Annotated in this window: 96 protein-coding genes, 1 tRNA gene and 8 pseudogenes (1 of these 105 only partly in view); 36 read left to right on the top strand and 69 right to left on the bottom strand. The window is 60.1% G+C overall.

Annotation, left to right across the window (positions count from 1 at the left end; all coding sequences use genetic code 11):
• The first annotated feature begins 29 nt into the window (after positions 1-29).
• The 4 genes and pseudogenes from NKI66_RS19490 (at position 30) to NKI66_RS19505 (ending at position 3951) form a co-directional block, all read left to right on the top strand.
• Positions 30-105: transfer RNA gene (locus NKI66_RS19490), tRNA-Phe, on the top strand.
• A 213-nt stretch (positions 106-318) separates the two neighbouring features.
• Positions 319-1626 carry a tyrosine-type recombinase/integrase gene (locus NKI66_RS19495; protein ID WP_352752607.1) on the top strand — a complete coding sequence of 436 codons (1308 nt, stop codon included), beginning with the start codon at positions 319-321 and terminating at the stop codon, positions 1624-1626.
• A 221-nt stretch (positions 1627-1847) separates the two neighbouring features.
• Positions 1848-2755, top strand: a pseudogene (locus NKI66_RS19500) (tyrosine-type recombinase/integrase).
• Between the two features lie 2 nt (positions 2756-2757).
• Positions 2758-3951 (top strand): IS91 family transposase, encoded by a 1194-nt coding sequence (locus tag NKI66_RS19505; RefSeq protein WP_352752609.1) that lies wholly within the window; start codon positions 2758-2760, stop codon positions 3949-3951.
• A 448-nt stretch (positions 3952-4399) separates the two neighbouring features.
• Here the strand turns inward: NKI66_RS19505 and NKI66_RS19510 are convergent.
• Positions 4400-4561: pseudogene (locus NKI66_RS19510) on the bottom strand (plasmid partitioning protein RepB C-terminal domain-containing protein); the annotation flags it as partial.
• A gap of 802 nt (positions 4562-5363) precedes the next feature.
• Between NKI66_RS19510 and NKI66_RS19515 the strand changes: the two are divergent.
• The 9 genes from NKI66_RS19515 (at position 5364) to NKI66_RS19555 (ending at position 16071) form a co-directional block, all read left to right on the top strand.
• Positions 5364-8303: a TrlF family AAA-like ATPase gene (locus NKI66_RS19515; RefSeq protein WP_352752611.1), complete on the top strand. Its 2940-nt coding sequence runs from the start codon at positions 5364-5366 to the stop codon at positions 8301-8303.
• Positions 8304-8319: 16 nt separating this feature from the next.
• Positions 8320-8790 (top strand): hypothetical protein, encoded by a 471-nt coding sequence (locus tag NKI66_RS19520; RefSeq protein ID WP_352752613.1) that lies wholly within the window; start codon positions 8320-8322, stop codon positions 8788-8790.
• A 15-nt stretch (positions 8791-8805) separates the two neighbouring features.
• Positions 8806-9300, top strand: a complete 495-nt coding sequence (locus NKI66_RS19525; RefSeq protein WP_352752615.1) for a hypothetical protein — start codon at positions 8806-8808, stop codon at positions 9298-9300.
• 311 nt (positions 9301-9611) lie between these two features.
• Positions 9612-10070: a nucleotidyl transferase AbiEii/AbiGii toxin family protein gene (locus NKI66_RS19530; RefSeq protein WP_352752617.1), complete on the top strand. Its 459-nt coding sequence runs from the start codon at positions 9612-9614 to the stop codon at positions 10068-10070.
• Positions 10071-10154: 84 nt separating this feature from the next.
• Positions 10155-12440, top strand: a complete 2286-nt coding sequence (locus NKI66_RS19535; RefSeq protein ID WP_352752619.1) for a hypothetical protein — start codon at positions 10155-10157, stop codon at positions 12438-12440.
• Between the two features lie 81 nt (positions 12441-12521).
• Entirely contained in the window at positions 12522-13310 is a 789-nt protein-coding gene (locus NKI66_RS19540) for a hypothetical protein (protein WP_352752621.1), read from the top strand.
• A 64-nt stretch (positions 13311-13374) separates the two neighbouring features.
• Positions 13375-13827, top strand: coding sequence for a hypothetical protein (locus NKI66_RS19545; RefSeq protein ID WP_352752623.1), 453 nt, complete (start codon positions 13375-13377; stop codon positions 13825-13827).
• A complete protein-coding gene (locus NKI66_RS19550) occupies positions 13824-15236 on the top strand; it encodes a hypothetical protein (RefSeq protein ID WP_352752625.1) in 1413 nt (470 codons plus the stop codon). Before NKI66_RS19545 ends, NKI66_RS19550 begins: the two co-directional genes overlap by 4 nt.
• 421 nt (positions 15237-15657) lie before the next feature.
• Complete coding sequence (locus tag NKI66_RS19555; RefSeq protein WP_352752627.1) at positions 15658-16071, top strand: hypothetical protein; 414 nt, start codon at positions 15658-15660, stop codon at positions 16069-16071.
• Between the two features lie 208 nt (positions 16072-16279).
• Here NKI66_RS19555 and NKI66_RS19560 read toward each other — a convergent pair.
• Positions 16280-17187: pseudogene (locus NKI66_RS19560) on the bottom strand (nucleotidyltransferase and HEPN domain-containing protein).
• 507 nt (positions 17188-17694) lie between these two features.
• On the opposite strand from NKI66_RS19560, the pseudogene NKI66_RS19565 reads away from it, so the two are divergent.
• Positions 17695-18133: pseudogene (locus NKI66_RS19565) on the top strand (Ros/MucR family transcriptional regulator).
• Positions 18134-18218: 85 nt separating this feature from the next.
• Here the strand turns inward: NKI66_RS19565 and NKI66_RS19570 are convergent.
• The 19 genes from NKI66_RS19570 to NKI66_RS19660 all read right to left on the bottom strand — a co-directional run bounded on the left by NKI66_RS19570 (position 18219) and on the right by NKI66_RS19660 (position 36811).
• Entirely contained in the window at positions 18219-18497 is a 279-nt protein-coding gene (locus NKI66_RS19570) for a DUF2274 domain-containing protein (RefSeq protein ID WP_352752629.1), read from the bottom strand.
• A 13-nt stretch (positions 18498-18510) separates the two neighbouring features.
• On the bottom strand, positions 18511-19728 hold the full coding sequence (locus NKI66_RS19575; RefSeq protein WP_352752631.1) for a TraB/TrbI/VirB10 family type IV secretion system protein: 1218 nt from the start codon (positions 19726-19728) through the stop codon (positions 18511-18513).
• A gap of 11 nt (positions 19729-19739) precedes the next feature.
• Positions 19740-20768, bottom strand: coding sequence for a P-type conjugative transfer protein TrbG (trbG, locus tag NKI66_RS19580; protein ID WP_352752724.1), 1029 nt, complete (start codon positions 20766-20768; stop codon positions 19740-19742).
• Positions 20758-21489, bottom strand: coding sequence for a conjugal transfer protein TrbF (trbF, locus tag NKI66_RS19585; protein ID WP_352752633.1), 732 nt, complete (start codon positions 21487-21489; stop codon positions 20758-20760). Before trbF ends, trbG begins: the two co-directional genes overlap by 11 nt.
• Positions 21490-22812: a P-type conjugative transfer protein TrbL gene (trbL, locus tag NKI66_RS19590; protein ID WP_352752634.1), complete on the bottom strand. Its 1323-nt coding sequence runs from the start codon at positions 22810-22812 to the stop codon at positions 21490-21492.
• A gap of 36 nt (positions 22813-22848) precedes the next feature.
• On the bottom strand, positions 22849-23574 hold the full coding sequence (trbJ, locus tag NKI66_RS19595; RefSeq protein WP_352752636.1) for a P-type conjugative transfer protein TrbJ: 726 nt from the start codon (positions 23572-23574) through the stop codon (positions 22849-22851).
• Positions 23571-26021: a conjugal transfer protein TrbE gene (trbE, locus tag NKI66_RS19600; RefSeq protein WP_352752638.1), complete on the bottom strand. Its 2451-nt coding sequence runs from the start codon at positions 26019-26021 to the stop codon at positions 23571-23573. The genes trbJ and trbE overlap by 4 nt, the downstream gene beginning before the upstream one ends.
• Entirely contained in the window at positions 26015-26287 is a 273-nt protein-coding gene (locus NKI66_RS19605; RefSeq protein ID WP_023685500.1) for a VirB3 family type IV secretion system protein, read from the bottom strand. The genes trbE and NKI66_RS19605 overlap by 7 nt, the downstream gene beginning before the upstream one ends.
• Entirely contained in the window at positions 26287-26595 is a 309-nt protein-coding gene (locus NKI66_RS19610) for a TrbC/VirB2 family type IV secretion system protein (RefSeq protein ID WP_023669260.1), read from the bottom strand. Before NKI66_RS19610 ends, NKI66_RS19605 begins: the two co-directional genes overlap by 1 nt.
• A gap of 11 nt (positions 26596-26606) precedes the next feature.
• The gene (gene trbB, locus NKI66_RS19615; protein ID WP_352695792.1) at positions 26607-27575 is read right to left on the bottom strand and encodes a P-type conjugative transfer ATPase TrbB; all 969 of its coding nucleotides are present in this window, start codon (positions 27573-27575) and stop codon (positions 26607-26609) included.
• Positions 27572-27985, bottom strand: a complete 414-nt coding sequence (locus NKI66_RS19620) for a hypothetical protein (RefSeq protein WP_023750603.1) — start codon at positions 27983-27985, stop codon at positions 27572-27574. The genes trbB and NKI66_RS19620 overlap by 4 nt, the downstream gene beginning before the upstream one ends.
• 118 nt (positions 27986-28103) lie before the next feature.
• Positions 28104-30134 carry a conjugal transfer protein TraG gene (locus NKI66_RS19625; RefSeq protein WP_352752641.1) on the bottom strand — a complete coding sequence of 677 codons (2031 nt, stop codon included), beginning with the start codon at positions 30132-30134 and terminating at the stop codon, positions 28104-28106.
• Positions 30135-30545: 411 nt separating this feature from the next.
• Positions 30546-31640, bottom strand: a complete 1095-nt coding sequence (locus tag NKI66_RS19630) for a hypothetical protein (protein WP_352609749.1) — start codon at positions 31638-31640, stop codon at positions 30546-30548.
• 6 nt (positions 31641-31646) lie between these two features.
• Positions 31647-32168, bottom strand: a complete 522-nt coding sequence (locus NKI66_RS19635; protein WP_156936517.1) for a ubiquitination-like system serine protease family protein — start codon at positions 32166-32168, stop codon at positions 31647-31649.
• 18 nt (positions 32169-32186) lie between these two features.
• Complete coding sequence (locus NKI66_RS19640; RefSeq protein WP_156936516.1) at positions 32187-33668, bottom strand: phosphotransferase; 1482 nt, start codon at positions 33666-33668, stop codon at positions 32187-32189.
• A 10-nt stretch (positions 33669-33678) separates the two neighbouring features.
• Entirely contained in the window at positions 33679-35034 is a 1356-nt protein-coding gene (locus NKI66_RS19645) for a ThiF family adenylyltransferase (protein WP_031245465.1), read from the bottom strand.
• Positions 35031-35408 carry an E2/UBC family protein gene (locus tag NKI66_RS19650; RefSeq protein ID WP_031245464.1) on the bottom strand — a complete coding sequence of 126 codons (378 nt, stop codon included), beginning with the start codon at positions 35406-35408 and terminating at the stop codon, positions 35031-35033. Before NKI66_RS19650 ends, NKI66_RS19645 begins: the two co-directional genes overlap by 4 nt.
• A complete protein-coding gene (locus NKI66_RS19655; protein WP_023750596.1) occupies positions 35408-35644 on the bottom strand; it encodes a multiubiquitin domain-containing protein in 237 nt (78 codons plus the stop codon). The genes NKI66_RS19650 and NKI66_RS19655 overlap by 1 nt, the downstream gene beginning before the upstream one ends.
• Before the next feature lie 309 nt (positions 35645-35953).
• Positions 35954-36811: a hypothetical protein gene (locus NKI66_RS19660; protein ID WP_352752644.1), complete on the bottom strand. Its 858-nt coding sequence runs from the start codon at positions 36809-36811 to the stop codon at positions 35954-35956.
• A 188-nt stretch (positions 36812-36999) separates the two neighbouring features.
• Between NKI66_RS19660 and NKI66_RS19665 the strand changes: the two genes are divergently transcribed.
• Positions 37000-37443 (top strand): hypothetical protein, encoded by a 444-nt coding sequence (locus NKI66_RS19665; RefSeq protein ID WP_352695798.1) that lies wholly within the window; start codon positions 37000-37002, stop codon positions 37441-37443.
• Between the two features lie 289 nt (positions 37444-37732).
• On the opposite strand, the gene NKI66_RS19670 is transcribed toward NKI66_RS19665, so the two are convergent.
• Together NKI66_RS19670 and NKI66_RS19675 are read right to left on the bottom strand one after the other, a co-directional pair.
• Complete coding sequence (locus NKI66_RS19670) at positions 37733-37978, bottom strand: hypothetical protein (protein WP_023750593.1); 246 nt, start codon at positions 37976-37978, stop codon at positions 37733-37735.
• A gap of 84 nt (positions 37979-38062) precedes the next feature.
• Positions 38063-38764, bottom strand: coding sequence for a Crp/Fnr family transcriptional regulator (locus NKI66_RS19675; protein ID WP_352752646.1), 702 nt, complete (start codon positions 38762-38764; stop codon positions 38063-38065).
• 401 nt (positions 38765-39165) lie between these two features.
• Between NKI66_RS19675 and NKI66_RS19680 the strand changes: the two genes are divergently transcribed.
• The 3 genes from NKI66_RS19680 to NKI66_RS19690 all read left to right on the top strand — a co-directional run bounded on the left by NKI66_RS19680 (position 39166) and on the right by NKI66_RS19690 (position 41482).
• Positions 39166-39678 carry a hypothetical protein gene (locus NKI66_RS19680; RefSeq protein ID WP_031245463.1) on the top strand — a complete coding sequence of 171 codons (513 nt, stop codon included), beginning with the start codon at positions 39166-39168 and terminating at the stop codon, positions 39676-39678.
• A gap of 354 nt (positions 39679-40032) precedes the next feature.
• Positions 40033-40914: an SMODS domain-containing nucleotidyltransferase gene (locus NKI66_RS19685; protein WP_352752649.1), complete on the top strand. Its 882-nt coding sequence runs from the start codon at positions 40033-40035 to the stop codon at positions 40912-40914.
• Positions 40915-40939: 25 nt separating this feature from the next.
• On the top strand, positions 40940-41482 hold the full coding sequence (locus NKI66_RS19690) for an SLATT domain-containing protein (RefSeq protein ID WP_280940649.1): 543 nt from the start codon (positions 40940-40942) through the stop codon (positions 41480-41482).
• Positions 41483-41595: 113 nt separating this feature from the next.
• Here the strand turns inward: NKI66_RS19690 and NKI66_RS19695 are convergent, their stop codons facing one another.
• The 6 genes and pseudogenes from NKI66_RS19695 to NKI66_RS19720 form a co-directional block, all read right to left on the bottom strand.
• Positions 41596-42639 (bottom strand): hypothetical protein, encoded by a 1044-nt coding sequence (locus tag NKI66_RS19695; protein WP_352752651.1) that lies wholly within the window; start codon positions 42637-42639, stop codon positions 41596-41598.
• Between the two features lie 388 nt (positions 42640-43027).
• Complete coding sequence (locus tag NKI66_RS19700) at positions 43028-46177, bottom strand: DEAD/DEAH box helicase (protein ID WP_352752653.1); 3150 nt, start codon at positions 46175-46177, stop codon at positions 43028-43030.
• A complete protein-coding gene (locus tag NKI66_RS19705) occupies positions 46143-46955 on the bottom strand; it encodes a Hachiman antiphage defense system protein HamA (protein ID WP_031245459.1) in 813 nt (270 codons plus the stop codon). The genes NKI66_RS19700 and NKI66_RS19705 overlap by 35 nt, the downstream gene beginning before the upstream one ends.
• A 404-nt stretch (positions 46956-47359) precedes the next feature.
• Positions 47360-47758: pseudogene (locus NKI66_RS19710) on the bottom strand (IS30 family transposase); the annotation flags it as partial.
• A gap of 375 nt (positions 47759-48133) precedes the next feature.
• Positions 48134-49549 (bottom strand): mannose-1-phosphate guanylyltransferase/mannose-6-phosphate isomerase, encoded by a 1416-nt coding sequence (locus tag NKI66_RS19715; protein ID WP_352546091.1) that lies wholly within the window; start codon positions 49547-49549, stop codon positions 48134-48136.
• A 240-nt stretch (positions 49550-49789) separates the two neighbouring features.
• Positions 49790-50776 (bottom strand): nodulation protein NodZ, encoded by a 987-nt coding sequence (locus NKI66_RS19720; protein ID WP_023711832.1) that lies wholly within the window; start codon positions 50774-50776, stop codon positions 49790-49792.
• Positions 50777-51743: 967 nt separating this feature from the next.
• On the opposite strand from NKI66_RS19720, the gene gmd reads away from it, so the two are divergent.
• The 3 genes from gmd to NKI66_RS19735 all read left to right on the top strand — a co-directional run bounded on the left by gmd (position 51744) and on the right by NKI66_RS19735 (position 55532).
• On the top strand, positions 51744-52814 hold the full coding sequence (gene gmd / locus NKI66_RS19725; RefSeq protein ID WP_023692482.1) for a GDP-mannose 4,6-dehydratase: 1071 nt from the start codon (positions 51744-51746) through the stop codon (positions 52812-52814).
• Positions 52814-53758 carry a GDP-L-fucose synthase gene (fcl, locus tag NKI66_RS19730; protein ID WP_023772716.1) on the top strand — a complete coding sequence of 315 codons (945 nt, stop codon included), beginning with the start codon at positions 52814-52816 and terminating at the stop codon, positions 53756-53758. The genes gmd and fcl overlap by 1 nt, the downstream gene beginning before the upstream one ends.
• 352 nt (positions 53759-54110) lie before the next feature.
• A complete protein-coding gene (locus NKI66_RS19735) occupies positions 54111-55532 on the top strand; it encodes a phosphomannomutase (protein WP_352752655.1) in 1422 nt (473 codons plus the stop codon).
• A gap of 169 nt (positions 55533-55701) precedes the next feature.
• Here the strand turns inward: NKI66_RS19735 and NKI66_RS19740 are convergent, their stop codons facing one another.
• The 4 genes from NKI66_RS19740 to pdxR form a co-directional block, all read right to left on the bottom strand.
• On the bottom strand, positions 55702-58098 hold the full coding sequence (locus NKI66_RS19740; RefSeq protein ID WP_352752657.1) for a transketolase: 2397 nt from the start codon (positions 58096-58098) through the stop codon (positions 55702-55704).
• 51 nt (positions 58099-58149) lie between these two features.
• Positions 58150-59100 carry a PDR/VanB family oxidoreductase gene (locus NKI66_RS19745; protein ID WP_352553819.1) on the bottom strand — a complete coding sequence of 317 codons (951 nt, stop codon included), beginning with the start codon at positions 59098-59100 and terminating at the stop codon, positions 58150-58152.
• A 6-nt stretch (positions 59101-59106) separates the two neighbouring features.
• Positions 59107-59598 carry an MOSC domain-containing protein gene (locus NKI66_RS19750; RefSeq protein ID WP_023758446.1) on the bottom strand — a complete coding sequence of 164 codons (492 nt, stop codon included), beginning with the start codon at positions 59596-59598 and terminating at the stop codon, positions 59107-59109.
• Between the two features lie 130 nt (positions 59599-59728).
• Entirely contained in the window at positions 59729-61264 is a 1536-nt protein-coding gene (gene pdxR / locus NKI66_RS19755) for a MocR-like pyridoxine biosynthesis transcription factor PdxR (RefSeq protein ID WP_352752727.1), read from the bottom strand.
• Between the two features lie 74 nt (positions 61265-61338).
• Here pdxR and NKI66_RS19760 point away from each other — a divergent pair, with 74 nt between their 5' ends.
• Together NKI66_RS19760 and NKI66_RS19765 are read left to right on the top strand one after the other, a co-directional pair.
• Positions 61339-62571: a trans-sulfuration enzyme family protein gene (locus tag NKI66_RS19760; RefSeq protein ID WP_352546075.1), complete on the top strand. Its 1233-nt coding sequence runs from the start codon at positions 61339-61341 to the stop codon at positions 62569-62571.
• Positions 62572-62623: 52 nt separating this feature from the next.
• Positions 62624-63526: a dihydrodipicolinate synthase family protein gene (locus NKI66_RS19765; RefSeq protein ID WP_352752658.1), complete on the top strand. Its 903-nt coding sequence runs from the start codon at positions 62624-62626 to the stop codon at positions 63524-63526.
• A gap of 202 nt (positions 63527-63728) precedes the next feature.
• Here NKI66_RS19765 and NKI66_RS19770 read toward each other — a convergent pair whose 3' ends face one another.
• Both NKI66_RS19770 and NKI66_RS19775 read right to left on the bottom strand, forming a co-directional pair.
• Positions 63729-63920 carry a hypothetical protein gene (locus NKI66_RS19770; RefSeq protein WP_352582421.1) on the bottom strand — a complete coding sequence of 64 codons (192 nt, stop codon included), beginning with the start codon at positions 63918-63920 and terminating at the stop codon, positions 63729-63731.
• A gap of 3 nt (positions 63921-63923) precedes the next feature.
• Entirely contained in the window at positions 63924-64388 is a 465-nt protein-coding gene (locus NKI66_RS19775; RefSeq protein WP_352752660.1) for an ATP-dependent DNA ligase, read from the bottom strand.
• Positions 64389-64693: 305 nt separating this feature from the next.
• On the opposite strand from NKI66_RS19775, the gene NKI66_RS19780 reads away from it, so the two are divergent.
• From NKI66_RS19780 to NKI66_RS19795, 4 genes are all read left to right on the top strand, one after another.
• Complete coding sequence (locus NKI66_RS19780; RefSeq protein WP_352602281.1) at positions 64694-65152, top strand: (2Fe-2S)-binding protein; 459 nt, start codon at positions 64694-64696, stop codon at positions 65150-65152.
• A gap of 3 nt (positions 65153-65155) precedes the next feature.
• Entirely contained in the window at positions 65156-67366 is a 2211-nt protein-coding gene (locus NKI66_RS19785; RefSeq protein ID WP_352752661.1) for a xanthine dehydrogenase family protein molybdopterin-binding subunit, read from the top strand.
• Positions 67367-68507: 1141 nt separating this feature from the next.
• Positions 68508-70571 carry a carbamoyltransferase family protein gene (locus NKI66_RS19790; protein ID WP_352590846.1) on the top strand — a complete coding sequence of 688 codons (2064 nt, stop codon included), beginning with the start codon at positions 68508-68510 and terminating at the stop codon, positions 70569-70571.
• 280 nt (positions 70572-70851) lie between these two features.
• Positions 70852-71797, top strand: a protein-coding gene (locus NKI66_RS19795) for an IS630 family transposase (protein ID WP_352752662.1) whose coding sequence is annotated in 2 segments (ribosomal slippage) — positions 70852-71190 and positions 71192-71797 — 945 coding nt in all. Because the reading frame shifts where the segments join, the coding sequence is not laid out codon by codon here.
• Between the two features lie 16 nt (positions 71798-71813).
• Here NKI66_RS19795 and NKI66_RS19800 read toward each other — a convergent pair.
• From NKI66_RS19800 to NKI66_RS19810, 3 genes and pseudogenes are all read right to left on the bottom strand, one after another.
• Positions 71814-72395: pseudogene (locus tag NKI66_RS19800) on the bottom strand (transposase); the annotation flags it as partial.
• Positions 72396-73193: 798 nt separating this feature from the next.
• Positions 73194-73832: an FMN-binding negative transcriptional regulator gene (locus tag NKI66_RS19805; protein WP_023783766.1), complete on the bottom strand. Its 639-nt coding sequence runs from the start codon at positions 73830-73832 to the stop codon at positions 73194-73196.
• A gap of 48 nt (positions 73833-73880) precedes the next feature.
• Positions 73881-74525, bottom strand: a complete 645-nt coding sequence (locus NKI66_RS19810) for a helix-turn-helix domain-containing protein (protein WP_352752664.1) — start codon at positions 74523-74525, stop codon at positions 73881-73883.
• Positions 74526-74614: 89 nt separating this feature from the next.
• Here NKI66_RS19810 and NKI66_RS19815 point away from each other — a divergent pair, with 89 nt between their 5' ends.
• The 3 genes from NKI66_RS19815 (at position 74615) to NKI66_RS19825 (ending at position 79403) form a co-directional block, all read left to right on the top strand.
• The gene (locus NKI66_RS19815; protein WP_352752665.1) at positions 74615-75736 is read left to right on the top strand and encodes a trans-sulfuration enzyme family protein; all 1122 of its coding nucleotides are present in this window, start codon (positions 74615-74617) and stop codon (positions 75734-75736) included.
• A gap of 571 nt (positions 75737-76307) precedes the next feature.
• The gene (locus NKI66_RS19820) at positions 76308-77954 is read left to right on the top strand and encodes an MFS transporter (protein WP_352752667.1); all 1647 of its coding nucleotides are present in this window, start codon (positions 76308-76310) and stop codon (positions 77952-77954) included.
• 252 nt (positions 77955-78206) lie between these two features.
• On the top strand, positions 78207-79403 hold the full coding sequence (locus NKI66_RS19825; RefSeq protein WP_352752669.1) for an IS256 family transposase: 1197 nt from the start codon (positions 78207-78209) through the stop codon (positions 79401-79403).
• Positions 79404-80042: 639 nt separating this feature from the next.
• Here NKI66_RS19825 and rlxS read toward each other — a convergent pair.
• From rlxS to NKI66_RS19865, 8 genes are all read right to left on the bottom strand, one after another.
• A complete protein-coding gene (rlxS, locus tag NKI66_RS19830) occupies positions 80043-82013 on the bottom strand; it encodes a relaxase/mobilization nuclease RlxS (RefSeq protein ID WP_352752670.1) in 1971 nt (656 codons plus the stop codon).
• A gap of 187 nt (positions 82014-82200) precedes the next feature.
• A complete protein-coding gene (locus NKI66_RS19835) occupies positions 82201-82887 on the bottom strand; it encodes a lytic transglycosylase domain-containing protein (protein WP_352487489.1) in 687 nt (228 codons plus the stop codon).
• The gene (gene lepB, locus NKI66_RS19840; protein WP_023762781.1) at positions 82875-83423 is read right to left on the bottom strand and encodes a signal peptidase I; all 549 of its coding nucleotides are present in this window, start codon (positions 83421-83423) and stop codon (positions 82875-82877) included. The genes NKI66_RS19835 and lepB overlap by 13 nt, the downstream gene beginning before the upstream one ends.
• A complete protein-coding gene (locus tag NKI66_RS19845; protein WP_023735797.1) occupies positions 83420-83689 on the bottom strand; it encodes a helix-turn-helix transcriptional regulator in 270 nt (89 codons plus the stop codon). Before NKI66_RS19845 ends, lepB begins: the two co-directional genes overlap by 4 nt.
• 169 nt (positions 83690-83858) lie before the next feature.
• Complete coding sequence (locus NKI66_RS19850; protein ID WP_023735798.1) at positions 83859-84182, bottom strand: DUF736 domain-containing protein; 324 nt, start codon at positions 84180-84182, stop codon at positions 83859-83861.
• Positions 84183-84684: 502 nt separating this feature from the next.
• Entirely contained in the window at positions 84685-85176 is a 492-nt protein-coding gene (locus tag NKI66_RS19855) for a hypothetical protein (protein WP_352752672.1), read from the bottom strand.
• Between the two features lie 102 nt (positions 85177-85278).
• A complete protein-coding gene (locus NKI66_RS19860; protein WP_352752674.1) occupies positions 85279-86241 on the bottom strand; it encodes an ArdC family protein in 963 nt (320 codons plus the stop codon).
• A 538-nt stretch (positions 86242-86779) separates the two neighbouring features.
• Positions 86780-87013, bottom strand: a complete 234-nt coding sequence (locus NKI66_RS19865) for a helix-turn-helix domain-containing protein (RefSeq protein ID WP_023735803.1) — start codon at positions 87011-87013, stop codon at positions 86780-86782.
• 104 nt (positions 87014-87117) lie between these two features.
• Here NKI66_RS19865 and NKI66_RS19870 point away from each other — a divergent pair, with 104 nt between their 5' ends.
• A complete protein-coding gene (locus NKI66_RS19870; RefSeq protein ID WP_081731037.1) occupies positions 87118-87399 on the top strand; it encodes a DNA -binding domain-containing protein in 282 nt (93 codons plus the stop codon).
• 94 nt (positions 87400-87493) lie between these two features.
• Here the strand turns inward: NKI66_RS19870 and NKI66_RS19875 are convergent, their stop codons facing one another.
• From NKI66_RS19875 to NKI66_RS19945, 15 genes are all read right to left on the bottom strand, one after another.
• Positions 87494-89404 carry a putative bifunctional diguanylate cyclase/phosphodiesterase gene (locus NKI66_RS19875; protein ID WP_352752676.1) on the bottom strand — a complete coding sequence of 637 codons (1911 nt, stop codon included), beginning with the start codon at positions 89402-89404 and terminating at the stop codon, positions 87494-87496.
• A 294-nt stretch (positions 89405-89698) separates the two neighbouring features.
• A complete protein-coding gene (ubiM, locus tag NKI66_RS19880; protein ID WP_352752729.1) occupies positions 89699-90880 on the bottom strand; it encodes a 5-demethoxyubiquinol-8 5-hydroxylase UbiM in 1182 nt (393 codons plus the stop codon).
• A 418-nt stretch (positions 90881-91298) separates the two neighbouring features.
• Positions 91299-91415: a cbb3-type cytochrome oxidase assembly protein CcoS gene (ccoS, locus tag NKI66_RS19885; protein ID WP_084025756.1), complete on the bottom strand. Its 117-nt coding sequence runs from the start codon at positions 91413-91415 to the stop codon at positions 91299-91301.
• 169 nt (positions 91416-91584) lie between these two features.
• On the bottom strand, positions 91585-91704 hold the full coding sequence (locus NKI66_RS19890) for a hypothetical protein (RefSeq protein ID WP_352752731.1): 120 nt from the start codon (positions 91702-91704) through the stop codon (positions 91585-91587).
• Between the two features lie 108 nt (positions 91705-91812).
• Complete coding sequence (locus tag NKI66_RS19895; protein ID WP_348625571.1) at positions 91813-91980, bottom strand: CBS domain-containing protein; 168 nt, start codon at positions 91978-91980, stop codon at positions 91813-91815.
• Complete coding sequence (locus tag NKI66_RS19900) at positions 91980-92183, bottom strand: CBS domain-containing protein (RefSeq protein WP_352555406.1); 204 nt, start codon at positions 92181-92183, stop codon at positions 91980-91982. The genes NKI66_RS19895 and NKI66_RS19900 overlap by 1 nt, the downstream gene beginning before the upstream one ends.
• A gap of 138 nt (positions 92184-92321) precedes the next feature.
• Positions 92322-92492, bottom strand: coding sequence for a cbb3-type cytochrome oxidase assembly protein CcoS (gene ccoS / locus NKI66_RS19905; RefSeq protein ID WP_023762793.1), 171 nt, complete (start codon positions 92490-92492; stop codon positions 92322-92324).
• Positions 92489-94777 carry a heavy metal translocating P-type ATPase gene (locus tag NKI66_RS19910; RefSeq protein WP_352752678.1) on the bottom strand — a complete coding sequence of 763 codons (2289 nt, stop codon included), beginning with the start codon at positions 94775-94777 and terminating at the stop codon, positions 92489-92491. The genes ccoS (NKI66_RS19905) and NKI66_RS19910 overlap by 4 nt, the downstream gene beginning before the upstream one ends.
• Positions 94774-95271 carry a FixH family protein gene (locus tag NKI66_RS19915; protein WP_352752680.1) on the bottom strand — a complete coding sequence of 166 codons (498 nt, stop codon included), beginning with the start codon at positions 95269-95271 and terminating at the stop codon, positions 94774-94776. Before NKI66_RS19915 ends, NKI66_RS19910 begins: the two co-directional genes overlap by 4 nt.
• Entirely contained in the window at positions 95268-96827 is a 1560-nt protein-coding gene (gene ccoG, locus NKI66_RS19920; protein ID WP_352752682.1) for a cytochrome c oxidase accessory protein CcoG, read from the bottom strand. The genes NKI66_RS19915 and ccoG overlap by 4 nt, the downstream gene beginning before the upstream one ends.
• A gap of 129 nt (positions 96828-96956) precedes the next feature.
• Positions 96957-97820, bottom strand: coding sequence for a cytochrome-c oxidase, cbb3-type subunit III (ccoP, locus tag NKI66_RS19925; RefSeq protein WP_023809313.1), 864 nt, complete (start codon positions 97818-97820; stop codon positions 96957-96959).
• Between the two features lie 2 nt (positions 97821-97822).
• Positions 97823-97972 carry a CcoQ/FixQ family Cbb3-type cytochrome c oxidase assembly chaperone gene (locus NKI66_RS19930; protein ID WP_023735812.1) on the bottom strand — a complete coding sequence of 50 codons (150 nt, stop codon included), beginning with the start codon at positions 97970-97972 and terminating at the stop codon, positions 97823-97825.
• Positions 97973-97983: 11 nt separating this feature from the next.
• Positions 97984-98715, bottom strand: coding sequence for a cytochrome-c oxidase, cbb3-type subunit II (gene ccoO, locus NKI66_RS19935; protein WP_023735813.1), 732 nt, complete (start codon positions 98713-98715; stop codon positions 97984-97986).
• An 11-nt stretch (positions 98716-98726) separates the two neighbouring features.
• On the bottom strand, positions 98727-100337 hold the full coding sequence (ccoN, locus tag NKI66_RS19940; RefSeq protein ID WP_352752684.1) for a cytochrome-c oxidase, cbb3-type subunit I: 1611 nt from the start codon (positions 100335-100337) through the stop codon (positions 98727-98729).
• A 548-nt stretch (positions 100338-100885) separates the two neighbouring features.
• Positions 100886-101632 carry a Crp/Fnr family transcriptional regulator gene (locus NKI66_RS19945; protein WP_023766606.1) on the bottom strand — a complete coding sequence of 249 codons (747 nt, stop codon included), beginning with the start codon at positions 101630-101632 and terminating at the stop codon, positions 100886-100888.
• Positions 101633-101786: 154 nt separating this feature from the next.
• On the opposite strand from NKI66_RS19945, the gene hemN reads away from it, so the two are divergent.
• Complete coding sequence (hemN, locus tag NKI66_RS19950) at positions 101787-103136, top strand: oxygen-independent coproporphyrinogen III oxidase (RefSeq protein ID WP_352752686.1); 1350 nt, start codon at positions 101787-101789, stop codon at positions 103134-103136.
• A gap of 335 nt (positions 103137-103471) precedes the next feature.
• Here hemN and queE read toward each other — a convergent pair whose 3' ends face one another.
• From queE to queC, 3 genes are read right to left on the bottom strand one after another with little or no spacing between them, the layout of a single operon-like run.
• Entirely contained in the window at positions 103472-104206 is a 735-nt protein-coding gene (gene queE, locus NKI66_RS19955) for a 7-carboxy-7-deazaguanine synthase QueE (RefSeq protein ID WP_352752688.1), read from the bottom strand.
• Positions 104203-104559 (bottom strand): 6-carboxytetrahydropterin synthase QueD, encoded by a 357-nt coding sequence (queD, locus tag NKI66_RS19960; protein ID WP_023673552.1) that lies wholly within the window; start codon positions 104557-104559, stop codon positions 104203-104205. Before queD ends, queE begins: the two co-directional genes overlap by 4 nt.
• Positions 104559-105257: a 7-cyano-7-deazaguanine synthase QueC gene (queC, locus tag NKI66_RS19965; protein WP_023766604.1), complete on the bottom strand. Its 699-nt coding sequence runs from the start codon at positions 105255-105257 to the stop codon at positions 104559-104561. Before queC ends, queD begins: the two co-directional genes overlap by 1 nt.
• A gap of 403 nt (positions 105258-105660) precedes the next feature.
• On the opposite strand from queC, the gene NKI66_RS19970 reads away from it, so the two are divergent.
• A complete protein-coding gene (locus NKI66_RS19970; RefSeq protein ID WP_023735820.1) occupies positions 105661-106050 on the top strand; it encodes a hypothetical protein in 390 nt (129 codons plus the stop codon).
• A gap of 919 nt (positions 106051-106969) precedes the next feature.
• Here the strand turns inward: NKI66_RS19970 and NKI66_RS19975 are convergent.
• The 4 genes and pseudogenes from NKI66_RS19975 to bluB form a co-directional block, all read right to left on the bottom strand.
• A complete protein-coding gene (locus NKI66_RS19975; RefSeq protein ID WP_023735822.1) occupies positions 106970-107224 on the bottom strand; it encodes a helix-turn-helix domain-containing protein in 255 nt (84 codons plus the stop codon).
• 519 nt (positions 107225-107743) lie between these two features.
• Positions 107744-109564 carry a glutamine--fructose-6-phosphate transaminase (isomerizing) gene (glmS, locus tag NKI66_RS19980; protein ID WP_352752690.1) on the bottom strand — a complete coding sequence of 607 codons (1821 nt, stop codon included), beginning with the start codon at positions 109562-109564 and terminating at the stop codon, positions 107744-107746.
• Positions 109565-109985: 421 nt separating this feature from the next.
• Positions 109986-110162 (bottom strand): class I SAM-dependent methyltransferase, encoded by a 177-nt coding sequence (locus NKI66_RS19985; RefSeq protein ID WP_023762808.1) that lies wholly within the window; start codon positions 110160-110162, stop codon positions 109986-109988.
• A 315-nt stretch (positions 110163-110477) separates the two neighbouring features.
• Positions 110478-111096, bottom strand: a pseudogene (gene bluB / locus NKI66_RS32675) (5,6-dimethylbenzimidazole synthase).
• Between the two features lie 726 nt (positions 111097-111822).
• Between bluB and NKI66_RS20000 the strand changes: the two are divergent.
• From NKI66_RS20000 to NKI66_RS20010, 3 genes are all read left to right on the top strand, one after another.
• Positions 111823-112719, top strand: coding sequence for a hypothetical protein (locus tag NKI66_RS20000; protein WP_352611434.1), 897 nt, complete (start codon positions 111823-111825; stop codon positions 112717-112719).
• A gap of 454 nt (positions 112720-113173) precedes the next feature.
• Positions 113174-113566: a cyclic nucleotide-binding domain-containing protein gene (locus tag NKI66_RS20005; protein ID WP_352752693.1), complete on the top strand. Its 393-nt coding sequence runs from the start codon at positions 113174-113176 to the stop codon at positions 113564-113566.
• A gap of 86 nt (positions 113567-113652) precedes the next feature.
• Positions 113653-113955: a Crp/Fnr family transcriptional regulator gene (locus NKI66_RS20010; protein WP_352752695.1), complete on the top strand. Its 303-nt coding sequence runs from the start codon at positions 113653-113655 to the stop codon at positions 113953-113955.
• A gap of 491 nt (positions 113956-114446) precedes the next feature.
• Here the strand turns inward: NKI66_RS20010 and NKI66_RS20015 are convergent.
• Positions 114447-115343 (bottom strand): annotated as a pseudogene (locus NKI66_RS20015) (hypothetical protein) (it continues 66 nt past the right edge of the window).

The following is a 115343-nucleotide window of genomic DNA, read 5'->3' on the forward strand; positions in this document are numbered from 1 at the left end:
GGTCAACGCGTTTTCGTTTGCCGGAACAGGCCCAGATAGCTCAGTTGGTAGAGCAGCGGACTGAAAATCCGCGTGTCGGTGGTTCGAATCCGCCTCTGGGCACCATCCCCTCTTCTCCCTACACTCTTTTTCGCCGAAGCATCTACGCCTCCGGTTCGGCAACTAGCTGAAATCCTTATTTATTTCGGCGCATAGAGCGCAAACGGTCGGGTTTAGTGGAATTTTCGGCGCAGTTGGTCCAACGAGGCGGGGGGCTGGTATTTTCGCTGGTATCGGAGATCCTGATGGTATCGATGCAGCCAAATGGAAGTCCCGAAAATGGCCCTTTCCGACGTAAAATGCCGAAATGCCCGACCCGCTTCCAAGCTCGTGAAATTGTCTGACGGTGGGGGGCTCCAGCTTTGGGTGCAGCCTACCGGATCTCGCCTATGGCGGGTCGCCTACCGCTTTGACGGCAAGCAGAAACTGCTAGCGCTGGGCAGCTATCCCCTTATCTCTCTCGCCGAGGCGCGGGAGGCGCGCGATACCGCCAAACGTCTCCTCCTACGTGGCATCGACCCCGCACAGGAGCGTAAGTCGCAAAAGGCTTCGGCAGAAGACACCTTTCGCTCAATCGCGGAGGACTATGTCGACAAGCTGAAGAAGGAAGGACGTGCCGACCGGACCATCACCAAGGTCAAATGGTTGCTCGACTTTGCATATCCAACGTTTGGGGACAAAAGCGTTCGGGAGATCGATCCGGCCACAATTCTTGCCGCTCTCCGCAGCGTGGAGGTTCGCGGTCGATACGAGTCGGCCAGGCGACTGCGCTCCACCATCGGCAGCGTGTTTCGATATGCAATCGCAACCGCACGCGCCGATGTAGATCCGACGTTCGCCCTGAGGGGAGCACTCGTCGGTCCGACTGTCACGCCGCGTGCCGCGGTTACCGATCCGAAGGCCTTGGGAGGCTTGCTGAGGGCAATTAATGCATTTGACGGACAGCCTACAACGCGAGCCGCCCTGAAGCTGATGGCCTTGCTGTTCCCCCGCCCCGGCGAGTTGCGCGCGGCCGGATGGGAGGAGTTCGATTTCGAAAGTTCGATGTGGAGCATTCCTGCAGGACGCATGAAGATGCGACGGCCGCACCGCGTGCCTCTTTCTAGGCAGGCCGTCAGCGTCCTGACCTCACTTAGAGAAATCTCTGGTGGTGGATCGCTGTTGTTTCCTAGTGTTCGATCGGGTTCGCGTCCGATTTCCGACAACACGCTTAACGCCGCGCTGCGTCGTATGGGTTACGGCAAGGAAGAAGCTACCGCGCATGGTTTTCGAGCAACGGCATCAACTCTGCTGAACGAATGCGGAAAGTGGCATCCCGACGCCATAGAGCGGCAACTGGCCCACATTGAGAACAACGACGTTCGTCGCGCCTACGCCCGGGCAGAGCACTGGGATGAGCGCGTCAAGATGATGCAATGGTGGGCCGACTATTTGGATGAACTCGAGAGCAAAAACGTGCGGGTGATCTCAATCGGGGGACGCCGCAAGCCTGCTGTCCATGCACCAACGCGACCGTCCACTTTGAACCCAACAGCGGCGGTTCATCAAACGCCGATACAAATCTCCAGTCGCCGAAAATCGTGCTGACCGTCGAACACCGCCCAAACACACCAGCAAATGCCCCCCAGAGGATCATTCTCTCTACATGAAATCAATACAGAGGGCTGGTTTGGGGCCGCGGAACGAACCCGCTGCGCGGGAGGGCGCCTGCGGTTGAGGTAGAGATCAAGAGCCGATCGTCGCGCTCGCATTGAGGGTAGTTCGGCAGCGGCAGAGCATCACGGGCTTCTTCAACAAGGAGCCTGACCATGCCCTATCCTGTTCTTGATGCCCCCATCAGTCCACTTCGTCAGCGGCTGATCGACGACATGAACATGCGGCGTTTCTCACGCGAGACGCAGCGCAACTATCTCCGCGATATCGGGCGCCTGGCGACATTCCTCGGGCGGTCGCCAGACACCGCTACCGCCGACGACCTGCGCAGGTTCCAGATCGAGCAGCAGGAAGGCGGCGTCCCGTGCCGACGATGAACAGCATCGTGTCGGCGCTGCGCTTCTTCTTCAGCCAAACGCTCGACCGCCCGGACCTGGCGCGTCGGCTCGTCCGGCTGTCGCATCCGCGCAACCTGCCCGTGGTGCTCAGTCGCGACGAGGTGGCCCGGCTGCTCAACGCCACCACCTGCCTCAAGCACCAGGCAGCACTGTCGGTTGCCTATGGCGCGGGCCTGCGTGTCGCCGAGGTGTCGATGCTGAAGGTTGCCGACGTCGACAGCGAGCGCATGCTGCTGCGCGTCGAGCGCGGCAAGGGCGGGCGCTATCGCAACGCCATGCTCTCGGAGGACCTGCTCACGCTTCTGCGTGAGTGGTGGAAGGTCGGACGTCAGCAGGGCGTGATGCACCGCGACGGCTGGCTGTTCCCCGGACAGCACGCGATGAAGCCGATCAGCACGCGGCAGCTCTATCGCATCGTCGTCGAGGCGGCCCGGGCCGCCGACATCGCCAAGCGCGTCGGGCCGCACACGCTGCGTCACAGCTTCGCCACCCACCTGCTGGAGGACGGCACCGACATCCGCATCATCCAGGTCCTGCTCGGGCATGCCAAGCTCAACAACACCGCCCTTTACGCGAAGGTGGCGACCCGGACGGTACGTGCCGTCACGAGCCCGCTCGACAAGCTTGGCCTCTTCAAGCCGGAAGAGATCTCACCCGACGGCTGAGCGTGCGCGCTTCGATCGAGGTTGCCGACATCTTCCGTGCTGCCGGGCCCGCCTACCGGGCCGCCCATGCAGGGCATCTGACACTGCAGCAGCTCAAGGTCATGTCGGCGATCGAGCACTGCCGCACCGCGGCCCTTGGCGGTCACGTGGAGGCCTGCGAGGACTGCGGCCAGTGGCGCGTCGCCTACAACTCCTGCCGCAACCGGCACTGTCCGAAGTGCCAGGGTGCCACGGCGCGGACATGGCTTGCCGAGCGCGAGGCCGACCTGCTGCCGGTCGGCTACTTCCACGTCGTGTTCACGCTGCCGGCCGAGGTCGCCGACATCGCCTTCCACAACAAGGCGGCGGTCTACGACCTGCTGTTGCGTGTGGCATCGGAGACGATGCTGACCATCGCGGCAGATCCCAAGCATCTCGGCGCGCGCATCGGCATCACCGCAGTGCTCCATACCTGGGGCTCGGCGATGACACACCATCCGCACGTGCACATGATCGTGCCGGGCGGCGGCATCTCGCCGGACGGAAGCCGGTGGATATCGTCGCGTCCGGCCTTCCTGCTGCCGGTGCGCGTGCTCGGCAAGCTGTTCCGCCGCCTGTTCCTGACCCGGTTGGTCGCGCGGCACGACGCTGGCCGGCTCGCCTTCTTCGGCGCAATTGCTCATCTCGCGGAACGGCGCGCATTCCTGCGCCACCTGTCGCCGGTCCGGAAGAAGCGCTGGGTGGTCTACGCCAAGGCGCCCTTCGCCGGGCCGGAGGCGGTGCTCGCCTATCTGTCGCGCTACACGCACCGGGTCGCCATCTCGAACCGCCGCCTCATCCGGTTCGACGAGACCGGCGTCACCTTCCACTACAAGGACTACCGTCGCAACGGCGCCGACCGGCAGCAGGTCATGACACTCGCCACAGACGAGTTCATTCGCCGGTTCCTGCTCCATGTCCTGCCGCGCGGCTTCCATCGCATCCGCCACTACGGCCTGCTCGCAAGCGGCTCTCGCAAGGACTGCCTCGCACTAGCGCGCCAACTGCTCGCGGCCCCGCCTCCCGCCACGAACGATCCATCGGCGGAACCAGACAACTTCCGTCCGCCATGCCCATGCTGCGGCGGCCGCATGATCGTGATCGAGGTGTTCGAACGGTGGAGGCAGCCGCGCGGACCGCCGAACGCATCGGGACCGGACCGGGGGAGCTGTCCATGACCCGGCATGGTATGGTCCAGCCTTCAGCCGCAGGCACTCAGCCTCCGGCAACGGATCCACCCGTCTCTATCGTGATCATCGGCACCGAACGGGTCGCGTCCGGCCGCGCGACGCGCCGACGATACCGCGTGGCTGATAGGCGAAGCGGTCCGTCCGCATCAAACCCGCCGCTTCCCGGCGGCGGTCGCGCCATCGCCGACATCTGCCGAAAATCGAAATCCCCATAGCCATCGCCCGTGGCCCGCGGGTTCCTTCCTCGGGGACTTTCGTACGCCTGCCGGCGCCCGAAACTCTTCACGGAAGCGGACTGACCGCTTTTGGGGGTGGCATTGCAGTTACCTGCCATCGATCGATTTGAAAGTCGCGTCGCCTCGACGTCGAAGCAAAGCCGCCGTCGCTTCGCAATCCGGCCGCCATGAGCCGTGCGACTAGCCAGGACGTATGATGGTTATACCAATCCACTCAATTTGGAGGCGGCATCGACAAGTCGGGAACTCTTCAAATGGCCTGGGAAGTTGCGTGCGAGGTAGCGCACCACCTTGGAATTATCCATCAGCCGGTCAAAAAAGCGGCCGGCTGCCAGCAGTTCCAGGCTCACGGAGCCACGTCGTTCCGCGGCGCTCGCTCCTCCTCACGAGGTCGTTGTGTAATCGGCGAGCTACGATCCCAATGAAGAGGATTTGGCGATGTCCGTCGTCCAGCTCACCAGTACATTTCTAAAGACTTGAAGCGTTCCCTGCGCGACCAATGTCAGGCAGGCTCGGTTCACCACACCGAGGCAATCGCCAGCGGTTGCGGGTACAATACCCAGGCTGCACTCCGATCTGCCTTGAACAGCGGGGCAGAGGGACACTACGTCCGTTTCGATGAAGCAAGATTTCGTCGAAGATTGCAGCAGCTCGCCGGCACTGCAGGGCCTGAAGCGATCGAGCTGCCGTCACTGGCCGCTTCAGCTCGCTACGTCAGTGGGATGTTCAATGACCCTGCATTCCAGATCGTGGAGATGTACCTAGCCGGGCGCGGTTTCGCCTGGTGGGGATTGATACCTTGATTGAGATTGATCTGCGCGATGCTGGCGGCGGCCGCACGCGGTTCAGGCGGTCCCCTGCCACCAAACCTCCTTCCCAAGTCGGTCCATACTGGCCGAGCCGGGATTTCGATGACAACCCGGCTTATGCCATGCACAGGGCATTAGACAGCATTGTCGACTACTACCGCGAAGCCGTTAGGGCCGGCCATAAACCGGAGCCCAGTTGGCTCGTTACGTCACCTTAAAACTAGCGCTCAGGTGGCCTGACATTCAGCAGTCTACTACTTGATAGGCGAATTGCCCCAACAGGTAGGCTTTTAGTACGACAACTTGTCAAAGCTCGGTTTAGACCACAGAGTGTGCTTTCGGGGGCGCAATCGTAATGTTGTCAAAAGGTTCTGACTGGCTTCGGTGGGAGCCGCATATTCATGCGCCGGGGACCGTCCTGGAGGATCGCTACCCTCCAGACGAGTGGGAAGCATACATTGCTGCGCTCGAGAATGCCTCACCGGCAATGCGGGCAATCGGCATCACCGACTATTGCGTCACCTCGACTTACGAGCGCGTCAAAGCGGCGAAGGAGGACGGACGCCTAAAGCAGTGCGAGTTTCTGTTTCCCAACGTTGAACTCAGGCTTGAGATGGGAACCGTCAAAGGCCACTTCGTGAACATCCACCTTCTGGCAAACCCGGAAGACCCCACGCACATCAAAGAGTTGAACAGATTCCTGCGTCAACTCAAATTTTCGACCACTGACGACGAATATTGCTGTTCGCCGGAAGATTTGATCCGGCTCGGAAAGCGCATGGATAGGTCGACCGCCGCCGATGACAAGGCCGCTTTGCGGGTGGGCGTTACGCAATTCAAGGTTTCTCGAAGCGGGCTTCAGGCTGCATTCAGAAGCATAGAATGGGCCCGGGAAAACATTATCGTCGCTGTCTCAGGAAATGCCGATGGAACCTCCGGTGTCCGGGATGCAGCGGACCGGGCGATCAGGGAAGAGATCGAAAAGATCTCGAATGTCATCTTTGCCAGCAGCACCAAACAGCGAGATTTCTGGCTTGGCCAAGGTGCGGCAGCAACCCCACAGGAGATTCTTGAGACCTACGGCTCCCTGAAACCTTGCCTTTGGGGCAGCGACGCTCACGAACTCTCCTTCGTCGGAAAGCCCGCCGAAGACAGGCTGTGCTGGGTCAAAGGCCAAGCGAGTTTTGATGGCCTTCGGCAGGCCTGCATCGATCCGGAGCGCGCCTACGTGGGACCGACACCGCCCAGTTGGTCCTCAGAGTCACAGACGATCGACCACATCAGGATCCATGGAGCACCTTGGGTGCGGACGCCTGACATCGGGCTTAATCCGGGCCTGGTGACAATCATCGGCGCGAGGGGTTCAGGGAAAACCGCTTTGGCTGACATCATCGCCGCCGGCTGTGACGCCTATACTGAGGATGTCGACCGCCCTTCCTTCCTAGAACGTGCCCAAGAGCATCTGTCGGGGGCCGAGGTGTCCGTGAAGTGGCTGAGCGGGGAAACGTCAGACGCGAAGGATCTAGAACGTCCAGGTGCCGACCGGGACACATTCCCACGTGTTCGTTATCTCTCCCAGCAGTTTGTCGATCGGCTTTGCTCGCCGGAAGGCATGCCCCAAATGATCCAGGAGATCGAACGGGTCATTTTCGAAGCGCACACGGACCGGGACGGAACGATCAATTTCCTTGAGTTGCTGGAGCTTCGCGCCCAGGGGCATCGGGAGGCCCGCTTGCGCGAAGAAACGGCCATGAACAACATCTCCGAGCTGATCGCGGCGGAGCGGGAAAAAATTACGGCCGTAAGTGGCTTGATAAAGCAGATTGCCGAGAAGGATACGTTGATCAAAGGGTACGAGAAGGATCGCGGCATTCTCGTCCCCTCCACAACAAGCACTGTCGTCGCACAGCGGCTGCAGGATCTCCTGACGGCCGCAGATATAGTACGGGGATATCTCAGGCACTACGCCAAGCAGCAGGCGGGCCTCGAGAATCTCCAGAGCGACGTTGTGGATCAACGGCAGAATCGTGCCCCGCAAGCGCTTCGCGACTTGAAGGTCGCACATGCCGCCAGCAAGCTGGATGACCCTGACTGGGAGCGCTTCATGCTCAGCTTCACCGGGGATGTCGACGGGGCCATCAAAGCCAAGGCTGCGATGTCCAACACGGCAGTCGCCCGTTGGAAAGGCACCGTACCCAGCCTATTGGAAAACGGGAGTTTTGTGAGCGACGGCGCTGAACTGACCAAGCTTTCGCTGGCGGTGTTGGAGGCAGAGATTGAGCGCGTGCAGAAGCTTGTCGCGGCCGACCGACAGACTGCCGAGAAACTCGCCGTTAATGCCAAGCGCATCACGGAAGAGACAGCGAAACTCGCCGTCCTAAAGGAAAAGCTGACCGATAGTGAGGGGGCTGCGGTCCGCAGGCTCGAGCTGATCGAGGATCGCAAGGGCGGCTACAAGCGCGTGTTCACGGCCATTTTAGCCGAAGAGACGGTCCTGAAGGACCTCTATGCGCCGTTGATGGTGAGGCTGGCCAAGCAGGGTGGAACGTTGGCAAAATTGTCGTTCACCGTGTCACGCGTTGCTGACGTCAAGGCGTGGGCCGACAAGGCGGAGAAGGAACTGTTTGATCTCCGCACCGGCCCGTTCCGCGGGACGGGCAAACTCCTCAAATATGCAGACGAGGAGCTTAAAAAGGCATGGGAAACGGGCAACGTCGACGCCATTGCGGCAGCAATGGAAGCGTTTCGTGAAAAGCACCAGGAGGAGCTGCTTGAACCCGCACCCGATCGGACCAAGGACGCAGATGGCTTCAAAAAGTGGCTGAAACGCTTTGCGCAGTGGCTCTATAGCTCTGACCACATTTCGATTGAATACGGCATCAAATACGATGGTACGGACATCAAGAAGCTGTCGCCGGGTACACGGGGCATTGTTCTCATTCTCCTGTACCTGGCGCTCGACGACGCCGACGACAAACCTCTCGTTATCGACCAGCCCGAAGAGAACCTGGACCCCAAATCGATCTATGACGAATTGGTGCCACTTTTCCGGGCCGCCAAGCTGAAGCGTCAAGTGATCATGGTGACCCACAATGCCAATCTGGTCATCAACACGGACGCGGACCAGGTGATCATCGCGAACGTTTCTGAAATGACGGGTGACGGACTCCCCGGCATCACTTACCGGTCTGGCGGGCTCGATGAAGCCGACATCCGTCAAAGCGTCTGTGAGATTCTAGAAGGCGGGGAGGCAGCGTTCCGTGACCGCGCCCGCCGACTTCATATTAAGTTTTAACGGAGTTACCCCAGCTATGATCGTTGTCGACATGAACGCCGCGAATAGGCTCCCGCCGCGCGGGGACGAACTGCTCCGCGTGTTCTCCAGGTTCGAATATGCCCTGAAAGATAGCGGCTTCGGAAAAGCGAATCGAAGAAATGTGGTCGAGGCGGACTGGGACAGGTTTGCGTCCAATGAGCTGAAAGCGCCGTTCTTTGCGGCGGTCCGAGCCAAGGCCTTGGCTCCAACTCTGATGGCCAATCCTCCAAGCCGCCAAGTCCTGCAAGGAGGCACGCTGGGGTGGGATACGACAGCGCCACCGGCAAACGTGGCTGAGCTCATGGGCGCCGTTCGTCGCGTCCGAAACAACCTCGTCCATGGCGGCAAATCGGGTGATAAAGATTCCGATCGCAATGACAGCTTGATCGCGGAGGCTATCGAAGTGCTGCTGGAAGCCCTTCGGGTCCATAGGGACCTGAGAGCGGTCTTTGAAAAGCGTTGGTAGCCTGATCCACTAGCCATGATCATAAATCTGCCCGAAGCCGAAAAGGCCATGTTCGACAAGCTAACCGTATCTTGCATGGATATTGGTTTTGCGAAGAAATGCGGGGAATACCTGCTGAAAAAGGGGTGGCATAGTTACGAATGGCAACGTCGAGGATCCGTTTATTTCCAGCAATCGGTCTACACAACTTCCCTCATCGTCTCCTACACGCGACCCTTCACCCAAACGCGAGGATTGCCGAAGATCCCGGCCGAGGGGCTCGATTTTTCGCCAGACGAGCAGCGCCTGCATGTGGCTTTGAAAAGTCGCCGCGATACGGTCTACGCACACTCAGATGGGGATTCCTACTCGTTCCGTCCTTGGAAATCAGGAGATTTCGCCACCATTATGGAGCAGCGTCCGGCGCACATCATATCGAAGGACGACGCTGAATTGTTTGTGAGCATGGCAGCGCGACTTGTGAAGACGCTGGTTGCTCGGCGCGAGGCCATTCTGAGTATATGGCCATGAGCATAACCGCCGCCTCTCGCGGACGAGCTTTGGTCAGAAGGAGTCAGCACCGTGATCGCACACTCCGAAGCCATGGAACTGTGCCAGTCCATTTCGCGCAGCATGGGTCGCTTATCCGGTATCGTTGAGCAACTCTACCGGCACGCCGCCGGCGAGTCCTTAACCGAGGTCGCGGACCGGCGAGCCGCTTCCATGCAAGTAATGCGCGACATGGAGCGGGCCGTGGTCGCGCTAGTAGGCTTGGCCGAAGCAGCAACCCCTCAGCCGGGAAAGTCGCACTGAGCGCTGGTGACGGCAGCCGAAAAGGCGCATTGTATTACGCCATGCTCATGCAGCCCCACCAAGTCCGATGGATTGAGCACAACCTCATCGCCAATGACATCGCGTTCGTGGTGACAGGCGGCGTAGCAGTCAAGTTCTATCATCCGGCCCGTGAGACTGAGGATGTTGACCTCTTTACGGGTGCCGATCCTGGGTCCATCGACAAAATGGTAGCGTCCATCCCCGCGCTGGCACAGAATCCAAAAGCGAGGGCGGAATTACTGGATAGGCGGGTGGGCCACTTCAAGGTCGGTGGGGAGCATCGGATCGACGTCCTGACGTTCGCGCCGGCGCTCGTTTTTTCCGAAGCCTTTGCCACGGCCGAAATTGCCAACATCAACGGCGTCGATATCCCGATTCTGAGCCGTGCTCTGCTCATCGCGCACAAGACCGAGGCGGGTGACCCCAAGGACTTGGCTGATGTCGCGCTCCTCCAGCAATCCGCCTAGCTCTCCAAACACATTGCTATACGGCCTGATGCAAACGAGAATAGTATTGCTTTCTGTTGCTCATCCAACTCTAATTATAGTCAGATGAAAACCCCAGATACACCGAGTCCGATACATCCGCGACCGGGAGACTCTCCTCTCAAGCTCGAAACGTTCGAGATAGACCCCGAAAATCATGCAGAATTCAAAGCGGCAGCGCTCGCCGCCGCGCGCCAGGCCATCAACGATCTCCCTGCACAGCTAGAGTCCCTAAAAGGCACTCTGCGTAGGGTATCACCGCCTCAAATCCTTGCGGCATTTGCAAGCTACGGCATGCGCGCGGGCCTGATGAAAAATGGCGAGCAGCGGAAGCTCTTGCCGGACGTCATGCAGCACCACGGGGAATTGCTCCAGGCGATCGCCTTGTCACTTCCCCTTGTCGAATGGGGTGTGGAACCGGCTACACCAGACGTCATGCAGGCCCTGTTTGACACGGTTCCGACCATCTCGAACTCGTTCTTCATGGGCCGTCTGCTTGAGGGTGAGGACTTGCAGGACGACAAGGAGGCAATGGCCGTCCGCTCGCTGCAGGAACGCGTCCGCATGCATACGCATGGGGTTCGAAACTGGGGCTATTACAGGCAAGTCCTCAACCTGTCGCGAGATCTGTATGCATCTCTCGATCTCGCAATGCATCTCCATCACGGTTTCGGCGCAAGCGATGTCATTGACACGCTTGCGGCGCTCGTCTCCGTGTTTGAAAACCGGCAATCCGCCCATTGGGAACTCTTGGGCAAGGTTTTTAGAGGGAAAACCCCTCGCCAGCTCGCGGAACTCTACTACAGGCTTATCCCCGACCTCGTCGGCGGCGCCGAAGAGATGCTTGCGATTCTGCCGCCGAAAATCTCAAGCGACGAAATGAAGGGCATTTTAATGGCCCACTATGACCTTCGCCTCGTCGATACCGCTCTTTTCAATCCGAGCGACATTGCATCCGTCGTTGCCAAGCCCGAAGCGGTGATACGAGGTGTCCTGGAGGCCCTTTCATGTCGGCCGGGCGCTCTCACCGAGGCCAGGTTCAACTACCTATTCCTCGATAACCCAGTATGGCATCGACCCCTCCTCACCTTGGGCGAGAACTATTTTTGTCCGATGCCTCAAATGGCGTTCAGCCACATCCACCGTATAATGGACCGTCTTTGTGGCGAGGCCGGCCTTCAGGAATCCTTGAAAGACCGCCGGGCTTTGTATCTTGAACAGCAAGTTGAAGCGGTGTTCCGTGGCGCCCTGCCCGACGCCGACATCCGTGCCGGAGTGAAGTGGAAAAAGGACGATCAGCAGTTCGAAACCGATCTTCTTGTTATCATCGACCGTGTGGTTTTGATTGTTGAGGCAAAATCCCATCGACTGACACCCCAAGGACTTCGCGGAGCCCCGGACCGAGTCAAGAAACACATTCGCGAAATCGTTCTCGCGCCGTCTATTCAATCGGCCCGGCTAGAGGAGCTTATCCGTAGTGCGCGCGAGGGAGACACCGGTGCGGTAGCCATAATAGCTGGTGTCGGCATCGATGCGGGCCGGGCCGATCGGGTGATCCGCATTTCGGTGACCCTCGACGATTTGTCGATGCTAAGCGCCTGCGAGCAGGACTTCAAAAAAGTCGGATGGGTGCCTCAGGACCACGCCTTGGCGCCGAGCATCCTGATCGCGGATTTGCAATGTCTTGTCGAAATCCTTGATAACCCGCTGCTCCTGCTTCACTACTTAAGTGAGCGCTCATATTTGCAAAAATCCCTAAGCTTGTTGGGCGATGAGCTGGACTATCTGGGGCTCTATCTTGTCAGTGGCTTCAACCTTGCCCAGCTCAATGAGAAATTCTCTCAGTTCTCACCTTCCGGGATGTCTGCGCCGATCGACCGCTACTACGAGGGCCGCGAAGCCGGACTTAATTTGCCAAAACCCAAAATGGAATTGCGGCCCCTGTTCCGGGATATCGTCGAGCGTATTACCCAGCTCAAGCCGGCAGGCTGGACTCTTATAGGCTTCCATCTCCTATCCAGCGCCGATCCAGCTGAGCAACGTGCCATCGAACGAAACCTCAACAAACTGCGCCGCTTCGTGCAGAAGAATTATCGCGACCCCAGCCACGCATCGACGCTTATCGTCCAACCGCCGGAACGCCGGAAGGCCCCGGTCCTGTTTTACCTCTTTCCAGCGGCCTTAAGGGCTGGTCATCGAGGGACTATGCGACAGCTTTCATCTGAAGCGGTCGAAGCAGGTAACCTCGATGCTTGTATTATTTTGGCGCGCTGCACGGAGACCTGGGAACAAGCGTTCGAAAGCCTGATGTTATGGCAACGCAACGCCCCACGGCCCGCATCCCGTGTGTAGAGCGTCTTTGGGTGGGATGGCCGCCGCGTCCGACTTCGAGCGACTAGGGCGGCAGGTTCGTCCCATAAGTGAGATCCCAGCATGGCCAACTACGTGTCATTTCAAATGTGGGGACCCTTCCGGCAGTCCCTGATCAAAGGCCATCAGTTCTACGTCGAACAGGCCCGCAAGCGCGTGCTGTCGCAGTTCGAGAACATAGAAGAGGAAGCCGACAAGACAGCGGACGACTGGCTAGAGGAGAGCGGCGGCCTGTTTGATCCCGACCGGCATGATCCCTCGGATTTCTACAAGGCGGCCAACGACTTCCGCATCGAGTTCTATCAGCTCCTGAGTCACATGCGAGACCAGACCCGGCTGAGCGTCGTAGCGGGGATGTTCCACGAGTGGGTGAAGAAGCTTCGGGAATGGCTGGTGCGAGAGATCCAGCACTGGCACCACGGAGAAACGGTTGTCGCGAAGGTCTGGTCCGCGGATTTCGGCAAGATTACCGACCTGCTGGAGAGCTTCGGTTGGAAGCTCCGAAGAACGGACTACTTCAAAACGCTCGATGCCTGCCGATTGGTGGTCAACGTCTACAAGCATGGCACCGGAACCTCCCTCGCGGATCTGAAGGCGACCTACCCCGAATATCCCGACGATCCGCTGAAAGGCGTGCGGCCGAGTTGGTCAAAAAAGCTGGTGGACCATAAGCACCTCAAGGTCAGCGATGACCAGTTCGAGGCGTTTTCACACGCGATCCTCGCGTTCTGGCGCGATGTCCCGGAAAACGTCGTTGGTGGCCAGGAATTGGTGCCCAGCTGGTTTGAGAAAGCCATTTTGAGCGATCGCGCCACGCGAAGGGCCGTGTCGGCTAAGGTCGGCAGACGTTGACGAGAGAGCGGCCCATTGTGGGCTAAATCCCAATAACGCGGTCAACCGCGAGCGGAGCTCCAAAGTGACAGAGGACGATTGGAATCGTACCAAGGACTACGTGGCCGACAGCCTGCTCGCCCATCCGAGCGACCTCCTGGCGCAGATCCCGTTGAAGTGGCTGATGGCTAAGGCGGCCGCGCACGGACTAAGCTTCCGGTCAGCGGTCGACGTCGACCAAACAAATGTCATGCCGGCCGTCGCGGACTCTTACGGTGCTTTTCTCTACGGACTTTATCGCTTCACCTCGAAGCCCTACTATCGCCCGCTAGGTTCGCCGCCGCTTGTTGGCAGGGACGCCACACCATCGACGATCAACGAGACGATTGATGCCAGTGTCGTCGACCGATGGAGAGGGGAGTCGGGCTACAGGCCCAAGAACCTGCAGGACTGGGCCCTGCGGATGGGAGTAGACTCCGGCGATTTCAGCCGCCCAGTGTTGACGGCGGACCCGCGCACAAGCTTCGAGGCCACATGAACACCAAGGCCGTCAAAAAGCCGTCCTTTGACAAGACCCAGAGGGAGAAGCTCAAAGAACATGCCGAGGGCATTATGCTCGGCTTTCTGCAAGGAGTTATCCGGAAAGGTGATCCTCAACCTTTCAACTTTGGAGATTCGGGGGGCACTTTCTTCGATGGTTACACGGCGCGCTTTACGCCGAAGTTCCTGGAAGCCCGTAGGGAATTCGTGATCCTGGCGGCCAAAATGCTAAAGGCGAGGGCCGCCCATGAGCCCACCCTCGCGAATCTTTGCCTGACAGCCGCGCAAGACTGCATCAAACGGTTGAAGCAAGTAGGCAGCCATACCAATCCTGACCTTGTCGTTGAGCAGAGTGTCGAGAAACTGGTAGATAAGGCTCTTGCGGAAGGAGGCGCGCAGTACACGCAAATTGTGCCGAACTTTCTCGTAATTCCAAACGGATACGATGGCCCGGTGAAAGTCGGTCGCGTGACCTCGATGAGGACGGTAGACGCCTCGACCATGGCCGGTCTTTCTGGGAACAAGAAGGTCTCACTCAAGAGCGGTGACTACCCTAACATAAACAACTCTTCGCCGGGGACCGTATCAATCGGCATGCCGAGTATGGTATTTGTGGTCGAGGTGCCGGCCGCACGTCCAAACGTTGCAGAAGAGGCCAAATGGCTTATCGACGTGGCCATCAGCTTCATGAGGCTGATGGGCGAACCATGGTCGGCTCGATATCCGCAAATTGGTGAAATCGAACCCCATCCAACGCGCCAAACCCTAACACAGCCCCACGTGACGATCGCCGGAGGCGAGGTGTTCGGCGGCGGGTTTCCGACGCATGGAGCGTACGATGTCGATGAAGCCACTGCGGACAGCCTAGCTCGCGAATCGATCCAAAAGCTTGCTGATCTCCTGTTTGACGCCGCCGAAAAGACGTTGGCCGGTCGGGTCGCCCAAGGACTTGGATGGATTACGCGCGGCCGGCAAGTCTCGGATCGAGCAGAACGTCTTCTCGCATTCTTTACCGCCCTAGAGGCTCTGTTGACCTCGGATGATAAGACCGCACCGATTACCCAGAACATCAGTAGGTTTGTATCCGTGATTTGTACTAGCGACCTCGAGCAACGGATGGAAATCTTCAGCCAACTCAAAAGCATTTACAGCGTTCGATCAGCCGTGGTGCATGGCGGGAAGCGAGAGGTCCTGTGGCAGGACGTCAACGCCCTCCAGACTTATACCGAGTTCGTCTTTAAGATCGTTTTGACGCGATGCGACATGACGATCGGGTACGCGAAATTTGGAGAGAGCCTCGCTTGGGCCTCGCACGGTCTACGCTGGGAGTTCGCCTCGCCTGAGGTTGACCGCGCGGCGGAGGCGGAGGAGAACTTGAGGGACATTGGCGACGTAACAAGTCTTTAGCCGAAAACACAGCAACCGATGGACCGGCGAGTCAGGCGAGGTGCCCATGACGCCGGTAAAACTAAATTACGAGTTGTATAACATCATTTGTGGAAGATTTGGAGCGACCAAATATGCAGGGCAAATACGCATTAGATGCAGACTGAAACTCGGCCTTACATACCCAGACTAGGGGTCGGCTTTTGACCACAGGCGACTTGGCTGAGGCGCCGACCAAAAAGGGAGTTCGCGCCAAGAGTAAATCGGCCACTAGATGTCATGTTTCGGCCGTATGTGGCCCGGCAGTTCTTAAGTCACCAAATTCACATTTCGACCTCGATCTATTGACTCTTCGCCACCGTTGCGCCCTTCGTTCGTAAATAAACTGCGCTCGCTCTTGACCAGCGCAATACTACGGATATTCGCAAAACGGGGTCTAATAGTGCGCAAGGTTATAGTCGTCAAAGGCGAGAAGGGTTCGGGTAAGACATCCATCATCCATGAAGCAGCCAGGCTTCTTGGCTGCGGCCTTACAACCAATAGCCCCGCTGATATATTCATGGTCACGTATCTCAAGCTTGGCACGAAAAAATACGGCATCGGGATCGCAAGCTCAGGCGACAGCGCGAAGATCATCAAGGAGAACATCGACGCACTGTATCTGCACCACCTCGACTACGTCATTACCGCGTGTAGCGCTCCGCGCGCGGGCATGCCGATCCTCCAAGCGTTCGCAGCACTTGAGGGCGCGCAGCTAGTTACCGTCGACTCCAACTGGCAGCCGAGTGCGACGCCTCAGCAAATAAGCACGAAGGTTGCTGCGATCGCCCAGCAGATACGCAGCAATATTCCCTGAGCGCTTCGACGACCCCGTACCCGTGCCTCTAGAGATCCTCGGGGTACGTCTGCTGTTTGCCAAGAAGCCACTTAGCGACCATCGGTGGAGCATTGTCCGCTTTCGGGCGAAAGCAAAGCTTGCTTGAATGTCCGCGACAGGCGCGAAGCTGTCATTCGGGGGCAAGGGGGAGAGCGCGCTGAACGACCTTTGAAACCATCGCGTGGGGTCAGTGGTCCGTAGCTTCCTTCAAGCGCGCAAGATGAGCTTGGCAGATCGCCTCAACGAGCCTGTGCAGTTCGGCGGTGCGCTCGCCCAGCCATTCGAGGGCTTCTTCGCTGATTGTGTAATGCTTGGAGTAGCGGGCTTTGACACAGGCCTCGTTTAACGTGTTGAACCAGGCACGGTAGCGCTGCTGGTCGCGCGGCCAGACCTCTGCAAGTCTTCCATCTTGATCTTCGGCCAGGGCACGGAGAAACGTCAGCTTGTGCGAGGGCGGGCTGTAGTTGGTCAGAACGAGTAACAGGGTTGCGTAAGCGTGCTCGATCGCCTGATGTGAGAGGAATGCGGCCTCCTTCCACATTTCTCCCTCAACGGCAGCCGAAAACAGTCTGTAGAAATTTCGAGCCCCCAAGGATCTGTTGTCGAAGTGCTCTTTCGCCGCCAGATAGGCGTCCTTTGACGTAAGCGGCTTCGGCTCGGCCAGCGGCTCCTCGTCAAGCTCGTAGAGCACGATGCCCTCGCGACGGATGTCCGTGAAGAAATACTGGCCTTCCCGCAGCGCCGTGTTCACCTCACGCCTTGAATGCACAAGCTCGTAGGCGTCTTGACGCCAGTGTCGCGGATCAGTCGGTCCTTTGCCTTATACCAGTAAGCGAAGTCGGCGAGCTTGCGGTTGTTGACGACGATCAGCAGGTCGTAATCCGATCGGTAACCCTTCATCGTATGCGGCTCGTCGACCCAGTCGCCGCGCGCATAGGAGCCAAACAGGATTATCTTAAGAACACGGCCCTTCTTCCTGAACTCGGCCGTGCCATTGCTCAGCGCATCGTCGAACTCCTCGTGCAGGATCTCAACGATTCGGCCGAGCTCGGGCTGCTTATGCTCGGGCAGTTGATCGATGCTGGTCTTCATCATCGCTGGGTGGTGCATCCGGACTGGGAATAACTCGACCGCTATAACGCTTCTGCGATCGCGGTGCGCGACGGAGGATCGTAATCAGAGGGTACGCCTCCCATCGAGCCACGACGGTGCCTGACTGGGTTGTGCTGCGCAACCATCTCAGTTGCAATAGCATAAATTGCCACCCACGGGTCCCTGCCCCATATCAGGCGGCTCTTCGGCGATTGGACGCTGGAGCGTCGCTACGAGCTTGCACTCGAGAACCAGCGGTCGGATTGAGACCTCAAGGTGTGATGCGAGATGCCAAGAATTGGCGTTGCCGAATTGTGACCCTTGCCACGAAGCGCCGCGTCAGCACCGCAAGCAGGTGGGACAGCGAGCGGCAGTGCGTGATCGCCATAGCGCGCGGGTTTGGCTGCAACAAAAAGTGCAGCGATAATTCGTACTCTGCTGAGTGCGTTAGTTGCAACTCCGGGAATCGGGCGATATGAGCGTATTGGTTTTCAATCCAGGAGCATGGTTATGTCCGAAGAAACCAATAACCTTATCGAACTTACTGCTGACATCGTTTCCGCCTATGTCCAGAAGAACGCGGTTCCAGTATCTGGATTACCCGATTTGATTGCAAGTGTGAATTCGGCATTGTCTAATATTGGACAAGCAGCCCCCGCCGAATCCCCGACCCCAAAGCCGGCAGTCAATCCCAAGAGGTCCGTGTTCCCGGACTACATTGTCAGCCTTGAGGACGGTCAGAAATACAAGTCGCTCAAACGCCATCTGGCAACCCGACACGGGATGACGCCCGATGAATACCCGGGCGAAATGGGGTCTGGCGAAGGACTATCCCATGGTCGCTCCGAACTATTCGGCTACCCGATCGGCGCTGGCAAAATCGCTCGGTTTGGGCAGGAAGGCTGCTCCAGCTAAGAAACCTGCCTCAAAACGTAAGTCGAAAGCCTGAGCTATAAAACCCGGTGAAGAAGCCACAGAGAAGGCGGCGCGGCAGAGTGAAGTGCCTGTCGCGCCCGGAAAAACGGTAGCTCACGCTATCTACTGTCTGCTGTTGGAGCTGATGGCTTTCGTGGTTTCTCCGACGGGCCAGTGCCCGGCAGTCCGTCCCTTCTCGCCTTGGCAAACGCCCGGTCGCCTTCTAGGAACCCTACCAGCATAAAGGGAATGAGTTCAGCCACCGTTTCGGATTCGCCATAGGTCTGACGGTAAAGTGCGGCATAATCGTTCAGCGCCTGGTTTAGATCGGCGCTGACGGTGATGGTAATTTTGGACGGTGTGCGATCGGGCAGTTTGCCGAGTTTCAGGTTCGCCATGAGTTCCTCCTGTTCACCCTGTGTACGGCCGCAACACGATGTCCTTGTGCACGATGACGCGCAGCGGCCAACCCGGGCGAACGGTGATGGTGGGCTGAATGTTGAGGTTCTTTTCGGTGATGCGCTGACCGGCCTGACTGACGCTCTGCTGAGTGGTTTCACGAATTGCCTTGACCAAGTCGCTTTCGTTTTCTCCAAAGCTCAACTCGGTTCCGACGCCGAGCAATGTGGCTACCGCGATGCCCTTGATCAGTTGCCAGGTGTGGAAATCCACGTTGTCCTCAAGCCCGGCATAACCGGCAGCGTCCGTTGCCGGTAGATTGTCGATTTCGATCGATGAGCCGTTCGGCATAACGATGCGTTGCCAGACCAGCAGCGCACGTTTCTGGCCAAAGGCGACAACGCTGTCATAGCTGCCGATCAGACGAGAACCTTGAGGGATCAGCAGGATGGTCCCGGTGACGCTGTCGTGCACGTTCTCGGTGACCTGTGCGACGACAAGCCCAGGCAAGTCCGAATTGATGCCCGTGATCAGACTTGCCGCAATCACGCTGCCGGCCTCGACCTGATACGGCGAGGCCGGCGTCTGCAACGCATGCGGATTGTAGATCCCGCCTGTGCTCTGTTGGCTGATAAAATCGAGCTTGCGCTGCTGGTTGTTCTGGTCGCCTTCGGCCGGCGCGACCGAAGCTCGCGCACCTTCGGCATTGGACTGCGGAGCCGTCGCCTCAAAGGGGTAACGTCCGCCCTGCCCATTGCCAGCGGCATCCGCTTGCCGCAGCCGGCTTTCGATCCGGAAAAGAACTTGCGACTCGCGCGCCGAGATCGCCTGCTGTGCAAGCCGCTGCTCTTCCGCCGAAACCTCTTGCCCCGGTGCGATGCCAAGCTGGCGCTGGTGCTCGAGGATCGGACGGCCGAGGTCGCCAGGCAGCGCCGGTCCAAGCACCGGGGTCTTTGGTTTAATCCCGGAGTAGTCCTTGGGCAGCCCTTCGAGACCCTCGGCGGTCGGCTTGCGGTCGGTGTTGTAAAGCTCTTCGGCTTGCTGCTTCAGGCGCAGCGCCGGCCCCTGCAGCGCCATCATGGTGACACCGAAAATAGCCCCAGAACCAACCGCCGCGATCGCGACGATGACACCGCGCCGGAAGCGCACAGGTCGGCGCGGCGAGGCTCGCAGTTGCAGTTGCTCGGGATCGAGTTTCGGCGGGACATTGGGGCGAGTGGTGTCGGTCATGAGCGCTCCCTTCACCTGCCAAAACGCGAAAACAGCGACACCCGCCGCGGCGGTTGCCGGCCGTCGGTTCTCGTGATGCGCACCACCTGCTGTTGCTTGGTACCGAGACGGAGCTCGGCCGCCGCAAAGAGGCGATCGACGATGTAGTAGTTGCCGCGCATGCGATAGTTGACGAGCTGATTGTTGCCGTCGGCACCGACGATGAACAGTGGCGGCGCCTCACCCTGATCGATGCGCCCCGGGAATTCGATATAGACCTTGCTGCCGTCGTCGAAGGCACGCGTTGGCCTCCAAGGCGGCGTGTCGCCCGTGATCGCATAACGGAAACGGATGTTTTCGAGGGCGACGTTTGAGGCCACCGGCATGGCCGCCTCAGCCTGAGCGTTGCGACGACGAAGCGCGATGATCTGGTCTTCGCTGTACGTCCAGGAGATTGCCGCCATGGCGGTCTTGTCCGTGCTTTGCAGCTGAAGGTGATAGGATCGCCTGTCAGTCGTGATGACCAGATTGGTGGCAAGCCCCGGCGCGAAGGGTTTGACCAGAACATGGGTGCGCTGGTCGTCACCGGCGCCGCTCGTTGTGTCACCGATCACCCAGCGGACGGTGTCGCCCGCCGACACCGAGGTCAGCTTCTCGCCTGGCTGCAGAGCGATATCGGTGACGCGCTCCGGCGCGGCGTAGAGCTGGTAGAGCGCGCCATCGGCGAAGGGGTAGACCTGCACCGCGTTGACATAGCCAAACTTGGTGGGTTGCTGCGTTGCCGCCTTGTTAGCGTCCGCGACCCGTTCTTCGGGCGAACGCTTTTCTTCAGCGATCTTTCCCGGATCGAGCTGTAGCTGGCCGGGCAAAGGAAGCGGCTTGGGGATCTCAACGATCTTCACCGGCTTCTCCGGCGCTCTCTCGATCGCAGCCGGCTTGAAGTCAGCATGGTCATAGGAAATCTGAGGCGGCGGCACCGGCTTCGAGGCACAGGCCGAAAGAACCGCGGCCGACGCCGACAAGATCAACACGCCGCGGAGGGATGGGGCTTTATTTGTCATCAGTGGGCTCCTTCGGGGAAACGGATGTCGGCGCGGCACTGTCGAGCTCGCGAGACCAGTCGATGGCGTTGATGAAGACGCCGAGCGGGTTCTTGCGCAGCTGATCGGTGTTCGTCGGCGGCCGGATGACGATGGTGAGGATGGCGGTCCAGCGCGTTGTGCTGGCGAGGCTGCCACGCTCAAAAACCTGCTCGGTCCATTTGACCTGAAACGAGCTGTCAGACGCCCGAACCACGCTGGTCACCTGCACCGACACGCTGCGCGTACCGATCTGCCCGAAAGGGTCGTTCGCTTTGGCATATTCGTTGAGGAACAGCGCCGCGCGGTCGGTGGTGAAATCGTAGGCCGACAGCCAATTCTGTCGCACTAGCACCGCGTCGGTGGAAACGGAGCGGACGTTCTGGATGAAGCGGCCGAGATGCCAGGCAATCTGGGCATCGTCGGGCTGGTAGTCTTGGATGGCCGGTGCGACGGCGCGCGTCTCGCCAAATCGGTCAACCTCGACGACGTAAGGCACGACCCGGCCCTGCATCGACTGCCACAAGAGCCCGCCGGAAAGGCCCGTGGCCAGGGCCAGGCAGCCAAAGGCCATCAGCCGCCAGTTCCTGGCCTGCACCCGCGCCGTGCCGATGCGCTCGTCCCAGAGTTGGCCGGCCTTCTGGTAAGGTGACACGGGCTCGGGCGTCTTTCCGTAACGCTGAACGGGTCGCTTGAAGAGCATCTAGTCTTCCTTGTCGTTGAGGGAGGGATTGGCGCCGCTTCCGCCCCGATCTCCATCGCGCACCGCCTGCGTGGCAGCATTGCGATGGGCGCGTGCGGTCTGTTCGGAACGCAGACGCCTTGCCCAGGCAGGCGCGGCCGCGGGAGCTATAACTGGAGAGCTTCCGCTCATCGAGCTGGTCGGCATGCCGCCGGTCGCGGTCCAGCCGGCATCGCGACTGGCGTCGGCACTACGGCGGAATGGTTCTGCTGCGGATCGCATTCCCCGCATCGCGGCGCCGCTAGCGGCACTCGCAACCCCCTGCAGCCCAGCAGCTACCCCGGACAGCCCGGACTCGGGCGATGTCGCGCGCCCCGTTTGCCAAGCGACGGTGGCAGCGGACCCCATGGCGGCGCCGGCACGGACTGCGGCGAGGCCGCCGCCTGTTGCCATGCGCGCGCCGGCAAACGCAGCGCCTCCGGAAACGAGCGTTGATCCAGCTGCGGCCGCCGTTGTTCCAAGTGCCGCGCCGGCGCCAAGCTGCGGCGCGCCGGAAACAAGACCCGAGGCAATCCCGGGGCCGAAAATGCCGAGCCCAAGCAGCGCCAGCGCACCCAGCACCTGAGACATGGCCGCCGCCAGGTCCGGCTCCTGGCCCTGCAGGGCGGAAGCGAACTCGCCAAAGAGCGTGGAGCCGATGCCGACGATGACGGCAAGCACCATCACCTTGATGCCCGACGAAATCACATTGCCGAGCACGCGCTCGGCCAGAAACGCCGAGCGGTTCCAGAGCGCGAAGGGCACCAGGACGAAGCCGGCCAGCGTGGTGAGCTTGAACTCGAGGATGGTGATGAAGAGCTGGATGGAAAGAATGAAGAAGGCGATGAGGACCAGGAACCAGGCCAGAAGCAGCACGAAGATGGTGAGCGCGTTACCGAAGATCTCGGGGAAGCCTACTAGCTGGCTCGCTTGATTGAGGAGCGGCCAGGCGCCCTCGAAGCCGGCCGCGGCAATGCGGCCTGGCCGCAGGAGACTGTCGGCGGACAGGTTGCCGGCCGATGCGTTGATGCCGAGACCGGCAAAGGAGCGGTAAATTATGTCGGCGAGGTTCTTGAAATTGTTCAGGACGAAGGCGAAGGCGCCGACATAGAGCACTTTGCGAATAAGCCGGCCAAGAATGTTGGGCTCGCCGCCGAACGCCCAGACCAAGCCCGCGAGCGTGATGTCGATGCCGATCAGAATGGTGGTGAGAAAGGCGACGTCGCCCGAAAGCAGACCGAACCCACTGTCAATGTAGCGGGTAAAGGTCTCCATGAAGCGATCGATGACTCCGAGGTCGTTCATGTCGCCGCCTTCCTCGTTGTCTTTAAGAACTGCCGCTCAGTTGCCGGGATAAGCCGTGCCGGTGCCCAGGAAACGCTTCGTCGTCTCGCGAGCGGCTTCCTCAGACTGCGCCTTGCGCGCCGCATCCTCGGCTTCGGCCCGGAACTGGGTCGCAAGCAGCGTCTGGATCTGCATCTGCTGCTTGGTCGAAAGCGCGATCAGCTGATTGGTAGCCTGGCTTGCCTCGAGGGCACCTGCCGCGCCCTGACTGCGATTGACGAGATCGGTAAGCAGGTCGCCATCGGCCTGCACGTTCTCGACGATCTGCGACTGCGCGCTCATGGTCTGGCGGAACGCCTGCATGGCGCTCTGCCAGCGCTCGCGCGCGGCGCTCGCCACATCGCTGACCTTGATGGTGGCGTCGTAGCTTTCCGGATATTGCTGGCGCCACTGGTCCTGCAGCTTGTCGAGATCGAAGCTCAGGCCGCTCGCCTGGGTCATCAGACCGTCAATCCGTTCGAGCGAGCCGGTAAGCTGGCCCACGGAAGAGAAATCCAGGCGCTGAAGGTTGCGCGCCATGTTCTGCAGCATGGTCGCCTGGTTCTGAAGCGACTGGATTTGGTTGTTGATCTGCTCCAATGCGCGTGCTGCCGACAGCACATTCTGCGTATAGTTGGACGGGTCAAACACGATGAGCGCATAGGCCGGCTGGACGTAGTCAGCCATCGGTTTGGCGATCAGGGAAACGGTGACCAGGCTAGTAAAAAGGCGGCGTCCGATCATGACGATTGCTCCTTGTTAGGTTGAGGAAATTGCTGGAGAAGCTCGGCAGCCCAATCCAGGCCGCGCGCACTGAAGAAACGGGCGGCAAAGCTGCCCTGCCCTTCTTCGGAAAGAATATTGTCGATCAGGGTCTGCGCGGCCGGGTCGGAGGCGCCGCAAAGCGCAAGAGCGATCGGGCCTAGCCCGAGCTCGAAGAGGCGATTGCCGCGGCGCGACTGCAGATAGTAGTGGCGCTTCGGCGTGGCGCGGGCGACCAATTCGATCTGTCGCTCATTAAGACCGAAGCGCTCATAGGCTGCCCGTGCCTGCGGCTCCACCGCACGGTCATTGGGGAGAAAAATGCGCTGCGGGCAGCTCTCGATGATTACGGGTGCGATAGAAGAGCCGGCGATGTCGGCAAGCGACTGCGTCGCGAAGATGACGGAGACGTTTTTCTTACGCAGCACCTTGAGCCATTCGCGGATGCGGGCGGCAAAGAGCGGGTTGTCGAGATAGACCCAGGCCTCGTCGAGCATGAGCAGCGTCGGCCGCCCGTCGAACCTCTCCTCAAGACGATGGAACAGATAGGTAAGCACAGGCAGCACAGCGCCTTGGCTGTGCATCAGCTCCTGGGTTTCGAAACACTGCACATCCGAGATGGCCAGCCGGTCGTCATCGGCATCGAGCAGGCGGCCGAATGGACCGTCGAGCGTGTAGGGCATCAACGCCGATTTGAGCGCATTGGAGTGAAGCAGGACCGACAGGCCAGTCAGCGTGCGTTCCTGCGCCGGCGCGGTGGCGAGGCTGGTGAGCGCCGACCAGATTGCCTCCTTCACCTCCGGGGTGACGGTGACATTCTCGTGGGCAATGAGGCCGGCGATCCATTCGGCCGCCCAGCTCTGTGTGGCCGGGTCGTCGATGTGGCGCAGCGGCTGGAAAGCAAGCCCACCATTCGCACCCAACGCATGGTGGTCGCCGCCCATGGCAAGCGCGGAGGCGCGGGCCGAATTGCCTTTGTCGAAGACATAGATTTGCGCGCCAACGTAGCGCCGGAACTGCAAAGCGATCAGGGCAAGCAGAACCGACTTGCCGGCACCGGTCGGCCCGACAATCAGCATGTGGCCGACATCGCCGATATGGGTCGAAAGCCGAAACGGCGTCGAGCCGCTGGTTTCGGCGAAAAGAAGCGGCGGAGCGTGATCGCCGGTGACCTCGGCAAGGTGCTCGTTCTCCGCTGGACCTGCCCACACGGACGACAGCGGCATGAGATGGGCAAGGTTAAGCGTGTGAACGAGCGGCTGGCGAACGTTGGCGTAGACATGACCCGGCAATGAACCAAGCCACGCTTCGACGGCATTGATGCTTTCGCGAATGGTGGTGAAGCCGAGCCCGTTGACGATCCGCTCGACGGCGCGAAGCTTTTCCGCGGCGGCTTTACGGTTCTGATCCCACACCGTCACCGTTGTGGTGAGATAGCCGAAGCCGACATGATCGCCGCCCAATGCCTGCAGTGCTGCATCGGCATCGAGCGCCTTGTTGTCGGCGTCGCTGTCGACGAGAGGCACCGGTTCGTTGGTCACCACCTCGCGCAGAATAGCCGCGATCGATTTGCGCTTGGCAAACCACTGCCGGCGGAGCCGAGTCAGCGTCTTCGTGGCTTCCGCCTTGTCGAGTGGAATGAAGCGCGTCACCCAGCGATAGGCGAAATCCTGGTTATTGAGCGGATCAAGGATTCCTGGCCGGGTGACGTTCGGAAAGCCGAGAACTGTGAGCGTGCGCAGATGCTGCTCGCCCAGCATCGGCTCTAGGCCGCCGGTCAGCGGCTCGTCAACCAGGACGCCGTCGAGATACATTGGCGTTTCCGGCACGGCAACGGGATGACGGCGGGTCGAGATCGTGCCGTGCAGGTACGTCAGGGTCTCGGCATCGTCGAGCGCGCGCACCTCGGGCACGAAGCCCGAAAGAAGATCGAGAACGCGGTCAGTCTCGTCTCGGAACCGGGCAAGCTCCTGGCGCCAGTCTCTTTCCCCTCCCAAGTCATGCGAGTCGACGAGAGCACTTTCCGCGCGCGCTTGGCCATCGGGCCCAGGCATGAAGACCAAGGTCAGATGATAGATGCTCTCGAAATGCGCGCCCTTGCCCTCGAAGGCCGCGCGCCGTTCCTCATCGATCAGCCATGAGGCAGCATCGGGAAGGGCCGAGCTCGCATAGCCCAGCGCTTCGATGCGCTCGGCCTCGAAGAATAATGCCCAGCCAGAGCCGAGCCTTCTCAGCGCATTGTTTGCCCGCGCGCATATGCCGATGAGTTCGGCCTCCGTCGCGCTTTCAAGGTCGGGGCCACGAAACCGCAATGTCCGTTGGAAGCTGCCATCCTTGTTGAGCACGATGCCGGGCGCGACGAGTGCTGCCCAGGGCAGATGGTCGGCAAGCCGGTCGGCTTTGCCGCGGTATTCGGAAAGCTTCAGCATGCAAGCCAGCCCTTTTGACGAAGATGACGGACAAGCACGCTGGCAAAATCCGGATCACGCCGTGCGGCAAAGACCGCGAGCGTGTGGCCGGCGATCCAGAGGATCAGACCGGCAATCCACTGCTGCAGGCCTAGGCCGATGGCCGCGGCCACCGTGCCATTGAGGATCGCCACCGCCCGCGGCGCGCCGCCGAGCAGGATCGGCTCGGTGAGCGCCCGATGGACCAGAACCTCGAAGCCTTCGATATGCTGCTCTTCGGTGCTCATCAGACGACTGCCCCGCCGCCAAAGGAGAAGAAGGAAAGAAAGAAGCTCGAGGCCGCGAAGGCGATCGACAGGCCGAAAACGATCTGGATCAGCCGGCGGAAACCGCCCGCCGTGTCGCCGAAGGCAAGGGTCAGACCGGTGGTGATGATGATGATCACCGCGAGGATCTTGGCGACCGGCCCCTGCACCGATTCCAGAATCTGCTGCAGCGGCTGTTCCCACGGCATGCCGGAGCCGGCAGCGTGGGCCTGGGCCGTGAGAAGAAGCGCGACGGCGGCGAACGAAAGAAAGCGAAGCTTCTTGCGCATGAGGTGACCTTTCAGAGCTGCTGGAGTTGCGGAAGTGTGAGCGGGGTGACGGCGTAATCGCCGCTGCCGTCGAGACCCGTGACCTCGGCGATCGCGTCAACGCGGCGCGCGGGTCCTCTTCCGGCAATAAAGATGACCAAGTCGACGGCATCGGCGATCAGCCGGCGGGGAACGGTGACAACGGCTTCCTGGGCGAGCTGCTCAATACGATAGAGTGCGGAGCGTGCCGAATTGGCGTGAACCGTGGCAATGCCGCCGGGATGTCCGGTGTTCCATGCCTTCAGCAAATCGAGCGCTTCCGCGCCTCTGACTTCGCCGACGATGATGCGGTCGGGCCTCAGCCGTAAGGTCGAGCGTACGAGATCGGCGAGTGTGATGGAGCCCCGCCTCGTCCTCATGGCAACGCAGTCCTTGGCCGCGCATTGCAGCTCGCGGGTGTCCTCAATCAGGATCACCCGCTCATCGCATTCGGCGACTTCTGCCAGTAGAGCATTGGTAAGTGTCGTTTTGCCCGACGATGTGCCGCCGGCGACCAGGATGTTGCGCCGCTCGCGCACTGCCTTCCTCAGGGCATCAGCCTGCAGCGGGAGCATGACGCGATCGGCGACGTAGTTGGCCAGCGTGTAGAGTTTTGCCGCCGGTTTGCGGATGGCGAAGCATGGCGCCAGCACGACCGGCGGTAGCAGACCCTCGAAGCGCTCGCCTGATGGCAATTCGGCACTGACAATCGGACTATCTGCATGCGCCTCGGCGCGTACATGGGAGGCGACGAGCCGGATGATGCGTTCCGCCTCGGCAGGATGCATATGCACGCCTGTATCGACCCGGCCTTCTCCCAACCGGTCGAGCCTCAGCGCGCCGTCGGGGTTGACCATCACCTCGATGACGGTCGGATCGGCAAGGGCCTCGGTGATCGCGGCGCCCATGGCTGTGCGCAGCATGGCTCGGCGGCGGTGGTCCGCTGCGGGATGAGAGTTCATCCTTCGCCTCCGTTGCCATTGCCGTAACCAAGCGAGCGCTTCCCGGAGGCTATCTGGCGACCGACCTGCTCGACGAATTTGTCAAAGCGCTCTTGGGCGATCGCCTGTGTCGCCCGATCCGGAATTGGCGTGTGCGCATGAAGCGTGATTGAAAAGCGGATTAAGAGCGCCAGGCTCTCCAGAGTTATTTCGGCGTCGCGCCTGACATGGTCGAGATCGCGGGAAAGACGGTCCAGCCGCTTGCCGTAGCGCTGGTCGAGCTCGTTTTCACCACGCCGTTCGATGAAGGCCTCGACCGCTTTCGCGACGATCGCCGATTTTGTGGTCGACGGGTTGCTACTGAGGGTTTCCAGCTTCGCGCTTAACGCGGGTTCGAGCAGAAACTGGTGGCGAATGCGATGCGGCTTCATGGGGCTCGTTCCGACTGGCCGGCCTGATGCGCCGGCGGCGGCAACGAACATCGTCGAGATCCGCAAAATCGCTTATGGGCGTTATCTACGCTGAGCTACGCCTGAGCTGCGAAAGCGCTTAGAAGCCGGGGATGATGTCCTTGTCGTCGCCCCTTCCCTCGTTGATACCGTAGGCGCTGGCTGCGGTGGAAACCCGGTCCATGACGCGCTTGTCTGCGAGTGCCTCGGCGTCATCGTCCGCCAGATTGAAGAGGTCGTCTTGATCAGGCTCCTGAGAAACGACGACGTGTTCTTCAGGCAGGCCTGGATGACGCTGCTGTTGCACGCCGCCCTCTTCTTCGATTGCCTCGCCGGCGTTTTCGTCATCGGCAGCGAGACGGCGGTCAACACTGCGGACTAGTCCGCTCCAATCGTCGGGGCGCGACGCAGGACAGTCCGCGTACAGACCGTCGCGCAACACCGGCGCCGGCAGCACCCGTTCGGTGAAATTCGGATCCTGATAATAACGCAACTTCTGGGCGCGGATCGGCGGCAACCCCGAAACAAGGATTAATTCGTCAGCTTGCGGCAACTGCAGCACCTCGCCAGGCGTCAGCAGCGGGCGAGCGGTCTCCTGGCGACTGACCATGACGTGCGAGAGCCAGGGCGCCAGCCGGTGGCCGGCGTAGTTGCGCATGGACCTGAGTTCCGTCGCCGTACCGAGCGCATCCGAGATGCGTTTGGCCGTGCGCTCGTCGTTGGAGGAAAAGGCAATGCGCACATGGCAATTGTCGAGAATGGCGTTGTTCTCGCCATAGGCTTTGGAGATCTGGTTCAAGGATTGCGCGATCAGATAGGCGCGGATGCCGTAACCCGCCATGAAGGCGAGCGCGGTCTCGAAGAAGTCGAGGCGGCCAAGAGCCGGAAATTCGTCCAGCATCATTAGCAGTTGGTACTTGCGGCTCTTCTTCGGGTCACCTTCCAGCCGCTCCGTCAGTCGCCTGCCGATCTGATTGAGCACCAGTCGCACCAGTGGCTTGGTGCGCGAGATATCCGATGGCGGCACCACTAGATAGAGCGACATCGGTCGTTCCGCATCCATGAGGTCGGCAATGCGCCAGTCGCAGGCCGATGTTGCCGAGGCAACCGTCGGATCACGATAGAGCCCGAGAAACGACATTGCGGTCGAGAGAACGCCAGAACGCTCGTTCTCTGATTTGTTAAGCACCTCGCGAGCCGCCGAGGCCACGACGGGATGGACCCGAGGTTTGTCCGCCGTGCCGAGGTGGTTGGTGGTCATCATCCGCAGCAGTGTCGTGGCAAACGAGCGTTGCGGATCCGACAGGAAAGTGGCGACGCGGGCGAGCGTCTTTTCTTCTTCCGCGTAGAGCACGTGCAAGATGGCCCCGACCAAGAGTGAATGACTAGTCTTCTCCCAATGATTCCGCCGCTCCAGCGCGCCTTCCGGATCGACGAGAATGTCCGCGATGTTCTGAACGTCGCGGACCTCATCTGAGCCCCTGCGCACTTCCAGCAGCGGGTTGTACCGCGCCGACCTTGGATCAGTCGGGTTGAACAAAAGGGAGTACGAGAACATCGACCGCCAGCCGGAGGTCAGCTGCCAGTTCTCGCCCTTGATGTCGTGAATGACGGCCGAGCCGGTCCAGGAAAGAAGAGTTGGAACGACCAATCCGACGCCCTTGCCCGAACGTGTCGGCGCAAAGGCCATGACGTGTTCCGGCCCGTCATGGCGCAGATAGTGATCCTTCAGTTTGCCAAGGAAAACGCCGGTCGGCTGAAACAGGCCTGCCTTCTCGATTTCCCGAACCGCGGCCCATCGTGAGGAACCATAGGTGGTGACCAGCCCCCTCTGCCGCGCACGCCAGAGGGAGCCAGCGATGGCGGCCGCGCAGCCCATGAAGCCTGTGGTGGCCGCGAGCATCCCGGCCGTGTCGAAGACCTCGGGCGCGTATGCGTCGAAATGGAACCACCACTCGAACAGTTGCCACGGCTTGTAGATCGGCCATCCGGCTGCGACAAACCATGGGGGTCCGAGTTGCGGCTGATAATCTAAAGTTTGGGCGCACCATTGAGTCGCTGTCCATACGCCGAGAATGACGATGGCGAACACAACGACTATCTGACCGACAAGGAGCTTCGTCGGTGTCATGGGCGCAGCCTCCGAGTTTTGTTAAACGGAAGCAGGATGGCGTGACGTTTCAGAATATTGAAGATACCCAATATACGCGCCCGTGCGATGCAGTGAACGTTGCAGGCTTAGAAGATTGGGGGCGCCAAGAAATGTCATCGCGGAGGCACGAGCGAATGACTTGTATTAGGCCGACTGCGGTCCGTCCGGTTTCGGCCGCGATTGGATAGAAAGCTGCCTATAAGGAACCGACGCCCTTTCGGCCGCTCGTAAATAGCGAAACCCCGATAACGGTCATTGCCCATAATAATATCAATTCGCTTCGCTGCGCATTCGCAGCGATTTCGGGCTCCACTCCGAGGCGCCAAATCGCGGCGGAACCGACACTGTGGAGATTATACCTCGGGCGCGGCAGCCTTCGGGACGAGCGCTTTACGCCCCTTCCTCGGCCGCGGCCGTTGTCTGCGCCCGTGCAGCGCGCTCCACCATCTCGCGCGTAACCACTTTGTTGTGATCCCGCTCACGGTAGAGACACGCATACTCGGAGTCGTCGACATCACCCGGGCCATAGTCATGGTAGTCGAGATGACGCCAACCCTGTTCCGTGAGGTCCATGCCGTACTCTACGCCGACAAATCCGCTCAAGGGCACGATATAACTCCTTACGAAGGGAACGTCCTCGTATGTCCGCTTGATGAACTGCGCGCCGGGCGTGTTTTCGATAAACCATGGTTGCCGGCCGAACCCGCCAAACTGCAGTTGGATGATGCGGCCGAGCGTTATCAATGCCGATAGAGCGTCCTCCCGCATTGTGGAGTAGGTCGCGGGATTAAAGTGGACCGAGCGGTTGCGCAGCGTCGCGAGCTCCATGAAAGCTATCCCCACATCAGGCAAGAGCACGCCCCAGTCTTCCAGCACGCGTACGGCGAACCGCCAGTCATCGAAAGACTCGCTGCGATAGACACGGCGGTAGTGCGGCGACGCTTTGTAGTAATCCCGAAGGTCCAGGATGAGGTGGTTCAGGATGCGCTCGCCGAGGGCGCACGCAGCGACCAAGGCTGGGAAGTAGAGCCCTGATACAAAGGCGCGGCGCGCCTGTTCATGCATCAGGTTATGATAACTGACGATGGAGAACGCCTTTGCGCCAAGGTCCTTAGTGTCCTGGATCACTTGCGCATGGCGGCGTTCGCCGTACTCAGCCTTGAGCCTCTTAATCGCCTTGTTGCGGTTCTCGATATGGAGCGCCTTCACTTTCTCCTCCCAGTGCTCGCTCGGATCGTCGAGACTCAACGGAGTGGAGTCGAAATCATAGGCAAACGGGTGATACCGCCGCCGCCCACGGTCTCGCAAGGATTCGTGCCCCTCATGGTCGTAGAGGCCGCGCGCCAGGTCGGCGACCGTGATGAACCCTTCTGATACAGTGCTCTCCGCGTGGCCGTTGCTCTCGGTCTCAGCGGCTTCCCGGCGCTTGGGCGCCACCTGCACAGGCTTTTTATCTTCGACAGCAGTCGGCTCTTGGTCGGCCATGGTCCGTCAGCCTGCCGTCGCGGGTGCCCGCCGGAAGCTTGCCTGCCTCTGCTTGGTTTCTTCGATCGCTTTGCCAGCATCCACAAGCGACCGGCACGCATCAAGAACCGACCAAGGCACTTCGTCGAGCACTGCAGCTATGTCGACGAAGCTCACCAACTCGTTGGTCAGGACAGCTTCCACGACGGCTTCAAGGGATGGATTGCGCCGAAGAGACCATTTGTCGTTGGTCCAGTGTATAGTGTCGTCCCAGACGATGAAATGGGCGCCGCAGCCGGTGTCCCTCCAGACCGAGGGGAACAAAGTCAAGCCATCTTCGCGCCGGTAGAAACGCCAAGCAGGCCCGGCACGACGATCGAGATTGACTGTTAACACGTCTCCGCAACCATCAGGGCACTTCATTACGAAGGCACGCGGGACGCCACGTTCCACCAGCACGACGTCGCCCGGCCGTTCGACCAAGTTGATGGCCTCAGACTGGCGTTCAACCGAGCCTTTGAAATGGACCGCGTACGATTTCCTGAGCAACAATGGAACTCCAGACCCTTACCAAAGCGAGGGGTTTGTTACACGTTCGAGAAGGTTGCCGGCGCACTGGTAGGCAGTGCTGGCGTCCCCGTTCTTGGCTTTCGCATAATAAAGCAGCCCTACGCAGATCGCTATTGTATATTCCCGTCGCAGGTCGACGGAGTGGACCTGCCCCTCATCGAGGATTGTCGAGCGCAAGGCCGTGATCGCATTGAGCCGATGGGATGCGGCCTTGCCCTTGAGAAGATGTTCGAGCGAGACAGCGAACAGGTTACCGCTATAGAAATCTTCGAGCACATCGGTCGGAATCCGTTGAGTTGCCTGCAGGTCGGGATCGAAGCCAAGGCCCAACTCCAAGCGCGCAACGTCGTGCGAAAGCGGGCGCTTGGCCGCTCGTGTGAAATCGATCAGAACCGCCTCGGCGTCCTGGCCGCATACGAACACGTTGCGCAGATTGAGATCGTCATGGGCCCGGCACATCAAGTGGTCCTCTACCGGCAAGTTGGCGAGGCGGTCAAACAAATCATGCGGCGAAGGGCCTCCGTAACCGGCATGGCTGAGGTCTTTGTAGGTGCGTTCGAGCCCCTTCAGGTATTGCTCCTGCCTTATCACGGGCAGGAACTCCGGAAGCAAATCGAGCTTCTTCTTTTCGGGCCGGTCTCGCCACCGGCCCAACACTGTTTGATAGATTGCCTGGACGACGGCGTTGACGTCCCTTTCCGGCACGACATAGTCTAGGCGCACAGCGTGTTCGACGAAGCGGGACACAGCCAACTGTGAACTGGCCCCCAACACGCATCGCTCCAGGCATAAAGGGGCGCATCCTCGAAAGGGAATTCGGTCGGCGACGACATCCCTGTAGGTCTTGATATGCTCCTCCATCTCCGCTGCGCCGCCCGATTTGACGATGAATGGCGTGTGCTGCTCCAGACCCTGTGTTTCGACCTTCCACACGGACGCTGAGGATTTGCCGCCATTCTCCTTAGAAATGTGTATCGCCGGGTAGTCGTGAAAAGCACGTCGGAATAGCAACTCGAGCTCGAGCGACAATGGTTCTAGTAGCGGGGCACCGTTCTTGCTGCGGATCGCAAGACTGTCATTGCTCGACGGCCCGCAACGGCAGCGAGCACAGAGTTCCGCGATCCGATCCCCATGAGAATCCGCGAGCACGACCAGTTGCTGCAACACGACTCCGGGAGGCTGGGCCCACTGCGCCAGCTGACCTGCACCTGACCTCGCGACAGCCATTGCGCTCGCCTCGTCGCCCGACTTCGCCACGACAACGATGAAAACGCCCCGCGCTGCGGCAGGAGCGGCGAGAAGACGCAAGCGCTTAACAAGATCTTGTCGATCCGTCTGCGACGATAACGCACCGGCGAGCACGATTAATGCACGGGCGCTGCCGTCGGTAAGATCCGCGGGCGATTGTAGCTTCTTGAGCGCGAGTTGTCGGCTGTCAAAGGGCCGCCTGTCGACCGTTCCGCCATCGACCAGGACCATTGTGCGCTCCTCAGCCTTCATGACGACGCCAGATCATGGGCCAACCATCTCCTTTGGCCAGCGCGTTGCCCCGGGAACAAACGATGCAGTTCGGGTCCGGTACCGAACTGACGGGCCGCACCGACCCATCGATGGGTCGTCCGACTAGGTGGCGTGCCGAGCCAGGAAAGCCGGTGACCGCCGATAGGAACATTGAGACAGCCATCGAAGACGTTGCGGCATTGAGAGAGATTACGGCCGGTTGCGGTTCAAAATGGCCGACAAAATACGGATCAGACCGAACGTCAGTCAGAAGGTCGCGGCGCACGGAAACGGGATTGAGAAGAGGATGGCAGTTGAGGCAGGCGAGCGGCTCGGCGAGCATCTGCACGCGAGTCGACATTGCCGTGACGATCTCATCGCGGGCGTCGATACGTACGCCGACATCGATCATAGGAAGGCGATACTGGTAGGCCATTTGGTTCAGGACAGCCCGGCTGCCATGGGAGTCTGTGCAGCACATCACGAAATCGCTATCGAGCAAAGCTCTTGCTACGGGTTCATCTATGACCGTATCTGCGATCGCCTCAACGGCCATCTCGCCTTGCGCACGTTGCACGGCAGCGCGCGCTATCAAGACCTTCGGCTGGCCAACATCGCCCGGCGTGGCTCCGAGCAGACGGTTGAGATTGGTCGGTTCCACCTCCTCCGGGTCTATCAGGAGGAAGCGGCCAACACCCAGCCGCGCGAGTTCTTCAACCACCACGGATCCGGTGCCGCCGACGCCGACGATGGCGACAGTAAGGCCGTTGAGTATCCGTTGACCCTCAAGGCCGAAGGCCCGAACATTGCGGTCGAACACGTCCGACAGGGGCGCCTGATTGCGAATACCGGATTCCCTTTCGTATGTGCGGACATCGCGGTCGACTTCTTGGATGCGGTCGATCGTAAATAGGGTTTCCCCCTCGGCATCAAATAATCTTCCCCGGAACCCTGTCGGCCCGGCGACGAGGAAACCATGCGGCCCGGATGGGCATCGAAAATGCTGGACGGGCGCCAAAATCTTCTGCGACGCATCGTCGACCCGCGAGAAGGCGAGTTCCTCTTGCATCGGATGCGAATGAGCCAGAATAACGCCGACACGGTCCTGGCGCCCCCGTTTGAGCACACTGGCAAGAAACGCGGGCGTCAAAGTCGCCTCGACCGAACTACGGGTCATATAGTCGTCCGGGCCGGGGAGGATGACGTCCCGGACAACCAGTCGCATGCCGCCATCGAAGCGGCCACCCGCGACGATCAGCGCAGCCGCTGTCTCAATCGGGGAATGCGCAAGAAGGTCGTCGCGAAGCGCCGACCACCCGCCTGCGGCAAAGACCAGCCGATTCATTTGGCCTCGCCGAGTCGCCGCCGGATCACGTTCAAATAGGTGTGCAGGTTATCGCTGTTGGGTTGCCACGTGGAAGGATGCCAGGAAAACCAGAGCCACTCTGACGGTATTCCTGGAGTAGCCTGCTGGCCGGTATTTTGCGGAGCTCCACCGTGAGCGAGCGCGAGAGCCGGCTCCGTCCAAAAACAGTCAGGTGCCGCCTGCGGATATCCGCCGGGAACCACGAACTTCACATCGACCGCGGCCTTGTTCCACCCCGGTGGAAGGCGCACCGCCGGCAAACTGACGACCGCCGTCCCACCCGCTTGCTCCTCAAGGGTCGCATTGGGGTATCTTTTATTGAAGTCTTCGAAATGACGGGCGAGGATGGACATCAGCCAAACGTCGCAGGCGGAACCGTATAGAAGTGCATGCCGTTCTTCAGCGCGACTCCCTCGCCGTCGCCGATCTGCCGGTCGGCGTCATGGCCGTGCCCCTCAAGGAACAACTGATATTGCTGATCTTTTCCGGCAAGCTGTTTCAGTTCAGCCCCGGTCATGCTTTCACTGGCCGCCTCAAAATGTACGCCATCGATATTGATGGAAAATTTCGGATGATCGTCTTTAGCCATCGTTTCCTCTGCAAATGTGCGTGTGATCGCGAGAACCCGCCCCCTAAGGAATTGAGGTACAAGCGTTACTTACCTTGAAACATACCGCCGCAGAAGCACGAATTGCCGCCTTCCCCTGCTCGCTGACTGCACCGCTTCGTGATCCCGATATAGGAACTACCTGAGGGTTTCTCATCCTTTGGCTTATTGCAGATACTGCGAGCCATGCGGCCCAATGTGGGACGCCGGCCCGACACCGGTCGGTGCCCAAATCGGCGGACCGGCAGCTTAGAGGGTAAATTTTGCAGTTCCTCAGCCCGAATGCCCCACTTATTGACCCAAGCTTTTCTGGAGCAGAAGCAAGTTCAGGTCGTTTAGCAGTTTCTCCTTGGCAGCAGGATCGACCGGCGGCGGAGCAGGAGGATTCTTCTCGTGCTGGCCTTCAGGCAGCTTGGTCGCGCGCGCGGGCGCCGGCGCGGCTTTAGGCTTCTCTTCGGGCTTGGGAGCGAACACGATAGAGATTCTATTGACGTCCTTCCACGTAGTTTTCCAGCCGATGCCCAGGCTGGCCTGCCCTGTGTCGAATGGTATCGTGATGATCTTCACGCTCGCCGACGCGCCTTCGTCCAGCGTAAAACCCATCACGTACGAAACTGAATCTGGCGGCGTCTTTGTATCCGCGTAAGAATCCTGGACCTGTGCAAGCCAGTTCGCGATTCCCAGGTTTCCGGTAAGCCGAGAACCGTGCGCGCGCCTTTCGTTGACGGTTGGTGTGTCGCACTTGATATCGTCCTTTTGACCCAAGCCTATGGTGAACTTGTAGCCCACCATCCTGTCTGCGGTTCCGGTGGCGTTTGTCGCCAATGCAAACGTGCCTGTCTGCGGAATGTAGGGTACCTCGTTTCCGGCACTGCCGTCTCCGCCGCCCGTCGCTACGACATTCAGCGACAGTTCAACTGCCGCATTCCACTTTCCCTTGTCGGTCAGGAAGGTAGCAGGCCCGATTGGAGGCTTTGCCTTGGGCCGCCCGTCGCGTCCGTCTTTCAGGTCGCACCGGATGTTGTCGACAATGTCTGAGATGCGAAGTAGACCGACTTCGGTTGGCAACTTCGGAACGCTGGCGCAACTCGAAAGAGCAACGCAAACTCCTAGCGAGCCCCGAACGAAAACTTTCATGATTTCCCCCATCTTCCCACCTCCACAGGGATCACGCCTGCTACGAAGATGAAATGGTACAACTAGACTTTCCACAGATAATATTGGTGAGACAAAATTATTCTAGCTGCTGATTGAGAACCACACCCTGCCAAGTTGAGGCCCAGGGGTCACTAGTGCCCATTCGGCGGCGACCAACACAAAGCAAAGCAAAGCAAAGAATGAGGGAACCCGCCTGCGGCGGCTTGCCGAGGAGAGACGGCCCGCGCCTCTCTTCCCAGGCCCTAATCAGCGACCTTGTCGCTCAATTCGCCGATTCTCTCGACAAGACGTTTGGTCAGCTCGACGCGCAGCAACGGAAAGCCTTTGATGATCTGCGTGTCCTAGTGAACCAGAACCAGCGATGGATTCACGGCGATGTTCAGGAAGGCCTGCAGACAGTCCAGGACCTCAACGTAGAGATCAGCAACCTAGCGATTTCCTCGTCGAAGCCGGTGGTCACAAGATTTACGCCCACTTATATCGCGCAGGCGAGTCAATCGGACGATGTGCTAATAGAGGTAGAGGGCTTTCACCTCTACGACGCGGAGAGTAGGCATAAGCCGAGTCTTCGGTTTGGCGCATTGCTGACGGGCATCATCGGACTGCAACCTGACCGTCCGTGATTGGGAGCCACATGGCTAAAGTGGCTGTTCCGCTATTGAGCCTCGACAGGCGTCCTAGGGATCCGCCGCATCGAACTCAATCGCAAATCCCGCGTCGATCGCGCTTCGCGCAATGAGATCGCCAAGTTCCCAATCCGTGAGTTCGCAAAGCGGAAATGTTCCCCTTACAGCGTGGCTAACCTCGGATATCGAAATGCACGGCCTGCCGACATTGCCGATCAAGTGCCGGACAATCGCTTGGCGAACGTCCGACAAGGTAGGCCCCAGCGCGAGCGCGGGCATATGTGGCCTACGAATGGAGCCGTGGTTCTACGCCATCGGCTGTTTTTGCATCGAAAGCTACGGGCACACCGTGAATGATGGATGCCGCTGCCAGCAACTCCTCCAACTCGCGGTCGGTAGCCCTGCATGCTGGCATGAGTGTTCGGATGGCGCGGATTGCCTGTGCGATCGAGAGGAAGTTGGACCTGCCTCTGGACAGAACATAGGCTTCGGCGGCCCTTTCAACCGTAACGGTGTGGAAAGTGTTGGTCATCGAGAATTCCTCCCTGAAATCCTGACCAACACGATTTACAGCAGGAATTCGGTGGCCTTCAAGGGTTTGTCCGATCCCGGACAATCAGGCGGATGCCAGACCGAAATGACTTTGCTCCTCCTCGCCGTAAGCACCATGGGTGAGTTGCTTCATTCCAACGCGGTCGACAATTGTGATCTCGCCGCGCCTGGCGTGAACCAGCCCTCGATATTCAAGCATTTGCAGGGCGGTGGTGACACCGGGGCGTCGGGCGCCAAGCATGGTGGCCGGGAATTCATGCGTCAGGTAAATCCTATTCCCTTCGACACGGTCTTGCACCATCAACAACCAGCGGGCCAACCGCTCCTCGATTTTCGAATGGCCGTTGACCAGTGCCGTCCGGGACGAGTGCATAAGGAACGCGTGGGCATAGCGAAGCAGTGACTCGCGAAGGGACTGGCTTGCCGCAATCGCCGAGCGAAGAGCTTCAACCGGGAGGATCCAGCCATTACCTGCAACCTGGATATAGGTTTCATTGGGAGACTTGTCCTGGCCGAGCAGGACGGCAACCCCTGTCATGCCGTCGCGGCCGACGATGCCGGCTTCGCTTTGCCGACCACCGGTCATCGTGGCGACCACCGACGCGATGCCCGTCTCTGGAAAATACACACGCTCGATCGGCTGATATGAGACCTCAAGCTGGGCTTTGATGCCCAGTTCGACGTGATGCATTGATGGCTGCAATCGCGCGAAATCCTCTGAGGAGAGGGTTTTCAATACATGGTTGCGAAGAAGGGATTTGGGCATGGCTCTCTCCCTGACGGGCAAGAGCACGTACCTCTTACTGTCGGCTGCGTCCGAAGGGGGCGGCCGATTCAGCGAGCATAGGCTTCAAGTGCGCGATTGGCAAAGAATCCGTCGGCGTATTGCGCCGGCACCCCCGCGCGGACCAATCCTATGAAGCCTGACGCGGCGGGGGCTCTCAAGGATTCGAATCCTGTGTCAACAGTCGGCTGCTGAAGAGCCTGACATTGTCCAAGCAGATGGACCTGAAGAATGCATATTGTTGACAATGACTTAGCTACATGCGCCGGCTTGACGTCGCCGTTGCGGCGCCATAGCCATAGCGCACGGCAACTAGCCGGCGGCATGAGGATTGTGGCCGCAAGCTAGCCATGAGGTGCTCGACGAAGCCTGAAGGTTCAACGATGAAGAAAGCGCCGCGAAAGAACGTACCGACATTCGACCATTCCGAACTCGGGCTGGGGTCTGCCGAGCTCAGAGCCATAAGAAAGTGTGAGGCCGAGATCATGCTGCTAGGCCGAAGAACGACGGAAGAAACCTTCGATCTCGGCGATCAACTGAACATCGCTGCAGCTCTTATCCCCGACCGAATGTTCGGAAAATGGGCCATCTCGGTGTCGCGATACAGTCGTCAGCACCTTTTCAGCCTGATGAAGATAGCGACCGTTCTCAAGGACCATAAGACGCGGCTTGTAGAAGCGCGCATGTCCGCCACCGCCATGGGCCACTTGGCTAGTTCCCCAGAGCACGTGGATGAGGTTCTCGCCGAACTCGAAGCCGGACGCTCACAACGGCAAAACAGATCCAGGCAATTGTCGGTAGCAATAATGAAAAAATTGACATCACTTACCAAACCTCGGCGGCGTCGCCGGTCTAAAAGCCAACGCACAGGCGAAGTTGAAGCTCGGTATTTCTGAGTTCACCGAAATATCTCCTCGATCATCGCGGATGTTGATGCCGCGCTCGTTCCGGCATTGGACGGCAAGCGGGTGTTGAAGGGCCAACTGGCGGACAAGATCGAGCGTCCAGCGAGGCTCGCCGGTTTTCAGCTGGAAAACATTGCCCTTTTCGTTGAACTAAACCCAAACAATTCGGCGGCGTCCCAGGTGATGGGTTTCTCAAAGGCAGCAAATGAGATCAACTCTCGCCGCAGCCCGCGAGCATAGGGTCATGTCGGCCGCTTAATATTCCCGTTGAACGCACACCGACGCTATTGCGCTGAAAGCATAAAATTGCCATCTACCGACGAAGCTACAGCTAGGTGGATGGGGATGGGCGTATCAGACGAGTTCTACAACTTCCGGAATAACTATAATATCGGCACCGACCTGATCAGCTCGATTGGACAACGGTACAGGCGTATCATCACGCGCCTTAATACAGACTTCTGGAACACCGATTCCAGCTCCGCCCACAGTCTCTATGTTGGCTCTTACGGTCGCGACACAGCCGCGCGCGGAATCAGCGACCTAGATATCGGCTTCCAGCTCCCCTATGCGGAATACGTCAAATACAGCGCGTATCACGGCAACGGTCAGTCCGCGCTTCTTCAGGCCGTGAAAAACTCCCTCCTCAAAACCTACGGCTCCAGCAAGGTCGGCAGCGACGGCCAGGTTGTCGTCATCTCCTTCACGGACGGGATCACGTTCGAAATCCTTCCCTATTTCAACAACACGGACGGTTCCTGGACTTTTGCCGATTCTAACGGGGGAGGTACCTGGCGGCAGTGCAATCCCCGGGCAGAGATGACTGCCGTCCAGACCCGCAATACGGCCGTTAATGGCAACCTCAAAGCCCTCTGCCGCATGATGAGGGTGTGGAAAGACCAAAATAGCGTTCCGATGACCGGAGCCCTCATCGACGCGCTCGCCTACCAGTTCATCGAGACGTGGGAGTATCGGGATAAATCCTACGGCTATCATGACTACATGGCGCGGGATTTTCTAAAGTATCTCTACGACCTCGACCGAGAGAAAACTTACTGGCGTATGCCGGGGAGCGGTTCCTACGTCTATAAGACGGGGGTGTTCTGGTTGAAGGCGCTCACGGATTACAATATCGCCGTCGAAGCCTGCAACATGCAGACCGACGACAAGGCCGCACAGCGCCGCGCGAAATGGAGGACCGTCTTTGGCACAACCTTCCCAATCTGACCCGCGGTACCAAATCGAGAGCCAAGTGCGCGAGTGTTACGGCCGTTGCGCCTACACCCATAAGATTCACGAGAAGATGGCGGAGCGGCTTGCCGACCATCAATGGTATGCGAAGTGGTTCAACATCATCCTGTCCGCGCTCATCGCCGGCGGCGCGGTGACGACCGTATTCAGGGCGGAGACGGGGCTTTTGCAATATGCGGAATACGCGACCGTCGTTCTTGCCATTCTCAGCCTGATCTATAACGCCTATCAGAAAGACCTAGACCCCGGTGCTCTCGCGCAGCGACACAGGGAAACTGCGTCCGACATATGGAATGTACGAGAATCTTACCTCAGCCTGATAACCGACGCGCTCAATTCGGCAGTGCCAATTGACGGCCTTCGGACGCAGCGCGACGAGCTGCAGGCCAACCTTCATGAAATCTATCGGGCGGCACCCTTCACGGACGGGAAGGCCTACAAGAAGGCACAGGATTCCTTGAAGGATAACGAGGAGCTCATGTTCTCCGACAAGGAAATCGACGACATGCTGCCCACCACGTTAAGGCGGTCGAGCAGGGCTTAGTAGACCGCGCCGGGTTTGCCGGAGGCTCCAACTTCCAAATAGGATGGAGCCATGACGAGCAAACGAGGAACAAGTTTCTCCCTCGCCGGAGGCGAGCGGAATTTCTCCGGTCGTTAGGCTGCGACGGGACCGTCGTACATCGCAGGGTCCCACACCTGAATGTTTGCCCCCTCGCCGTTCGGGGTGATCAGGAGTCCTTCCTCGTAGAATAGGCCGCGGGCGACATCGCCGAGTACGTCGAACTCGCTCGGAAACATCCATTCGCCGCGCTCATTCCAGAGTTTCCGGAGCTGAGCGACCAGTTCCTCGATTGCCTCGGTGTAGCCGGCCTCATCGATCGCCTGTCGGGTCTCCTCGCTGATCTCCGCCTCGCCATTGCTGCCGTCAATATGCCCAAACGTGTAGGCCGCCATTCGGAGAGGCTCCGAAATCGGCGCTCCAAGTTCTCCGACGATCCGGTTGAGATCACGATGTTTCCAGAAACCGTCGCGCGCGGCAGCGGCCTTCTGTCGAGCGACGCCTGCCACGCCGCGCAACCCTTCTTCGTAATAAGCCAGGTGCCCCGAGCCGAACGGCGCGCTCAAGCGGCAGGCCGCATATTCGTCCCAGCAGGCCTCGTTGATCTGGGTGAATATCTGCTCCTCGTAGGAGCTGACCTGCTTCTGGAGGATATTGCCGGGAAATGCTTTATCCTTCTCGGTCGTCACTTGCACGTGCGCGCATTCGTGGGCGATCAGATAAATGGCCTGTTGCATACCCGACTGAGCTCGCGCGTCGTCCTTTTCGGGGGTCGCACCGATACTCTCGATGTACGCGCCGCTGAAAACGAGGTGAACCTTGACCTTGCCGTCGCGCAGGACGGCCGGCGACATTGCGACGCCGACAAGCTGGTCATCGTTAGACCGGGCGAGCGTTCGTAAGCCTTCGACGCCTCGGTCGAGTTCGGCGAGCGCGGCATCGTAATCATAAGCGACAGTCACGCCGTCAAGCCGCTCTAAATTGATTACCGAGCTTATGAAGCGGATGTAGCTCGCGAGGTTGTGGGCGATGCGGTTGGCGTCCTCTATGTCAGCGAACGCCCGCATCGCGAACGAAAGGTCCGCCGGTGCGGTTTGCGGCGGCAACGTGATTTCGGCGTCTTCAGGTTTCGCGGACATGTACCGATCCTACGGGAACGCGCCGTAATGCGACACTAGCAGTGGCAAACCATCCACCGGGAAAAGACGAGGCATATTATACTGCGGCTACCACCTAGTGTCCCACTCATCGGGACACACCTCGATCGCTGGTGGCAACGGTTTGGTTTGTTCAGACGAACAGGAGCGACCGCTAGCGAAAATATCAGCTTCAACGGCGGCTTTGGGACAAACCTTAAGGCCGGCTCAACGGCCGAAGTCAGGCGCGTTCCCGCCTGGCAGCTTTGGGGCCGTGACCGGACTGTCCGGTCTTGATACGCGTCGAGCGGATAGCTGCCATTCGGCCACCGACCCCATTGCCGCTGTTCGAGGTACTTTCCTCGCAATCCCGTAGATTGGCAGGCCTGTTTCAGTCATAGCCGGACGAGAGCTCGAGCGCGACCTCCTCGAAGTATCTTGGGAACGGTTCAATAGTGGCCAGTACCAATTCTCGCTGCGTCCGACATGCTGTGACCACGTCGCGATAGCCATCGATGACCGGGAACGCGTCGCCAAGGGCCTGGGCCACCACTCTGTCGGCGAATCCAGCCTCTTGGAACGCAATAGCCGCGTCACTGGACAGACCGTACTTGATCTTTTTCTGGACGGTCACCAGCCGCGCATGCAGATCTTCGGATCGCTCCTCAACGAGATCGGCCAATGCAGCAACGACCATCGACAGGTCGTACGCGTAACCGCTTTCGCACAGGTGGACGACGTGCTCCGAAGTCGCTCTCGCGTTACCGAACTTGACATGGGCGGCTGTCAGCCGCGCTCGGATTTCGTAGTAGATCCTGCCGGCGATCCAGTCGGCAAGGCAATCCGGCCGCATTGCCTCGGGTACCGCCGCCAAGACCGGTGCGTGGGCGTGCCGTGCCGCCTTTTCCATAATCGCGGTCAACAGCTCTTCCTCGGTTTCGATTGCCGCGAGCCGGTCCAGATGCATCTCGATCCATTGCGCCAAAGCCTTGACGTCCGCCGGCGGTAGCGGCGACTTTCGGACCAGTTTGATCAGGCTGAGGTCCGTCCCTTGTTGGACGGCTTTGGCGGCCGCCTGAAAAACGGCCAGGACCTTGACCCTCAGATCGTCGTCGGAGAGATGATATGCTAGGGTGCTCCGCGCCAGTTCCTCCACACGCTCCTCGGCAAGGTCACTCTCGAAATCAACGTAGGACAGTAGATACGATGCTATGCTTTGCACCGCGCGCGCCCGGTCGGAAAGAAACCTGCTGAAGTCCTTCCCTATTAGCCCGGGGCGCTCGCTCACCGCGGCGGCGGTATACGCCGCGATGGTCTGCTTGGTAGCGAATGTGAGATCGAGCCATTCCGTCGGCAGATCCAATGTGATGGTCGGCTTTCCTTTTACCTTCTGCTCGAAGCTGACGAAAAGCTTGAGAATGCTGCTCGCCGACGGTTCCGAATTATCCGCATCCAGCAGCCTGGTGGTCTTCGACCAACGCCATCGGCCGTCTTTCTTTTTATCGTCGTAGAGCGATGGCGCGGAAAAGATCACGTTGCCTTCGGTATACATGCCTGCCCGGCCCGCACGACCCATCAGGTTGTGGAAGTCGCGCACCGCTATCTCTTCTTTGCCCTGCTGGGTGGACGTCACCACCAAGTAGCGGATCGGGAAATTTACGCCCTGCGCTAAGGTGGAGGTGCAGACTACCATACGAGCCAGACCCGCCTTCATAGCATGTTCGATCGACAGCCGCAGGCCCGGCGGCGTGTTGGCGTGGTGCGACAGGATCCCGAGCTTCGCAGCTTTGGATACTCGACCATCTCCGAGGTGAGTTTGGCATAGATCGGCAATCTTGCGGATCTCGTTTTCGTCGGAGCAAGCCGCCGGCCAATCGAGCTCCAAGCCGCGCCCTGCAATTTCGACGGCGCGGTCGCAGACCGTGCCGACGCTCTCCTTCTTCCCGCAGAAAATGGCCACGCTGCCGTTTGCGGCGAGATGCTGACCGAGAAAGAGGCCTATGTCGGTGTTGCTTCTGGTGGTGCCGCGTTCGGGGAAACGTTTCACCTTCAGTTCGCGACCCTTTTTGGCCAGTACTTTGGACTCAACGATGCGGGGCACGAAGAATTCATCCGCGTTCGGATCGGCCGGGCTGACGTAGCGCAACCAGGCCCGCTCGAACTGCCAGCTGGCGAAGGCGATGTTCCTAGCCGTCGGCAGCAATCCCGATCCCGACACCACCGCGGTCTCGTCGCCGACGAGCCAACCGGCAATCTCGGCCGCGTTCCCGATGACGGCAGAGATCAATACGACCTGGGCGTTCGTAGGCAGCGAGATGCGCATGGACGCTAGCAGAAGTTCATATGTTGGCCCACGGGTCAGTCCGTCGAACTGATGTCCTTCATCATAAACGACCAATCCGACCTCTTCGGCGAATTCGGGCTTACGCCGAAGCATGTAAAGGAGCTTTTCGGGTGTCACCACGAACACCGAATTCTGTCTTCGCGCTCCCGCGAGATCGATGTCGAAAAGGTACGAATCCGAGATCTCGTTAATCAGGACATCTTCGCCGGCGAATGAGCGCACCAGATCCGAACGGATATCGTGGCACAGTGACCTGAATGGACCCACAATGACGACCAGGGACGATCGCTGTGCTAGGAAATGGGCGCGGATCAAGAACTCGGTGGCGCGGGTTTTGCCGGCCGACGTTGGCATCTGGATCACCGCGGAACGTCCGCTCAAAATTCCCTGTTCGCAAAGCAGTCTCTGGGCTGGCCAGAGCTCCGTTGGGAACGATCCTTTCCTCAAGGCCGGTGCCCAATCGGCCAAATCAAGGCCCGAACTCGGGGGCAGAAGCGTCCTGGCCGCTCCGTCCAGTTTGCGGGAGACAAGCGCTATCACCACGTCGGCGTAGAGCAGCTCCCGGGCCGACCCGGCCAAATAAGCATGCGCCTTGAGTTCCTCGCAGAGGAGACGAATTTCCTCGGCTCCGCCCTGCAGGGCGTAAAACGCCCGGAGAGCGGCTAACATTCTATTGGCGAACAAATGGTGCGCGAACGACTCCTCGACCGGCGCGAAAAGCCCTTTCAGAATCCGATAGGCCAGAAAGGCGAGACCATGCCCCAACTCGAGGGCTGGAGATTCTGTCCTCTTCATCACGACCGCCGCACTGCCGATACTGTCGGACAGATAGTAGGAGGTGGCGCACAGCAGGGAGAACTCGTTGGTCAGATCCTCGTCCAGCCTTGATTCCAAGAAAGCGTCGAAATACCGGGCGGAGAAGTGAACCATGTCCCGGATCGATCCATCCGGTTCATCCCAGGACCTTGGCATGGCGCTCTCTGTGTCGGAAGTGATGAACCGGTCCGCAAGCGCCGCCGCGGAATCGCCCAATATTCCGATCGCTAGCACCACCAGCGAGTCCGGCGCGCGCGTGAACTCGTTGTAGTCGGCTTCCGCTGCCCTGAACTCGTGCATCTTGGCCCGGGACCTGACGGAAGCCAGCAGTTGGATCGAGTTGTTCTTAGGCCTCATTAGCGGCTCGATCGTAAAGGGCATGTACCAGGTTCATCATCGACGTGCCCCGGATGATGAGAAGCTTCAGGTTTTTGAAGTTGGGATGATGCTTGGCGAGCGTCGTCGTGAAATCGACGCTGTCGAATACGTCTTGATCGAGCACGGCTCCGGCGGCGTTCACGCGTTTGAACGGGCGATCGTTTTGGTTCTGGAAGCGCTGCACACGTTTGGCCGCCAGCCGGTCGGTGCGCAGGAGACGTTGTTTGATGGCGTTCAGGGACATCGCCTCGCGTGTGATGTCCTTGATGGAATCCTCAACCGCGTTCTGCAACCGGTTCTGTTTCTTTGCCTTTAAGCCCGCCTTCGACTCAATGAGAAGAAGCTCGTCCTTCGGGTGAACAGGATCGTCGCCATGGAACTTAAATGCGACCACGTCGCAGCCGTTCGACGGAACGTTCCGGTTGTCGCGGTTCTCGTATCTACCCTCCCGGGGGCACCAATAACCCAAGATGTACTCCGCGAAGTCGGCAAGCAGGATTTCGCCGAAGTCACCCGAGCGTGTACCCGGTCCAGGAGGATGGACTGGGTCTGGAAACTTCACTGTCGCGAGATAGGTGGCTGGCGTGTGCCCCGTGCCCTCGATAAAGTCCGGTAACTCTTCGTCCTTGCAGTAGTGCTGCCTGAAATGCTTGGCCCACGACGATAGCACTGCGTCGTCTGGCTGGTGTTCCAGATCCCAGACCTCGACCTCGACGCCTTCGGTCGTGGCAACATTGGTCGCCGTCTTCTTTAGCCAGCCGATGTGCGCAGGTGCCGCCATGATTCCCCCAAATCATCACAGCCTCTAGCATGCACGACCGAGGTCCGAAACCGCCTAAAGATGGACATGTTGTAGTCATGACATGTGGACCAAGGCGCTCGGCAAAGACCGAGTTCAGAAGGGCAGGTAGTCTTCGAACCGCGCTTGCCTCTAATCCTCTGAGATACGTTGTCGACTTCTGGCGGACACCCGCTACGTACATCGCATTCGCCATCTCCCAGAAAGCATGCGCCACCTTCGGTGCCAGGGGTCAATTTTGCTTCGCAATCAACCGAAAGTTCCGAGATGTCTCTGAGAGGAACAGTTGCGCAGATTCTGCGGGCTCCTTGCCGTTGATAGAGTCCGCTTCTGGCGCCCTGCGGCTTATGGCTGAACGACCAGAATGGGGCGGTGGGTTCAACCGGTCATCGCAGCACCTTCTGTAGCCTATAGGCCAGCGTTTCGAAGTCCAGGGTTTTTCGGGGGTCGCTGATTGAGCCGCAGGGCGACGGCGTTGAGTTGGGCCTGCGAGACATGGGAGAGTTGGTGTCTCTCGGGAAGTACTGCCTGAGCAGACCGTTGGTATTTTCGTTGCTGCCGCGCTGCCAGGGACTTCGCGGATCGCAGAAGTAGACCTGTAGATCGGTTGCAACGGTGAAGCTCTTGTGCCGAGCCATCTCCTTACCCTGGTCCCACGTTAGCGAGCGCCGCAACTCTTCGGGCAATGTGCCGATCGTTTGGGCGAGGGCCGCCACGACGGTGGCCGAGTCCCTCCTCGCCACCTTTACAAGCATCGTGAATCGGCTGTGTCGCTCGACGAGGGTGAGCCGCTCGCCGCGTTTGTTGGCCAGCCCCTCACGCCCCCTTGGTTCTCACCTCCATGATCCGAAAGCCAAAGATTCCAGCGGCCGCTGCATCTGCAGCGATGAGGATTTCATTTCCGCCTACAGGCTGAAATACGGCTGTGCCGTTGAACAGCTGAGCAACGGGTCCGCCCAAAAAGATCTGAAGTCTTCGTTACCGCGGACGGCGCGCTGTCAAGCGCTCACCGATGTTTTCGACCACGATCGAGTGCCTGATGAGAGTGCGGGGCGGATACTATGACACGCTCGGCCCGCTGCTTGTCAATGTCAGGCCCAGAACCCACGACAGAGATCCTTGAGCGACGGCTCGCCGTTTAACGTTTTTTGTACTGTTATCTACGTTCGACCATATTCGTCGTCGAAGCGAACGATATCATCCTCGGCGAGATAATCGCCGCTCTGCACTTCAATGATAACCAGGTCAATTCTGCCTGGGTTTTCGAGCCGATGCTTATGGCCGCAGGGGATGTAAGTAGATTCGTTTGTCCCCAGGAACAACTCCTGCTCGCCATTGACGATTTTGGCGGAGCCGCTGACCACGACCCAGTGCTCCGAACGATGATAGTGCATCTGCAGGCTCAACTGGCGACCGGGCTTCACCTCGATGCGTTTGATCTTGAAGCGCTCGCCTTCCTCCAGAACCGTATAGGTACCCCAGGGCCGGTGTACCGTGCTATGGACCAGATGAGCTTCATGTCCCGAAGCCTTGAGGCCCTCGAAGAGCTTCTTAACGTCCTGAACGCGGTCGCGGGATGTGACAAGCAAAGCGTCCGGGGAATCCACGATCACCAGATCGCTTACGCCCACCGTGCCGATGACGCGCTTGTCTGAGCTCACATAGGTGCCGGTCGTGTCGACCATGTGCACATCGCCGCGTATCCTGTTCCCGCTTTCGTCGGGGGCGATCAAATCGGCCATTGCGTTCCAAGATCCGATGTCGTTCCAATCCATGTCGCAGGGAATCACGGCAAGTCTGTTAGTCTTCTCCATGACAGCGTGGTCGAGCGAGATTCGCGGCGCGGAACCGAAATGCTCAGGCGCGAGTTCGATTTTGGCAAAGCCTTGGCATTGACTGGCGCGGCCGTTCTCATAGCTGTCGGCGACGGCCTGGAGCACCTCGGGACAATGCAAAGCCATCTCGTCGAGCATGGTTTGCGCACTGAAGCAGAAGATGCCGGCGTTCCAGAAGAAGCGTTGAGACGCGACATAGGCTTTGGCTGTCTCCAGATCCGGTTTTTCAACGAAACGGACGACGTTCTCACCATCTGCTTCGATGTAGCCGAATGCGGTGTCCGGTCTGGTTGGGGTGATGCCCAATGTGGCGATCCGCCCGAGCTTCGCATGTTCCATGGCCAGGCCCATCACGTCTAAAAACGCAGGCAGGTTGCTAATCAGGTGATCGGCCGGGAAGACGCACAGGATCGCGTCAGGGCCTTGCGTTGCCCTCGCATGGATCGCGGCTGCAGCCACGGCGGCGGCCGTATCCCGAGCTTCGGGCTCGAGCAGAAAGGTGCGTGGCAGGACCACGGAATCCAGTTCGTCAAATTCGTCCTTGGCCAGGAAGAGGTGGTCCCCGGATGTAACAGCGACGAGTTCCACGACACCTTCTATCGAAGCGGCGCGCAGCACAGTCTGCTGAATGAGAGAATATCCATCCGCCACTTTGAGGAAAGGTTTGGGGTGCGATTGCCTTGAGGCGGGCCATAGCCGCGATCCGGCTCCGCCGCTGATGATCACGGGAATGACTTTCATAACCAACCTCAATTTCGTCTCTGGAGTGATCGCCCGCGTTCTTTCGAGCGTCAGCGTCACGATCGCCGTCGCTCTGGCTTGTCTGCGGCCCCCGCGTAACAGCGAAGTTCTGGCGCGTTGCAGGCGGCGTCAGATGACGACGCTATCGGTAATGTACGACGCCTCCACTGGCGTCGGTGAGAAATGCGCATTCAACTATGCCTGTTGGTTGCGTCTGCCGAATTGCGCAGCTGGCGGGTCTTAACTGAGATCAGAGACTTGGCTGCCTTCTATCAAAGTCAAACGACTTGGCTCTTTCAGATCGAATTCAATTACCCGTGGTGCGAAAAGGCGTGCATATCGTGTAAAGGCGCTCGTCGGGGGAAACCGAATTACGGTATCGCAGCGCCCGAGAAGATACATCTCAACGAGGGCGGAAATTCCGCCGTCAATCCCGAGTGCTGCAGTGTGTAAGGGGCCACCTTGATTGGATCCGAAGTGCTTCGGGACAGTGAGCAGATCGGGAAACCTGGCCGACAGAAGATCCAGTATCCGCGCGCTGTCCGTGCATAAGAACAGCCGCACAGGCCTGGGGTGCGGTAACGCCTTAGCCTTGTCAATTGCAGCGCACACTTGCCGAACGGCGAGCTCCGGATCGGCCCAGTAGGGCGCATGCTCCATGATGTCTTCACCGTTACCGTGCCGAACATGAATCCCGATGATGCTGTGCCCCTCAAAACATTCCTGATAAATGGCATCTATGCGGGCTTGAATTTCTGGCCGAGGCTGGACACTCTGGAACACCTGCCGCTCTGCATCCTCATCGCACCGCCACATCAGACAAGCGTCACACACTACTGTGTTCGCTTCGACATCGTGTTCGGCCTGAAAGAGCTCGCCCAACTCATCGCGCTCTTGGAAAATCTGCTCATCTGGCCGGTAAAGGCACTCGATCGCCGGCCTGTTCCACCACTCCGGGAAGAATGGACCAGGGAAGGAAACGTCGTTGATCCGGTCGTCGGAAATAGCCGGCACGCCAGCGATGTCATTGATCGGCTGGAAGAACACCGGAAACGCATTTGTGAAGGGTTGGTCGAGGTAGCAGGCCCCCCGCCAGTCGATGACTAGAGTTCGTCCCGACCGCTGCGCGTAGCGCCAAGCGGCCGCCAATGACCACAGACAATCACCGAACCCCGTACGCCTCCGAGAGACGACGAACCGGCGCTTTTCCAATCCACTAACATGCATTTTCGGAAATCTCGTTCAGAGAGGAGGTTGCCCGGTTTGGTATCCTTAGTCGACACGTAGACCCTGACGCGCTTGGCAGAGGCCGGGGCATAGGGCAGAAGAGCTCACTCAGCACTGCCCACTAATCCCGTGACGCTCGCACAGCTTGAAGCCGATGCCCTCGCTTCCGGTTCAGCCTTCTCTACTGGGCCTCCGCGGCATATGTAAAATCTATTGAGTGGATGCCGGCCATCCATGTGTTGGATGCCATGATGAAGGGGCTCGGCTGACGCGGGCTCGGCCAATAGAGCCGAAACAGCCGGGAAACGCTGCGACACTGCCTGCCGGAGCAAATCGTTCCGTCGACGCCATACGCCAAGGGTGCAAGCTGCATACAGCAACCGGTACCGGGCGAGATGAGGTCGACAGCTCGACGCGCCTGGAACCAGCTGATCGACAGAATCTGCAGTCTGCTCCCAAAGTTCTGCACGACCTGTGCCGGATGCTGTGGTGAGGGCTCGCGGCCACGAACTTTGTCCTCGCCCCGAAACGGAAGCTCGCGCCTACGACTCCGGGCCGGCGATGCGCCCCCGCTGCTCGGCCAGACCATCCATTCTGTGGATGCACTTTATCCAAACAATCGATTTCACTGATCCAAACAATTCCCATTAGAAGACGCTGAAGCAAGAAAGAAAGGCGTCCTCACTCACTGATGGATGAGCAAATCAGCTGCAAGGTGCTGGGAGTACATGCGCTCACGGCGTGAGCTGAGCGGCACTCAGACCGCATGTACGAAGCCGACAGGTTAGCGGCGCAACTCTATTTTGCTGTGACTCCAAGCAAGAGGTGTGCTCGGCTGGCGGACTGTCAATGACGAGCTTCGCGCCACATCTGTCGAAGTGCTCCATAGCGCACGGGGCTGGCCGCACATTGTGTCGGCGTGGCGAGCCGGAGCCGAAACTTTAAACTTTAATAGAGCAGGAATAGAATGGGCGATAGCAGAAAAGTTGCTCTTATTACGGGCATAACTGGACAGGATGGTGCCTATCTTGCCCGTCTTCTTCTCAAAAAAGGCTACATCGTTCATGGGATTAAGCGACGTTCCTCTTCCTTCAACACGGGTCGTATCGAAGACCTCTACCAAGACCCGCACGAATCCGATCCGCGCCTGATCTTGCATTACGGTGACCTCACTGATTCGACTAACCTCATCCGCGTGGTTCAGGAATCTCAGCCAGACGAAATTTACAACTTGGCTGCTCAGAGCCATGTGCAGGTGTCGTTCGAAACACCTGAGTACACAGCAAACGCGGACGGTATCGGTACATTGCGACTTCTTGAGGCGATTCGCCTCCTCGGTCTGACGGACAAGACCCGCTTCTATCAAGCCTCGACTTCGGAGCTATACGGCCTCGTGCAGTCCGTACCGCAGAACGAAACGACGCCCTTTTATCCGCGCAGCCCTTACGCCGCCGCCAAGCTCTACGCCTACTGGATGGTCGTCAATTATCGCGAGGGCTATGGTATGCACGCTTCCAACGGCATTCTTTTTAATCACGAAAGCCCCCTTCGTGGCGAAACTTTTGTGACGCGCAAGATCAGCCGCGCTGCCGCTGCTATCTACCTGGGCAAGCAGGACAAGCTTTATCTCGGCAATCTCGATGCTCAACGCGATTGGGGCCATGCGCGTGAGTACGTGCGAGGTATGTGGATGATGATACAGCAGGATCAACCGGATGATTACGTGCTGGCGACGGGCAAAACGACTCCTGTCCGCCAATTCGTCGAGTGGGCTTTCGAAGATATCGGCGTCGAGATCGAATGGCGTGGCAAGGGTGTCGGCGAAAAGGGCTATGATGTAGCGAGCGGCAGATGCCTAGTCCAAGTGGACCCACGCTACTTCCGCCCCACGGAAGTCGATCTTCTCCTGGGTGACGCTACCAAGGCGAAGGAGAAGCTCGGCTGGGTGCATGAGACATCCGTGCGCGAGCTTGCTGCGGAAATGGTACGCGAAGACCTGAAGGTCATGCAGACATCTGTAGTCATGAAGGAAGCGTAATGTATGATCTGAACGGAAAAACCGTGTGGGTCGCTGGCCACAAAGGTATGGTGGGCAGCGCTGTTGTACGCCGACTCGCGTCTGAAGACTGCAAAGTTGTGGCCGCCCCTCGGGGAGAGCTAGACCTCAAGCGACAGACCGAGGTTGAAAACTTCGTGGCAGTGGTGAAACCGGACGCTATCATTATGGCGGCGGCAAAGGTAGGTGGTATTCTCGCGAACGCCACCTATCCGGTCGACTTTCTTTACGACAATCTGATGATCGAGGCCAATATCTTCGCGGCAGCCCACGAAAACAATGTCGACCGCGTCCTCTTCCTCGGCTCGTCTTGCATCTATCCGAAGATGGCACCACAGCCCATTCCTGAAAGCGCGCTTTTGACCGGGCCACTAGAGCGCACCAACGAATGCTACGCCGTCGCCAAGATCACCGGCATCAAAATGGCTCAAGCCTATCGCCAGCAATATGGCCGCGACTACATCTCCGCTATGCCGACGAATCTCTACGGGCCAGGCGACAATTATGACTTGCAGTCAAGCCACGTCATCCCAGCGCTGATCCGGAAAGCGCATGAAGCTAAGCTCATAAGTGATAAGCAAATCACCATCTGGGGCACGGGCACACCACGTCGGGAATTCATGCACGTCGACGACTGCGCCGACGCATTAGTCTTCCTTCTGAAGAACTACTCTGACCATGATCACGTCAATCTCGGCTGCGGACAGGACATCACGATCCTAGAGCTGACTAGAATGATCTGCCGTGTAGTCGGATTTACTGGGGAGATCGCGCATGATCACTCTAGACCTGACGGTACACCGCGAAAGCTGATGAGCGTCGACAAGCTGCGCACTTTGGGATGGGCAGCAAAGATCACTCTCATGGAAGGCATCGAGAGTGTCTATCATGCATTTCTGAACGGGAGCTACACCGAACGGCGATAGATAAGAGGATTTGCTGCGTCTCAGGCCTGTACGCGCTTTCGGGACCCAGAGCTAATGTAGACTGAGACAATCACTCGATGGCGATAGCGCTCATGTGAGCCAGCCGCGAGGAGCCCTGCCGGACCCGGACCCCATCCGCTCCAACCTCGTCGCCGTGGAGGTCACGGTGCGCTGCCCACGCCGACGCCGACTGCGTCAATCCTCACAAGGGTAACCGTCGATAACCGAACGCGTCTACGGTAACCGAATGTACTTCTTGTTCTCGTCCGAGGGATCTGTCGATGGGCATTCCGGACGAGCCAAAGTTTGAGCATGTTACCTTCGAAACCCGGTTAGCAACGTCGGATTTGGTATGAAATTCGGAACAAGTGGATTACGGGGCCTGGCGACAGAATTGGCAGGAGCCGCCTCTGCCCTATATGCAACGGCATTCGCGACATTCCTGCTGGAATCCGGCCTGGCCAGAATTGGCGACGAGATACTCATAGGGCGCGACTTTCGCGCCTCGAGTCCGGCCATCGCCGCCGTCTGTGCGGCGGCACTGTCCGCGCTCGGCTTCATCGTAGTCGATTGCGGCGCAGTCCCCACCCCTGCCCTGGCACTGTATGCTCAGGCGCGTAAGAGTGGTTGTTTGATGATCACAGGCTCGCACATTCCGGCCGACCGTAATGGAATAAAATTCTATCGACCCGACGGTGAGATCGACAAGGGTGATGAGCGGGAGATAACGCGCATCGCCTTGCAGTTGGAGAAGCGCGGATACGTCCTTGAAGGTGCTGTTGCACGTCGGCAGCACCGGGAGGCCGAATGCAAGGCCTTTTTCATGGCGCGCAATCGAAAGCTTATGGAGATTAATGCTCTAAAGGGCTTAACGGTGGGCGTATATCAGCACAGCACAGTCGCGCGCGATCTCTTGGTTGACATTCTCTCATATCACTGTGCGACGGTCGTAACCCTGGGACGTTCGGAAGGTTTCATTCCTGTCGACACTGAAGCGGTCTCTGACGAGACTGCTCAACAGTTCAAGCTCTGGGCCAAAGAGCATCGGCTTGATGCGGTCGTCTCGGCAGATGGCGATGGTGACCGCCCACTGGTAGCTGACGACCACGGAGACCCCCTTCGCGGTGATTTGTTAGGCCTGATTACGGCGAACTTCCTGCAAGCGAAGGCAGTCGTCACGCCGGTCACATCAAACTCTGGCATCGAGACCGCAGGTTCTTTTAAAGTCGTGCGTACCAAGGTTGGATCGCCATTTGTTATTGCTGCCATGCTCGATTTGGTTGCGTCGGGTCACGAGCGCGTGGTTGGTTTCGAAGCAAACGGTGGTTTGTTGACCGGCACGGACTTTGACCCGAACGGAACTAAACTGCCAGCGCTACCTACACGCGACAGTTTTCTCCCCATCCTTGCGGCACTTTCCCTTGTTAGTACAAGTGGGCAGCCACTGTCGGAGATTGGCAGTTCCTTTCAATTGCCGGCAGCGGCGGCGGATCGCTTGGAAAATTTTTCCGTCGAAAGCAGCACTCGCCTCATGACATACCTTCGTTCAGCGGAAACTAACATCGCCGCCTTCGTCGGGTCGATTGGAGTGGTAAGCAAGGTTAGCGATGTTGACGGACTTCGTATCACTCTCGCGGATAAGCGTGTCTTGCATTTGCGTCCATCCGGAAATGCCCCGGAAATGCGGTGCTACGTCGAAGCCGAAAATCGGGAGGACGCGGAGCTTTTGCTCCGGACTGGATTGAATCGAATTCGTAATTGGACGCAAGGCTAATAAAAAGCCGCCTCCCTGCGTATTCCAGGTGACCCTCGGGGTCGCACAAGCTACTCAAGCGCGATCAGAACGTCCACAGTGTCCCGGCCCCTGTCCGCTTTGAAGCGAACCGGAACGCCCGTGGAAACAGCCGATCCGTACCAGCCACGGAGCGTCCGGTAGCTCATGGTCAAGGCAGCGCCTTCCGGTAGCGAACAGCCGGTCCCGCACTGACCGCCTGCGCCGCATGTACGATGGCGTTGGTGTCCAGGCCGTGGTGACGGTATAGGTCCGCAATAGTCCCCGTCTGGCCGAACTGCTCGACCCCGAGCGCCTTCACGCGATGCCCGTTAACCCCACCGAGCCACGCGAGCGTCGCCGGGTGGCCGTCGATCACGGTGACGATGCCGCAGTCACGCGATAGCGGCGCGAGCAGCCGCTCGATATGACTCAGGGCGCCGATCGCGCCACGCTGCCGGGCACGTTCCGCCGCCTGCCAGCCCGCATTAAGCCGGTCCGCGGAGGTGATCGCGAGCAGCCCGACATCGCGCCGGTCCTCCGCCAGAAGACCCGTCGCGGCAATCGCCTCCGGCGCGACGACGCCTTGATAAGCAATGACGACACTCGCGTTGGGCCCAGGCGGACGCAGCCAATAGGCGCCATTGACGATGTCCCGCGCGAGCGCCGGGTTCATGTCGCGCAGCGGCTGCTCGAGCGGCCGGGTTGACAGGCGAAGATAGACCGATCCTCCGGTCTGATCACGCAGCCACGTCGTCTCATCCGGATCCCCCTCGCCATTACGTTGCATGTAATCGAAGGCAAAGCGCATGATCACGGACAGTTCGTCGACGAAGGCCGGTTCGAAGGCGCAAAGCCCATCCTGCGCCATGCCGATCAATGGGGTGCCGATCGACTGGTGTGCCCCGCCCTCGGGCGCCAGCGTCACGCCCGAGGGCGTTGCGACCAGCATGAAGCGCGCATCCTGATAGCAGGCGTAGTTTAGCTGGTCGGCCGATCGGTAGATGAAGGGATCATAGACTGTCCCGATCGGCAGCAGGCGCACGCCATTGATCGAGTGCGAGAGACCGAGTGCCCCGAGCATGATCATCAGGTTCGACTCGGCGATCCCGAGCTCGAGGTGCTGCCCCTTCGGCCCAAATTCCCAGGTAAAGGTCGACGGAATGCGTTCGGCCTTGAAGGTGTCCGCCATGGTCTCCCGGGCGAAAAGGCCGCGCCGGTTGACCCAGCCACCGAGATTGGTCGAGACCGTCACATCGGGCGAGGTGGTGACAATGCGGTCGGCAAGCAGACTGCGCTCGCGTGCGATGTCGTTCAGGATCTGGCCGAAGCCCATCTGGGTCGAGAGCGGCTTGCCGGGCTGCCCCGGTGACGGAAGGGTTTCAGGCACCGGCACCGACGGCGGAGACAGCCTCCTACGCCCCTCACTGAAGAACGGCGCCTTTGCGAAGAAGGCGTCAAGTTCCGCTTCCGGCAAGGTGGCGGCCGCCCATTTGTCCCACTCCTCACCCCGCTTTACGCCCATTTGCAGGCGGTAGTCTTCCATCTGCGTGGGCGTCATCTGCCCCGCGTGGTTGTCCTTGTGTCCGGCAAGCGGCAGACCGTAGCCCTTGATGGTGTAACAGATGAAGCAGACGGGACGGTCATGCCTGGACGCCGCCTCGAAGGCTTCGAGGAGGCTCGGCATGTCATGCCCGCCAAGGTTCGTCATCAACGCCTGCAACTCGTCGTCGGAGCGGCGTTCGATCAGAGTGGTGACCGGCCCTTGGTCTCCGATCTCGTCGAGCAGCCGCTTGCGCCAGGCAGCACCCCCTTGGAAGGTCAGCGCCGAATAGAGCTGGTTCGGACAGCGCTCTATCCACTCGAGCAGCTTCTCGCCCCCCGGCTCGGCAAAGGCAGCCTCTTGCAGAGCGCCGTGGCGCAGGACCATCACGTCCCAGCCGAAGTTGCGAAAAATCTGCTCGAACCGCTGCCAGAGGCCCTCCCGGATCACGGCGTCGAGCGACTGGCGATTGTAGTCGACCACCCACCAGCAGTTCCTGAGCCCGTGCTTCCAGCCTTCGATCAGGGCCTCGTAGATGTTGCCTTCATCCATCTCGGCGTCGCCGGTCAGGCTGACCATTCGGCCCTCGGCACGCTCCTTCATCCAGCCGTGACCCGAGACGTAGTCCTGCACCAGCGACGAGAACAGCGTCTGAGCAACGCCGAGACCCACCGACCCGGTCGAGAAGTCGACATCGTCGACATCCTTCGTCCGCGAAGGGTAGCTCTGCGCGCCCTTGTAGCCGCGGAAGTTCATGAGCTTTTCGTGGGTCTGGTTGCCCGCCAGATACTGAAGTGCATGGAAGATCGGCGCCGCATGGGGTTTGACCGCCACCCGATCCTGCGGGCGCAGGACCGAACCGTAGAGCGCGGTCATGATGGTGCTCAGCGACGCGGACGAGGCCTGATGCCCCCCGACCTTGATCTCATCGCCCTCGCGGACGTGGTTGGCGTGGTGGATCGTCCAGGCTGCGAGCCAGGAGACGCAGCGCTCGATCTCGTTCAGATATTCCAGTTTCCTCGTCATTCAGTTTCCCGCAAATCAGCTGCCGGTCTCACAGGACCCCCGCCCAAATGGTCAAAGATCGAGTTTCAACACACCTGTCGCGCGCGACACGCAGGGGATGAAGCGGTGGCCGCGTGCCTCCTTGGACAGGACGGCATCCCGATGGATCGGCTGTCCCGCCAGCATTGCGCATTCGCAGGTCCCGCACACCCCGTTCTCACACGAGGCCATCAACGGCACACCGGCCGCACGCAAGGCGGCCAGTGCCGTGGTCTCAGCCGAAACCTCAACCACCCTGCCCTCAGCCAGTTCTATGACGAATGGTTCCGGTGGCGCGCCATCAAACTCGGGAGGCTGGAAAGTTTCGAAATGAACAGTACCCTTGGGCCAGTGTTGAGCCGCGCGCCCCACAACCGCCATGAAGCCAGGCGGTCCGCAGTAGTATGTCTGCGCGTCGTCCGAACGGTTCGCCAGCAGCGCGGCGATGTTCTGCCGGGTCTGAGGCTCGTCGTCGAAATGGATCCGCACATTGCCGCCAGGAAGATCGCTCCCGATCGCCGCCAAGAGTGGCGTGAGCGCCCGGCTGCGGGTGAAATAGTGCAACTCGAAGGGCTTGGCCTGCCGGGTGAGCGCGCGCGCCATGGCCAGAATCGGGGTGATCCCGATTCCCCCTGCCAGCAGCAAAGTCGGCCCCTCGCCTGGCTTGAGCGCAAAATGGTTGCGTGGCGCGGAGACAGGCAGTGTGGAGCCGACGGCAATGGTTTCGTGGATCCACGCCGAGCCGCCACGGCCGTCATTCTCGCGCTTCACCGCGATGGTGTAGCGGCCAAGCTCGGTCGGGTCGCCGCAAAGTGAATACTGACGCACCTTCCCTTCAGGCAGATGGACGTCGACGTGAGAACCCGCTTCGAACGCCGGCAGCACAGGTTTGCGTGGGTGTTTCAGGTCGATGACCAGCACGTCGCCCGGCTCCTTGCGGGCGGCGGTCACGGTCAGCTTCATGATGATGCGCGGCGAGGCCATGGCGTTTCACTCGTCGATGGGCAAGATCAGATCACCGGGGCGGATCACGCCCCCGACCTCGATTGTGCAGTTCAGGCCGGAGCGGTTCAGAAGCCCCTCGTAGAGACCCGGAAGCCCGAGCAACTCCTCGATATACTTGCACGGCACATTCATCCGGGCGGCCCTGAGGATCGTTTCCCCGACCCGGAAGCGTTTGCCGACAAGATGGCTAAGCGGAACGCCTCGTGTCGTCAGATTGCGCCGGTGATCTTCGGGTGCGAGCTTGGCCTTGAAGCCCGGAATTCTGGGTTCGCCCTGCGCGATGGCGTCCAAGACTTCAGCTTCGATCAGCGTCACTTCGCGAACGTCAGGACGCGCGGAATAGGTCCCCGTCCCCAGGTAGTAGCGGTCTCCGACAATGCCTTGGCCGGCAATAAGCTGCGCCTGCGCCAGCTCCTCCATTTCATAGGAGGCGGCAGGCGCGATATGGACGTGAAGCAGCTTTCCTCGCCAGGTCATCATCGCTCTCGGAAATTCGTCTCGTGGAAACCTGCTGCAAAACTGGCCTGATCAACAGCGCCAGTTGCATGGCATTTTTCCGGTCCAGTTGGCTGTTTGGAAAGAAATACGGGGGGCCCTCGGACCGTTTTCAGCGCCAGCTTTCGGCGTCGCCCCGTCTCAGTTGTTCCGCGCCGAGCATCGCGTCTTGCACCTGCTTGACAACCTCTCGCAGGACCTCAACGCCCTTCCCGATCTGCCGAATGCTCAAGGCGGCATAGCCCATGACAAGTCCGACGCGATCGGTGCGGCCTTCGTCCGATGGCCGTTCGTACAGCGGCGAGATCAAGTGTAGCCCCAGGCCAGCGTCGCGGGCGGATTCGACCAAGGCCGTTTCCCGCGATCGTGGCAGGTCATTGAACCAAACCGCGACGTGCAGTCCCGCATCAGCTCCCTGGACAGTGATGCGATCCCCGAAGCTGTGCTGCAAGGCGCCCAACAACGTTTCCCGACGCTCGCCGTTCAGCCTGCGCACACGGCGCACATGGCTTTCGTAGCCGCCGCTCTCGATCAACGATGCCAGCGCTTCCTGTTCAGCGACCGGCGAATGCCGGTCTGCGAATTGTTTGGCGGTTGCGAAGACCTCCTGCAATTCGGGTGGGACGACGAGGTAGCCGATGCGCAGCATCGGCGAGAGCGTCTTGGATATCGTGCCGAGATAGATGACAGCCCCGTGGTCCTCGAGACTGTGCAGCGGAGGGACCGGATTGATGTCGTAGCGATATTCGCTGTCGTAGTCGTCCTCGATCACATAGGCGTTGTTGTGCCGCGCCCATTCCAGAAGCTGATGGCGGCGCGCGATCGGCATGACGCCGCCCAGCGGAAACTGATGCGATGGCGTCACATAAGCCAGTCGTGCTCCGATCCCCGCCAGCAACTCGGTCCTCATCCCGTCTTCGTCGACGATGACCGGGATGGGTGAGGCACCCGTACTGGCAAAGACCTGACGCGCCATCCTGTAGCACGGATCCTCGATGACGAAGCGGTCGGCGGGATCGAGAAGCAGGCGCGCGCACAGATCAAGGCCCTGCTGCGAACCGCTGACGATGATGATCTGGTCGAGGTCGCAGCTCAGGGTCCGGGCGCGCCAGAGATAGCCCTGAAGCGCCTGGCGGAGCCGGCGCGAGCCGCGAGGATCGTCATAGGCAAGACGCAGCGGGCGCTGCCCCATCGCCTCGTTCATCGCGCGTTTCCAGACCAATGAAGGGAAATCCGACGGCGCGAGGTCGCCATAGCGGAACTCGACCTTCAGCCCAGTCGGCAGATAATCTGGCCAGGGTGACGTCGCGCGCAGCCGCTCGCCATATGCGGACAGGTGGATCGGGCCGACCCGTTGCGCGTGAGTGCGCCCCGTCCCATGACCCATCAACGAAGACGCAACGCGAGGTCGTGCGCCTTGACGGACTTCGATGAAACCCTCCGCAGCCAGTTGCTCATAGGCGACCGTCACCGTGGTTCGCGAAACGCCGAGGTCATTTGCCAGGGCCCGGGAGGATGGCAACTGACTGCCGGTTTCGTAGACGCCGCCGAGGATTTGCTCGCGAAGGGCTTCGTATATCTGGCGTGCACCCATCGCGTGCGAGCGCGCTGCAGACCCGGCACTTGAAGACTGGACCATCTCTTTCATCGCCAACTGGATATTTCACATTGGCCAGGTTGCCGTCAATCTTTCGGAACCCCAAGAGAGATCGCAGAGGCCGAATGACCAGCTCCCATCAATCCGAAACCGATGCTCCCACGGGGTCGCTCAACCGCACCAGCCCCGGATTTGCCACCCGGGCGATCCATCATGGGTACGATCCGGCCGGCTTTTCCAATGCCGTCCAGCCGCCAGTGTTCCTGACGTCAACCTATGGGTTCGAAAGCGTGGCAGCAAACGATGCCGCCGCCGCCCTTGGTGGACGGCTCTATGCGCGCGAATACAATCCCACGACCGAGATCCTCGAGCAGCGGCTCGCGAATCTGGAAGGAGCCGAGGCGGGGCTGGTTGTTGCCTCGGGGATGGCGGCCTTCGGCACTCTGATCCTGTCGCTCCTGTCCCAGGGCGATGAACTCATCGTCCACAAGACGCTTTATGCGAACACGCTTGCCATGGTCGAACAGGCGGTCCCCCGCTTCGGCATCAAGGTCGTCGCGGTCGATCTGTCAAATCCCCACAATCTCGATGCTGCGATCACCGAGCGGACGCGGCTGGTTTTCTTCGAGACGCCGGTGAATCCGCTGAGCCGCATCCTCGACATAGCGGCAATTGCCGAGCGCGCTCACGCGCGCGGTGTAAGGGTTGCAGTCGACAGCACCTTCGCCTCGCCCGCGCTCCAGCGACCGCTTGAGCACGGGGCGGACATCGTGCTCCATTCGCTGACCAAGTACATCAATGGTCATGGCGATGCCCTTGGCGGGGCGCTTCTCGGCGACGCCCAAACGCTCCGTACGCTGCATGAAACGGGCCTGCGCTACATCACCGGCGCAGCGCTCTCGCCCATGTCAGCTTTCCTAATCCTGCGCGGTCTCAAGACGCTGACGCTGCGTATGGAACGGCACAGCGCCACGGCCCTTGCGGTGGCTCGGGCGCTGGAAGCGCACCCGGCGGTGGCATTTGTGAGTTATCCGTTCCTCGACTCGCACCCTGATCAGGTGACGGCGCGAAAACAGATGTCCAACGGATCGGGCATGTTGGCCTTTGGCCTCCACGCTGGATACGAAGGAGCGCGCCGGATGATGGACCGGCTCAACCTGATCATTCGCGCCGTCAGCCTCGGCGATGCCGACAGCCTCATCTATCATCCAGCAAGCCTCACCCGTGCTCGGCAGCCCATCCGCAAGGATGCCCATTTGGCCGATGGAGTCGGCGAGGATCTCATGCGTCTCTCGGTGGGGCTTGAAGACGCTGATGACCTGATCGCCGATCTGCGGCGGGCTTTGGACGTCTTGTAATGACCTGGCGTGCGGCCACCTCTGCGCTCACACATAGATCTGGAGCCTTGCCATGGCATTCCTGAGCGGTCTTTCCGCGTTCCCCATCACCCCGACCAATCGTGACGGCCGCGTCGATAGCGTTGCCCTGCGCAGGCTGATTGCTCGGCTTGGCATTGCTCAGGTCGATTCCATCGGTCTTCTCGGCAGCACCGGCACATACATCTATCTGTCGCGCGAGCAACGGCGGCGGGCGCTCTCCGAGACCTTGGACCAAACGGCGGGGCAAATGCCGGTCGTGGTGGGTGTGGGCGCGCTGCGCACCGATGAAGCCGTGGGGCTCGCGCAAGACGCCAAGGCCCTTGGAGCAGCTGCGGGTTTGCTTGCCGCCGCCTCCTACACCCCGCTTACTGATGACGAGGTGTTCGAACATTTCTCCACTGTGGCGCGCGAAAGTGGCCTGCCGATCGTCGTCTACGACAATCCAGGAACGACGCATTTCCATTTCAGTCCACCCCTTGTCAGCCGCCTGGCAAAGGTGGCTGGGATTGTCGCCATCAAGAATCCGACAGACAAAAGCGATGCGATCAAGAACCATCTGACCGCCCAGAGGCGCACACTGCCGGAAGGGTTCTCGATTGGCTACAGCGGCGACTGGAACGCCGCCGAGGCCATGATCGCCGGCGCCGACACATGGTACAGCGTCCTCGCGGGCATCCTGCCCGAGGTCTGCATGACGATCGTCACAGCGGCGCAACAGGGCGATGCGGCCGAAGCGCGACGGATCAATGCCGCGCTGGTCCCGATCTGGAGCGTCTTCAAGGAGTTCTCGAGCCTTCGCGTCGTCTATGCACTCGCTGAATTGCTCGACATTTGCAGTGCCGAACCCCCGCGTCCCATCCTGCCTCTGCCCCCAGCAGCGAAGCGCCAGATCGCCGCCGCGTTGAAAGGTTTGCCATCGGATGCCAGCCGGTGAACAGCAAACCCCGTTCGGCAAGTGAAAGGAAGTGCATGTATTTACCCGCTCATTTCGAGAACTGATCGAAAACAACGCACTCGGCGTGCTGATAGCCATGGCTGGAGCGGTCTCGACGCCAATCACACCCCTTCTAACTCGACAATCGACTGCGGAGGTACAGACTGCGCAGGGCACTCCGCCCATGCCGCACCGTTCGCCTTCAAACTAGGAATCGGTGTTTACCCATTTGAATGGCATCGAGCCGGCGCTTTACTTCCGGCCCGGTGCGCGCATTGAAGCCGGTGCCAATGCCGCCGGCGAACACCAGATTTCCGTCCTCGACATTCGCCAGAGCACGCTTCCCGACCGCCGTAACTGTTGCCGGGTTCGCAGCCGATGACGATGAACTCATCACTCAGCACGCATTTTGTCTCACCCATTCTTGGCGCCGGCCGGATCGATATGGACTGACACGCAGCTTGGAGACGATGCCGTCGAGGCCGAACTGGCAGACTTGCGCGAGAATGTCGCTGCCGCCGCTGATCTCGTCGCTCAGAACGATGCCGTTTGGGCGGCGTCTCAGCAGGTTAACTAGCGCTTTGCGCCGATCGACGAGTGGCCGATCGCGAAGACCCTCGCCGTCGATCTTGAGCAGGTCGAAGCCGGCAAGCATGGTCCTGACGTCTCCTGCCGCGGCCAAGAGCCCGCTGCAGACTGGGAATGCGCGACAAGCCTTCTGGTCAACGACGAACGCCTCACCGTCTATTATCGCGTCCGAGGCGCCGAGCTCGGCCACCGCCCGGGACGATAGTCGGAAACCTGAGGGTCCAGTCGTGGAGGTTGTCGAGGTAGGCCCCCATCGATAATCGTCCCATTTCATTTCGTGTAGCCAATCAGGGCCCTGCCGGACGCGGCCGACCAGCGGTCGATGTTCGCGACGACCCGAATGTCCAGTCTCGTGTAACCCAGCCTAAAGCGGCCTGTCCGCCCCAAAAAATGACATTCAGTTGCCTCCAGCCTTTCGACACGACCCACTTCACGATCTCGTAACTCGCCAACCTAGCGGCTTGTTGCTTGAGCTGCGCGTTCCTAGGGTGTGGTCGCTAGGCCTCAGCAACAAGAGCTCGGTTGCCAGGCGGGCGGAGGCTCAACGAGATAGCCAGCTCAGGACAAGGAGAGCAAGCAATGGTCGCTTTTACCCTCAATGGCGAGGCGCGAACACTCGACGTCGATCCAGAGATGCCGCTGCTCTGGGCGGTCCGTGACGTCATCGGACTCACGGGAACGAAATTCGGTTGCGGGCTTGCCCAGTGCGGCGCTTGCACGGTTCACGTTAACGGCATGCCGACGCGCTCGTGCCAGACCGCAGTCGGCGACATCGAAGGAGCCTCGATCATCACCATTGAGGGTGTGTCGGGCAAGATAGGCGAAACGGTCCAGGCCGTGTGGGCCGAGTTCGACGTACCTCAATGCGGCTATTGCCAGTCTGGACAGATCATGTCGGCCGTGGCCCTCCTTACAGAAACGCCTAAGCCGACGGACGATGATATTGATTCGGCGATGAGCGGCAATCTCTGCCGCTGCGCCACCTATCATCGCATCCGCGCGGCCATCCACGAGACCGCCAACCGGCTGGAGACTTGAGGCATGTCGCAGTTTCTCTCGAAGCATAACTCCGTGCGGCCCACGCGCCGCCGGTTCTTCGTCGGCGCGGGCGTCACCACCGCTGGCCTCGCCGTGGGCTACCGGCTAGTGCTGGCGGCGTCCGACATCGCACAAACGACTACTGCAAAGGTTCAGGCGAACCCCTTCCAGACCTATGTCGAGATCACAAAGGAGAACCGAATCATCATCTACTCCTCGCAGTTCGAGATGGGACAAGGCTCCTATTTCGGCATCGCCACCCTGGTTATGGAAGAGCTCGACGGCGACTGGGCGCAGGTGGACGTGGTCGGCGGATATGGCAATACCGCGCTCTACGGCAATCTCGCCTGGGGCGGGGCCGCACAGGCAACTGGTGGCTCCACGTCGATGAGTTCGTCGTGGGAACGCTACCGCAAGGCGGGTGCTGCCGCACGGGCCTTGCTGGTGGCGGCCGCGGCGCAGCGGTGGGATGTGCCAGCCGGCGAGATCAAAGTCGCTTCCGGGGTCGTGTCGCACGCCTCAGGGATGCAGGCGCGCTACGGTGACCTGGCTGAAGCCGCAGCGGGAATGCCGGTTCCCGACGACGTGCCGCTAAAGCCGCGCGACAAGTGGGCCCAGATCGGATCGTACAGCCTCAAGCGCTACGATTCCGCCGGCAAGACCAACGGCGCGCAGACCTACACGATCGACCTCATGATGGAGGGACTCCAGACGGCCGTTATGATCCATCCGCCGAAGTTCGGCGCCGAGATCGAGAGCTTCGACGCAACCAAGGCCAAGGCACTCGACGGCATTGTCGATGTCGTCCAGACGCCGCGAGGCATTGCCGTGGTTGGCAGGGACACCTGGACGGCGCTCAAGGGCCGCGACCTCGTGGAGGTGACCTGGAACGAGGAGAAGGCCGAAGGGCGCGGCACGGCAGAGATCATGGCCGAATACAACAAGGCAGCAGACGATCTGGGCGCGGCCACCGCGCGCGACGACGGTAACACTCCCGCAGCGTTCGCCAGTGCTGAGAAAATCATCGAGGGGCACTACGAATTCCCCTATCTTGTCCATGCTTCGATCGAGCCACTCAACGCGGCCGCCCGAATCAACGAAGACGGCACCATCGACGTCTGGGGCGGACACCAGATGCCCGACCTCTATCAGGCGGCTGCCGCTCAGGTAGGCGGCACCACGCCGGACAAGGTGAGGCTGCACGTGATGAAGACCGGCGGCAGTTTCGGCCGCCGCGCGGTCTTGGATGCAGATGTCATTATCGAAGCTGTTTCCACAGCGCGTGCACTGGGACGCGGCAAGCCAGTGAAGGTGCAGTGGACCCGCGAGAATGACATGCGGGGTGGGCGGTACCGGCCGGCCTATGTGCACGCAGTCAAGGCGGGGCTCGACAAGAAAGGCAATGTCGTCGCTCTCCATGACCACATCGTGGGCCAATCGGTCTTGGGCGGTTCGACCTCTGCGGCGATGATCAAGAACGGCATCGATCCGACCTCCGTAGAGGGCGCCACCAACCTGCCCTATGCGATCCCGAACCTGAAGGTCGAGCTGACCACCACGGACGTGAACATCCCGGTGCTCTGGTGGCGTTCGGTAGGCTCCACCCACACCGCTTACGCGGTGGAAACCCTGATCGATGAGCTCGCCGCCGCTGCGAACCGTGATCCGGTCGACTTCCGCTTGTCAATGCTCGGTCACCATCCACGGCATGCCGCCGTGCTTAAAGTGGCTGCTGAGAAGGCAGGCTGGGACAAGCCTCTGCCGGAAGGCCGTTTCCGCGGCGTGGCCCTGCATGAAAGCCTCTCGACCTATGTCGCCGATGTGGTGGAGATCACCCTCAACGATGAAAATGGTTTCAAGGTCGACCGCGTCGTCTGCGCGGTAGATTGCGGCACCGCGATAAATCCTGACCAGATTCGCGCTCAGATGGAGGGCGGTATCGGCTTCGGGCTAGGCGCGATCCTCCAGGAGGAGCTGACCCTGAATGGCGGTGTCGTAGACCAAGAGAACTACGATACCTATACACCGCTAAGGATCGAGCAGATGCCGCGAGTCGAGGTGCACATTGTGCCGTCCGAGGAGCCGCCCACGGGAGTTGGTGAGCCAGGTGTGCCGCCGATCGGCCCGGCCGTCGCCAACGCGCTACGGGCGGCGACGGGCAAGACTATCCGCAAGCTGCCGATTATAAAGAACATGTCAGGAATGACACCATGAAACAGCCGCGATGAAGATCGCGCCGTTTTCGAACGCCTCCTGACAGGCGCTCATTTCCATGGGTCAAATTCCGGCGGCTGCCCGCTCCAATATCCGGTTTGGAGACGGCACCCCGTGTTCTGAACGACCACAGACGGGCCTTGGCGCCGGTTCCACTGAAGAACCGCTTTCGAGACGCAAATGCGTCCACTCCATTGAAGAGCACAACCGTATAGCACCAGGAAGGCTAGCTACCTCCATCGCTTCGGAGACCCAGGAACCCTCAGAAAACCGAACCTCCCGAGCTCAGAGGTGCTCGTGATCACAATCGCGCTGGTGCGTGGATCATTGTTCAAGGGTTTGCCGATAGGCAGGCGAGATGGCCGATCGACATGATCTTCGCCCGATGCCCTACAAACACAATGCCAGCCGCTGTCACGGAGTCGCGAAGACGAAGTCAATGAGGGTCGACGCCGATACTCATCGTTTGGTTGACAGAGCGCTTGGAATGCCATGCGCTTCACATCGGAGTAGCCATCCGGGAAGCCTGAAGCGCTTTGAAAACGCATGTGCTGCGGCTGTTATTCATAGCGTGGATGACTTTGATCAAAACAATCGATTTCATCACTCTTAGGGAATCGTGCATGGACAAAAAAGAGCCTCACGCACCAATCACACGCTGCTCTATCGTGTGACGAAAGCTGCCTTAGGAATAATCCAAAGGAGAAAATCTTCGATGCGCCCTGACGTGCAGTGGAGGTCGTGCCGAGAAAGTGAGTTGCAACTGGCCGACAAAGTCGGGCGGTGCGACCATGGTCGCTTCGGAGAATGAAATCGGGCCAGTTCACGGGGGCGGTACTGTTATTCGTCGACGGCCGCCCTTCCCAAGAACAGGCGGCATCGCAAGTTGGTTCTGCCGATGAAAACGACATCGCCGGATACATGTCAGCAGCCGCTCAGGATTGGATGATCCAGCCAAGCTCTCGGCGTGATGGCACTGTAGGCGTCACAGTCGAAGCATCTCATTGATCGTTTATGAGGCTTTCTTCGATGCCGCTGATGCCTGACGGGCGGTCGCAGCTGCAGGCGACAACACGGCCTATTTAGTTGGAAACAGTCGAGGTAAGCCAATTTGGCTTCCCGTTACTATTTGGAGAAAGAAATGCTGTGCCTAGGAATCAGCGGCGGACTTGACCAAGTCCATGAAAACCGATTCGAGCGTCCGAACGCCTTTATGCACGATGGCGCCGCGGTGCTCGTCCGAGACGGAAAGGTGATAGCCGCCGTAGAAGAGGAACGCCTCAATCGAATCAAGCACTCGAACAAGCTGCCAAGTGGTTCGATTCAATACTGTCTCTCGACGGCCGGGGTTCAGCTCAGCGACATTGATCGTGTCGCGGTCTACGCCAGCGAGCCCTATGCCAACGCCATGCTTGAAGGTATGTCCGCTTCCCAACCGGACATTCTCTCCACTCCGTTGGATGCTAAAATGTTGGTGCAGAACCTGTTAGCGCGTGAGTTCGGCACTAAGTTGGACAGTTCGCGTATTTCATTCGTAGGTCATCATCAGGCGCACGCCGTGAGCGCCTTTGCAATGTCGGGCTTCGAACAAAGTCTCATTCTAGCGATTGATGGCTGTGGTGATTTCCTGTCGGGCCTTGTGGCGGTAGGGTCTGGCACAGAAATTACGCAAATCGAGGCTTTCCCGGAGGACAATTCTCTTGGGCTGTTTTATCTCGAGACGATCCGCTGTCTCGGCTACGGCATGTTCGACGAGTATAAGGTAATGGGACTCGCGCCCTATGGCGACCCCGCTCCCTATCGCGAGCTCTTCGAGCAGTTCTACGAGCTCTCCGCCAACGGTGGCTACCGTGTTCACCTCGACCGCATCGGTCCGGCGTTGCTCCGCAACATCGAGATCAGGCGAAAGGGAATGCCTTTCACCCAGCAGCATCGAGATGTGAGTGCGTCACTGCAGGAAGCGCTTGAGCGGATCGTGTTCCACATTCTCCGGCACCACCGTGAGGCCACCGGCATGAAGCGGTTGTGTCTGGCGGGAGGGGTAGCCCACAACTGCACGATGAACGGCAAGCTGCTGTATTCAGGGCTTTTCGAAGACATCTTCGTGCAACCCGCGTCTCACGACGCTGGCTGCGCATTGGGAGCTGCGCTGATAGTCTCTAACGAGATGGGCCGCCCCGCGCCGCGTGAGCGACTGCAGGAGGTCTATTGGGGTCCTGATCTCGGGAGCGACCGCGCCGTGGAACAGGAACTGAATGCATGGTCCGGACATCTCGAGGTTGAACGCTCTTATGACGTAGCGAGCAGTGCAGCCCACTGGATCACCAACGGCGCCGTGATCGGCTGGGTGCAGGGTCGTTCGGAGTTTGGGCCACGTGCGCTGGGCAACCGCAGCATTCTTGCCGACCCTCGGCCCGCTGCAAACAAGGACCGGATCAATGCCATGGTCAAGAAGCGCGAAGGCTATAGGCCTTTCGCACCATCTGTGCTGGAAGAGGATGCGAGCGAATTTTTCGACCTCCCGGACGGTAAGCACGAATTTCCATTCATGAATTTCGTCGTTCGCGTGCGTGACTCAAAGCGCGCCTTGTTGGGTGCCATTACGCACGTCGACGGTACGGCTCGGCTGCAAACAGTATCGCGCGATGCCAACCCCGCTTACTGGGAGGTCATCAATGCGTTCAAGAAGCGGACAGGCACTCCAATTCTGCTCAATACGTCCTTTAACAACAATGCTGAACCGATCGTGGATACGGTTGCAGACGCGATTGCCACATTTTTAACGACAGAGCTGGATGGACTTGTGGTCGGGCCCTTCCTGGTAAAAAAACGGGCTGCAACGCTGCAGGATTGGACTGCGCTTTCGATTTCATTGCCTCCCTCAGTCTCCCTCCATCAAACCCGTGCTTACACAGCGCGAGATCATCAGGAGACTGTCTGCGAGATTATTCCGAACCACTCCAGCATTGACAGTGTGCGAATTTCAAACGACCTGTTTAATCTGCTGATGCGGATTGAGGGCGAAGCCGTGTTAAGCGATCACCTCAATATAATTGCGCCGGATCAAGCTGAGCATGAAGCTCTGATGGAGGACCTGCGAAGACTGTGGGAGCAGCGCCTGGTTCGGCTGCATCCCTCACAAGCTGCTCGGATGGATCATGGGTCCGATCAAACGCCGGACCAGCCTAATAGGCTATCAATGTGATAGAGATGCCGCTCAAGCTCGGCCAATCAATAGTGTTCATCGACCCCGCCTGCGAGCTCACCGCTGTGATTAGGGGGGGTCGAGGTCGCCCTGGTCAGTATGCTTAGGAATGCTAGGGTCTGGCCTCGATATTGACCGGACTTCTGTGTCGAGAGGTCCAGCCCGCAGAACTTTAGAAACTGGTGATGATGACCTAGAGCGGTTCGCGTTTTAGCTGAATCAGGATTCCCAAGATTGAGCAAATCAGATTCGATGTTTTGACCGTTGGAGGTCGGGACTGATGGCGAAGCCTTATTCGATGGATCTACGGGAGCGGGCGCTGGCGCGCCTTGAAGAGGGCGAGACGAGCTACGAGGTAGCTGCGGCGCTGAAGGTGGCAGTGTCGAGCGTGATCAAGTGGGCGGCGCGCAAGCTTCGGTTAGGCAGTGCGGCGCCCGGCAAGATGGGCGGTCATCGGCCCTATCTGATCGACGGGAAGCACCGTGCCTTCGTGCTGGGCGAGGTCGAGCGAGATGCCAACATAACGCTTCATCAATTGACGGCGGCACTGGCTGAACGTGGTCTCACCATTCATCCTGCGAGCGTCGGTCGCTTTTTGCATCGCGAAGGCAAGAGCTTCAAAAAAAACCGTTCTGCCGGCCGAGCAGCTCAAGCCAAAGCTGATGCGCCGGCGTGCGCAATGGATGCGCTACCAGACCCGTATTGATCCTACGCGCCTGGTCTTTCTGGATGAAACATGGGTCAAGACCAACATGGCACCGTTGCGTGGCTGGGGTGTGCGCGGCAAGCGACTGATGGCCCACGCGCCATATGGCCATTGGAAGACGATGACCTTCATCGCGGCGCTGCGGCATGATCGGGTAGAGGCGCCTTGGGTCATTGACGGCCCCATCAATGCGCAGGCCTTTCGCGTCTATGTCGAAACCGAACTCATCAAAACACTGAAGCCGGGCGACATCGTCATTCTCGACAATCTCGGTTCTCACAAGGGCCAAGCCGTCCGCGATATCGTCAGGGCTGCTGGCGCAAGGCTCTTCTTCCTGCCGCCCTACAGCCCAGACCTCAATCCAATCGAGAAGCTGTTCGCCAAGCTCAAGCACTGCATGCGACGTGCCGCCAAACGAAGCATCGAGGCCGTACACAACGCCATCGCCAGCACCCTCGACGACGTCACCCCAAACGAATGCAACAACTACATCGAAAGCGCAGGCTACAAGTCAACCTAAATGCGAACCGCTCTAAGCGGCGAAGATCGCCGGCTTCGGCAATGACGGTCAATGCCTTGATCGGTCCGATGCCCGGGATTTGTCGCAGGAGCTGGTAATCCTGGCTGTGCCGCAGCAGATCGTCGGCCTGTGCTTCGATCTCATTGCGGTGCCGGATCAGGCTGCGTGCTTCGTCAATGACCATCCGGAACATGCGAATGGCAGGCGCATCAAGTGGCAGCGGCAATCCGATCGATGGGCGCGCCGTCTCGAAAATGTCCATCAGAATCTGTGTCTTGCTGACCTTGCGGCCGACGGCATCCCAAGCTGCTGCCACAAACTCCTCCTTCGTCAGCGCCGTGATGCTTGCTGGGGTCGAAAAGGCATGGAGGAAGGCAAAGAACCGATCGCTGCGGCTGTTCCCCCGGAAGCGATCGATCTCGGGAAAATACAGCGGCTGGTAGTGTGTCAGCATGCGGTGCTGGATCTCGGTCTTGGCCCTGGCGATCGCTTCATGTGTCTTCGACAGTTCATGCACTTCGTTGATGCCGGCTCGCAGCGGATCATGGTAGACCTGCGTCGCCTGTATCCTGAGCATGTGTAGGATCACCTGGGCATCGATCTTCTTGCCGAATATGACGCCGAAGGCCTTAAGAAGCCCAGGCATCTGTTCGCTGACGAGAAGGTCACGTGCCGACAGCAGCACCCGCACGACACAGGTGCCGTGGCTCTTGATGCGAACCTGCTTAAACCATCCGGTCCGTCCGATCTGAGCAAGGCCCGCCGCTCGTGGCGGCCCGATTTGTCCGGCATCATCGAGAGGGCGGCGCTTGACACGATCGGAAGTCCGCGCTTCCTTAACTCGTTCCAGAGCCAGATCGCAAGCGGTCACGGCTCCATGCCGATCCGCTCCGTCTCCGCAGCTCCACAGTCCCGCCCGCATCTCCCAGTCGCGCCCGGGTAGCCATTGCGCTGCAAGGCGGGTCTGATCGCTACGGCGGCGCCGCCACCATCTCCATCAGTCGGTTCGGCGACAAAGCCAATCATCTCCCGTAAGAGAAGTGCTTTCGGGCAAGTTCCGCAGGTTCAAGGAGATCGTTGACGGGGCCGCACTTGGAGCTGCGTCGAGCGCATGGTCGAGCTTGCCGCCCAAGGTACGTGGCTTCGAAACGCGTGCGATTGCGCCTCATAAACCGCTGCGCGGCTGGTCGCGGACATACGAGGGGGCGCAGGCGCCTGAAACGAACCCGTCGGTCACGACGGAGCAATCCTGCCGCCTGACCAGGCGCGTGGAAAAGTATCACAACGGTGACCACAGCGTCGCTTCAGGCCGTCAAAAGCTATTGCCGTGCGTCAAGGCGGGCTAGGTGACCCGTCGGAAGCCGGCACCAGCGGCTTTGTCGGGACAAGACACATGCTATTGGGATTTGGCCGCCGCAGCCGCGAGCATCGCTTCTCCCATCGCAATGGCCCCTTGGGCACGCAGCATTTCACCAGGGTTCTGAATGTCGCGCAAGTCTTTGTTCTGGCTGAGTTTTGATTTTCCAACCAGGCCGGTGATCTCGATCTCCAGGGCGACGATTGCCTTAACCATCGTGTCGATGAAGTCCTTCGGCGCGTCGCCCATCTTCCACGGGGCAGGCTGCGAGGCTTCTTGCATATGAGTGAGCTTCGCCACGTTACGGCGTACATATCGCTCATCATCCCGGACAGTGATGCGTCCGTGGGCGTGGACGACGAGATAGTTCCACGTCGGCACCTGCTTGTGGAGTTCGTGCTTGCTTGGATACCAGTTCGGCGAGATGTAAGCGTCGGCCGCACGGAAGATTACGAGAACCTCATCGCCATTGGCGACTTCCTCCCAGACTGGGTTCTTGCGAGCGACATGGCAATTGAGAACGCCCTTGTCTCCCTTCGAGCGGTCAAGCTCGAAGGGGAGGTGGTTCGCGTCCAGTGTGCCTTTGCTTTGGGTGACGAGGATACCAAGCGGGTGTTTCTCGATAAGCTCGAACAGGGCGTTCTGATCAGGGACGGCAAAATGAGGCGGAACGTACAACGGTTTATCTCCTGTCGCGAATGGCGGTTGCTAGTAATCGGCGGAGCCTTACGGAACGGGCTCCTGAATCTTCGCTGCCGTCGACGAGTGCCCCGGATCTCGGTGTCCACCACGCTCAAGCACCGCCATCGAGAAATGGGCGGGCACATCAGATGCCGCCGCGTATGAGTGCGGTTGGTCAGTGACAAGCCGCGCACTCTCGCCTTCGCTTAAAATTACCACATGGGCACCTACCACAACGCTCAGGGCACCCTGACTGACCGAGATCAGCTCGCGCGTATCCAGACTATGAGCGTCCGCGGAAAACACGTCGCCCGGCATCATGACCCAGCTCCACAGTTCGAACATCGTGCGTCCCGAGGTCGACGAATGCAGTTGTGCAGAGCTTCCCTTGGCGCTCGTCCAAAGCCTCCTGGTCTCTGTCCGCTCGATGGGAAGGCACACCGTGGAAGGGTGCTCGTTCAACAAATCGGCCACGGAGAGCGAAAACGCCGCCGCCAGTCGGCAAAGTATGCCGATACTAGGGTTCGCCTTGCCTTGCTCCAGCGCGACCACGGTTCCCTTGGACAGGCCGCTTAGTTTAGCCAGTCGATCCAGGGTCAGGTTTTGGTCACGCCTCAAGTCTCGGATTCGGGCCGCTATCGCTTTGCCAAGCACCTGCTCGGAATCCATCGCTGTCGTAAGATCGGTCATTATATTGACTTAGGACCTCGGCTCACCTATTGCGGTCAGTATAATGACCGGGGCGAAATTGCAACTGCCCGTTAGGAAGGAAATAACCGATGCGTTTTGAGACGAAGGCGATCCACTGCGGCCGAGGGGTCGACGCGTCCACGGGGGCCGTATCCATGCCGCTGCACACCAGCACGACGTTCGAACGCGGTGTCAACGGGTCATTTCCGTCCGGCTTCGAATACACAAGGGATGGAAATCCTACACGCAATGCGTTCGAGGCGGCCATGGCGACGCTTGAGGGAGGGGAAGACGGCATCGCCTTCGCTTCGGGCATGGCCGCAATCGCTGCAGTTTTCGAGAGCCATCCGTCGGCGGGTCGGATCGTTCTGCCGGATGACATGTATTTCGGCATTCGTTCGCTGATCGAAGAGACCGACATTGGGTCTCGCTTCGACTTTGCCCCAGTCGACATGCGCGATTTGGACGCTTTGCGCGCCGCGGTGACATCGAAGCGGACTGGCCTCGTCTGGATCGAGACGCCGTCAAACCCGATGATCCGCGTTGTCGACATTGCGGCCATCTGCGCAATCGCGCACGAGGCAAACGCCTTGGCGGTGGTGGACAATACGTGGGCCACCCCAGTGCTTCAACTGCCACTCGAAATCGGGGCAGACGCGGTGATGCACTCGGCGACAAAGTACATTGGCGGCCACTCGGATTTGATGGCCGGTGTCGTCATTGTCCCAAATGCGTCACCCCTCGGTCGCCCATTGCGGATGGTCCAGAAACACAAGGGCAGCGTCGCAGCGCCCTTCGACTGTTGGCTGGCGTTGCGGGGCCTGCAGACATTGCCGGTCCGCATGCGCGCCCATTGCGAAGGCGCCCAGAAAGTGGCCGAGGCCCTGGCGTCTCATCCGCGCGTCGAAAAAGTGCTCTTTCCTGGTCTGCAAACTGATCCGGGACACGATCTTGCTACGCGGCAAATGAGCCATTACGGAGCGATGCTATCCTTCATCGTCGAGGGCGGAGCCGATGCTGCAATGGCCGTGGCCGGCCGCCTGAAGATTGTTGTCCGGGCGACAAGCCTTGGCGGGACGCATTCTCTGATAGAGCATCGCGCATCCGTTGAAGGTGCGAAGTCCAAAGCGCCAGGCGGATTGCTGCGAATCTCTGTAGGGCTTGAACATCCTCAGGACATTATCGATGACCTGATGCAGGCCCTAGGCTAAACCTGCAAAGCGGGAGTCCAATGACGGGTGCAAGAACTCTGGCGCCGCTTTATGTGGCGGCTGGCGCAGCCGACGATCGGCAGAACAATGTTCCTGGTGAGTAGAACGCACGTCCTCTGGTGAACCGCTATCGCCGTGTCGCATCGTCTCGGGCGCGTGGTCGCATGGGTGATGAACGTCTTCGGGTTTCTGGACGATGGCCACGCGCTCGACCGGAAGCGGAAATACCCAGATTTGCCGTTGACCTACTGCTGCTCGACCTCGTCGGAGATCGCGGTCAACAGATGGGATGGATGTGCTGGCACTACGGCAGTTTGACAAGCCGGCCATCGGGGCGCTAGCACGTCCAAAGCCAAGAGTCGCAGGGCAGAACTGACCGCACCAAGCGGGCTGCGGGACCCATCAGCTAACGGCCAGGTTGGTACCTCAACGCGCATCAGCACCGTGGATGCGACATTGTCCTTGTTGCGAGCGCGATCTCGGAACTTCGTTGTGACGCAGTCTGTGCAGAGAGCGCACCGCTGTAAGCAAAATGAGCGGAAGAACGACACCCAGTGGAGGTGAAGAAGTGATGCGGCGTCAAGATCCTCCGCGCTTTGCGGCAAACACACTGATCCCTCTTCACAACCCGGTCTTTCGTTCTATCTGGACAGCCACGCAGATATCCAGCCTTGGCTGGCTGGTGCAGAGCGTGGCTATAAGCTGGCTCATGGCCACGATTTCAGCCTCCGATCTGATGGTTGCGCTCGTACAGGCTGCATCGACACTGCCCGCGTTCTTCTTGTCGATCCTTGCTGGAGCCATTGCAGACAGCTTCAGCCGCCGTGGCGTGATGCTTGCCGGACACTGCCTGATCGCACTGGCATCCACGGCGCTGGCACTCTCTGTGGGACTGGGCTTTGCTAGTCCATGGCTAATCCTGGGACTGAGTTTCTTGGCCGGATGCGGCTTTGCCTTGAACGATCCAGCCTGGCACGCCTCGGTCGGCGATATCCTGGAAAAGCGCGACATACCCGCTGCAGTGACGCTGATGTCGGTGGGGTACAACGTGGTTCGGAGCATAGGACCGGCGCTGGGCGGTGTAATCTTAGCTTTGCTGGGCCCCCTTACGGCTTTCGCCCTCGCTGCGCTAAGTGACCTGGTCCCGTTGAGCGCTGTTCTGCGCTCACAGTGGCAAGTTCGCTCTTCGCCTCTTCCGCGCGAGCGGATGACTACGGCCATTCATGATGGCATGCGATTCACGGCGATATCCTCAGAGATCAGAGTGGCGATCGTGCGTGCAACCCTGTTCGGGCTATCAAGCATCTCGATCCTTGCTTTGCTCCCCCTCCTGGTTCGCGACCAAGTGGCGGGAGGGCCAATTGTGTACGGCGTGCTATTGGCCGGCTTCGGCACAGGCGCCTTCATCGCCGGCATTGGCAGCAGCTACTTGAGACGCATCACGTCCCAGAACCGATTGATCACGCTCGCATCCGTTGCTTGCGCAACGTGCTGCCTTTTGATGGCCCTCACATCGTCGGTGGCTGTGGCGGCGATCGCGCTTGCAATCGGTGGCGCTGGCTGGGTTGTCACCTGGACCGGAACCGACGTGTGTGTGCAGTTGGCAAGCCCAAGGTGGGTCGTTGGTCGCACCCTGTCCATTTATTACGCCCTGACCTACGGCGGCATGGCAGCGGGTAGCTGGATCTGGGGTGCTGTCGCGCAGTACTATTCGCTGACGTGGGCTTTGGAAGGTGCTGCAGCGGCACTGTTGCTGGTCGCGGCTGTGGGAAAGCTATTGCCGGTGCGGCTATGGGAGGAATCGGATCAAGCGGCCGTCGACTTCAGGCCACCAGAACTGGCCCTCCCTTTGAAGCCCAGGAGCGGTCCGATCGTGATCAAGGTGGAGTACTCGATACTCGAGGAGAGTATCCATGAATTTCTGAGCTGCATGCGCGAAAGGCGGCGCGTTCAGAGCCGCGCCGGTGCGCGGGACTGGACCCTCCAGCGAGACCTTCAGAAGTCGACGCTTTGGACCGAGACATTCCGCACGCCGACATGGACGGACTATCTTCGTCTAAACCATCGACTAACGGTGAATGACAGGGACATAGGCGAGCGCCTTGCCGCTCTGCACATGGGTGATTCTCCGCCTCGCATCTCACTTTCAATCGAGCGGTCGACAAGCCCCGCCCCCGGCAGCCAAGTCCAGCCTGTGCCTTTTGTATCGCGCCCGTGAGAAAACCAAGACTTGTCTGCAACGAGCTACTCCTTAATTTGTTGAGCCTGCCCGGATTGCAAATCGTTCCGGCCGGTTAGGCGAGCATGAGGATTCGCGTGGCAATTATGTCCATCACGGGTCCCATGTTCAGCCCGAGACCCCCCTCTCTGCCGGGTAGTGTGCTGAGAGTTCTGCAAATTCGCTGAGAGAGGGCGGTCATGGCAGGCTGGTGATGTTCAACGTCACCGATTCCCGCGAAGGAACGCCACCATGACCAAGACAGAAGGTAAATCGACCAGCGCTGCCGTCAAAGACATTCTGCTTTCGAACCCGGAGGGGCTGCACGAAGTGATCCGTGCAGTAATGCAGGAGGTTCTCGAGGCCGAGATGGAGGAGGCGCTGGGTGCTTCGAAGGGCGAACGGACGCCCGAGCGCCTTGGGTATCGCTCGGGTTACTACGGCCGCACCCTGGTCACCCGGGTCGGCAAGCTTGAGCTGCGGGTTCCGCAGGACCGGGCCGGTCGTTTCTCCACCGAGCTGTTCGAGCGCTACCAGCGTTCCGAGCGGGCCTTGGTGGCCACGCTTGCGGAGATGTATGTGCAGGGCGTGTCGACCCGGAAGGTCAAGGCGATCACGGAAGAGCTGTGCGGTCATGCCTTCTCGGCTTCGTCGATCTCGGCCATCAACAAGCGCTTGGACGAGAGCCTGAAGGCGTTTGCCGAACGACCGCTTCAGGAGCCATTCCCCTACCTCATTCTCGATGCCCGCTACGAGAAAGTGCGCGAAGCCGGCATCGTGATGAGCCAGGCGGTGCTGATCGCGGTCGGCATCGACTGGGACGGGCGCCGGCAGATCCTGGCCGTGGAGATGGCCAATCGCGAGAGCCGCTCGGCCTGGAAGGACTTCCTCGTCGGCTTGAAACGACGCGGCCTCAAGGGCGTCGAACTGGCCGTGTCCGACGACCATGCCGGCCTGGTCGCGGCGATCGGCGAGGTGATCCCGGAAGCCGCATGGCAGCGCTGCTACGTCCACTTCCTCAGGAACGCGCTCGATCATCTGCCCAGGAAGCACGGCGACGATTGCCTGCAGGAACTGCGCTGGCTCTACGACCGGCGCGATCTCGCCGAGGCCAAGGCCGATCTCGCCGCATGGCTGTCCAAATGGTCCGCCCGTTACCCGCGACTGACCACCTGGGCGGAAGAAGCTATAGAACAGACGCTGACTTTCTTCCGGCTGCCGCGTCAGCATCACAAGCACCTAAAGTCCACCAACATGCTCGAACGGCTCAACGAGGAAATCCGCCGGCGCACCTATGTCGTGCGCATCTTCCCAAACGCCGAAAGCTGCCTGCGCCTCGTTAGGGCGCTCGCCGTCGAGACCAACGAAAACTGGATGGAGGCCAACCGATACATCAACATGGACGACCTGCGCGAGCACAAGAAGCTCGCTCTACGCCAAGCCGCATGACCAGCTTCATGATCGCCCATTTTGCAGAACTTGACGCACACAACCCTCTGCCGCCAGATCGGCTTGAGCACGGATTCAGGTCGCCTGTCCTTTGCATAGCGGCGGGCAACGAATAGCAAGGGGGCGGAGGGTATCCCCGTCTGCGAAGCGGGCAGAGGAGGAATCCGCAAAGCGGGTTGCTGGGGAGACGGGCCGCGCGCCTCTTTCCGCCTAGTTTTCTCCGTTACAAAGTCCCCCGGGACGGACTGCCAGTTCACGCCAGGGCCAACAGCATGGTTGCTCGCACGGGCGACCGCCGCGTCTGCCGGTCCTGCGAGTAGAATAAGATCGGGAAGTGCGCTTCATCCTCGATGCCAGAGCTCGCGTCGCCGTACCGCGGCCGCCAGAGCCCCTTGCGCTGTCACGAGTCAGCCCACCTTTCTAGCTGGCAGCCATCGGGAGCCGATCCGCAGCACCTGTCGGCGCGCCTTCCGTGTCAACGCAGAACATGATGCATATTCCCAGCGCTTTTTGACAGAGCGAACTACAAAATGCAGAACACAGACTCTCCGCCAAATGAATGCTGCGAGCAAGCAGCAGGCGGAGGAACTCCGTCTGCTGAGTATGTGTTTCAACGCGGACAAATAAATTATAGCCAGTTCACGAAACGCCGGGCCCGCTCCTCTGGCGTCCGATCGTCCAGGAAATCCCCTCGGCGCGCACCACGCCAGACACCTCCTTGCCGATATGATGCTCAAGCACCGGCCGCCAAGGGACCAGCGTGAACTCGCGCGATTTCTCGATGACACCGTATTTTCCGCCGGCGAGCTCGACGCAGCAGCGCAGCGTACCGTCTATTCGATTGCCATGCTGCGCTTCAGAATACGAGAGCCCGAGTTCGTCCGAGAGCTGACTGGCAACACGGTTCAGCTCTCGTTGGCGCAGCATCGAAAGCATGTTGGCGCGATAGATGACCCGATCCTGCGCATCATGGGCAAGACCTTGCGCGATCAGCCACTGCTGTCGGCGGGCCTGGACCTGACGTACTTCGCGACCGAAGCCAGAGTCGCGCAAGGACTCAGGGTGGGCTGATACCAGCTCCTGGTCGATCCAGGTGGCGCCGTCGAAGCCTACTTGGCTCTCCAGCGGCATTGATGAGAGCTTGTCGACGTAAACAGGCTGGGCCCTCGCTCGCTGACGCTCGTAATCCGCGACGCGGTTGAGATGGTCGGGCGCGACTGTCCATGTGCCGTCCGGCTCGCGCTCGACGCCACCAGTCGCACGGCGGATCGCCTCCAGTCGCCGCACGTGCGTTTCGGCAAAGCGTTCGGTGGCCGAGGGGTCATGCTTGAGATGGATATCGATGCTGTAGCGCCCGTCGTTGACCGTGGCGATGCCGGCAATTGTGCGGTCGACTTTTCTTGGCCCGGTGTCCCTCGGCCTGACCCGCACTATGCAGCCCTCTGGTGTCGGTTGGGTGGCCTCGCCTTTGCCGATATCAAAATAGTGGCTTTTGCCGTCCACGCCGTCGACGACGAGGTAATGGCGGTCAGTGATTTCGTCGGCCAGCCCGCGCCCGACGACACGTCCGACCACGGTTTGAGCCGACCCGTCGCATCGATCGTGGATAAGATGGTCGGCGGCACTGTGGACGAGCCCCTTGCCGGTCAGCTCGCGATGGATGGTCTTGACGATGTCGCCGCGCGCGCCGATGCGGCGTAGCGTGGCTTCGAGCTCATCCTCCAAGCGCCAGCGCCCGGCAGGCATCTCCTCGGCGAGGCCCAACCGCTCGAGCTTGCGCAGGCGGCCCTGGTGCAGCGTCTGGCGAAAGGTGTCTCGGCTGGCCGGTGAGACACACCCCTCATCGTCGCGCATGCGCATCAGCTGCCGGTCGATGCTGGTGAAGCGTTCCTGATCCATCTCCTGGCGCAAGCGCTGCTCGATCTCGCGGTCGGTGCGCGGGCCAAGGTCGAGGCTAACCAGTTCGGCTGCGCGCTCGCGCAAGCCAGAGGAGATGTAGTCCCGCGCTATGACGAGGTTTTCGCCGTGATCATCCCTGCCGCGCACGATGATGTGGGTGTGAGGATGGCCGGTGTTGAAATGGTCGACGGCCACCCAGTCTAGCCTGGTGCCGAGGTCTTCTTCCATTTGCGCCATGAGGCGCCGGGTGAGCGGCTTCAGGTCATCATACTCGATACCGTCTTCAGGGGCGACGATGAAGCGGAACTGATGACGGTCACCGTTCGCGCGATCGAGAAAGGCCCTGCCGTCCGCGCGGTCATTGTCGGCAGCGTAGAGCTCGCCACGCTCGCCTTCCCGGGTGACGCCGTCGCGCTGGAGGTAGCGGAGGTGCGCACGAGCGCCGTCGACTCCCTTGCCGGCCAGCTTGACGATGCGTGCCTTGACGACTGCGCGTCGCTGCCGAAACGCCGCGTGGCGGTCGCGCGGTGTAAGAACTGCGGCAGCAGCCCCGCCGCGCCCCACCCGGCTTCCGATGAAGCGGCTGCCGCGTCCGCTCCTGCCGCCTGCTCGGTTGACCGCGGCCTGCACCTGGCCAGCGTAGCGTTTGCCCGCCTTCGAGCCGCGCGACCCAATTTTGCCGAGCTTCGGCGTGAATTCGTCATCCTGCATGCGGCCTCCGATGAACGAGCAGCAATTTCAGAGGCTTGCCCGCCAGACCCTCCTGGACTCGGAGGCAACCTCCTGGGAAAAAGATGTGCAGACAAAGACTTGGCCGCCTCCAGGAGGCGCTGCCTTTATCTTGCCTTCCGCGCACCTGCCCCCCTGGCCCCCGCCCGAACCACGGTAGCCGCTGCCCTCACCTGCGATCCGGCCGGCCTGACCTTGCTCGCTCCGATCCGAGCGGCACCAGGAGTTGGCCATTCGGGCCGGTCACGGAAACACCGTTTCGGAGAAAAAACAGCGACTGCCCGGACGGGATTCCCGGCGCGCTTTTGGAATGGGATTTGCCGGTGAGCGCGTCCATATCGGCGGCCGAAATGCCCGCCGCCTTGATCTCTTCCAGATACGAAACCGTCTCGCTGGGCAGCGGTCGCCCGCGCTGCAAATGCTGCTCGTAGCGCTCCGGCCCGGCGTTATAGGCTGCAAACAGGCCTGGAAATCCGAAGCGGTCATACATGGCGCGCAGATAGGCAGTGCCTGCCAGAATGTTGTCGCGAGGGTCGTGCGGGGCGGCTCCGAGGCCGAGCTCTGCGCGCAACTCCTCGTAGGTGCCTGGCATCACCTGCATGAGGCCAATGGCGCCGGCGCTCGACGTGACCGGCCGCCCATTGAGCGTCGTCTGCCCCCGGCTTTCGGCATCCATGACGGCATAAATCCAGGTCTGTGGAATGCTGAAACGCCGGCTTGCTTCGGCTACGAAGGGCTGCCATCTTGCAAGCTGCGGACTATGGGAGATGACGACCGGCTTCGTGTTGGTCGCGGCGGAACAGGAGCATGGTGCGAGACACGCCATGCTCAGCATAAGGAGGGTCACTCGGTCCATAGCGGCACGAGCCTCCCGATGATGTTTTCGGTCGGCACCGGCCCGAAATAGCGGCTGTCGAACGAGCGATCTTTATCGCTGCCGAGCAGGAAAACCTCGTCGGCGGCGAGTTTTCGGCATGCATTCCACCAAGGCAGCGGACGGTGCTGCGTGTCGGTTGCAAGCCGGCGCGCGGCTATCTCGCCGCCGATGATGATGGCGTCGCCGAAGGTGCAGACATGCTCGCCGGGCAGCGCCGCAAGGCGCTTGACCAGCGGCACATTGCTGGGCAGATAGAAGCGTTCGGCGGCGAGATCGGCGACCGGTCTTGGTGGGCGGACGAGTACGAGATCACCACGAGCGGGCGATCTGGATGCGACGCGATAGAGGCCGACCGGCGCACTCGCCGAGGCGTTCCAGACCAGCCAGGGCGATGGTTTGCCGAAGGCGGCGAAGCCGATCAGGCCAAGGCCGATTGTGGCAACGACGATCGTCTTGCGGGCTCGAATGCGCCGCAGATGGCTGCCGATCAGACGGATGGTGGGACGCCGGCTCATGAGCGGCCTCCCTCACCGGCCGAGCCGGATTCGTGCGCGCCATCCTCGGGCGCGGTCTCCTGCGCGTGCCCCTTCGACCAGTCGTCGAGTTCGTCGATGTGATAGCGGACATAGCGGCCGTGCTTGCGGAATTGTGGGCCACCGCCTTTGAGGCGCATCTTCTCCAGCGTGCGCTGGGACAGCCCGATATAGAAGGCCGCCTGCGCGGTGTTGAGAAACGGACTGCCCTTCTTGGCGCGGGCTGCGCGTTCGTTTTCGTCGTCCATGATGATCCTCGGTTCGTTACGGGCAAGCGAGGCGAGGATCGGCGAGCGAGATCGTTTTGGGGACGGGCGAAGAGTGGGGGGCGAGTTTTCGCCGCCCCTTCGGCGGCCTCACGGGTCCTGAGAGAGGCCCTGCGCCGGCGGGCGGCGCAGGGCTTTGCGGGTCGGCCGGTCAGTCGACCGGGTTCCAGATGATGGCGTAAGTGTCGTCGTCATCCTGGCCGGCGGCGCGGCCCAGATTGGCGTAGAGCTTGCGCGGGCCAAACTCGGGGGCCGCAATCGACAGGCTCACATAGTCCTTGCCGGAGGTCTCGCCGGTGCGGATCCAGGCCGCACCCACTTCGACCCCTTGCGTCAGCACCCGGTAGTCCGGATGGGTGTCGGCGCTCTTTGCCTGATTGGGCACGATGTCGATGTCGGCGCGGACGCTGAGCGTCTTGAGCTGGCCCTTGTAGCCGCCGTTTTCCTGTTTGGTGACGTATCCGATTGCGGTCATTTTCAGTCTCCTCTTGGTGCTCGCAGGGGACCATTCCCCTGCGATGGCGGACCGTGATGGGCGCGTCCGGATCGCCGGAACCGGCACGGCCGCAGCGATAGCGGAGGACCCGAGCGGGGAGTTTTTTTGAAGCGAAGCGGCGCGAGGAAGCCGCCGCAGGCGGCGGGGAAAAAAGCTGCCGGCGAGGGTTTCGGGCCGGCCGGATCCGCCCATAGGTCGTCAAGCCAGGCGCAGGGGAATGGTCCCTGAGACACAATGGAGACAGGTTGCGCGATCGGGGGCACAATAAGCAGGCGGCACTATGCAGGGGGCCGGCGGCGCAGGCTCTCTCGGTAATCGGATGTACAATTGGCGCCATGCGCCTGGCGCCTCAGCAAGCAATCCGGGGCGGTGCGGGGCTGCCGAAATGGGGGCGAATTGGCGTTGGAATTTATCGCACGCGGCACTGGCTCGGCAAGACGATCAATCGGAGCCGGCGCGGCCCGGAGCGGCGCGCGCGTCCTCAGCGGCAGTACTCGAGAAAACGCCGCTCGGGCCGTGATCGACTATTCGCGCACGAACAGCGACTGCTTCCTTGCGCACAGATCGGCGAATAGGAAGCCTCGCGGCTGGTGTAGCTTTCGGCCGGGAATTTCACCCAGCGCGGCAGCCAGGCCTCAAGCTGAGGCGGCTTCTCGATGTTCTTGCCGCCGATCTCGGTGAGCATCGAATCGGCGATTTCCTCGTCGCGCAAGCGATCGAAAGGCATCGTCCGGTTGCCACCATATGCCCACGACGCGCACGAGATTATCGTCGCCGAGCGCCCACCTTGCGCGCGAACATGCCGGCGGCAGCAAGGGGTCGCGATTGCCGCTGGCCACCACCGGGCAGGCCAACAGCTTGTGCCGCATTTGCCGAATGCGGCGTCAGCCTTGCAGCCGGCAAGGATGGCAGTCACCGTCTCGTAGGCTGCGCGCTGCGACCCGGGGCGCACCTTGGCGATGCAGATCGGCATAATTCTGCATCGGGGCGGGTGAGTCCCGGGCGCCGTCGGGAATGGGCATCTCCTCGCTATCCGGCGTCGGCTCGGTCGTGGCCAGTTGAGCATCGGGCATCGTCATGCCGCAGTCCCTTCTTGCGCCTCGCCTTCCGCATCGGCCTGAAGGCCAAGCAGGAAATCGGCGGCCTTCGAAGCGAGGCTGGCGGCACGGAAAATGGCGCGGTTGTCCCCGCGCAGCACCTTCAGCCATGAGCCGATGTAATCGGCGTGACGCACGGTCGGCTCGATGCCGAGATTGCTGCAGACGAAGGCGGCAGTGATTTCGGCGACCAATTCTTCACGCGCGTAAGCCTTGGAGCCGAACGAGCCGGAGAGGTCGCGAGCAAGCCGCGTCGGGTGGCCGGTCCAGTGGCCAAGCTCGTGAAAGCAGGTCCGGTAATAGTCGATCTGCTGATGGAACGCCGGCTGCGGCGGCACCTGAATGTGGTCGCTGCCCGGCATGTAGAAAGCGCGATCGCCGCCGACCCTGAAATCCGCACCACTGGCGCGAATCAGCGTTTCGGCCTGCGGCACGATCTCGCACTGAGGCAGCGGCTCGGCGGGGGCATGGAGGTGTTCCGGAAGATTGTCGCACTGCGCGACATTAAAGACGGTAAAGCGCTTCAGAAAAGGCACGGCCTGTGGTGCATCGCCCTCGTGGCGTGCGCGCTCCTTCTCGTCCTTGGGGACAAAGCGGTCGGCATGCACGATGGTCGTGCCGCGCTCGCCTTTCCTGACATTGCCGCCCAGGGCAAGCGCCTGCCGGAAGGTCAGCCAATTCTGGCTGGGATAGCTGCGCTCGATGACGGCGCCCCACAGGATGAGGATATTGATGCCGGAATAGCTGCGCCCCGTGGACGCATTCCTCGGCAGGCCGAGGCCTGCTTTTGCGCTGCCCCATGGCTTGACCCATGGCACGGTACCGCGCTCCAGCTCGGCAATGATGCGGTCGGTGATCTCCTGATAGAGGCTGGCGCCCGGGCGCCTGCCCTTGCCTGCGCCAGCCTCTCCGCTGGTGGTACGCTTGCTGTTTGCACGCATGTGTTATCCTCCGCTCACCAATCGCCGCGCCTTTCCCCGGAAGCGGGGTGGGCGGCGAGTCGCGACCGGAAGGGCCCGCCCAGTAGGCGGACCGCATCCGAAGGACCGGAACGAAGAGGAGGACCCTGAGCGGCACGCGGAGGGTTGCGGGCTGCCGCAGCGGGTCTAGAAGGGAGTGCCGCCCGCCCCGCGCCACCGGGAAAGGCCAACAGACAGCCCGCGCCGCCCGCAAGGGCGGGGGCCGTCACAGCCCGAAGGGCTGCCCACGCCAAGGGGCGAAGCCGAATGGCCGAGACCGCCTGAGCTTGCCGAAGAAAAGCGGGCTCGGTTCACGAGCACCTGGTGCGCGTCGTCAGGCGCGCGGGCGCGCGACAAGTTTTTTCGCACATGGTCAGGCGGCGCAGTTACGTCGAGAACCCAAAGGCACCGCCGCCGTGCGCGCGGCTTCCTCCGAAAACCAGCGCTCGCCTTTCAACAAATTGAGGCATTGTCCTAGACAATATTCCTGTCCGGATCATGATAGATGCGGCGCGCCCCGCTAGGACCGGAGGCTGGACAGAATCTCGCACGGATCAGCGTCAATGGCCGCAGTTATGTCGAGAAACTCGATGACGTCGAGACGCCGCTCTGCGCCCTCGTACTTGGCCACGAAGGATTGGGGACGACCAAGCTTGTCAGCCAGCTGCTCCTGGGTCAGGCCTTTGGCCTTGCGCAGCGAAACCAGCTGGGCCAGAAACCGCTGGTGGCGGGGCGATCGAAGGGATTTGGGCATGGAGGCGAACCGGTCGGGTAAAGACCGGATCAGCGACTAATCCCGGTTTCGGATTATCCCATTTTGGGATATACTGCGTGCGCTCACAGGCGAGGTTCGCAGGCATGAATGGACCAATGGGAACAGATGAGACTCGAAGCTCAACTTTGAGCGATGAAGTCCCCTGGTCGGAGAACCTCACGAGCTACGACAGGGAGCATTTCACAATCTACCTGCGGATCCTGGATGCCTGCGCCGACAATGCCAGCGAAAAGGAGATGGCCGAGCGCATTCTCGGCATCGACCCGTCCATTGACCCGGTCCGCGCCCGCAAAGCTCTTCGCAGCCATATCGACCGTGCGAACTGGATGGTGACGACCGGCTACAAGGAACTGTTCGCCGGCTGATGCACAACGCCCACTGCCACGTGTTTCGAGCAGGCAAGTCTCTGTAGCCAAATTCGGCAGCGCACGGCCGCGACGGCCGGCGCGGCGGGAGCGGTCACAACTGGTTCGCGTGCTGTTTGACTGCCATTTCCAGTGCTTGCATCAAAGGCACAGCCTTGGAGAAGAGGAAGCCCTGAGCGGTTCGGCAGCCAAGCTTGTGCAGGGTTTGCCGATCCGCCTCTGTTTCGACGCCCTCGGCCATGACCTCGATCCCGAGCATGTCACCGAGTTCGATGACCGATTTGACAAGCAGTCGGTCCTCTCGGGACTTGGCCAAGCCGCGAATGAAGCCCTGGTCTATTTTCACCTTGCGTATCCGACGGTCCTTGAGAGATGCCAAGGTAGAAAAGCCGGTGCCGAAGTCATCGAGCGCGATGGAAATACCGGCATGTGAAAGCCGTCCGAGCTTTTCATCCACTCTGTCCGGGTCCACCGGCGATTCTTCGGTAATCTCGATTTCGAACATCGTCGCAGGCAGGCCTCTTGCCGCCAGACCGTCCAGAACCATGTCGTCGATATCGCCGGCTTCCAGTTCGCGAGGGGAAACATTCATCGCCACACGAATGTCACGACAGTCAGCTTTCACCAAGCCGTCGATAAAAGCACAACAGTCGGCGAATACGGTTTGCGTCAGCAGCTGAAGCATTCCGGTTTCGCGTGCGGCCGTGATGATTTCGGGTGGAGAGATGGCACCATGCGTCGGATGGGACCATCTCAGCAAGGCTTCAAAACCGACCACGGTCTCGGTTTCGAGTTTCACGATCGGCTGGAACCAAGGTTGCAATCTTCCCGTCTTTATCGCCGAATGAAGATCCCGTTCGATCGACTGGCGACGTTGCAGTTCCCTGTCGAGTTCGGCATCGAACAGGCAAAACTCGTTCCTGCCATGGCGCTTGGCCGTATACAGGGCGATATCCGCCCGCAACAACATTTCAGTCAGGCTCGGCGTCTGCGCCAAGTATATCCCTATCGATGCCCCGACCCGAACGGACGCGACCTCGATATAGGGGCGAGCAATTTTGGCTATGATATTGGAGGCGAGATCACTGGCAGAAAGCGAAGCTCTCGTTGAGGGAAAAACCAGCACGAATTCATCGCCGCCGATACGAGCGAGCGTTGAGCCTTCGGGTGCTTCCTGCTCTATGCGGCGGGCGATCATGACAAGCAGTTCATCACCGGTCCTGTGACCGTAGGTGTCGTTGACAGATTTGAAGCCGTCCAGATCAATCAGCATTGCCACGAAGGGGCCATCCGCGGTCTTGAACCGACCGATGGCGTGTTCAAGGCCCCGCCTGTTGAGAAGGGCGGTCAGATGGTCCTCCCTGGAGTTGCGCTCCATTTCCGACGCAAATCGCTCTGCCTCATGTCTCAGGCGGCTTGCTTCGCGGAAGCGCGCCTGCCCAACAAACGAAGCTCGGACCAAGCCGCCCATGAAGAGCAGAACGGTGAAAGCCAGAATGTAGCGTTCAAAATTGCCTTTCGCCAAAAGGCACGCCACCGTGATGAGGAGTGGAGGTGTGATGAAGCTGGTCGCCGCCGCGGCATACGAACTGCCATATGTAACCGCACCAGCTGAAATGCCCGCCAGTATGACCAGATGCATCGGTGCTTGTGGTGTTGTGTATCCAACAGTCAGCACGGCCGGGAAGGACCAGGCAAACCCTGCCAGAAGGGCAAGGACGCCAAACATGCGAAGGCGCGGCAAAACGCCAAGCAAATCCTGATGGCGCCCCGTTTCCTTTAGCTGAAAACGGGCGAGTGCAAGCCGGGCGGCATTTAGCGCATTGACGACCAGGAACCAGCTTGCAGCGGCAAAGCCGCCGCCAGAAAGGGCCTGCACCGCGCAAATCAGGCCTGACAGGATCGCGCTTATCGGCATCGACACGAAGAGCCCGGCCCTCAGGTCAGCAAGCTGATCCTGACGGATTTTGGCCTCCAGCGATTCTTCTTCCTTTAGGGGTGCCATGAATGGACCAGCTTGCTTGCGTCGTTGTTCGCGAGGACCAAACCTATGCAAGCCCACTGAAGGACGGGTTAACTACCCAGCGAGGGTAACCAGTGCGCTCACCATGCTGCGGGTCACACCTTTGGCTTAGCATTGCCGAATCATCAAGGCTTCGCCCGCGCGCGTGCCTTGATCCGAATCATGCCATGATCGGCAACGTCACCAGGAGACAGCCTTGCCCCGCGACGACGCGCGCCAGCAAGACAAGGAAGCATCGCCGAGACAGCGTTCCAGAGCGGCAGCGCTCTGTGCGATTCACCGCCTGAGCATGGCCGAAATGCCATGGCGGACAAAGGGAAGATGTTGGGCAAAGCGGAGCGCAGCATGTCTTGCAAGCCGTGCCGCCGGGTGCTCGCTTGAGTAGAGACCGACAAGCATGTTGGTGGCATGATAGAGCGGCCCCGCCGACAGCCGCAGCCGGCTTTCGTATCTGCCGAGCATGTCGGGATCGGCAATGTCGCGGCGGGCGCGACATGCTGTCAGTATTTTATGAGCGAGTTGCTTCTGGCCGCCGAGGCCGATGTTGAAGCCATGCGCCGTCACCGGGTGCATGCCGATGGCAGCATCGCCGATCAGTGCCGCACTCGGAGCCGAGAACTTGTGCGCCCAGGTCGTGACCAGCGGATAGGCATGGCGGGTGCTTGCCAGGGTCATCTGCCCGAGGCGTCCTCGACACCGGTTCATCAATTCCATGCGGAACAATTCGTCGTCGAGAGCAAACAGTCTGTCGGCCTCGCTTGAGCGCAAAGTCAGAAGCAGCGACGACACGCCTTGCATGAGCGGCAACATCGCTATGGTCTGATGGTGGTCGAACCATTCGACCGCGATCTGGTGATGGACGCGCTCGTGCCTCACTCGGCAAATCAGCATGGAGTGGCCAAGCGGATGGATGTTGGCGCCAATGCCGAGCAGGTCGCGCATCGGGGACAAACGCGAATCCGCTGCTACGAGCAGCCGAGCGGCCAATTGCCTGCCGTCAGAAAGCGTTATGACCGCCTCCTCTTCGCTATTTGTTGCATTGACGACCGAGTTGCCGCACAGCAGCCGGGCATGATCCTGGAAGTGGACAATTTTGAACAGGGCATCGCGGATCCGACAATTTGGGACCAGAAATCCGAGTGGTTCCCCAGATCCGCTGGGAGCATCGAAGCTCAGGGCGAAAGGGCTGGATCCGTTGAGCACGCGCGCGCCATGAAGCGGTGATTTGTCCGATGCGGGGATGGCATCCCAGGCGCCGAGCTCGCGAAGGATTCTCACTGATGCGTGGGTCAGCGCGATCTCGCGACCGTCGAAAGCCGGATTCGCCAGGCTGTCGAGCGACTGCCGTTCAACCACTGCCACCTTGAGTCGGCTCCAGGCGAGCGATGCTGCGAAGGCAAGTCCGACCGGCCCAGCTCCGACGACAATGATGTCGAATGTGTCGACATAGCCGGCCATCAGCGTGCCGCCATAGCGGCTATCTTCGATACGAAGCGCTCTTGAAGCATCGCAATCACCCACGGTTTGCCGCTCATCTCCCCAACTCGATAGACATGCGTTCTCCGTTGGAAGCCTGGTCAATGAAACCATGCCGATGAAGAGATAACGCTGATCTGGATCAACCAGGCTCGACAAACCCGGCAGCGGCGGGTTCACGGTCGAGTGGTCGATTGCCGTGAAAACGTCTGCATGTCTGGGCATTCTGAATGGTCGGCTTCCCAATCGCGTGCCCCTCCTGGCCAAAGGTTCGGCAACGCATTGTGGCTGATCCGTTCTTCGCACGCGCGCCGATATCGTCATGACGCGGGCAATCGCCAGCAAAGATTCGGTCGACTGACGACCAGCATCCGCACAGTCGTTGGCGCCGCCAACCGGTTCAGCCTCGCGGCTCTTCCCGATCGATAAGGACCCGCTCGGCGGAGCCGTCGAGATCTTCGTATTGGCCGCTCTTCAAGATCCACAGGAAGCCCCGGTCCAAGCCCCACCAAAACAGGCAGCGGCCATCGCATTTCCGTCAGGACGGGCGTCTTGCTGCCGACAGCGTGCTCTCCGACCATAACGCGCTAGACGCCGAAGGAACTCGCCGACGGCCTCATGTCCAAATGATGTGGGAAGGGAGCAAACCAAAGGGACTCTGCTTGGCGTCCCCGCTTTTTTCGCAGCTATGAAACCATCACTGAGAACGGATCCGTACTGAGGAGGAGGCGGTCCTTGACTTGCCCGACGCCGGCAACCTTCTCAGCCGCAAAGATCGCTGCCTTCCGCTGACGCTCGTCGACCATCGCCCCCTTCAGTTCGACAAGGCCGTCGCTGACCCTCACATCGATCAAGTCCCACCGCTCCAGGTTTGTGGCTGCAGTTCGGCAAGGATAGCCTTGCGGATCAGTTCGTCATCGGGTGGCGTGGTTCCCTGTTTCGGCATGGCGGATCAGGACAAGCAGCAAATCAGTTCGCGTGATGATGCCGACGACCCTTTCCCGATCGACAATCGGGACATTGTTGATGCGGTGTTGCATCATGAGGTCGACAGGAGGCGCCGAGATGAGGTGTGTGGTCATCACCTGATGGATGATCCGTCCATTCGAGCGCACACATAGTCATTGGCGGTTGTGCCCGGGCCAAGATCAAGCTCCAGCCATCGCGGACGCACACGCTGGGTTCCGAGTTCCTCTCGGCGCAAGAAGTCGCTTTTGCTTACAATGCCAACCAAGGTGCCGTCGCTGGTCGTTACTGGCAGGCAGCTGACTTTGCTTGAAAGCATGACCGCTTAGGCGATCGTCGCGTTCGCATGCGTCGTGATGACTGGCTTTGTCATTAAGGATTCGGCTTGCATCCTCACCCTCCTGATCTTTCGTCGGACGACGATAGGACATCCCGACCCGCGGCGCGTTGATCTGAGTCACTTGGAACGAGTGGCATTCTCCGCGCCGTCGTCGCTGTCGATGAGAATGCGCTCCGCCGCGCCATCGAGATCCTCGTACTGGCCGCTTCTCAACGCCCAAAGGAAGCCGGACAGGCCGAGTGCGCCAAGGAATAGCGCTACGGGGATGAGGTAGACGAGCGTCGTCATGACGATTGAGCCAAGGCGCCGGCCCGCGCGGGCCTGTCTTGCCGCGCAATTGCGGACGACGCACCCGTTGCGAAGCCTTGCAGACGCATGGCATTTCCAACCACGAGCAATGACGAGGCTGACATCGCGACCGCGGCGATAAGAGGCGTAACATGGCCCAGAATGGCGATCGGCACGGCAACAGCATTATAAACGATCGCAATTGTTATGTTCTGTCGGATCAGGCTTCCCGCCTTGCGCGATACGTCAACAGCCAGCGGGACCGCCAAGAGGCTTTCGCGCAGGAAAACGAAGTCGGCTGCATTGCGGCCAATGTCGGCGGCGGTGGCGGGTGCGATCGAGACATGCGCAGCGCTCAGCGCCGGCGTATCGTTGAGCCCGTCGCCAACCATCAGAACCTTGTGCCCGTCCCTCGCCAGCGTCTCGATGCGTTCAACCTTGCCGGACGGCAGCAGGCAGGGGACGAAGTCATCGACACCCAGCCCTGTCGCAACCTCGGCACAGGCTGCCGCCGTATCGCCCGACAGCATTTCCACCGACATCCCAGCATGGGTCAATTGCCCGATCGCCGCCCTGGCGTCGGCGCGCAGCGCGTCCTCAAAATCGAAGGTCGCGACAATGAACCCGTCTTTTGTCAGCACCGTTCCGCCATAGCCATGTTTGCCTTCGCCGCCGGTCCGGGCCTTCCATCCAGCCCATCCGCGCCGGCCCAGCCGCCAGGTGCTTCCGGCGTCAGAGGCTTCGATGCCAAATCCCGGGTGCTCGGTGACGGCATCGAATTTGTGCTGCCCGCCAAGGCGGGCAAAGCCGGCTATGGCCTTTGAAAACGGGTGACGCGAGTGCGCAGCCATGTCTCCCGCGATTGCCAGCATGGCCGGATCAATCGAGTCCGCATTGACCAGCCGGGGCTGGCCGAGGGTGAGCGTTCCGGTCTTGTCGAACACCGCTCTATCAATCGTCGCCAGGCGCTCCATGGCCGAACCGTCCTTGACCATGATGCCGTTCTCGAACAGGCGCCGCGCCGCGACCACCTGGACGATCGGTACGGCGAGGCCGAGCGCGCACGGGCATGTGATGATGAGAACGGCAATGGCGATGGTTATCGCCCGGTGCCAGTCACCGGTCGCCGCCATCCAGCCAAGGAACGTCGCGAAGGCTGTGAGATGAACCACCGGGGCATAGAGCGCTGAAACACGATCGGCGATCCGGCGATAATGCGCGCGGCCGCCCTCTGCGGCTTCCATGAGCCGAACCATTTCCGCCAGAAACGAATCTTTCGCGGCGGCTGTCGCCTCGATCGTCAGCGGGCCGGTTAGGTTGAGGATACCGGCCTGAACGGCTTCGCCTGCTGCAACGCTTCGAGGCGTGCTCTCGCCGGAAACCAACGAGCAGTCCAGATCCGAGGCCCCTTGAATGATCTTGCCGTCGACGGGGATTCTCTCGCCGGCAGCGATCAACAGCAGCATGCCAAGTTCGATCTCGCCAACCGGCAGATAGTCGCGTGCACCATCGCCGCGCAGCACCATGGCGCCACGTGCGGCCAACTGGGACAGGCCTTTCACGGCGGTCCGGGCACGTTCGCGCATGACATGATCCAACGTGCGGCCGATCAGGAGGAAGAACAGCAGCGACACCGATGCGTCGAAATAGGCGTGGTCGCCATGGGTGATCGTCTCATAGAGGCTCATGGCGTATGCCAGCGACACCCCGACCGCGATCGGCACGTCCATGTTCATGCGACCGTGGCGCAACGCATTCCAGGCCGAGCGGAAGAAGATGCCGCCGGCGAAGGCGAGTGCAGGGATGGCGATAAGCGCCGAGACCCAGTGGAACAGATCGCGTGTCGCGCCTTCGGCACCGGACCAGACCGAGACCGAAAGCAGCATGATGTTGCCTGCCGCAAAGCCCGCAACAGCGACGGCGCGGATGAGCTCCGAGAGCGTCTTGTCCTTTGTATCGGTGTCGGCTTCGAACAGATGTGTCTGGTAGCCCAGGCGTCCGAGGATAGCGACGAATGGCGGAACGTCGTCGCCGCGCCAGCGGATAGACACCCGCCTCGTTGACAGGTTGACGCGGGCGGCTTCGACATGATCGAGCTTTCCCAATGCCGTCTCGATAGTCTGAATGCAGGCACCGCAGCGAACGGCCGGTATCGAAAGCTCGGTCTGATGAAGGTCGTCGCCAAGTGATCGGCTCGCCAGCTTGATTTCCTGGCTGGACGGCAGGGCCGAGGTCACGCTGACCATATCCAGCGCCATTTCAGCACCTGGCGCACAACAGCTCATTGCAGCGCTCCATGGGAAATCACGATCCTGCGCACGTCGCGATACGGTTTATCCAGGCCGGCATCGGCGTCGACTTCGACGATCCAGACACCATCCTTCGGCATGTGCTGCGCGGCGAATTCCTGACCCGAGGCGAGGACGAGCTTGATGGATTCATCCTCTTTTTCGTAAGCGGGATGGCGAAACAGCGCCTTCACGCCATGCAAGGGAACCGGTTTGCCGGCGGCGTCGGTGAGGCCGTAGCGGACTTCACCCGATGCGATGGTCAGCTTGCCGGTCCAGCCGAGGGCTGCCTGCGCCCGCCCTTCCTCGGCCTTCCTGTTGAACTGCTGGCTCGCCACATAGGTGTTTTCGACGACCAGGCCGGTCCAACTCGTGTTGGCGAGCGTGGCCATGGTCAGATTGACCGCGATGACCACACCGAAAAAGGCCAGGATGATGGCCAACATGTGCCTGCCGGTGAATTCGCGGGTTTTTTGTGTTCTGGCGCTCATCTGGCAGTCTCCGGCGCGTTGAAGGTGGCGGTGTACTCGTTCGACTCGAAGCTGGCTCTGTCCTCGACGCGGAACTTGAAGGTCTGTGCCGGAGCGCGGATCTGGTCCGCCGGCTGGCGAACGAAGACCCTCAGCATTTTCAGGCGGTCGGGTTCGACCGGAATGGTGAAGGAACGGCCTGCGGGGATGTCGTCGCCGACGACGACCATGTCAGCGCCTTCAAGGCCCTGCATGGTTACGACGATCGTCCTCGGCTCGGGGATCATGTTGAGCAGCTTGACGGTGTAGCCGTTGCGGATCGAGCCGTCGGAGAGCGTCACGAATTGTGGATTGCGGTCGTGCAGGACATTGATTTCGAGCCGGTCGCGCGTCAGCAGCGAGTAGAGGAGGCCCAGGCCGATCAGCGACCACATAGCCATGTAGACATAGGTGCGTGGCCGAAAGATCTTGCGGATGTGGAAATGCGCCACTCTGTCCGAAAACAGGCCGTCATCCGTCCTGACCAGCGCCGGATTGACTGAGCTGGACCCGCCTGCAGTCGCCAGCATCATGTTGGCGTTGTAGTCGGAGAGCGTCGCATAGGCGATCAGCCCACGCTCCTTGCCGAGCTTGTCCATGACGCCGTCACAGGCGTCGATGCAGAGCGCGCAGGTAAGGCATTCGAGCTGCTGGCCATCGCGAATGTCGATCCCCATCGGGCAGACCGCGACACAGGCATTGCAGTCGACGCAGTCGCCGACGGACTGCCCTGCAGCTTGCACCTTCTTCGCATGACGCGAACGCGGTTCGCCCCGCCAGTCATTGTAGGTGACGGTGAGCGAACTTTCATCGAGCATGGCTGCCTGGATGCGCGGCCATGGGCACATATAGGTGCAGACCTGCTCGCGCATCAGCCCGCCGAACGTGTAGGTCGTCGCCGTCAGCACGGCGACGGTGATGTAGGCGACGGGGGCTGCGGTGCCGGTGAAGAGTTCGCCGAGCAGCGCTGGCGCGTCGGCGAAATAAAAGATCCAGGCGCCGCCCGTCAGCGCGCCTATGATCAGCCAGATGGCGTGTTTCGATACCCGCAGCACGAGTTTGCGGGGGGTCCAGAGACCGGCATCAAGCTTGATACGAGCGTTGCGGTCGCCCTCTATCGCGCGCTCGACGACCAGGAACAGGTCGACCCATACGGTCTGCGGGCATGTGTAGCCACACCAGGCACGGCCGACAGTCGACGTGATCAGGAAAAGACCGACGCCGGCCATGACCAGAAGGCCGGCGACATAGTAGAATTCCTGCGGCCATATCTCGATGAAGAAGAAATAGAAACGCCGGTTAGCGACATCGAGCAGCACGGCCTGGTCCGGGCTAAACGAGCGCCGATCCCAGCGCAGCCACGGCGTCAGATAGTAGATGCCGAGCGTGACCGCCATCACCAGCCATTTGAACTGGCGAAAGCTGCCCGAGGCCCGCTTCGGGAAGATCTTCTTGCGCGCAGCGTACATTGGCTGACGCACCTTGGCGGAGTTGACCGGCGTGGGTTCGATCCTTTCTATTTGCGTGTTATCAAGCACGAGAAGCTCCAGTCACCAGCGACGATTTCGCCGGAAACCGACTCATCGGTTCTGGATGATGCCGAGGCCCGGCTTGCGCCGGGCCTCGTCGCTTGGCGGGAGGGGGAGGACGAGAATAGGCTTCTGCTCCTATTCTCCGCCGCCAAGCGAATGGATGTAGACCGCCAGTTCCTTGACCTTGGTCTCGCCGAGGCGCGCGCCCCAGGCCGGCATCACGCCCTGTTTCGGCGCGGTGACCTGGGCGGCGATGGCCGCTTCGCCTGACCCGTAGAGCCAGATGGCGTCGGTCAGATCTGGAGCGCCGAGTTCCTTGTTGCCTTTTGCATTGTCGCCGTGACAGGCCACGCAATTTTCGGCGAAGACCTTGGCGCCGGGCGCGACCAACGATTGATCGCCGACAGTGCCGGACAGGCTGGCAACGTAGGTGCTGACCTGTTTGATCTGATCGGCGGTGATGATGTCGCCAAAGGCCGGCATTTCCGACAGGCGCGTAGCCGGGTCGGAGGCGAAGCGGATGCCATGAGCGATCGTCTGCTGGATCTGGTCCACCTCGCCGCCCCACAGCCAGTCGTCGTCATTTAGGTTCGGAAAGCCCTTGGAGCCCTGGGCGCCGGAACCGTGGCACTGCACGCAATTGACCTTGAACGCGGCGGCGCCGGCAGCGACGGCGAATTCGCGCAGCGTGTCATCCGCAGCAATCTCCGAAACACTTTTCGACTCTATTGCGGCGACATATTTGCCCTTTGCCGCTTCGGCCGCGGACAACTCGTTCTTGACTTCGTTGCGGCTGGAATAGCCAAGTACGCCCTTTGTCGCGGAGTGCAACAGCGGCCATGCCGGGTAGGCAATTGTGTAACCGATCGCCCAGACTATGGTCATGTAGAAGGTGATGACCCACCAGCGCGGGAGCGGGTTGTTGAGCTCGCGAATGCCGTCCCACTCATGACCGGTCGTCGAGATGCCGGAAACCTCGTCAATGTGATCGCTGCTCATGATCAGTCCTCCTTCAGAGGAATTTGAGCTGCTTCGCCGGCTTGCCTGCGGCTGCCGGGGCGAAGTGCAAAGGCAACGGATCCGATGAAGAAAAGAGCGATGGCAAGCAGGCCCCAGCTGTCAGCAAACTCCCGCATGAAATTGTACGTCATCGCCATTGTCCTCAGCGGTAGCCGGCGGTCTCATCGTAGTTCTTGAAATCGACAAGCGTGCCGAGCATCTGGAGATAAGAAACCAGGGCGTCCATTTCGGTGACTTGCTGCGGATCACCGTCGAAATCGCCGATCCTGGCCTTGGGGTAGCGGGCCTCGAGGCCGGACGTGTCGGCATTGGGATCAGCCTGCGCCATCAAATCAGCATTGGCGTTAGCGACCATGTCGTCGGAGTAGGGAACGCCGACGCGCCTGTTGGCAACCAGATGCGTCGAGAAATCCTTCACCGCGATCGGCGTATCCTTCAGAAAGCCATAGCTCGGCATGATGGATTCCGGCACCACGGAACGAGGGTCCGTGAGGTGCTCGACATGCCAAAGATTTGAGTAGCGATCGCCAACCCGAGCGAGGTCCGGTCCGGTGCGCTTCGATCCCCACTGGAAGGGATGATCATACATCGACTCGGCCGCCAGGCTGTAATGCCCATAGCGCTCGACCTCGTCACGGAACGGGCGGATCATCTGGCTATGGCAGAGATAGCATCCCTCACGCACATAGATGTTGCGCCCGACGAGTTCGAGCGGCGAGTAGGGCCGCATGCCTTCGACCTTCTCGATCGTGTTGTCGAGATAGAAGAGCGGCGCGATCTCGACGATGCCGCCGATTGTCACGACCAGCAGCGACCCGAGGAGAAGAAGTGTAGCGTTCTTCTCGATGACCGCGTGTCTGTTCATCAACCTCATTTTCTGTCTCATCATCGCGCAAGCTGGAGGGCGGGAACGGAGCCGGGCCTCGGATCCTCCTCGCGCCGGTAGCCAAGGATGGTCATGGCGACGTTCCAGGCCATGATCAGGGCGCCGGAGAGGTACATGGCCCCGCCGATGGCGCGCATGACATAGTAGGGGTGCATGGCGGCGACGGTCTCGGCGAAGGAGTAGACCAGGAAGCCTTGCTCGTCGTATTCGCGCCACATCAGGCCCTGCATGATGCCGGACACCCACATGACCGACGCGTAGACGACGATGCCAAGCGTCGCCAGCCAGAAGTGCCAGGTAACGAGGCGCAGCGAATAGAGTCGTTCACGGTTCCACAGCTTCGGCACCATGTAATAAAGCGCGCCGAACGAGATCATGCCGACCCAGCCGAGTGCGCCGGAATGGACGTGTCCTATGGTCCAGTCGGTATAGTGCGACAGCGAGTTGACCGTCTTGATCGACATCATCGGACCCTCGAAGGTGGACATGCCGTAGAAGGCGATGGCCATCACCATCATGCGGATGATCGGATCGGTGCGGAGCTTGTCCCAGGCGCCCGACAGCGTCATCAGGCCATTGATCATGCCGCCCCATGACGGCATCCACAGCATGATCGAGAACACCATGCCGAGCGTCTGCGCCCAATCGGGCAAGGCGGTGTAGTGCAAATGATGGGGTCCAGCCCAGATGTAGAGAAAGATGATTGCCCAGAAATGGACGATCGACAGCCGGTAGGAATAGACCGGCCGGTTCGCCTGCTTGGGTACGAAATAATACATCATGCCGAGAAAGCCGGCGGTCAGAAAGAAGCCCACGGCGTTGTGGCCATACCACCATTGCGTCAGAGCGTCCTGGACCCCGGAGAAAGCCGAATAGCTCTTCGAGCCCAGGAAGGAGGCGGGCATGGAGAGGTTGTTGACCACATGCAGCATCGCGATGGTGACGATGAAGGACAGGTAAAACCAGTTGGCGACGTAGATGTGGGGTTCCTTGCGCTTCAGGATCGTGCCGAGGAACAGGATGAGATAGGCGACCCAGACAATGGTCAGCCAGATGTCCACATACCATTCGGGCTCGGCGTATTCGCGGCTCTCGGTGATGCCGAGCAGGTAGCCAGTCGCTGCCATGACGATGAAGAGCTGGTAGCCCCAGAACACGAACCAGCCGAGATCGCCGCCGAACAGCCGGGCGCGGCAGGTGCGTTGCACGACATAGAGAGACGTGCAAAGCAGCGCGTTGCCGCCGAAGGCGAAGACGACTCCCGACGTATGCAGTGGCCGCAAACGGCCAAAGTTGAACCAGGGCTGGATGTTGAGATCAGGATAGGCAAGCTGCAGCGCGATGACCACGCCGACAAGCATGCCGATGACACCCCAGAACATGGTGGCGATGGCGCCATAGCGGATTGGCCCGTCCATGTAAGCGGACGGGTCGATCGGCGCGGCAGGCTTGAACTCAGTGTTGCGCAACAGGATCGCAGTGAAGCCAGCCAAGGCGAAGAACAAGACCCACATATGCTGGCGAAAGGGTTCATCCACCCCAGCGCCAGCGGCCACCAAAGCCGCGAATGCGAACAGGCTTAGAAGCACGATTTCTTTGCCGAATTTCATCGCAAGCCCCGATTTCCAATTCCGGCGGATGCCAAACCGCGGTGCCTTATTGCGCAGCCGTCGCCTGCTCGCCCTGATCCATGTCAGAGCCGCACCATTTTGCTTCGAGCAGCATCGAGTTCGGTGCGATCAGACTGTGCCGAATGTGGAAGTGCAGCAGCGGCCGCCGGTTTATGGACAGGCCCGGCGTCCCCAGTTGGGGCCCGGGTATGGAGGCGATCGCGGGCGTGTGGGGAAGCGCACCTTCTGTGACGCTGGTAAGCAGGCCGATGCCTTACCGAACGTCGATCGTTTCAATGCCTTGGAACAGCCAGCGCCAGCGTTGCGCTGCCTTCGTTACATTTATGGTTTGGACGGCGATTTTCGCCTGCGTATGAGGCATATTGACTTCGGCCAAGTGTGGATGCTTCGCCGACGAGCCCAAACGCAACTGGCGTATACGATCGGAATTAGAACGGGCTGTCGCTACGCGATGTCTTCTGAGCCCAACGCGAGCATGCCCTGCCCCGAATGAAGTAAGTGGCGTGGGCCATGCAGCTTCGTGTCATTCAAACGGCTATTGCGCCTCGGCCGCCGCAGCGCCGTTCCAGCCGGCTCATGCTGTCCACGGTGACGCGGCGGTTGTTCTCGATCCGAATCACGCCGTCCATTCTCAGGCTGGTCAGCTGACGGCTCACGGTCTCGTTAGTGATTCCAAGGAAATCAGAGATGTCGGCACGCGTCATCGGCAGCTCGAAGCACGCCGACCTAGCCGCCGGGTCAACATTGGAGTCGATGTTCCGGGCAATCATGAGGAGAAAGCTCGCCACCTTCTCTGGTGCGGTCTTGCGCCCCAGAGTCACCATCCATTCGCGGGCCTCGTCAAGTTCGTTCAGCGCCTGCTTGAGCAGGCGATGCACAAATTCGGGTGACTGCTTCATCATCCGTTCGATGGCCGCTCTCGGAAACGAGCATAGCGAGACAGCTGTTGCCGCTTCCGCATTGATCGCACTTTTCATCTTGAAGGGCCGTCCCAGAAAATCCGGCGCGAACTGGAGACCGACGATCTGCTGGCGGCCGTCCGAAAGGCTCTTCGTGAGCTTCACCACGCCTGAAAGCACGTTTGAATAACAGTCGACCGCCTCGGCGTCGCCGATCAGTTCGACCCCCGGCTCGATATTGTGCCGCGACGACGTCTTGGCGAGCTGAGCCAAATCGTCTGGCTCGAGCGCGCCACAGACACCGCGGCGCCGTGCCTCGCAAGGCAGGCAAAGAACGGGAATGCCGGAACTGTGAATATCCTGCCGTAATGTCATTCGATCGCTCTACCGGTCCAGTGCGGGCAGGATAGCAATCCACGGTAGAAAAATCCTTGCGGCAGTTTGTCCGTGCTGAAGGTTGATCGAAATCAGGGCTTAGGCTCATCCAAGCATCCACAGTTCGGGCGACGCAAACACGGTGGACCACGACATGCGACAAAAGCTAGCTGCCAGACTTGGCGAGAACGTCCCGCGCTATACCAGTTATCCGACTGCGCCCCATTTCCATGCGGGCGTCGATGCCGTCGTTTACCGAGGCTGGTTGGAGGCGCTCGAAGGTGGTGACGAGATATCGCTTTACCTGCATATTCCCTATTGCGACAGGCTCTGCTGGTTCTGCGCGTGCCATACCAAACAGACCCGCCACTACGAGCCGGTGGCCGCTTATCTGCGCTCGCTGTATGCGGAGATCGCCACGGTTGGCGGCCTTGTTATCGGCAAGGGCCGAGTTCGCGCGGTTCATTTCGGCGGCGGTTCCCCGACGATGCTGGAACCTGAGGATATTGTGGCGCTGGGAAGCGTCCTGCGCAACAGCTTCGCCTTTCTTCCCGGCGCCAAGATCAGCGTTGAAATCGAACCCAATGATATGGACGATGCCCGCCTCGATGCGCTTGCCGAAATCGGCACGACCCGTGCGAGCCTCGGCGTCCAGGACTTCGATCCGAAGGTTCAGAAGGCAATCAACCGCGAGCAGAGCTTTTTGCAGACCAAAGCGGTAGTCGACGGTGTTCGTTCGCGCGGCGTCGAATCGGTCAATCTAGACCTGCTCTACGGCTTGCCGCACCAGACGAGGGAGAGCGTCTCCTCCACCGTCGCGCAGGCGCTGACCTTGGAACCCGACAGGATAGCGCTTTTTGGCTACGCCCATGTGCCGTGGTTCAAGAAACATCAGACCATGATAGACGAGGCATGGCTGCCCGGTCCCGCGGAGAGATTTGCTCAATTGCAACTGGCGGCGCGGGCGATCGTGGACCAGGGGTACGAAGCAATCGGCCTCGACCATTTCGCCAAACCCGGCGATGCCCTGGCCCTTGCCGCCCGCGCCGGAACACTGCACCGGAACTTTCAGGGTTACACCGACGATTGCTGCGAAACCTTGATTGGGCTAGGCCCATCGTCCATCAGCCAGTTTCGGCAGGGCTATGCGCAGAACATGCCTTCGACCAGCGAATATCGATGCACGGTTGATGACGGCGGGCTGGCCGCTGTTCGGGGTATCGCACTTTCCAACGACGACCGCGTTCGCGGCTGGATCATCGAACGTTTGATGTGCGACTTCGCCTTCTCGGCCATCGATCTGGTGGAACGCTTCGGCGAGGCCGGCCAGAGGCTCCTCCTTCAGTCAAGTTCCATGGCCCTCCACGATCCGGTTCGATTGCTTGAACTTGATGGCGACAGATTCGTTGTGCCGGCTGAAAGTCGCCCTTTCGTCCGAAGCATCGCGGCCAAGTTCGACAAATATTTCGAAACTGGAACGGCCAGGCACTCGGCGGCAGTCTGAGCACCGCAGAGGAACGGTCATGGCTCTCACTCGATCGTGAACCGATTGCGATCGTTTTCCACTGTTGACCGGCGACCGTCGGCCGAGACGGTTCGAAGCGGACCAGACGCGTCTTGGCATGGCGACGATGTCGCCCGCTCATGCCCTGCCTGTGAGATCATGGTTGTCGGCGACAGCTCCCTTCGACCTTGCAAGGAGAATGCAAGGTGCCGTGCAAGCGGCTGACAACACTTGGGCCGGTGGCAGAAGTCCGCAAGCACCCCGGCAGCGCGGTCAACGTTGAACCACCCGTTCACCCGAATATGCCGGTGCAGTTCCGGTTGAAAGGGCTTGGCCTAGACGGCTCTCTTGTTACCCCAGAGCATAACGTGCAGCTGCGGTAGCACGCGGGCTTCGAACCATTTGTCGCGGGTCACGCTGTCAACCAGCCACTCCATGCGCTTCAATATTCCGTCAAGGTCGACGGGCGCGTCATCATTTGCCGGGTGTGGCGGCGTGTGATTGCCGGGTTGCAGATAGATCGGAAGTTGCGGAAATTGCGCAGCGGCGTCTTTCGCGTGGGCGTAGTCCCTTTCGTCGAAAACAATGAGCTTGAGCACGATTTGGGGCTTGCCTTGTGCCGCCTGGAGGCACGCCTCGACAGCGGCCCAATCTGTCGTCATTTGGCTTGACGGCGGCTTTGGGCTGAGGATCAGCACGTCAAGGTGCGCAAACCAGTCCCTGGCAAGCGAACCTTGGGTTTCCAGCGCAAAACGGTAACCGTCACCATGGCCTCGGTCGATGAGCGCGCCGAGCGGCTGGATGGCCGGATTGCCGCCTGACAGTGACACCATAAGCGGGCGGCCACCGGAAAGCGCAAGCACATTTTTCCACACCGCGCCGACGGACATCATCTCCCATTCATGGCGGAATTGATTGTCCACAGCATGCAGGCTGTCGCACCAGGAACAGCGAAAGTCACACCCGCCGGTTCTGACGAAGATCGTCGGCAAACCTATGAGCACGCCCTCGCCCTGGATCGTCGGCCCGAAAATCTCGCTAACGCGGATTGCGGGATGCGTATTGGTCATGGCCGGTATTCCGCCCAGGTTTTCGGCGTTTCGCTCACCCGCACGGCCGCGGTTTCGCTCAGGCGTGCCTTGCACCAGTCGTAGAAATGTCTGGCCAGATATTCCGCCGTGACTTGCTCGTGTCCCAGCACGTCGTTGAGATGTCGGTGGTCGAAGCTCTCGTCGATGTAGCGTTTGAATGGCGCCAAATCGTGGTAGTCGCGCACGAAGCCGTGATCGTCCAGTCCATCCGCTGAAAGCTCCACTTCGACGATGTAGTTATGTCCGTGCAGGCGCGCGCATTGGTGATCGGGTGGCAATGAGGTGAGCTGATGCGAGGCTGAGAAGTGGAATTCCTTGGTGATGCGGAACATTACGCGGTGGTCCTTCGCAGCGCTCCGAGCCAGAAGTCGGAGTCCTCGTACTCGGTTGGGTCCGGGTGCCCGGCGATGTGGAACGCCTCACGCCGCTCGACGCAGGTCCCGCACCTCCCGCAATGACGCTCGGCGCCCTTGTAACAGGACCAGGTCTGCGCAAAGGGCGTGCCGTATGTGGCTCCATCCCTAACAATGTCCGCCTTCGTCAGGTTCACATAGGGTGCATAAAGGCGAATCTGCGCGTAGCCGTCGAGCGCGTGGTCCTGCATCATCTGGAAAGCATCGATGAAGGCCGGACGGCAATCGGGATAGACAATATGATCCCCACCATGCACGGCCGTCGCCACCGCGTCAGCGTCTTGCGCTGCGGCGAGGCCGAAGGCAATGGCCAACATGATGGCGTTCCGGTTGGGCACCACCGTTACCTTCATCGTATCTTCGGCATAGTGCCCATCGGGCACGTCCACATTGTCGGTCAGCGCGGAGCCGGAAAGGCCGCCGCCGATCTCGTGGATATCGATGATTCGCTGCGGGACGCCCAGGCGCTCCGCGCAAAGGGTGGCGAAGCCCAATTCCTTCCTATGCCGTTGGCCGTAATCGAACGATAGCAGGCCGGTAAGCTGGTGCTCCGCTGCCACCTTGTGAGCAAGAGTAACGGAATCCAATCCGCCGGAGCAGACGACGAGAGTCTTCATCGTTGGGTCCTTGTTTTAACCGGGTAGGCTGCGACCGGAGATTTCTCTGCGCTCCAGTACTTCAGGAAAACCATTTTGTGAAGTGAACGGAGACCAGTTTCGTGCGCTTGCGTGCGGTGCGCAAAACGCCCTCGCGGTGAGCTGCACGGACACGGACTGATGAGACGTCACGCTTCAGCGGAATGCTCAAGCGGCCGCTGCTCGCGGACAAAGTTCTCGACGAGCAGAGCCTGGCGGTTCCGAGCGCCGAGGGACGCCACTGCAACGGTTGCAGGGTACAAGGAGCCCGGATGGCTTGCCGCAAAGATGACCGGCAAACCCTGAATAATCGGTGATGAGCCGACATCTGTGAACAAGCGGTGTGGTCGATTGCAATCACCCATGTCTTGCGCACAGGTACCTTATGTCAGTGGATGAACTGAACTTGATGGTTTTACAGATGGCAGTCGAAAGCGTCCGCTCGCTCTCGTTGAGCTTCGCTGAAAAAGCCGCCGAGATAGCCACCAGGAGCCGCGGCATCCTGCTTTTCGACGTGCGGATCGACGGTGACGCGCAGGTCCAGCGGGTCGCAGCCATCCGATATCACGGCGGCCAATTCGGCGTGCTGGCGTTGGATGTACACGGCCTAGTTACCCACTATTGCATCGTTAACGGTATGTTCTCACATTACATTGCGTCCTTGGAGAGCTGGCACAGGATGCCCCTGTCGATGCAGGCCAAGATGGATGCCAACGGCAATGCCCGTCTCTTCGTAGCCGCGTTGCGGGATGCCGGACATATGCTGGGCACCTAGCATTGGGCGAGAATGCATCTGTGAATTTTGCATGTGCGTCACTGCGATGGCGCCGGCATGATCGTCATGCTCCAAAACGGCTGCGGCCCCCGCGAAGCGGTCGCCGCGATGATGGTGATCAACGGCGTTGCATCGATGCGAGCGTTTAGACAGAGGTCTCCTCCTGGCATCGAGCGCATGCAAGGAGCTACGCAAGCGCAACTGCATCAAGTATTTTGAAGGGACGACCTCATGCATGGAGCTTGCGCTGCATACGGGCGGCGCGAGCCGCGTTGCCATCCAGCAGAGAGGGTGCTTGCGGTACTCTCAATGACCCGAGATCGCAAATGGACGTGGGTAAGCACCAGAACTGGCAACACCCATGGTGGTCCGCTGGACTCGCTGAAGGAAGCACAAGGTGTCGGCGGGCAGAGCGCAGCGAGTGCCTACCTCGATCTTTCTAGAAGCGCGCCGGCAGCCTGGGCGGGGGGGCTTGGGGTTAGACTGCCGGCGCACGCCACTCACGAAGAGCGGCCCCTTTTCGTGGTTCGAACACCCATAGTCAACCCGGAAACGTCAGGATGCCCGCCATGTTATTTTCAGAGCGGCGCGATGCCGGCCATGTTGGCCGATTCAGCCAGTAGCCACTCTCGTAGGCCGAGTTGATGCTCAAGCGCCAGCATCGCCTCGCCGAACTACCAAGAGTTCGCCGTTACAATCCTTCGTCGCGAGCCGATGCCCTCGTGCACGTTTCGTAGCACTCCGGGCGGCTATATCGCCTTGTTGTTCGCGAGCCCATGTGAAGGGTTCCTGCATCGGAAAGTTGACGAGATTCTCTTGGCGGTACTGCGCCAGAGGCATCCCAACGGAATCAGCGTCTACAATCAGCCGCAAGCTTCACATCACAAGAGCGGTAGTCCACCCATTGCGGATCATCCGATCAGGCGGCGTCCGAAATGTGCGACTCTGCCTCAAGGATTCCCACAGGTATGGAAAGCGATCTCGCTATCCGATCCCGATATCCCTTGTTGTACCTCAGACCTCGCTCGATGTTTTGAATTTCCTCAGCGGCAAGCCCGCTCGCGACCGTCAGGTCCTCGATCGAATACCCAAGGTGCTCACGATAAGCGCGGACGATGTGGGTCCCCTGCGACATAGCCGTCAAGACTGGTTCGGGAATGCGCGAATCGTTCATAAACATCTCCAAGAACATGGGAGCTCCCTCGGGAGATACCCCCCGGCGGCGCAGACCAAGCAAATCAAAAAATGGACGTCCATTCAGCCGGACCGGCCTCATCCATGGAATGGGCCGCCTGAATTAGGAGCTGGGTCGGAATATGGCGGCTCACCTCCTTCTAATCAAGAAAGCCAACGGCGAGAATTATTCGCGAAGGATCGCAGGTCGGATGCGCTACAGCCGATCAGGCCATCTCAGGAGGGGGCCCTGGAACTCTGAACACCAACTCGAACTCCCGGTACGGACACTGCTTCCTTCGGCCAATCTCCACCGGCGGGGGAGCGAAAGACCCACTCTTGAAAGCCCCCGGCTGCGTGCTGACGTCGGCTCTAGGAAGCTCGATCGCCCTGTGCCCCGATCGACCGGCCGAAAAAAGGGATTCCAAATTCCAGCAAACACTGGTCATCTGGTTTTCATCCGGATCCAGACAAAGGGTAGCTTTCCATCGAGAGCTTCGCCATCTGTACAGGTTCACAATCATTCGACCGTGACCGATTTTGCGAGATTGCGCGGCTGGTCTACATCTGTCCCCATGAAGAGCGCCGTGTGGTAGGCAAGAAGCTGTATCGGCAGCGAGAAGATCATTGGCGCGATAATCTCGTCGACTACCGGCAGCACGAGCGTGTGCATGGTGTCGAGTTTCGATGCGGCTGCCCCATTTTTATCGGTGATCAGGATAATCCGCCCTCCACGGGCAGCCACTTCCTGCATGTTGGAGACGGTCTTGTCGAAAAAGCGGTCATGGGGCGCGATGACGATCACCGGCATGTTCTCGTCTATCAATGCGATTGGCCCGTGCTTCAATTCACCCGCTGCATAGCCTTCGGCATGGATGTAGGAAATCTCCTTGAGCTTCAGCGCTCCTTCCATCGCTAGCGGGAAACTGGTGCCACGGCCGAGATACAGGACGTCACGACACTTTGACAGTTCGCGCGACAAGAACTCGATCTCCGGCTGGATGCTGTTGAGTACCTGGCCCATGACGCGCGGCAATTCGGCGAGGCTCCTGACGAGTGCCTGCAGCTCGCCTTCGGGGACGGTCCCGCGGGCTCTGGCGGCGCTGATGGCGAGTGCGGCTAGAACGGCAAGCTGGCAGTTAAAAGCCTTGGTAGAGGCGACGCCGATCTCCGGTCCGGCAAGGATCGGGAAGACCGTATCGGCCTCCCGAGCGATGGTCGATTCGCAGGCATTGACGATAGCGCCAATTTTCAGCCCACGCTCCTTGCAGTACCTCAACGATGCAAGCGTATCGGCGGTTTCGCCGGACTGCGAAATGAAAAGAGCCGCGGACTGCGGCGGCAAAGGGATCTCGCGGTAACGGAATTCAGACGCAACGTCGATTTCAACCGTCAGGCGCGCATAGCGCTCGAACCAGTATTTTCCGATCAGTCCGGCGAGATAGGCGGTCCCGCAGGCAGAGATCGCCAAGCTCGGAACCTTGGCGAAATCGATGCCAGGAACCATGTCGCGACCCTCTATGATGTTGATGTAATGACGAAGAGCATGGGCGATGACCTCGGGCTGCTCGTATATTTCCTTCTCCATGAAGTGGCGATGGCTGCCCTTGTTGGCCAGATCGGCCGCGGCCGTGGAGATATGGCGCGGACGCTCGACGGGATGGCCGTCGATATCGAAGATATGGGCGCCCGAATTGCCGACAATGGCCCAGTCGCCGTCCATGAGATAGGTAATTTCATTGGTGAAGGGCGCAAGAGCGATCGCGTCGGAGCCCAGGAACATCTCGCCGTCGCCGTGACCGATCGCCAGCGGTGGTCCGTTGCGCGCCGCCGTGATGGTCGACGGTTCATCTTCGAAGAGGATGGCAAGAGCATAGGCGCCCCTGACGCGTTTCAGCATGGCACGCGTGGCCTCTTGCGGCCTCATGCCCTCGCGGCGGTATCTTGCCAAGAGATGCCCAACGACCTCGGTGTCGGTGTCGGTCTGGAACTCGGCGCCATCCGCCGCCAATTCGTCCTTCAGCTCGGTGAAATTCTCGATGATGCCGTTATGGACGACGGCGACACCGTCGGTAAAGTGCGGGTGCGCATTGCGTTCCGTCGAGGCCCCGTGGGTTGCCCAACGCGTGTGGCCGATGCCGACTTTGCCGCTCAGCGGCTCTTCCTTCAGTCGCCTCTCGAGATTGACGAGCTTGCCCTCGGCGCGCCGGCGGTGCAAGACACCGTCGATGATCGTCGCAACGCCGGCGGAATCATAGCCGCGATATTCCAAACCCTTCAACGCGCCGATCAACCGATCCGACACCGGCTGTTGCCCAACGATGCCAACAATCCCGCACATGTTCGTCTCCGCATTTTTGCGGGCAGCATCAGCCCACGCGAGACGGATACCCATCCGGCCGCTTTAAGTGGCGGCCTTGTAGTAGGATTCCATAATATTGGTACAATTGATTGTAGTGATCACTACCATCCACCCCCTGGATAGGTCGGCTGCTGTGGGGACCTAAAGTTCTATTCGCGCCTAACGCTCTTATGAGAATCGCAGACTCACTCGCGGCAGGATCACGGCCTCAGAAAGGCCAGCAGGCCTTGGACAGTGGACGGACGACCGGCCTGCGAGCCCTAGTCAGGCAGTCCGGCATGTAGAAGCATTGTGCCGCCGACTTCGGGATCGGCGATGGTCTGTCTCGGCGACAGCCTGAGTTCGCTTCGCGGGCCGCGCGGCTCGCCCAGGACCGTCGTCGTCTCGCGCGGCGCCGGTGTCAGTTGACGATGGCATAATGCCCGCCGGGGGCGAGCGCCTCGCGCACGGCACGTGCCAGCCGCGGTCGGTCCGGGACGCCATGGAAAGCGTTGGCCATGAAGACGAGGTCGACGGGGCGTGACACCAGAGTAGCGAGTTCATAGGCGTCGCCGGCGACGAATTCGCAATTGGTCACGCCGGCGCCGGTAGCGGCGCTGCGTGGCCTCCAGCTGGTCGGCGTCGATGTCTATGGCGACGACATGGCGGGCGACCGTGGCGATCGGCACAGCCGTCGCCGCAGCAGAGGTCGACCACCTCCATGCCCGGCTTCAGCCCGGTTGCCGCCAGCGCCATCTTCGCTGCGGTCCGGTTTGTCAGTGCTCTTTCCTGGCCTTGGCAAGAACACGAACTTCGGCTTCGGTCCGGAATCGCAATGTACCCCGATGGCGAAGGGCGACCCGATCTGCGTCAAGCTCATCGCCAGGGAAGAGACGAAGTGATGGGCACCCCCCTACCGCTGATTACCACCGGCGGCCGCCTCGCGTTCCAAGGTGGGCATGTCGTGCTCCTCGCAGGCTAGCCGAGGCAGAAATAACCGATCAGCGTCCACTCGGGCGGCGTGTCGAGAATCTCGGCCATCTCGGTCACATCGAGGATCGACACCCAGCCCATGCCGATGCCTTCCGCCCGCGCCGCTAGCCACAGTGTGTGCACCGCCATGACGGCCGAATAGTCGATGGTCGCCGGCATGGTTATGCGACCGAGCCCAAGGCCTTGTCCGGTCGTGCGGTCGGCGAAAACCGCGAACTGACAGGGCGCCTCGTTGAGACCGGCAAGCTTCAGCCGGGCATAGAGTGCAGCGCGCTCTCCCGAAAAGCACGTGAGCGCCTCGGCATTGCAGCGTTCGAAGCAGTCTCTCACCGGCGGTGCGCCGCTCGAGGCTGTCGACCACTACGAAGCGCAAGGGCTGGCTGAGGCCAACGCAGGGCAATGCTGGCGAGCTCGAGCAGCCGTTCCAGCTTGCCCTCCGGCAGAGCCGTCGGCTCGAAGCGCCGCACATCCCTGCGCCAGCGCAGCAGCGTGATCAGCCCGGCCCGAAAATCGTCGGCGAAATCGGGAGGTGACGGCATGGCGGTCTCGTTCGGGGCTAGGGATTGCAGTAGGGAGTACGGTGTGGATTGCCAGCTGCCTATTGCCCAAGCTGGCTTGTTGCGTCCGACAAGCGCGCCATGCGGCCCTAACCGCAAACGATAAAAAAATGTTTCCTGGTGGGCGGCGCTATTACGATGCAATCCAGCAAACCAGGTTCGATCAGCTCGCACGGCGGTGAATCATGTGCCAGGGCCTTTGCTAAATGCGCCATTGACACTCAGGCGCACCCGTATCGCTCACCAAGCCTCGGAATGCGGAGAACGTCGGCCTAGAACGCGGCGACGGCGACAGGCGTCTCAGCTTGCATATACTCGTTCCTGCCGCACCGCCTGTAACTCATTTTGCTTCCGACCACGTCGGCCTCGATGTCCCCGAAGGTTCCCCAGGTCATTCGGCAGATACCATCGTCTGACGTCATAGCGCCGGACCAGCACCAGCTGCCCAATTTCATGGGCATCGCTGAGCTTCCAGTCGCCCGCAGTTTCGCCTTCCACCAGTGTCAGGCATCACCCAATTGGGACTCATCCCTCTCACAGTTCGCGGTTGACTTTTTTGTCTCCGGCGAAGTGCGACAGCTGCTCGTATCCAGCAGCGTGAGCGATAGTTGATCAAATGCTGCCAATGAGTTTTGATACTGCAATCTTTAGACAGCCGCCTACCATGAATGTGCCATCGCGTTTCGGCGATCGAAGGAGCGAAGCCGGGTGTCCAGTCGTCACTACATATTCCCGGAGAACAGCGAACCTCTGCGGCTATCGCGGCGGCTTGTAGAGGGAATGATCTTCGGAAAGGACGCTCTCCCGCAATACGCCGGCACACGCCAGCGGGTCGTCTCGGTGATAGTTGAGAACGAAGGCACCGCGCCGAATCGGATTCTAGATGCCCAAGGAGCCTATTGGGTTTTCGATGCTGCGGGCGATATCCGAAAGGGCCTCACACGGTCGACTAGCGACATTATGAGCGCCACCTTCAATGATTCCGACAACAAGGGAACGGTGGTGGCACTTCAGCCAAAGCTCTCCAAGAAGAGGGCTGAGGAGGAGCACCGCTGGGTAGTGGGCAAGGCCGAACTCGACAGGATTGCCGCAGACATCTGGCCGAAGGTGAAGTCGGACAAGATGAGATCCGCGCAGGGGGTTTCGGTGAAGCGACCACCGCTTACCTATGATGCTCGGCACGCACTCGACGAGGCTACCGCAAATCTGTGGAAGATTTCGCACGCAGTAGCTGAACTTAAGGAGCCTAGCCTGAAGGGCTTTGCCCATGAGGCTCGTTCGAGAGGTGCCGACCGCCCGGAGCACGAACTTCTCTACCAAGCCATCGCCCAGTTGGCAGATCAGCGACTCGAAATTCTGCGACGTCGCAGGACCGGGAAAGGCGTCTGGTATGCCATAGTGGGCGTAATAAAATGGAACGGCGACCACGTAGGCCAGAGCGTAGCCAGGTTCCACGAGAAGTGCGAAGGAAAGCGTTCAGCGGTCGTCGCGGCGAGAAAGCTTCTCGCCGAACATGCCGGTGAATTCGCGGAAAATATGACTGTGGAGGCCGAAGTGCTGACTGACCTTGAATGGCAGGGCAGGCTCCCTGAAGTGGAAGATTGAGGGTCGCGCCATGGCGGGCTACTTGATTTCGGTGTCGCAGATGCGTGGCCAAAGACCGACACATGCTGCCAGGCATATGCATCTGCGGCGGGTTTGACTTTTGATATTGGGATAGGCAGGAAGGCCGCTTGCTGTACAGACGAGCTTATCGGCGAGGTCGAGAATCCTAGTACCGGTCAATGGTAGTGCATCCACAGCAGTCTGATTTCGACAGCCGTCGTCGAGCCGGAGTGCGCACCGCCCTGTGCGGTGAGGCCTCCGTAAGGACTGGGTATCTGAATGCCGTGTTAGCGCGGGCGCGCCAAACCTTGGCTCGCGCCGGTCAAGGCAGTTAATCAAAAAAATGGGACATCCGGGGTTCGCAGGCATACAGTGTGCCATCGACGGCAACTCTAAGGGCGTCCGTCGGCTGTGAGCGATCAACATGCTTCCGCCCCAATAGGGAGAGGGAGCTATGACAGACTCCAGTTCACAAACTCACACTGCCGCGCAACGCGACACCCGCCAAAATTCCATCTATCGCAATTCGCTGCTGCTTCGAATGTGCTCGGCAGATTTGGCATTGCTGCAACCTCACTTGGAAAGCGTCTCCCTTGGACTGAAGACGCATCTCGAAGTGGCGGGGTCACCAATCAGAACCGTGTACTTCTTCGAGAGCGGTCTCGGGTCAGTGGTGGGCGAACTGCGGCCTGGTATTGAAGCTGAGATCGGAATCATTGGTTGTGAGGGCATGACCGGCTCAGCGCTTATCATGGGCGATGACCGATCAACGCACGATTGTTACGTGCAATTAGAAGCCCGCGCCTTTGTTATCGACGCGGGCCTCTTCACCAAGGCGCCCTTTTGACAAGCCCAACCCTGCGAACTTTTCTGCTCCGCTACGTTCACTACTTTCACCTCCAGGCAAGCTTCACCGCGCTCAGCAATGCCCGGATGAACATCGTCGATAGGCTCTCAAGATGGCTGGTGATGTGTGATGATCGCGTCGACGGAAACCGCTTGGCGATTACGCACGAGTTCTTATCAGTCATGCTCGGTGTCAGGCGGCCCGGCGTCACCATAGCGCTGCAAATGTTAGAGGGGCAAGGTCTGATACGATCGATGCGAGGAGAGGTCGTTATCCTTGATCGCACGCGTCTGATTGCGCTGGCTGACGGGTCGTATGGCAGGGCTGAAGCCGAATACGCTCGGCTAATCAGCCAACTGCCTTGGCCGCAGGCGCCTGATCGCCAATGAATGTGCTCGAACAGGGAGATGGCCGATCTCCTGCATTGAGGCCATGTCCGGGTAAGCCGCCTAAACAGAGCCTTCACCGCCGACGTTGTCGAGCATCAGATCCAAGACGAAGCTGTCATGCCGGCACCGCTGCATGCGCCGCCCCAGGGAAACCGCCCCTCGCATCCATTCAGGATTCCGAAGCACGATACGGCTGTGCACCACCTTCCGGCCACTGCAAAGGGGACCCGAGATGACTCGGTCCGTAAAGGAGGTTTTCGAAGAGCATCTGAGGCGATATCGAGGAGGATCTTGGGGCGCACTGCCGTCTAACCTCGATTAAGCAGGCATTCATGCGCTGGTTGGAGCAATGGCGAGACTCATTGCACCAGCCCAGTTCAAGGCATGTGCGGACAACCGCTTTGGGCGCCGAACAGATCGATTGGCGGCATAGCCTTATCTTGCCTCACAAGACTTGTGGTCCGGGAAGGCTGTTTCGGGACTTTTCGAAATCAGCGGATCACAGGCTCGCCATGGAAGCGGCGGCGTGATGGAGGAGAAACCCCGAAGCCAACTTCCATCATCAGCCGTGGCCTGTGCGCCGGCACGGTGCCCATATGGAACCCGAACGGATCCTCGACGAAACCGAAACCGGCCTCGCCGGTCAGCGTGACCGGGCTCTGCTTGCCGTACACGTCCAGAATCTCTTGCGCGGGATGGCCGACGACAAGCGTAAGTTGGTGCTTGAGGGCGCGGCGATCATGGCTGCCGCGGACATAGACATGCGGGCCGGTCCCCTCGTCGACGGGCACCAGATAGAAAAAGAACTTCAGCATCCGCCAGTCGTCCAGATCGAAGTGGTATTTGCCGAGCGAAGCCAGGTTCTTGTCGGCGTCCGACGCCTGGCCGGTCGGGAAGCTCCACCAGACGCGCGTTGTGATCAGCGTCGCCTGGCCGCCGAGATAGTGCGCGGCAATATCCATGAGCAGCGGATCGTTTTGGATGGCAACGGCCGAGTTACAGCCCAGAATGCGCTCGAAATAATGAATGACCGCTGAGCAACGGACGGCCAAACCGCGCCTCAGCCTCCGCATGCTCCGCCGGCATGAATTCGTGCCGAAACAAGGTGTGCACCTGGCGAATGCGGCTACATCTTCAGCCACCACTGTTGGCAGGACGAGGCCGGGAAAAAGCCCATCCATCCGCAGCGCGTCGACAACGTCCTGGCAATTGATACCGGCAAACATCGTGTCCTGGGCTCTTTGCGACCTTCGGACCGGCTTTGCACCACGCCAGTGCATTCTCCGTGCCGGCATGGTGCGCGCCAACATGAACATGGGCAGCCACGCCGGGTTCTCGCGAATATCCGACAGGTAGGTCGGAATGCGTACGGCTATGCGACGCAGCAT

It is taken from the genome of Mesorhizobium sp. M0518 (assembly GCF_040321125.1).
Taxonomy (GTDB): Bacteria; Pseudomonadota; Alphaproteobacteria; order Rhizobiales; family Rhizobiaceae; genus Mesorhizobium.

Bases quoted from the DNA above. Each gene is read 5' to 3' on its own strand.
- trbL (WP_352752634.1), bottom strand. From the start codon at position 22,812: ATGAACGACCTCGGAGTCATCGATCGCTTCATGGAGACCTTTACCCGC.
- NKI66_RS19775 (WP_352752660.1), bottom strand. From the start codon at position 64,388: ATGAAATGGGACGATTATCGATGGGGGCCTACCTCGACAACCTCCACG.
- rlxS (WP_352752670.1), bottom strand. From the start codon at position 82,013: ATGCAGGATGACGAATTCACGCCGAAGCTCGGCAAAATTGGGTCGCGC.
- NKI66_RS19685 (WP_352752649.1), top strand. From the start codon at position 40,033: ATGGGCGTATCAGACGAGTTCTACAACTTCCGGAATAACTATAATATC.
- NKI66_RS19495 (WP_352752607.1), top strand. From the start codon at position 319: ATGGCCCTTTCCGACGTAAAATGCCGAAATGCCCGACCCGCTTCCAAG.
- pdxR (WP_352752727.1), bottom strand. From the start codon at position 61,264: ATGAAAGAGATGGTCCAGTCTTCAAGTGCCGGGTCTGCAGCGCGCTCG.
- NKI66_RS19550 (WP_352752625.1), top strand. From the start codon at position 13,824: ATGAACACCAAGGCCGTCAAAAAGCCGTCCTTTGACAAGACCCAGAGG.
- NKI66_RS19620 (WP_023750603.1), bottom strand. From the start codon at position 27,985: ATGAAGCCGCATCGCATTCGCCACCAGTTTCTGCTCGAACCCGCGTTA.
- NKI66_RS19745 (WP_352553819.1), bottom strand. From the start codon at position 59,100: ATGGCCTCGCCGCGCATCATCATGAAGCTGACCGTGACCGCCGCCCGC.
- NKI66_RS19750 (WP_023758446.1), bottom strand. From the start codon at position 59,598: ATGACCTGGCGAGGAAAGCTGCTTCACGTCCATATCGCGCCTGCCGCC.
- NKI66_RS19655 (WP_023750596.1), bottom strand. From the start codon at position 35,644: ATGGCTAAAGACGATCATCCGAAATTTTCCATCAATATCGATGGCGTA.
- NKI66_RS19540 (WP_352752621.1), top strand. From the start codon at position 12,522: ATGGCCAACTACGTGTCATTTCAAATGTGGGGACCCTTCCGGCAGTCC.
- NKI66_RS19835 (WP_352487489.1), bottom strand. From the start codon at position 82,887: ATGGACCGAGTGACCCTCCTTATGCTGAGCATGGCGTGTCTCGCACCA.
- NKI66_RS19570 (WP_352752629.1), bottom strand. From the start codon at position 18,497: ATGGCGAACCTGAAACTCGGCAAACTGCCCGATCGCACACCGTCCAAA.
- trbB (WP_352695792.1), bottom strand. From the start codon at position 27,575: ATGAACTCTCATCCCGCAGCGGACCACCGCCGCCGAGCCATGCTGCGC.
- NKI66_RS19630 (WP_352609749.1), bottom strand. From the start codon at position 31,640: ATGGCCGACCAAGAGCCGACTGCTGTCGAAGATAAAAAGCCTGTGCAG.
- NKI66_RS20010 (WP_352752695.1), top strand. From the start codon at position 113,653: ATGAACATCGTCGATAGGCTCTCAAGATGGCTGGTGATGTGTGATGAT.
- lepB (WP_023762781.1), bottom strand. From the start codon at position 83,423: ATGAGCCGGCGTCCCACCATCCGTCTGATCGGCAGCCATCTGCGGCGC.
- NKI66_RS19675 (WP_352752646.1), bottom strand. From the start codon at position 38,764: ATGCCCAAATCCCTTCTTCGCAACCATGTATTGAAAACCCTCTCCTCA.
- hemN (WP_352752686.1), top strand. From the start codon at position 101,787: ATGCGACAAAAGCTAGCTGCCAGACTTGGCGAGAACGTCCCGCGCTAT.
- trbG (WP_352752724.1), bottom strand. From the start codon at position 20,768: ATGACAAATAAAGCCCCATCCCTCCGCGGCGTGTTGATCTTGTCGGCG.
- gmd (WP_023692482.1), top strand. From the start codon at position 51,744: ATGGGCGATAGCAGAAAAGTTGCTCTTATTACGGGCATAACTGGACAG.
- NKI66_RS19575 (WP_352752631.1), bottom strand. From the start codon at position 19,728: ATGACCGACACCACTCGCCCCAATGTCCCGCCGAAACTCGATCCCGAG.
- NKI66_RS19910 (WP_352752678.1), bottom strand. From the start codon at position 94,777: ATGAGCTGTTGTGCGCCAGGTGCTGAAATGGCGCTGGATATGGTCAGC.
- NKI66_RS19810 (WP_352752664.1), bottom strand. From the start codon at position 74,525: ATGACCGATCTTACGACAGCGATGGATTCCGAGCAGGTGCTTGGCAAA.
- NKI66_RS19900 (WP_352555406.1), bottom strand. From the start codon at position 92,183: ATGCTTTCAAGCAAAGTCAGCTGCCTGCCAGTAACGACCAGCGACGGC.
- NKI66_RS19525 (WP_352752615.1), top strand. From the start codon at position 8,806: ATGATCATAAATCTGCCCGAAGCCGAAAAGGCCATGTTCGACAAGCTA.
- NKI66_RS19720 (WP_023711832.1), bottom strand. From the start codon at position 50,776: ATGCATGTTAGTGGATTGGAAAAGCGCCGGTTCGTCGTCTCTCGGAGG.
- NKI66_RS19890 (WP_352752731.1), bottom strand. From the start codon at position 91,704: ATGGTCGACGAGCGTCAGCGGAAGGCAGCGATCTTTGCGGCTGAGAAG.
- NKI66_RS19650 (WP_031245464.1), bottom strand. From the start codon at position 35,408: ATGTCCATCCTCGCCCGTCATTTCGAAGACTTCAATAAAAGATACCCC.
- NKI66_RS19770 (WP_352582421.1), bottom strand. From the start codon at position 63,920: ATGAGTTCATCGTCATCGGCTGCGAACCCGGCAACAGTTACGGCGGTC.
- NKI66_RS19845 (WP_023735797.1), bottom strand. From the start codon at position 83,689: ATGGACGACGAAAACGAACGCGCAGCCCGCGCCAAGAAGGGCAGTCCG.
- NKI66_RS20005 (WP_352752693.1), top strand. From the start codon at position 113,174: ATGACAGACTCCAGTTCACAAACTCACACTGCCGCGCAACGCGACACC.
- trbF (WP_352752633.1), bottom strand. From the start codon at position 21,489: ATGCTCTTCAAGCGACCCGTTCAGCGTTACGGAAAGACGCCCGAGCCC.
- ccoS (WP_023762793.1), bottom strand. From the start codon at position 92,492: ATGACGACGCTCGTCTACCTCATCCCCGTAGCGCTATTCCTTGGCGCA.
- trbJ (WP_352752636.1), bottom strand. From the start codon at position 23,574: ATGATCGGACGCCGCCTTTTTACTAGCCTGGTCACCGTTTCCCTGATC.
- NKI66_RS19610 (WP_023669260.1), bottom strand. From the start codon at position 26,595: ATGCGCAAGAAGCTTCGCTTTCTTTCGTTCGCCGCCGTCGCGCTTCTT.
- ubiM (WP_352752729.1), bottom strand. From the start codon at position 90,880: ATGGCCGGCTATGTCGACACATTCGACATCATTGTCGTCGGAGCTGGG.
- NKI66_RS19680 (WP_031245463.1), top strand. From the start codon at position 39,166: ATGAAGAAAGCGCCGCGAAAGAACGTACCGACATTCGACCATTCCGAA.
- NKI66_RS19790 (WP_352590846.1), top strand. From the start codon at position 68,508: ATGCTGTGCCTAGGAATCAGCGGCGGACTTGACCAAGTCCATGAAAAC.
- NKI66_RS19825 (WP_352752669.1), top strand. From the start codon at position 78,207: ATGACCAAGACAGAAGGTAAATCGACCAGCGCTGCCGTCAAAGACATT.
- NKI66_RS19695 (WP_352752651.1), bottom strand. From the start codon at position 42,639: ATGTCCGCGAAACCTGAAGACGCCGAAATCACGTTGCCGCCGCAAACC.
- NKI66_RS19850 (WP_023735798.1), bottom strand. From the start codon at position 84,182: ATGACCGCAATCGGATACGTCACCAAACAGGAAAACGGCGGCTACAAG.
- NKI66_RS19660 (WP_352752644.1), bottom strand. From the start codon at position 36,811: ATGGGGGAAATCATGAAAGTTTTCGTTCGGGGCTCGCTAGGAGTTTGC.
- NKI66_RS19670 (WP_023750593.1), bottom strand. From the start codon at position 37,978: ATGACCAACACTTTCCACACCGTTACGGTTGAAAGGGCCGCCGAAGCC.
- NKI66_RS19535 (WP_352752619.1), top strand. From the start codon at position 10,155: ATGAAAACCCCAGATACACCGAGTCCGATACATCCGCGACCGGGAGAC.
- NKI66_RS19975 (WP_023735822.1), bottom strand. From the start codon at position 107,224: ATGAACGATTCGCGCATTCCCGAACCAGTCTTGACGGCTATGTCGCAG.
- queE (WP_352752688.1), bottom strand. From the start codon at position 104,206: ATGACCAATACGCATCCCGCAATCCGCGTTAGCGAGATTTTCGGGCCG.
- glmS (WP_352752690.1), bottom strand. From the start codon at position 109,564: ATGTGCGGGATTGTTGGCATCGTTGGGCAACAGCCGGTGTCGGATCGG.
- NKI66_RS19665 (WP_352695798.1), top strand. From the start codon at position 37,000: ATGAGGGAACCCGCCTGCGGCGGCTTGCCGAGGAGAGACGGCCCGCGC.
- NKI66_RS19765 (WP_352752658.1), top strand. From the start codon at position 62,624: ATGGCATTCCTGAGCGGTCTTTCCGCGTTCCCCATCACCCCGACCAAT.
- NKI66_RS19860 (WP_352752674.1), bottom strand. From the start codon at position 86,241: ATGCGTGCAAACAGCAAGCGTACCACCAGCGGAGAGGCTGGCGCAGGC.
- NKI66_RS19785 (WP_352752661.1), top strand. From the start codon at position 65,156: ATGTCGCAGTTTCTCTCGAAGCATAACTCCGTGCGGCCCACGCGCCGC.
- ccoO (WP_023735813.1), bottom strand. From the start codon at position 98,715: ATGAGGTTGATGAACAGACACGCGGTCATCGAGAAGAACGCTACACTT.
- NKI66_RS19605 (WP_023685500.1), bottom strand. From the start codon at position 26,287: ATGAGCACCGAAGAGCAGCATATCGAAGGCTTCGAGGTTCTGGTCCAT.
- NKI66_RS19865 (WP_023735803.1), bottom strand. From the start codon at position 87,013: ATGCCCAAATCCCTTCGATCGCCCCGCCACCAGCGGTTTCTGGCCCAG.
- fcl (WP_023772716.1), top strand. From the start codon at position 52,814: ATGTATGATCTGAACGGAAAAACCGTGTGGGTCGCTGGCCACAAAGGT.
- NKI66_RS19820 (WP_352752667.1), top strand. From the start codon at position 76,308: ATGCGGCGTCAAGATCCTCCGCGCTTTGCGGCAAACACACTGATCCCT.
- NKI66_RS19970 (WP_023735820.1), top strand. From the start codon at position 105,661: ATGTCAGTGGATGAACTGAACTTGATGGTTTTACAGATGGCAGTCGAA.
- NKI66_RS19760 (WP_352546075.1), top strand. From the start codon at position 61,339: ATGACCAGCTCCCATCAATCCGAAACCGATGCTCCCACGGGGTCGCTC.
- NKI66_RS19735 (WP_352752655.1), top strand. From the start codon at position 54,111: ATGAAATTCGGAACAAGTGGATTACGGGGCCTGGCGACAGAATTGGCA.
- trbE (WP_352752638.1), bottom strand. From the start codon at position 26,021: ATGCTGAAGCTTTCCGAATACCGCGGCAAAGCCGACCGGCTTGCCGAC.
- ccoP (WP_023809313.1), bottom strand. From the start codon at position 97,820: ATGAGCAGCGATCACATTGACGAGGTTTCCGGCATCTCGACGACCGGT.
- NKI66_RS19700 (WP_352752653.1), bottom strand. From the start codon at position 46,177: ATGCCCTTTACGATCGAGCCGCTAATGAGGCCTAAGAACAACTCGATC.
- NKI66_RS19715 (WP_352546091.1), bottom strand. From the start codon at position 49,549: ATGAAAGTCATTCCCGTGATCATCAGCGGCGGAGCCGGATCGCGGCTA.
- NKI66_RS19625 (WP_352752641.1), bottom strand. From the start codon at position 30,134: ATGACACCGACGAAGCTCCTTGTCGGTCAGATAGTCGTTGTGTTCGCC.
- ccoN (WP_352752684.1), bottom strand. From the start codon at position 100,337: ATGAAATTCGGCAAAGAAATCGTGCTTCTAAGCCTGTTCGCATTCGCG.
- NKI66_RS19895 (WP_348625571.1), bottom strand. From the start codon at position 91,980: ATGACCACACACCTCATCTCGGCGCCTCCTGTCGACCTCATGATGCAA.
- NKI66_RS19870 (WP_081731037.1), top strand. From the start codon at position 87,118: ATGAATGGACCAATGGGAACAGATGAGACTCGAAGCTCAACTTTGAGC.
- queD (WP_023673552.1), bottom strand. From the start codon at position 104,559: ATGTTCCGCATCACCAAGGAATTCCACTTCTCAGCCTCGCATCAGCTC.
- NKI66_RS19945 (WP_023766606.1), bottom strand. From the start codon at position 101,632: ATGACATTACGGCAGGATATTCACAGTTCCGGCATTCCCGTTCTTTGC.
- NKI66_RS19645 (WP_031245465.1), bottom strand. From the start codon at position 35,034: ATGAATCGGCTGGTCTTTGCCGCAGGCGGGTGGTCGGCGCTTCGCGAC.
- NKI66_RS19915 (WP_352752680.1), bottom strand. From the start codon at position 95,271: ATGAGCGCCAGAACACAAAAAACCCGCGAATTCACCGGCAGGCACATG.
- NKI66_RS19875 (WP_352752676.1), bottom strand. From the start codon at position 89,404: ATGGCACCCCTAAAGGAAGAAGAATCGCTGGAGGCCAAAATCCGTCAG.
- NKI66_RS19930 (WP_023735812.1), bottom strand. From the start codon at position 97,972: ATGACGTACAATTTCATGCGGGAGTTTGCTGACAGCTGGGGCCTGCTT.
- NKI66_RS19640 (WP_156936516.1), bottom strand. From the start codon at position 33,668: ATGGTCCTGGTCGATGGCGGAACGGTCGACAGGCGGCCCTTTGACAGC.
- NKI66_RS19815 (WP_352752665.1), top strand. From the start codon at position 74,615: ATGCGTTTTGAGACGAAGGCGATCCACTGCGGCCGAGGGGTCGACGCG.
- NKI66_RS19855 (WP_352752672.1), bottom strand. From the start codon at position 85,176: ATGCCGATCTGCATCGCCAAGGTGCGCCCCGGGTCGCAGCGCGCAGCC.
- NKI66_RS19705 (WP_031245459.1), bottom strand. From the start codon at position 46,955: ATGGCGGCACCTGCGCACATCGGCTGGCTAAAGAAGACGGCGACCAAT.
- NKI66_RS19740 (WP_352752657.1), bottom strand. From the start codon at position 58,098: ATGACGAGGAAACTGGAATATCTGAACGAGATCGAGCGCTGCGTCTCC.
- NKI66_RS19780 (WP_352602281.1), top strand. From the start codon at position 64,694: ATGGTCGCTTTTACCCTCAATGGCGAGGCGCGAACACTCGACGTCGAT.
- NKI66_RS19520 (WP_352752613.1), top strand. From the start codon at position 8,320: ATGATCGTTGTCGACATGAACGCCGCGAATAGGCTCCCGCCGCGCGGG.
- queC (WP_023766604.1), bottom strand. From the start codon at position 105,257: ATGAAGACTCTCGTCGTCTGCTCCGGCGGATTGGATTCCGTTACTCTT.
- NKI66_RS19515 (WP_352752611.1), top strand. From the start codon at position 5,364: ATGTTGTCAAAAGGTTCTGACTGGCTTCGGTGGGAGCCGCATATTCAT.